This window comes from Pseudomonas sp. Hp2 (assembly GCF_006386585.1).
GTDB lineage: Bacteria > Pseudomonadota > Gammaproteobacteria > Xanthomonadales > Xanthomonadaceae > Pseudomonas_S > Pseudomonas_S boreopolis.
Genome location: NZ_VAHJ01000001.1, coordinates 969229 through 1084571, shown reverse-complemented (window position 1 = coordinate 1084571; position 115343 = coordinate 969229). Strand labels below are relative to the sequence as shown.

Annotated in this window: 94 protein-coding genes, 1 other RNA gene and 2 pseudogenes (2 of these 97 only partly in view); 46 read left to right on the top strand and 51 right to left on the bottom strand. The window is 68.7% G+C overall.

The features are described from left to right. A protein-coding gene (locus FD678_RS04490; protein ID WP_140719684.1) for an amidohydrolase crosses the window boundary here: on the bottom strand, positions 1–1385 show its 5' portion. It extends 13 nt beyond the left edge of the window; 1385 of the gene's 1398 nt are visible here — the first part of the coding sequence; it begins with the start codon at positions 1383–1385; its stop codon lies off the left edge, out of view. 172 nt (positions 1386–1557) lie between these two features. On the opposite strand from FD678_RS04490, the gene FD678_RS04485 reads away from it, so the two are divergent. Continuing rightward, positions 1558–2115, top strand: coding sequence for a DUF924 family protein (locus FD678_RS04485; protein WP_140719682.1), 558 nt, complete (start codon positions 1558–1560; stop codon positions 2113–2115). 148 nt (positions 2116–2263) lie between these two features. Here FD678_RS04485 and FD678_RS20945 read toward each other — a convergent pair whose 3' ends face one another. Together FD678_RS20945 and grxD are read right to left on the bottom strand one after the other, a co-directional pair. After that, positions 2264–2821, bottom strand: a complete 558-nt coding sequence (locus FD678_RS20945) for a rhodanese-like domain-containing protein (RefSeq protein ID WP_256661867.1) — start codon at positions 2819–2821, stop codon at positions 2264–2266. A gap of 60 nt (positions 2822–2881) precedes the next feature. Further along, positions 2882–3190, bottom strand: a pseudogene (grxD, locus tag FD678_RS20940) (Grx4 family monothiol glutaredoxin); the annotation flags it as partial. Positions 3191–3250: 60 nt separating this feature from the next. Here grxD and FD678_RS04475 point away from each other — a divergent pair. Beyond that, a complete protein-coding gene (locus tag FD678_RS04475) occupies positions 3251–4027 on the top strand; it encodes a polysaccharide deacetylase family protein (RefSeq protein WP_140719678.1) in 777 nt (258 codons plus the stop codon). 43 nt (positions 4028–4070) lie between these two features. Here FD678_RS04475 and FD678_RS04470 read toward each other — a convergent pair whose 3' ends face one another. Then, positions 4071–4763: a methyltransferase domain-containing protein gene (locus tag FD678_RS04470; RefSeq protein WP_218569488.1), complete on the bottom strand. Its 693-nt coding sequence runs from the start codon at positions 4761–4763 to the stop codon at positions 4071–4073. Between the two features lie 26 nt (positions 4764–4789). Next, the gene (locus FD678_RS04465; protein WP_140719676.1) at positions 4790–5398 is read right to left on the bottom strand and encodes an SGNH/GDSL hydrolase family protein; all 609 of its coding nucleotides are present in this window, start codon (positions 5396–5398) and stop codon (positions 4790–4792) included. Between the two features lie 99 nt (positions 5399–5497). Between FD678_RS04465 and FD678_RS04460 the strand changes: the two genes are divergently transcribed. After that, positions 5498–5830 carry a DMT family transporter gene (locus FD678_RS04460; RefSeq protein ID WP_140719674.1) on the top strand — a complete coding sequence of 111 codons (333 nt, stop codon included), beginning with the start codon at positions 5498–5500 and terminating at the stop codon, positions 5828–5830. A gap of 46 nt (positions 5831–5876) precedes the next feature. Here the strand turns inward: FD678_RS04460 and FD678_RS04455 are convergent, their stop codons facing one another. Further along, positions 5877–7148, bottom strand: a complete 1272-nt coding sequence (locus FD678_RS04455; RefSeq protein ID WP_140719672.1) for a pyridoxal phosphate-dependent aminotransferase — start codon at positions 7146–7148, stop codon at positions 5877–5879. Positions 7149–7303: 155 nt separating this feature from the next. Then, positions 7304–8182 carry a glycosyltransferase family 2 protein gene (locus FD678_RS04450; protein ID WP_140719669.1) on the bottom strand — a complete coding sequence of 293 codons (879 nt, stop codon included), beginning with the start codon at positions 8180–8182 and terminating at the stop codon, positions 7304–7306. A 165-nt stretch (positions 8183–8347) separates the two neighbouring features. Between FD678_RS04450 and FD678_RS04445 the strand changes: the two genes are divergently transcribed. The 3 genes from FD678_RS04445 (at position 8348) to FD678_RS04435 (ending at position 11705) form a co-directional block, all read left to right on the top strand. Next, positions 8348–9103 carry a glycosyltransferase family 2 protein gene (locus FD678_RS04445; RefSeq protein WP_218569487.1) on the top strand — a complete coding sequence of 252 codons (756 nt, stop codon included), beginning with the start codon at positions 8348–8350 and terminating at the stop codon, positions 9101–9103. 234 nt (positions 9104–9337) lie between these two features. Then, the gene (gene rsgA / locus FD678_RS04440) at positions 9338–10435 is read left to right on the top strand and encodes a ribosome small subunit-dependent GTPase A (protein WP_140719664.1); all 1098 of its coding nucleotides are present in this window, start codon (positions 9338–9340) and stop codon (positions 10433–10435) included. Between the two features lie 4 nt (positions 10436–10439). Beyond that, positions 10440–11705: a flavohemoglobin expression-modulating QEGLA motif protein gene (locus tag FD678_RS04435; RefSeq protein ID WP_140719662.1), complete on the top strand. Its 1266-nt coding sequence runs from the start codon at positions 10440–10442 to the stop codon at positions 11703–11705. A gap of 45 nt (positions 11706–11750) precedes the next feature. Here FD678_RS04435 and phbB read toward each other — a convergent pair whose 3' ends face one another. The 3 genes from phbB to FD678_RS04420 form a co-directional block, all read right to left on the bottom strand. Continuing rightward, a complete protein-coding gene (gene phbB / locus FD678_RS04430; protein ID WP_140719660.1) occupies positions 11751–12491 on the bottom strand; it encodes an acetoacetyl-CoA reductase in 741 nt (246 codons plus the stop codon). A 47-nt stretch (positions 12492–12538) separates the two neighbouring features. Then, a complete protein-coding gene (locus tag FD678_RS04425) occupies positions 12539–13864 on the bottom strand; it encodes a CitMHS family transporter (RefSeq protein ID WP_140719658.1) in 1326 nt (441 codons plus the stop codon). A 127-nt stretch (positions 13865–13991) separates the two neighbouring features. Further along, a complete protein-coding gene (locus FD678_RS04420; RefSeq protein ID WP_177497559.1) occupies positions 13992–15188 on the bottom strand; it encodes an OprO/OprP family phosphate-selective porin in 1197 nt (398 codons plus the stop codon). A 420-nt stretch (positions 15189–15608) separates the two neighbouring features. Between FD678_RS04420 and FD678_RS04415 the strand changes: the two genes are divergently transcribed. From FD678_RS04415 to FD678_RS04400, 4 genes are all read left to right on the top strand, one after another. Then, positions 15609–16304 carry a response regulator transcription factor gene (locus FD678_RS04415; RefSeq protein WP_140719656.1) on the top strand — a complete coding sequence of 232 codons (696 nt, stop codon included), beginning with the start codon at positions 15609–15611 and terminating at the stop codon, positions 16302–16304. Beyond that, positions 16288–17673, top strand: coding sequence for a sensor histidine kinase (locus FD678_RS04410; protein WP_140719654.1), 1386 nt, complete (start codon positions 16288–16290; stop codon positions 17671–17673). Before FD678_RS04415 ends, FD678_RS04410 begins: the two co-directional genes overlap by 17 nt. A gap of 98 nt (positions 17674–17771) precedes the next feature. Further along, complete coding sequence (locus FD678_RS04405) at positions 17772–18806, top strand: ABC transporter substrate-binding protein (RefSeq protein WP_218569486.1); 1035 nt, start codon at positions 17772–17774, stop codon at positions 18804–18806. Between the two features lie 166 nt (positions 18807–18972). Further along, positions 18973–19629 carry a LuxR C-terminal-related transcriptional regulator gene (locus tag FD678_RS04400; protein ID WP_140719652.1) on the top strand — a complete coding sequence of 219 codons (657 nt, stop codon included), beginning with the start codon at positions 18973–18975 and terminating at the stop codon, positions 19627–19629. Between the two features lie 105 nt (positions 19630–19734). Here the strand turns inward: FD678_RS04400 and FD678_RS04395 are convergent, their stop codons facing one another. Continuing rightward, positions 19735–22395: a hybrid sensor histidine kinase/response regulator gene (locus tag FD678_RS04395; protein WP_140719650.1), complete on the bottom strand. Its 2661-nt coding sequence runs from the start codon at positions 22393–22395 to the stop codon at positions 19735–19737. 390 nt (positions 22396–22785) lie between these two features. Continuing rightward, a complete protein-coding gene (locus FD678_RS04390) occupies positions 22786–23955 on the bottom strand; it encodes an OprO/OprP family phosphate-selective porin (protein ID WP_140719648.1) in 1170 nt (389 codons plus the stop codon). 248 nt (positions 23956–24203) lie between these two features. On the opposite strand from FD678_RS04390, the gene FD678_RS04385 reads away from it, so the two are divergent. Beyond that, on the top strand, positions 24204–25532 hold the full coding sequence (locus FD678_RS04385) for a dicarboxylate/amino acid:cation symporter (protein ID WP_140719646.1): 1329 nt from the start codon (positions 24204–24206) through the stop codon (positions 25530–25532). Between the two features lie 190 nt (positions 25533–25722). Then, positions 25723–28014, top strand: coding sequence for an NADP-dependent malic enzyme (locus FD678_RS04380; RefSeq protein ID WP_140719644.1), 2292 nt, complete (start codon positions 25723–25725; stop codon positions 28012–28014). A gap of 166 nt (positions 28015–28180) precedes the next feature. Here the strand turns inward: FD678_RS04380 and FD678_RS04375 are convergent, their stop codons facing one another. Continuing rightward, positions 28181–28546: a helix-turn-helix transcriptional regulator gene (locus tag FD678_RS04375; RefSeq protein ID WP_140719642.1), complete on the bottom strand. Its 366-nt coding sequence runs from the start codon at positions 28544–28546 to the stop codon at positions 28181–28183. Positions 28547–28791: 245 nt separating this feature from the next. On the opposite strand from FD678_RS04375, the gene FD678_RS04370 reads away from it, so the two are divergent. The 6 genes from FD678_RS04370 to FD678_RS04345 all read left to right on the top strand — a co-directional run bounded on the left by FD678_RS04370 (position 28792) and on the right by FD678_RS04345 (position 36213). Then, a complete protein-coding gene (locus FD678_RS04370) occupies positions 28792–30060 on the top strand; it encodes an HlyD family secretion protein (RefSeq protein WP_140719640.1) in 1269 nt (422 codons plus the stop codon). Positions 30061–30409: 349 nt separating this feature from the next. Next, positions 30410–31027: a CPBP family intramembrane glutamic endopeptidase gene (locus FD678_RS20810; protein WP_140719638.1), complete on the top strand. Its 618-nt coding sequence runs from the start codon at positions 30410–30412 to the stop codon at positions 31025–31027. A gap of 338 nt (positions 31028–31365) precedes the next feature. After that, positions 31366–33471: a peptidase domain-containing ABC transporter gene (locus FD678_RS04360; RefSeq protein ID WP_140719636.1), complete on the top strand. Its 2106-nt coding sequence runs from the start codon at positions 31366–31368 to the stop codon at positions 33469–33471. A gap of 121 nt (positions 33472–33592) precedes the next feature. After that, the gene (locus FD678_RS04355; protein ID WP_140719634.1) at positions 33593–33790 is read left to right on the top strand and encodes a zinc-finger domain-containing protein; all 198 of its coding nucleotides are present in this window, start codon (positions 33593–33595) and stop codon (positions 33788–33790) included. A gap of 10 nt (positions 33791–33800) precedes the next feature. Further along, entirely contained in the window at positions 33801–34913 is a 1113-nt protein-coding gene (locus FD678_RS04350) for a glycosyltransferase (protein ID WP_140719632.1), read from the top strand. Continuing rightward, on the top strand, positions 34894–36213 hold the full coding sequence (locus FD678_RS04345) for an O-antigen ligase family protein (protein WP_140719630.1): 1320 nt from the start codon (positions 34894–34896) through the stop codon (positions 36211–36213). The genes FD678_RS04350 and FD678_RS04345 overlap by 20 nt, the downstream gene beginning before the upstream one ends. A gap of 42 nt (positions 36214–36255) precedes the next feature. Here the strand turns inward: FD678_RS04345 and FD678_RS04340 are convergent, their stop codons facing one another. Continuing rightward, positions 36256–37176, bottom strand: coding sequence for an LpxL/LpxP family Kdo(2)-lipid IV(A) lauroyl/palmitoleoyl acyltransferase (locus FD678_RS04340; RefSeq protein ID WP_140719628.1), 921 nt, complete (start codon positions 37174–37176; stop codon positions 36256–36258). Positions 37177–37526: 350 nt separating this feature from the next. Here FD678_RS04340 and waaA point away from each other — a divergent pair, with 350 nt between their 5' ends. Then, the gene (waaA, locus tag FD678_RS04335; RefSeq protein ID WP_140719626.1) at positions 37527–38849 is read left to right on the top strand and encodes a lipid IV(A) 3-deoxy-D-manno-octulosonic acid transferase; all 1323 of its coding nucleotides are present in this window, start codon (positions 37527–37529) and stop codon (positions 38847–38849) included. Positions 38850–38901: 52 nt separating this feature from the next. Here the strand turns inward: waaA and FD678_RS04330 are convergent, their stop codons facing one another. From FD678_RS04330 to FD678_RS04310, 5 genes are all read right to left on the bottom strand, one after another. Further along, positions 38902–40284, bottom strand: coding sequence for a TolC family outer membrane protein (locus tag FD678_RS04330; protein ID WP_140719624.1), 1383 nt, complete (start codon positions 40282–40284; stop codon positions 38902–38904). A 17-nt stretch (positions 40285–40301) separates the two neighbouring features. Then, positions 40302–40958 (bottom strand): protein-L-isoaspartate O-methyltransferase family protein, encoded by a 657-nt coding sequence (locus FD678_RS04325; RefSeq protein WP_140719622.1) that lies wholly within the window; start codon positions 40956–40958, stop codon positions 40302–40304. Between the two features lie 151 nt (positions 40959–41109). Then, complete coding sequence (locus tag FD678_RS04320; RefSeq protein ID WP_140719620.1) at positions 41110–41763, bottom strand: TetR/AcrR family transcriptional regulator; 654 nt, start codon at positions 41761–41763, stop codon at positions 41110–41112. 116 nt (positions 41764–41879) lie between these two features. Continuing rightward, positions 41880–42071, bottom strand: a complete 192-nt coding sequence (locus FD678_RS04315) for a hypothetical protein (RefSeq protein WP_140719618.1) — start codon at positions 42069–42071, stop codon at positions 41880–41882. A 289-nt stretch (positions 42072–42360) separates the two neighbouring features. Further along, positions 42361–43239 (bottom strand): LysR family transcriptional regulator, encoded by an 879-nt coding sequence (locus tag FD678_RS04310; protein WP_140719616.1) that lies wholly within the window; start codon positions 43237–43239, stop codon positions 42361–42363. A 130-nt stretch (positions 43240–43369) separates the two neighbouring features. Here FD678_RS04310 and leuC point away from each other — a divergent pair, with 130 nt between their 5' ends. The 4 genes from leuC (at position 43370) to leuB (ending at position 47506) form a co-directional block, all read left to right on the top strand. Beyond that, positions 43370–44803: a 3-isopropylmalate dehydratase large subunit gene (gene leuC, locus FD678_RS04305; protein WP_140719614.1), complete on the top strand. Its 1434-nt coding sequence runs from the start codon at positions 43370–43372 to the stop codon at positions 44801–44803. Positions 44804–44883: 80 nt separating this feature from the next. After that, positions 44884–45537, top strand: a complete 654-nt coding sequence (leuD, locus tag FD678_RS04300) for a 3-isopropylmalate dehydratase small subunit (RefSeq protein WP_140719611.1) — start codon at positions 44884–44886, stop codon at positions 45535–45537. Then, a complete protein-coding gene (locus tag FD678_RS04295) occupies positions 45534–46304 on the top strand; it encodes a class I SAM-dependent methyltransferase (protein ID WP_140719609.1) in 771 nt (256 codons plus the stop codon). The genes leuD and FD678_RS04295 overlap by 4 nt, the downstream gene beginning before the upstream one ends. 128 nt (positions 46305–46432) lie before the next feature. Beyond that, on the top strand, positions 46433–47506 hold the full coding sequence (gene leuB, locus FD678_RS04290) for a 3-isopropylmalate dehydrogenase (protein WP_140719607.1): 1074 nt from the start codon (positions 46433–46435) through the stop codon (positions 47504–47506). Between the two features lie 157 nt (positions 47507–47663). Here leuB and FD678_RS04285 read toward each other — a convergent pair whose 3' ends face one another. The 6 genes from FD678_RS04285 to FD678_RS20540 form a co-directional block, all read right to left on the bottom strand. After that, the gene (locus FD678_RS04285) at positions 47664–49232 is read right to left on the bottom strand and encodes a 2-isopropylmalate synthase (RefSeq protein ID WP_140719605.1); all 1569 of its coding nucleotides are present in this window, start codon (positions 49230–49232) and stop codon (positions 47664–47666) included. Then, positions 49229–50350 carry a threonine dehydratase gene (locus tag FD678_RS04280; RefSeq protein ID WP_140719603.1) on the bottom strand — a complete coding sequence of 374 codons (1122 nt, stop codon included), beginning with the start codon at positions 50348–50350 and terminating at the stop codon, positions 49229–49231. The genes FD678_RS04285 and FD678_RS04280 overlap by 4 nt, the downstream gene beginning before the upstream one ends. A 210-nt stretch (positions 50351–50560) precedes the next feature. Beyond that, positions 50561–50812: an ACT domain-containing protein gene (locus FD678_RS04275; protein ID WP_140719601.1), complete on the bottom strand. Its 252-nt coding sequence runs from the start codon at positions 50810–50812 to the stop codon at positions 50561–50563. Beyond that, positions 50796–52520: an acetolactate synthase 2 catalytic subunit gene (gene ilvG, locus FD678_RS04270; RefSeq protein ID WP_140719598.1), complete on the bottom strand. Its 1725-nt coding sequence runs from the start codon at positions 52518–52520 to the stop codon at positions 50796–50798. Before ilvG ends, FD678_RS04275 begins: the two co-directional genes overlap by 17 nt. 40 nt (positions 52521–52560) lie before the next feature. After that, positions 52561–53568 (bottom strand): ketol-acid reductoisomerase, encoded by a 1008-nt coding sequence (ilvC, locus tag FD678_RS04265; RefSeq protein ID WP_140719596.1) that lies wholly within the window; start codon positions 53566–53568, stop codon positions 52561–52563. Positions 53569–53614: 46 nt separating this feature from the next. Then, entirely contained in the window at positions 53615–53743 is a 129-nt protein-coding gene (locus FD678_RS20540; protein ID WP_256661848.1) for a hypothetical protein, read from the bottom strand. 459 nt (positions 53744–54202) lie between these two features. Between FD678_RS20540 and ggt the strand changes: the two genes are divergently transcribed. The 4 genes from ggt (at position 54203) to FD678_RS04245 (ending at position 62654) form a co-directional block, all read left to right on the top strand. After that, entirely contained in the window at positions 54203–55918 is a 1716-nt protein-coding gene (gene ggt / locus FD678_RS04260) for a gamma-glutamyltransferase (RefSeq protein WP_140719594.1), read from the top strand. 432 nt (positions 55919–56350) lie between these two features. Beyond that, complete coding sequence (locus FD678_RS04255; protein ID WP_140719592.1) at positions 56351–58624, top strand: winged helix-turn-helix domain-containing protein; 2274 nt, start codon at positions 56351–56353, stop codon at positions 58622–58624. Between the two features lie 119 nt (positions 58625–58743). Next, positions 58744–59631 carry a helix-turn-helix transcriptional regulator gene (locus FD678_RS04250; RefSeq protein ID WP_140719590.1) on the top strand — a complete coding sequence of 296 codons (888 nt, stop codon included), beginning with the start codon at positions 58744–58746 and terminating at the stop codon, positions 59629–59631. A gap of 53 nt (positions 59632–59684) precedes the next feature. Next, the gene (locus FD678_RS04245) at positions 59685–62654 is read left to right on the top strand and encodes a TonB-dependent receptor plug domain-containing protein (protein ID WP_140719588.1); all 2970 of its coding nucleotides are present in this window, start codon (positions 59685–59687) and stop codon (positions 62652–62654) included. 78 nt (positions 62655–62732) lie between these two features. Here FD678_RS04245 and FD678_RS04240 read toward each other — a convergent pair whose 3' ends face one another. From FD678_RS04240 to ppa, 3 genes are all read right to left on the bottom strand, one after another. Beyond that, positions 62733–65705, bottom strand: coding sequence for a TonB-dependent receptor (locus FD678_RS04240; RefSeq protein WP_140719585.1), 2973 nt, complete (start codon positions 65703–65705; stop codon positions 62733–62735). Between the two features lie 243 nt (positions 65706–65948). Beyond that, positions 65949–67067: an HDOD domain-containing protein gene (locus FD678_RS04235; RefSeq protein ID WP_140719583.1), complete on the bottom strand. Its 1119-nt coding sequence runs from the start codon at positions 67065–67067 to the stop codon at positions 65949–65951. Between the two features lie 156 nt (positions 67068–67223). After that, positions 67224–67760 carry an inorganic diphosphatase gene (gene ppa, locus FD678_RS04230; RefSeq protein WP_140719581.1) on the bottom strand — a complete coding sequence of 179 codons (537 nt, stop codon included), beginning with the start codon at positions 67758–67760 and terminating at the stop codon, positions 67224–67226. Positions 67761–67958: 198 nt separating this feature from the next. Between ppa and FD678_RS04225 the strand changes: the two genes are divergently transcribed. Next, complete coding sequence (locus tag FD678_RS04225; RefSeq protein WP_177497555.1) at positions 67959–68441, top strand: hypothetical protein; 483 nt, start codon at positions 67959–67961, stop codon at positions 68439–68441. 340 nt (positions 68442–68781) lie between these two features. On the opposite strand, the gene FD678_RS04220 is transcribed toward FD678_RS04225, so the two are convergent. Continuing rightward, positions 68782–70812: a sodium-translocating pyrophosphatase gene (locus tag FD678_RS04220; protein WP_140719579.1), complete on the bottom strand. Its 2031-nt coding sequence runs from the start codon at positions 70810–70812 to the stop codon at positions 68782–68784. 249 nt (positions 70813–71061) lie between these two features. Here FD678_RS04220 and FD678_RS04215 point away from each other — a divergent pair, with 249 nt between their 5' ends. Further along, positions 71062–71571: a hypothetical protein gene (locus FD678_RS04215; protein ID WP_140719577.1), complete on the top strand. Its 510-nt coding sequence runs from the start codon at positions 71062–71064 to the stop codon at positions 71569–71571. 209 nt (positions 71572–71780) lie between these two features. On the opposite strand, the gene FD678_RS04210 is transcribed toward FD678_RS04215, so the two are convergent. Beyond that, entirely contained in the window at positions 71781–72395 is a 615-nt protein-coding gene (locus FD678_RS04210) for an HAD-IA family hydrolase (RefSeq protein WP_140719575.1), read from the bottom strand. A gap of 328 nt (positions 72396–72723) precedes the next feature. Here FD678_RS04210 and FD678_RS04205 point away from each other — a divergent pair, with 328 nt between their 5' ends. The 6 genes from FD678_RS04205 to azu all read left to right on the top strand — a co-directional run bounded on the left by FD678_RS04205 (position 72724) and on the right by azu (position 80097). After that, a complete protein-coding gene (locus FD678_RS04205) occupies positions 72724–75429 on the top strand; it encodes a TonB-dependent receptor plug domain-containing protein (protein ID WP_218569484.1) in 2706 nt (901 codons plus the stop codon). A 276-nt stretch (positions 75430–75705) separates the two neighbouring features. After that, positions 75706–77289, top strand: a complete 1584-nt coding sequence (locus FD678_RS04200; protein WP_140719573.1) for a flavin monoamine oxidase family protein — start codon at positions 75706–75708, stop codon at positions 77287–77289. Further along, positions 77286–77711 (top strand): c-type cytochrome, encoded by a 426-nt coding sequence (locus tag FD678_RS04195; protein WP_140719571.1) that lies wholly within the window; start codon positions 77286–77288, stop codon positions 77709–77711. The genes FD678_RS04200 and FD678_RS04195 overlap by 4 nt, the downstream gene beginning before the upstream one ends. 41 nt (positions 77712–77752) lie before the next feature. After that, positions 77753–78247: a RidA family protein gene (locus FD678_RS04190; RefSeq protein ID WP_140719569.1), complete on the top strand. Its 495-nt coding sequence runs from the start codon at positions 77753–77755 to the stop codon at positions 78245–78247. Between the two features lie 22 nt (positions 78248–78269). Next, a complete protein-coding gene (locus tag FD678_RS04185; RefSeq protein ID WP_140719567.1) occupies positions 78270–79460 on the top strand; it encodes a pyridoxal phosphate-dependent aminotransferase in 1191 nt (396 codons plus the stop codon). Positions 79461–79647: 187 nt separating this feature from the next. Beyond that, a complete protein-coding gene (azu, locus tag FD678_RS04180) occupies positions 79648–80097 on the top strand; it encodes an azurin (RefSeq protein ID WP_140719565.1) in 450 nt (149 codons plus the stop codon). Between the two features lie 299 nt (positions 80098–80396). On the opposite strand, the gene FD678_RS04175 is transcribed toward azu, so the two are convergent. Together FD678_RS04175 and hemL are read right to left on the bottom strand one after the other, a co-directional pair. Further along, complete coding sequence (locus FD678_RS04175; RefSeq protein ID WP_140719563.1) at positions 80397–83171, bottom strand: LuxR C-terminal-related transcriptional regulator; 2775 nt, start codon at positions 83169–83171, stop codon at positions 80397–80399. 288 nt (positions 83172–83459) lie between these two features. Beyond that, a complete protein-coding gene (gene hemL, locus FD678_RS04170; protein ID WP_140719561.1) occupies positions 83460–84749 on the bottom strand; it encodes a glutamate-1-semialdehyde 2,1-aminomutase in 1290 nt (429 codons plus the stop codon). A 547-nt stretch (positions 84750–85296) separates the two neighbouring features. Here hemL and FD678_RS04165 point away from each other — a divergent pair. Then, complete coding sequence (locus FD678_RS04165; RefSeq protein WP_140719559.1) at positions 85297–88485, top strand: TonB-dependent receptor domain-containing protein; 3189 nt, start codon at positions 85297–85299, stop codon at positions 88483–88485. A 142-nt stretch (positions 88486–88627) separates the two neighbouring features. Here FD678_RS04165 and thiE read toward each other — a convergent pair whose 3' ends face one another. Then, complete coding sequence (gene thiE, locus FD678_RS04160; protein ID WP_140719557.1) at positions 88628–89257, bottom strand: thiamine phosphate synthase; 630 nt, start codon at positions 89255–89257, stop codon at positions 88628–88630. 68 nt (positions 89258–89325) lie between these two features. Here thiE and FD678_RS04155 point away from each other — a divergent pair, with 68 nt between their 5' ends. After that, positions 89326–89514, top strand: a complete 189-nt coding sequence (locus FD678_RS04155) for a rubredoxin (RefSeq protein ID WP_140719554.1) — start codon at positions 89326–89328, stop codon at positions 89512–89514. 262 nt (positions 89515–89776) lie between these two features. Here FD678_RS04155 and FD678_RS04150 read toward each other — a convergent pair whose 3' ends face one another. The 3 genes from FD678_RS04150 to FD678_RS04140 form a co-directional block, all read right to left on the bottom strand. Beyond that, positions 89777–90619: a SirB1 family protein gene (locus tag FD678_RS04150; protein ID WP_140719552.1), complete on the bottom strand. Its 843-nt coding sequence runs from the start codon at positions 90617–90619 to the stop codon at positions 89777–89779. A gap of 106 nt (positions 90620–90725) precedes the next feature. Beyond that, complete coding sequence (locus FD678_RS04145; RefSeq protein WP_140719550.1) at positions 90726–91178, bottom strand: DUF192 domain-containing protein; 453 nt, start codon at positions 91176–91178, stop codon at positions 90726–90728. Between the two features lie 55 nt (positions 91179–91233). After that, positions 91234–91752, bottom strand: coding sequence for a hypothetical protein (locus FD678_RS04140; RefSeq protein WP_140719548.1), 519 nt, complete (start codon positions 91750–91752; stop codon positions 91234–91236). Between the two features lie 113 nt (positions 91753–91865). Between FD678_RS04140 and FD678_RS04135 the strand changes: the two genes are divergently transcribed. Then, complete coding sequence (locus FD678_RS04135; protein ID WP_140719546.1) at positions 91866–92252, top strand: helix-turn-helix domain-containing protein; 387 nt, start codon at positions 91866–91868, stop codon at positions 92250–92252. Between the two features lie 88 nt (positions 92253–92340). On the opposite strand, the gene rpiA is transcribed toward FD678_RS04135, so the two are convergent. From rpiA to FD678_RS04100, 7 genes are all read right to left on the bottom strand, one after another. Continuing rightward, positions 92341–92988: a ribose-5-phosphate isomerase RpiA gene (rpiA, locus tag FD678_RS04130; protein WP_140719544.1), complete on the bottom strand. Its 648-nt coding sequence runs from the start codon at positions 92986–92988 to the stop codon at positions 92341–92343. 103 nt (positions 92989–93091) lie between these two features. Beyond that, on the bottom strand, positions 93092–93562 hold the full coding sequence (locus FD678_RS04125) for an EVE domain-containing protein (RefSeq protein ID WP_140719541.1): 471 nt from the start codon (positions 93560–93562) through the stop codon (positions 93092–93094). Then, positions 93559–94152 (bottom strand): 5-formyltetrahydrofolate cyclo-ligase, encoded by a 594-nt coding sequence (locus tag FD678_RS04120; RefSeq protein WP_140719539.1) that lies wholly within the window; start codon positions 94150–94152, stop codon positions 93559–93561. Before FD678_RS04120 ends, FD678_RS04125 begins: the two co-directional genes overlap by 4 nt. 315 nt (positions 94153–94467) lie before the next feature. Then, positions 94468–94652, bottom strand: a non-coding RNA gene (gene ssrS, locus FD678_RS04115) — 6S RNA. Positions 94653–94750: 98 nt separating this feature from the next. Next, entirely contained in the window at positions 94751–95053 is a 303-nt protein-coding gene (locus FD678_RS04110) for a cell division protein ZapA (RefSeq protein WP_140719537.1), read from the bottom strand. Next, a complete protein-coding gene (locus FD678_RS04105; protein WP_256661845.1) occupies positions 95050–95307 on the bottom strand; it encodes a TIGR02449 family protein in 258 nt (85 codons plus the stop codon). Before FD678_RS04105 ends, FD678_RS04110 begins: the two co-directional genes overlap by 4 nt. After that, a complete protein-coding gene (locus FD678_RS04100; protein WP_218569483.1) occupies positions 95304–96779 on the bottom strand; it encodes a putative bifunctional diguanylate cyclase/phosphodiesterase in 1476 nt (491 codons plus the stop codon). The genes FD678_RS04105 and FD678_RS04100 overlap by 4 nt, the downstream gene beginning before the upstream one ends. 306 nt (positions 96780–97085) lie before the next feature. Here FD678_RS04100 and FD678_RS04095 point away from each other — a divergent pair, with 306 nt between their 5' ends. Together FD678_RS04095 and pepP are read left to right on the top strand one after the other, a co-directional pair. After that, positions 97086–97637 (top strand): YecA/YgfB family protein, encoded by a 552-nt coding sequence (locus tag FD678_RS04095; RefSeq protein WP_140719533.1) that lies wholly within the window; start codon positions 97086–97088, stop codon positions 97635–97637. A 27-nt stretch (positions 97638–97664) separates the two neighbouring features. Then, the gene (gene pepP / locus FD678_RS04090; RefSeq protein ID WP_140719531.1) at positions 97665–98999 is read left to right on the top strand and encodes a Xaa-Pro aminopeptidase; all 1335 of its coding nucleotides are present in this window, start codon (positions 97665–97667) and stop codon (positions 98997–98999) included. 113 nt (positions 99000–99112) lie between these two features. On the opposite strand, the gene pepQ is transcribed toward pepP, so the two are convergent. The 7 genes and pseudogenes from pepQ to rph form a co-directional block, all read right to left on the bottom strand. Next, a complete protein-coding gene (gene pepQ / locus FD678_RS04085; RefSeq protein WP_140719529.1) occupies positions 99113–100438 on the bottom strand; it encodes a Xaa-Pro dipeptidase in 1326 nt (441 codons plus the stop codon). Positions 100439–100528: 90 nt separating this feature from the next. Further along, positions 100529–100864: a PilZ domain-containing protein gene (locus tag FD678_RS04080; RefSeq protein ID WP_140719527.1), complete on the bottom strand. Its 336-nt coding sequence runs from the start codon at positions 100862–100864 to the stop codon at positions 100529–100531. Continuing rightward, positions 100861–103116 carry a DUF1631 domain-containing protein gene (locus FD678_RS04075; protein ID WP_218569482.1) on the bottom strand — a complete coding sequence of 752 codons (2256 nt, stop codon included), beginning with the start codon at positions 103114–103116 and terminating at the stop codon, positions 100861–100863. The genes FD678_RS04080 and FD678_RS04075 overlap by 4 nt, the downstream gene beginning before the upstream one ends. A 430-nt stretch (positions 103117–103546) precedes the next feature. Further along, entirely contained in the window at positions 103547–104713 is a 1167-nt protein-coding gene (gene hemW, locus FD678_RS04070) for a radical SAM family heme chaperone HemW (protein ID WP_140719523.1), read from the bottom strand. A gap of 113 nt (positions 104714–104826) precedes the next feature. Then, positions 104827–105426 carry an RdgB/HAM1 family non-canonical purine NTP pyrophosphatase gene (rdgB, locus tag FD678_RS04065; RefSeq protein ID WP_177497553.1) on the bottom strand — a complete coding sequence of 200 codons (600 nt, stop codon included), beginning with the start codon at positions 105424–105426 and terminating at the stop codon, positions 104827–104829. Beyond that, positions 105423–105812: a VOC family protein gene (locus FD678_RS04060; RefSeq protein WP_140719519.1), complete on the bottom strand. Its 390-nt coding sequence runs from the start codon at positions 105810–105812 to the stop codon at positions 105423–105425. Before FD678_RS04060 ends, rdgB begins: the two co-directional genes overlap by 4 nt. Before the next feature lie 151 nt (positions 105813–105963). Next, positions 105964–106701 (bottom strand): annotated as a pseudogene (rph, locus tag FD678_RS04055) (ribonuclease PH); the annotation flags it as partial. 116 nt (positions 106702–106817) lie between these two features. Here rph and FD678_RS04050 point away from each other — a divergent pair. The 4 genes from FD678_RS04050 to FD678_RS04035 all read left to right on the top strand — a co-directional run bounded on the left by FD678_RS04050 (position 106818) and on the right by FD678_RS04035 (position 111361). Beyond that, on the top strand, positions 106818–107666 hold the full coding sequence (locus FD678_RS04050; RefSeq protein WP_218569480.1) for a YicC/YloC family endoribonuclease: 849 nt from the start codon (positions 106818–106820) through the stop codon (positions 107664–107666). 92 nt (positions 107667–107758) lie between these two features. Further along, positions 107759–108373, top strand: a complete 615-nt coding sequence (gene gmk, locus FD678_RS04045; RefSeq protein WP_140719967.1) for a guanylate kinase — start codon at positions 107759–107761, stop codon at positions 108371–108373. A gap of 337 nt (positions 108374–108710) precedes the next feature. Next, positions 108711–109010: a DNA-directed RNA polymerase subunit omega gene (rpoZ, locus tag FD678_RS04040; protein WP_140719512.1), complete on the top strand. Its 300-nt coding sequence runs from the start codon at positions 108711–108713 to the stop codon at positions 109008–109010. Between the two features lie 179 nt (positions 109011–109189). Further along, positions 109190–111361, top strand: a complete 2172-nt coding sequence (locus tag FD678_RS04035) for a RelA/SpoT family protein (protein WP_140719510.1) — start codon at positions 109190–109192, stop codon at positions 111359–111361. A 370-nt stretch (positions 111362–111731) separates the two neighbouring features. Here FD678_RS04035 and FD678_RS04030 read toward each other — a convergent pair whose 3' ends face one another. After that, the gene (locus FD678_RS04030; protein ID WP_140719508.1) at positions 111732–112604 is read right to left on the bottom strand and encodes a LysR substrate-binding domain-containing protein; all 873 of its coding nucleotides are present in this window, start codon (positions 112602–112604) and stop codon (positions 111732–111734) included. Positions 112605–112876: 272 nt separating this feature from the next. Here FD678_RS04030 and kdgD point away from each other — a divergent pair, with 272 nt between their 5' ends. Further along, positions 112877–113791, top strand: a complete 915-nt coding sequence (gene kdgD / locus FD678_RS04025; protein WP_140719506.1) for a 5-dehydro-4-deoxyglucarate dehydratase — start codon at positions 112877–112879, stop codon at positions 113789–113791. Further along, positions 113791–115343, top strand: the 5' portion of a protein-coding gene (locus FD678_RS04020; protein WP_140719504.1) for an aldehyde dehydrogenase (NADP(+)). The gene runs 31 nt beyond the window's last position; 1553 of the gene's 1584 nt are visible here — the first part of the coding sequence; its start codon is at positions 113791–113793; its stop codon lies beyond the right edge, outside the window. Before kdgD ends, FD678_RS04020 begins: the two co-directional genes overlap by 1 nt.

Below are 115343 nucleotides of genomic sequence, written 5' to 3'. Positions count from 1 at the left end.
CCCTGGCCCAGCATGAAGTCCGAGACCGGCTGCAAGCTCCGGTCGTGGCGGTCGTAGACCTGCGCACCGTCGATGTAGACCTTCTCGGCCAGCGCATACGAGCTGAACGGGCTGCCGTTCCACACCACGACGTCGCCCATCTTGCCCGGCTCCAGCGAACCGGTCTGCTTCTCGACGCCCAGCGCCTTGGCCGCGTTGAGGGTGATCCAGGCGATGGCGTGCTCGGGCGCGACCTGGAGCCCGGCGCGGCGCGCGCTGGCCATCGCCTTGGCCGCTTCCTGGTTGAGCCGCTGGATGCCTTCCTCCGAATCGGAATGCACGATCGCGCAGCTGTCGGCGGGGCGGTCGACCAGCGCGATGTTCTCCTGGATGCCGTCGAAGGCCTCCATCTTGAAGCCCCACCAGTCGGCCCACATCGCGCCGCAGATGCGTTCCTGCGCGAGCCGGTCGGCGATCTTGTACGCCTCCACCGCATGGTGGAACGCGGCGATGTGGAAGCCGAATTCCTTGGACAGGTCGATCATCGTCGCCATCTCGTCGGCGCGATAGCAGTGGATGTGCACGCGGATGTCGCCGTTGATCGCGCCGGCCAGCGTGTCCAGCTTGAGGTCGCGCTTGCCGCCGGTGTCGCCGCTGCTGTCGTCGTCGCCGCCGCGGCTCCACCAGTGGCGCTTGGCGGGCTGCTTCTTCGGTGCGTTCTTGCGCAGGTACTCGGCCGCATCGATGAAGGCGGCGCGATAGCCGGCGACGTTGCCCATGCGCGTGGCCGGGCCGCCCTTCTGGCCGTAGACGCGCTTGGGATTCTCGCCGCAGGCCATCTTCAGGCCCCACGGCGCGCCGGGGAACTTCATCGCCTGGTAGGTCGTGGCGGGCACGTTCTTCAGGGTCACGCCGCGCCCGCCGATCAGGTTGGCCGAGCCCGGCAGCACCTGCAGCGAGGTGATGCCGCCGGCCAGCGCGGTCAGGAAGCCGGGATCCTGCGGCCAGACCGAGTGCTCGGCCCAGACGTTGGGAGTGACCGGCGCGGTCATCTCGTTGCCGTCGCTGTGCGCCTTCACGCCGGGGCTGGGATAGACGCCCAGGTGCGAGTGCACGTCGATGATGCCCGGCGTCACCCACTTGCCCCTGCCGTCGACGCGGGCGGCGCCGGCGGGGGGCGGCAGGCCGCGGCCGACGGCCTGGACCTTGCCGTCGGCCAGCAGCACGTCGGCATCGTCCAGGCGCTGGCCGGTCCCGGTCAGCACGGTGGCGTGTTCGATCAGCACCGGGCCGGAGGCGAGCGGCGCGTAGGTGCTGGGATAGGGATCGGCGACGAAGCGCGAGGCCGCGGCCGCGGGCCCGCACAGCAGGACGCCGGCCAGGCCGGCGAGCAGGAAGTGGCGCATCAGGTTTTTCCCCGGATGGATTGCGTGCAGCAGCCACGACGCTAGCCGGCGCGGGGCGGGCTTGCCAAGCCCCATAGGTCACGCCCCCGGCCCGCCGTGACGCGGCGCAGCGGGTGCCCTTGACCGGGAACGGGCATGCTGTGCGGCGGCCCGCACCTCCCGAGACCGCTCGATGAAACCCGCGGATACACGCAAGCACATCGCCTCCGTATGCGAGTTCTGGGAGCGCGCGGGGCCGGAGCGCTGGTTCTCGAAGAACGAGTCGTTCGACGCCAATTTCCGCCAGCATTTCCTCGAGCTGCATCACGCGGCCGCGCGCCGCGAATGCGAGCACTGGATGGACAGCGCCGACGGCGCGCTGGCGCTGATGATCCTGCTCGACCAGTTCCCGCGGAACTGCTTCCGCGGCGGCGCGCACGCCTATGCCACCGACGGCCTGGCGCGGCACTACGCGCGCCGCGCGATCGAGGCCGGCTACGACTACGAGGTCGCCCCTTCGCTGCGGATGTTCTTCTACCTGCCGTTCGAGCACAGCGAGGATCCGGCCGACCAGGCGCGTTCGGTCGAACTGCATCGCGCCCTGCCCGGCGAGGGCGCCGCCGAATGGGCGCTGCTGCACCGGGACATCATCGCGCGCTTCGGGCGCTTCCCGCACCGCAATGCGGCATTGGGGCGGGACACGACGCCGGAGGAGCAGCGCTTCCTCGACGAGGGCGGGTTCGCGGGTTGACCATCGTTGATGGCCGGCCTGGCGGGCTTTTGTGGGAGCGGCTGAAAAACCCCGCCGCTGCTGAAGCCGCTCCCACAAAAAGCAGGCGGCGGGCCCGAACGAAAAAACGCCGCTTTCGCGGCGTTTTTTCGCGGATCCAGCGCGTGGCTCAGTACTTCGGCACGCCGTTGTCCACCTCGTCGGACCAGGCGTCGATGCCGCCGGCGACGTTGTAGACGCGGGTGAAGCCCAGGCCGCGGAAGTGCTCGGCGGCCTGCAGGCTGCGGCCGCCGCGGTGGCACAGGAATGCCAGCGGGGTGTCCTTCGGCAGCCGTTCCAGCGCAGCGCGCTCCTCGCCGTCGAGCGTGCGGAACGGCGCGTTGACCGAGGCGATCGCGCGCTCGTCGGCCGGGCGCACGTCCACCAGCGTCAGCGTGCCGGCCTTGACCTGGTCGTCGGCGTCGCGCGGGGCCAGTTCCTGCACCGGCTTGGGCGCGTTCGGGTTGTCGATCGCCAGGCCGCGGCCGCGGATGTCGTCCACCCAGTCGATGGTGATGCCGTCGGCGCGCCGCGCGCTGGACGGGTCGAACTGCACGCGCAGGCCGTTGGACTCGGCGGCGATCGCCTTGGGATTTTCCGGCACCAGCTGGAAGTTGGGCTGGAAGCGCGCATCGATCGCCAGCTGCAGCGCCGCGCCCGGGGCGTCGGCGAGCGCGCCCTTGAGCATTTCCACCGCCGCCGGGGTGATGGTGATCGACGGCGGGGTCAGGTCCGGGGCGGCCACGCCCAGCAGCTGGCTCAGTTCGCCGCTCTCGTACATCTGCAGCATGATGTCGCTGCCGCCGACCAGCTCGCCGTCGATGTACAGCTGCGGGATCGTCGGCCAGTCGCCGTAGGCCTTGATGCCCTCGCGGATCTCCTGGTCGGCCAGCACGTTGACGTGGGCGTAGTCCACGCCCAGCTCGTTCAGCACGCCCACGGCCTTGGCCGAGAAGCCGCACTGCGGCATGTTCGGCTGGCCTTTCATGAACAGCACGACGCGGTTGGATTGCAGCAGCGATTCGATGCGCGAACGCAGGGCGGGGTCGAGGGACATCGTGGGGACCGTGGATCTTCTGGGAGACCGTCCATTCTACGCGCCATGCGAAGATGGGGCATGAGCTCTCCGGAAACACTGCATCGCGCCGCATTCCGCCCGCACTGGGGCTGGTGGCTGGCCGCCTCGCAGCTGGCGGTGGCGCTGCTGTGGTGGCGGTTCGGCTGGCCTGCGGGCGTGCCGGCCCTGCTGGGTTCGCACGTCTGCTTCGTCGCCGCGGTGTTCCTGCCCGGGGCCCGGCTGTACGCGCCGGTCGCGACCCGCCTGGCGGGGGCGGAGCCCCGGGTCTGGCTGACCATCGACGACGGGCCGTCCGACGACACGCTGGCGATGCTGGACCTGCTCGACCGGCATGGCGCCCGCGCCACTTTCTTCCTGGTCGGTGAGCGGGCCGCGCGGCGGCCGGAGCTGGTGCGCGAGATCGTCCGCCGCGGCCACGGCATCGGCAACCACAGCCATACCCATCCGCAGCGCTGGTTCTGGGCGCTGGGCCCGCGCCGGATGGCGGCCGAGATCGGCCAGGCCCAGCGCACGTTGCGCGACATCGCCGGGCAGGCCCCGCGCTGGTACCGCTCGGTGGTCGGCATGACCAATCCCTGGGTGGCGGCGCCGCTGCGCAGGCACGGACTGGTGCGGGTGGCCTGGAGCGCGCGCGGGTTCGACGGGGTGGCCTGCGACCCCCGGGCGGCCGTCGCGCGCATCGTGCGCGACCTGCGGCCCGGCGCGATCGTGCTGCTGCACGAGGGCATCGCCCGGGGCCACAACCTGGCGGTCCTGGAAGGCGTGCTGCGCGCACTGGACGAGCGCGGCCTGACGGCGGTGCTGCCGCGGGCGTGAGCCGGGCGCCAGGGCCGCCCGGCACGATGCCGGCGTTACGGCGTTACGCCGGTTCGGCGACGATCAGCCAGTTGTTGAACGGGGTATTGCCGTAGAGCGGGGTGAAGCGGGCGCGCAGCCCGGCGGCGTCGAGCTCGGCCTGCAGGCGCGCGCGCGTGGGAGGGCAGCGCGGGCGCTCCTGCATCCAGCCGGCCACGTGCGCCAGGACATCGCCGATGCGGCTGGTGCGGCCGCGCCGGCTGCCGTCGTCCAGCCCGCAGCGGATCACCAGGCGGGCGCCGGGCTCCAGCATCCGCGCGGTGTCGGCGATCAGCCCGGATTGCCCGGCCTCGGGCAGGTACTGCAGGACGTCGAGGATGGCCACGCTGCCGCGATGGCCGGGTGCGCCGTGCTTGAGGTCGAGCACCTCGAAACGGGCGCGCGGCAGGCCGCTCCGCTCGGCGATCCGGCGCGCGCGGCGGATCTTGGCGGCATCGATGTCCACGCCGCGATAGTCCAGCGCCTGCCCGTCGGCGCGCAGGGCGTGCGCGAGCAGGCCCAGGCCGCAGCCGAGATCGAGCAGCGGCGCGCGGGTGCCGCGCAGGGCCTCGAGCACGCCGGGATAGAGAGGATCGGTGCGCAGCTTGATGCGCGTGTAGTAGTAGTCGTAGCGGTTGCCCAGCGGATGCGCCGGCAGGAAGGCGCGGGCGATCGCCTGGGCTTGCGGCGGACTCAGCGGACGGACGGTGTCGCTCACGGTGCGTTTCGGGGCCGGCGGTGAGGTCAGCTTAGGGCACGCACGGCTTCAGGCAGCGTCAACGCGGTCCAGCCCGCGTACATCGCGGCGGACGGATGCAGCGCGTCGTCGACGAGCATGTCCGCTTCCTCGCCGTGCGCACGGCTGTAGGGCGTGATGTCGATGAAGGCGACGCCGCGCCCGGCGCAGGCCTGGCGCGCGACAGCGTTGAAGGCATCGATCTCGCGCCCGACCAGGGCCGCGTCGCGGCCTTGCGCGCGCGCGAACGGGGTGACGCCCCAGTCCGGGATCGACAGCACCAGCACGCGCTGCGGGCGTCCGGCCGCGAAGGCGATGGCGCGTTCGAGCAGCGCCGCGAACTGGACGCGGTACTCGTCGAGCGGGCGGCCGCGGTACTGGTTGTTGACGCCGACCAGCAGCGTCACCAATCCGAACGGCCCCTGCGGCGCGGCCGCATCGATGCCGGCTTCCAGCTCGTCCGTGGTCCAGCCGGTGGTCGCGACGATCTGCGGATCGTCCAGCGCGATGCCGCGGGCGCGTAGCGCCTGCGCCAACTGCACCGGCCAGCGGCCCGATTCCGGCACGCCTTCGCCGATGGTGTAGGAGTCGCCCAGGGCGAGGTAGCGATGGTTCATGTTCGGCGGGAACGGCGCGCAAGCGCGGCGCGGACAAGGCTGACGGGATGGAGGCCGAGCATACACAATCGCGGCATTCGTCCACCGAGGAGGCTTGCGATGAAACAGTGGCTGCTGCTGGGAGGCGCGATCCTGGCCGAAGTGGTGGCGACTAGTTCGCTCAAGGCCAGCGATGGCTTCCGCAATCCGCTGCCGTCGATCGTGGTGGTGGCCGGGTACGCGGCCGCCTTCTACCTGTTGTCGCTGACCCTGAAGACGATCCCGGTCGGCGTCGCCTACGCGATCTGGTCGGGGCTGGGCATCGTCCTGGTCGCGTTGATCGGCTGGCTGGCCTACGGGCAGAAGCTGGACCTGCCGGCGCTCGCCGGCATGGCGCTGATCGTCGCCGGCGTGCTGGTGATGAACCTGTTCTCCAAGGCCGGCGCGCATTGAGCCGCGGCCTGGCGGCTCCTTCCTGGGCCTGCGAACGGGACCGGGCTCAGGCCGCCGACTGCTTGCGCTTGAGCGGCACGACCTTGGTGTTGGCCTCGGCGCGGCGCGACAGGGCGCGGTCGATGCGCGCGAACACGTCGCGCATCACCGCCGGCTCCGGCAGCAGGGTCACCCGGAAATGGTTGCGGTAGGGCACGTTGAAGCTCGAGCCGGGCACCACCAGCACGCCTTCCTCGTTCATCAGCTCGAGTGCGAACTCGTGGTCGTCGAAGCCGCGCGCGGCATGGCCGACCACCGACGGGAACGCGTACAGCGCGCCGGCCGGGGCGACCAGCGACAGGTGCTCGCTGGCGGCGCAGGCCTCGATCACCGCGCGGCGGGTCTCGTACAGGCGCCCGCCCGGCGAGCACAGCGCGGTGATCGTGTCCGGTCCGTTGACCGCGGCCTCGATCGCGTACTGGCCCGGCACGTTGGCGCACAGGCGCAGCGCGCCGAGCAGGTCCATCGCGTTGCGCAGGTCGCCGATGCGGGCGATGTCGCCGGACAGCAGCGCCCAGCCCACGCGCCAGCCGCAGGCGCGGTGCACCTTGCTCAGGCCGCCGTAGGTGATGCACGGCACGTCGCCGGCCAGCGGCGCGACCGGCTGGAACCGCGCCCCGTCGTAGAGGATCTGGTCGTAGATCTCGTCGACCATCAGCAGCAGGTCGTGCTTGCGCGCGATGGCGACGATCTTCTCCAGCAGTTCGCGCGAGTAGCTGGCGCCGCTGGGGTTGTTCGGGTTGATCAGCACGATCGCGCGGGTGCGCTGCGAGACCAGGGTCTCGATCTGCACCGGGTCGGGCAGGAAGCCGTTCTCCGGCAGGCAGCTGTAGAACACCGGGCGGCCGTCGTTGAGGATGGTCGCGGCCGACCACAGCGGGTAGTCAGGCGAGGGCACCAGCACTTCGTCGCCCGGGTTGAGCAGGGCGCGCAGCGACAGGTCGATCAGCTCGGACACGCCGTTGCCGACGAAGATGCGGTCCGGATGGGCATCCGGGTGCTGGCGCTTGGCGTAGGCCGCGGCGATCGCCTCGCGCGCCACCGGCAGGCCCTGCTGGTGGGTGTACGGGTCGGTGCGGCCCATGTCGTCGGCGATCGCGCGCTGCAGGTGCTCGGGCGCGCGGAAACCGAAGTTGCCGGGATTGCCGATGTTGAGCTTGACCAGCTTGTGGCCCTGGGCCTCCAGCTCCCGGGCTCGCCGCGCCAGTTCGCCCCGGATCTCGTAGCGGACTTCGGACAGGCGTGCGCGGGTGGCGAGCGGCTTTTTCGGGGCGGACATGGAGGTGGGGGCCGTCTTGGCGTGGAACCGGCATGGTAGCGGAAATGCGCCGGGACTGAATGGCGGTTTTCCTTGCAGTTGCAACCACGTTCGGCCAATAGCCGGGGCCCCGGAGCCGGCCTGGGCGTGCGCGGCCCGGGGCCGTTCCCGGGCCGTCAGGACGCGCTGCTCGGGGAAAAAGCCAATTGGGGCGGCAGCGTCGCCGGTTCGAGCCGCTTCTCGATCCCGTGCTCGGTCCAGGTGCGGCGGCTGCGCCGGGTCTGCGCGCGCAGCTGGCGGTTGAAGGCGATGCTCTCCGCGGTGGCGTAGCCGCGCGGATGGTCCAGATGCAGGGCCACGGTGCGGTGGCGGATGCGCTTGCCGCGGACGCCGGCGTTGGCCAGGCGCTCGCCGAATTCGCGGTCCTGGCCGCCGTAGCGCATGCGTTCGTCGAAGCCGTTCACCGCCAGCAGGTCGTGCTTCCAGCCGGAGGCGCCGTGCCCGTTCCAGCTGGCGCGAGCCGGGCTCACCAGGTCGAGCAGCCAGCCCAGCCGCGGCCCGGCGGACAGCTTGAGATCGCGCCGCGAGGCCCGCATGCCGCGCTCCCGCAGCCAGCGCACGTCGAAGCAGCGGCCGCTGGCGATGTCCTGCGCGCCGATCGCGCGGCTCGTGTCCATCGGCAGCTTGTGGTAGCCGCCGGACAGGAAGCGCCCGGGTTCGCGCAGGCGCAGGTGGGTGGCGACGAAGTCGCGGCGCGGGATGCAGTCGCCATCGGTGAAGATCAGGTAATCGGCGTTGCTGGCGACGATCGCGCGGTTCAGCGCCTCGCACTTGCGGAAGCCGCGGTCCGGCTGCCACAGGTGCAGCACCGGGTACGGCAGGCCGGGCCGCAGTCGTTCGATCGTGGCCCGCGTTTCCTCGCCGCTGCCGTCGTCGGCCACGATCACCTCGAAGTCGAGCCGGCTCTGCGCGGCGAAGCCGAGCAGCACCTTCTCCAGCCACGCGGGCTGGTTGTAGGTGGTGAACACGATGGTGGCGGCGGGCACGTTCGGCATGGCGGAGGCTCGGCGGAAGGCGGTCGCGGCGGGTGGCCGCCACGAACGGAAACATGGCGGCGATACAGTGCGCGGGCATCCCCATGCCCGTGCCGCAGGGCACTCTGACGAGCCATCGCGACAATGCCGTTACGCGCACATGACCCCACGCCGATTTCCGCGACCGTGATCACCCGCGACGAGGCCGATCGCATCGCCGATTGCCTGGCTTCGCTGGCGTTCTGCGACGAGATCGTGGTGGTCGATTCCGGGTCGGGAGACGCCACGCGGGATATCGCCGAGCGCATGGGCGCGCGCGTGCTGGTGCGGCCGTTCGACGGATTCCGCAGCCAGAAACAGTTCGCGGTCGAGCAGGCCGCGCACGACTGGGTGCTGTGCGTGGACGCCGACGAGCGCATCGACGCGGTGCTGCGCGAGGCGATCCTGGCCGAGCGCGCGGCCGGCTTCGCACGCGCGGCCGGCTACCGTTTCGCGCGCAGGTCGTGGTACTTCGGCCGCTGGCTGCGCCACGGCAATGCCTATCCGGACCGCAAGTTGCGGCTGTTCGACCGCCGCCGCGGCGGTTGGCGGGGCGAACGCGAGGTGCACGAGAGCGCCAGCGTGGACGGGCCGGTGGCCACGTTGCCGGGCGACCTGCTGCACCTGCCGTTCCGTTCGTTCGAGCACCAGCTCGACAAGGGCCGGCGCTATGCGCAGATGATGGCCGAGCATGCGCATGCGCGCGGCAAGCGCGCGTCCTGGAGCAAGCTGGTGCTGGCGCCGGCATGGCGGTTCTGGCGGGGTTATCTGCTGCGCGGCGGCTTTCTGGATGGGCGAGCGGGATTGGTCTATGCGTACGTGACCGCGTTCACCGCGCGCCAGAAGGCGATCCGGTTGTGGGGATTGCAGGCGGGGGATGGGGGGAACGGTCCGGGTACATGATTCGCGCGTGGCGTGCGGCGCCTCCCGCCGAGGCGCGGCGCGTTCGCGCGGCCCTTTCGCCGCGGCGCCGTCTCCCTGCCGCCGTCCCGCGAAGCCGGGCCTGGCGACTTCCTCGCCCCATCCAGCCTGCGCCATCCCTCTATCGGTGCTCGCCTCGCTGGGCGTCGCGTCCAAGGGGCGGATTCCAGCCCAGGCTCGCTCGCCTCCGGGCGGCGGACCCGTAGAATCCCCGCCATGACCGATGCTTCTCCCGACTACCCCGAACTGCGCCGGATCGGCTGGCCCTGGATTGGCACGGCCGAGGACCCGGATTGGCAGGCGCTGTTCGAGGCGCATCCGCAGGCGTTGCCGGCACGGGTGGTCGAGCAGCATCGCTCCGGCTACGTGGTCGCCGATCGGGTCGATGCGGCGATCAAGGCCGAGTCGCTCCCGCAGTGGCAGTTGCCGCGCTTCCCTTCGCATGAGCGTGCCGCGGTCGGCGACTGGGTATTGATGGAGGGATCCCGGATCGTCGCGCTGCTGCCGCGGCGGAGCGCGATCAAGCGCGGCGCGGCCGGCGAGCATTACCACCAGCAGGTGATCGCGGCCAACATCGATACGGTGTTCATCGTCTGCGGGCTGGACGACGACTTCAATCCGCGCCGGATCGAGCGCTACCGCCTGCTGGTCGGCAGCGGCGGCGCCGAGCCGGTGGTGGTGCTGACCAAGGCCGACCGCAATGCCGATGTGCCCGGCGCGGTGGCGGCACTGATCGACCTGGCGGCGCAGGACGTGCCGGTGCGCGCCGTCAACGCCAAGGATCCGCACAGCGTGAGCGCGCTGCAGGCCTGGCTCGGGCCGGGCCGCACCGCGGTGCTGGTGGGATCGTCCGGCGCCGGCAAGTCGACCCTGACCAACACCTTGCTCGGCGTGGAGAAGATGCGCACCGGCGAGGTGCGCGAGAGCGATTCGCGCGGCCGCCACACCACCACGCACCGTGCGTTGATCGCGCTGCCGGACGGCGCCTGCCTGATCGACACGCCGGGCATGCGCGAGCTGAAGCCGACCGGCGAGGAAGACCTGGCCGAGGGCGGCTTCGCCGACATCGAGGCGCTGGCGGCGCAGTGCCGCTTCCGCGATTGCTCGCATCGCAGCGAGCCCGGCTGCGCGGTGCGCGCGGCGATCGAGGCGGGCCGGCTCGACCCGGCGCGGCTGGCGAACTACCTGAAGCTGCGCGACGAGGTCGCCGGAGCCGCCGGCAAGCTGGCGGTGCGGCTGGCGCAGAATGCGGCCGCGAAGGCGCCCGGCAAGCCCTCCGACAAGCGCTCCGGCGGACGGCGTGGACGGCGTTGAGATGATGACCGGGACCGACCGCGCCGTCGCGCATCACGCGGCGCTCGATGCGCGGTTGGTGCGCGCGGTGCGCGGGATCAAGCTGCTCAGCCTGACCAGCTGGCCGGCGTCGTTGCAGGCGCCGTTCCTGGAGAGCGTCGCGCGCGGTGCGCCCAGGCCACCGCAGGTGGCGTACCCGCGGCTGGATTTCGCCGATGCCCGCCGCGAGCTGGAGGCGATCGCCGCGGCGGCCGATCCGCAACACCCGCTCGGCCACTACCTGCGCGAGTCCGTGCGCAGCTGGGACCTGGCCGCGGCGTTGCTGGAGTCGCTCGGGACCGTGCAGGCGGCGCGCCATTCCGAACGGCTGTTCGGCGTGCCCGACGACCCGATGCCGGGCGAGGGCCCGACCACGCGCGAGGCGGCGCGGCATTTCATCCAGATCGCGCAGGAGCTGGATCGCGAGCTGCTGGCGCCTGAGGAGCAGGTGCCGGTATCGGCGACCGCGCTGGCCCTGCAACTGCAGAACGACCTGGACGATTTCTTCGAAGGGCGCGTGATCGCGGTCGAGCTGGACCCGGAGCTGATCGCCAAGGCCGCGGCCGGCCCGGAGCGCATCCGCTTGCGCAGCGGCGCCAGCTTCGGCGACTACGACCGTGCGCAGTTGTTCCACCACGAGGCGCTGGTGCACTCGCTGACCGGGCTCAACGGGCGCGAGCAGGCGAACCTGCCGAGCCTGGCGTTGTCGTCGCCGCGCGTGACCGCGACCCAGGAGGGGCTGGCGACCTTCGCCGAGCAGATCACCGGCAGCATCGATATCGAGCGGCTGAAGCGGATCAGCCTGCGCATCGAAGCGATCGCGCGGGCGCGCGAGGGTGCGGACTTCGTCGAGGTGTTCCGCTATTTCCTCGACGCGGGACAGAGCGAGGCCGAGAGTTTCGCGTCGGCGCAGCGGGTGTTCCGCGGCGTGCCGACCGGGGGCGGCGCGGCCTTCTGCAAGGACACGGTGTACCTGCGCGGGTTGGTGGCGGTGCACACGTTCTTCCGCCAGGCGCTGCAGCGCGACCGCTTGCCGCTGTGCCGTTGGCTGTTCGCCGGCAAGATGGCCCTGGAGGACGTTGAGCCGTTCGCGCCGTTGTTCGACGCGGGCGTATTGGCGCCGCCGCGGTGGCTGCCGCGCTGGGTGCTGCGCACCAGCGGATTGGCGGGGATGCTGGCGTTCTCGCTGTTCGCCAACCGGATCAGGATGGACCGGTTGGGACGCTTGCCCGGCGAGGACGAGGCCGGTTGAGCCCTCCGGCGCGTCCCCTTCGGGAGGCATCCCGGTCCCGGAGGCTCATCCCATGTACAGCCCGCCGTTGACCGCATAGTCGGCGCCGGTCACGTAGGCGGCCTCGTCGGACACCAGCCATGCGCACAGGCCGGCCACTTCCTCGGCCTTGCCGAGCCTGCGCACCGGCACCGAGCTGGCGAGCCGGTCGAGCACGTCCGGCGGGAAGCTGCTGATGGAAGCGCTGGCGATGTAGCCGGGCGAGATCGTGTTGACGGTCACCCCGCGCATCGCCACCTCCTGCGCCAGTGCGCGGGTGAAGCCGTGCATCGCCGCCTTGGCGGTGGCGTAGTTGACCTGGCCGATCTGCCCTTTGTGCGCGCTGACCGAGCCGATGTTGACGATGCGGCCCCAGCCGCGCGCGGCCATGCCGTCGATCACCTGCTTGGTGATGTTGAACAGCGAGTCGAGGTTGCTGGCGATCACCGCCCGCCAGTCCTCGCGGTTCATCTGCCGGAACAGCATGTCGCGACTGCCGCCGGCGTTGTTGACCAGCACGTCGATCTCGCCGACCTCCGCGCGCACCTTGTCGAAGGCGGCCACGGTGGACTCCCAGTCGGCGGCGTTGCCTTCGGAGGCGATGAAGTCGAAGCCGAGCTCGCGCTGCTCGCGCAGCCAGGCGGCCTTGCGCGGCGAGTTCGGGCCGCAGCCGGCGACCACGGTATGGCCGTTGCGGGCGAGCTTCTGGCAGATCGCGGTGCCGATGCTGCCCATGCCGCTGGTGACGTAGGCGATGCGGAGGGTCATGGTGTCGTTCCTCGGGAGTGGACGCGGGCGGACAGTGGGGGGAGGGCTCAGGCCGCGAGCGGGTACAGCGCGAACAACAGGCTGCCGGCCATCAGCAGCAGCGAGATCAGCACCGCCCATTTCAGGGTGAAGCGCTGGTGGTCGGCGAAATCGACCTTGGCCAGGCCGCACAGCAGGTAGGTGGACGGCACCAGCGGGCTGAGCAGGTGCACCGGCTGGCCGGCCAGCGAGGCGCGCGCCATCTCGACCGGGGTTATGCCGTAGTGGCCGGCGGCCTCGGACAGGATCGGCAGCACGCCGAAGTAGAACGCGTCGTTGGACATGAAGAAGGTGAACGGCATGCTGGCGATCGCGGTGATCACCGCGAGGTAAGGACCCCAGCTTTCCGGGATCACCGCCAGGAAGCTGCGCGACATCGCCTCGACCATGCCGGTGTTGGAGAGGATGCCGGTGAAGATGCCGGCGGCGAAGATCAGCGACACCACGGCCAGCACGTTGCCGGCATGGTTGACCAGGCGACGGCGCTGCTCGGCCAGGTTCGGGTAGTTGATCACCAGCGCCAGCGCGAAGCCGATCATGAACAGCACCGGCATCGGCAGCACGCCGATCACCAGCGCGGTCATCAGCGCCAGCGTCAGCGCGAAATTGACCCACAGCAGCTTCGGCCGCTTGGTGTCCTCGGCGTCCTCCACGCGCGGCAGCGCATCGCCATCGTCGGACACGCTGGCGTCGAGCCAGTTGTCGCCGGGCAACTGCACCACGCCCAGGCGCGCGCGTTCCTTCAGGCCCAGGTACCAGGCCAGCAGCAGGATGCCGGCGATCGACAGCGCCATCGCCGGGACCAGCGGGATGAACACGTCGGCGGGATCGACGTGCAGCGCGGTGGCGGCGCGCGCGGTGGGGCCGCCCCAGGGCGTCAGGTTCATCACGCCGCCGGCGAGGATGGTCACGCAGGTCATGTTGAGCGCGTTCATGCCCAGCCGGCGGTACAGCGGCAGCATCGCCGACACCGTGATCATGTAGGTGGTCGAGCCGTCGCCGTCGAGCGAGATCAGCAGGGCGAGGATCGCCGTGCCCATCACGATCTTCATCGGGTCGCCCTTGACGATGCGCAGGATGCGCCGCACCAGCGGGTCGAACAGGCCGGCATCGATCATCACGCCGAAGTAGAGGATGGCGAACATCAGCATCACGCCGGTCGGCGCGATCTTCTTGATGCCTTCCAGCATCATCTCGTTGATGCCGGAGCCGAAGCCGCCGGCCAGCGCGAACACGATCGGCACCACGATCAGCGCGACCAGCGGCGAGAGCCGCTTGCTCATGATCAGGTACATGAAGGTGATGACCATTCCGAAGCCGAGCACGGTCAGCATGGGAGTTCCTCGGTAATGCGGGGGAGGGAGGGCTTCTGTAGGGGGCGTCTTGCGGGAGGGACTTCAATCCCGGCGCTTCCCGGGAAGTCCCATCGGGAATGAAGTCATTCCCACAGGAGCGGGCCTGTCAGAAGTCGTAGTGGAAGCGCCCGGTCACCGCGCGGGTGTGGTCGAGCGTGGTGCCGGCCAGGTGGTCGCGGTTGCGGCTGTCGATCAGGTCCAGCATCAGCCGCAGGTTCGGCTTGAGGTACCAGTTCGCGCCGAGCGTCCACGAGGCGGTGGAGGCGTCGATCAGGTCGGCGCCGCCGATGCGGTGCTGCTCGCCCCACATGCGGTCGTAGCGCAGCGCCAGTTCGAACGCGCCGGCATCGTGGTTGAGCGCCTTGACCCGGCCGAAACGCCCGGTCTTGCGGTCGTAGGCGCGCGATTCGCCGGTGACGAACCAGCTGACGAAGCCGTAGGCCGCCTGCACGCGGGCGCGCTGCGCGCCGTCGTCGAACAGGCCGCCGCTGTACTCGCCCTGCCAGGACAGCGGGCCGCGCACCTGCGCGTACTCCAGCGACCACTTGTCCACGTCGGTGTCGCGGCCGTCGGCGAAGCGCGCCAGGGTCAGCCGGCTGTTGTCGGAAAGGTGCCCGGCCGGGCGCGGGCGGATGCTCAGCACCGCCGCGCCGTCGCTGCCGGGATGGTCGTAGCGCTCGTGCGCCAGCGACAGGCCCAGGTGCAGCACGTCGCCCTCGCGCGCGCCGGGTGCCCAGGTCGCGCGGCCGCCGAAGGCGCCGCCCTTGGTGTCGGAAACGTCGATGCTTTCCAGGCTGTAGACGCTGGCCGCCCAGGTGTAGTCCTTGCCTGCGGCCTGCCAGGACACGGCCTTGCGGTACAGCGGCGCCAGCGTGCTGGCCGCGCCGCCGCGTTCCAGGAACTGGCCATAGTTGGAGCCGGTGCGGTCGTCCAAGGTGAAGTACTGCTTGAACTGGCCGATGGTCAGCACGCCGCGATCGAAGCTGCGGGTGATGTAGACGTCCTTGGCCTCGATGCCCTTGCTGCCCGGCTCGTCCTGCAATCCGGCGAAGTCGCCTTCGAACTTGTAGCCGAAGCCGTAGAACTTGCCGGATACGTCCAGCCACACGCGCCGGAATTCGGTGTCGTTGCGGTTCGGCGCGCCGCGGTCGTCGTTGTCGAAGCGGGCGAAGTCCCAGTGGATGCGACCGCCGAGCTCGGCGGTGACGTTGCCGTCGGCCCATTCGGCGGCGGTGGCGGTGCCGGCGGCGAACGCCAGCGCGCAGGCCAGCGGACCGCGCAGGCGCAGTGTGTGGTGATGCACGTACCCTCCCAGGTGCGCGTGATGGCGCGTTGTTCCAGGGCCATCCCCGTGGCGGGGTGGCCGTACCGGGAGACTAGGCGGGCAAAGCTGTCATCCACCTGTCGAAGATGCCTCGGGACCGGGAGCCCGGGATCCGGCGAAGCGGCAAGCCCACTCCGGATTGGCGTTGTCGCGGGAGGGACTTCAGTCCCGACGGGCTTTGCCGGCCTGCTGTCGGGACTGGACGGCCTCGGCATGCCGAGGCCATTCCCACAAAGAAGCCCAAAAAACGGCAGGGAAAGCATCAAATCGCTTGACAGCCAAGGCCAGGCAAAGATGCTTTTCCCGAATCCCGAATCCCGAATCCCGAATCCCGAATCCCGAATCCCGAATCCCGAATCCCGAATCCCGAATCCCGAATCCCGCTTAAGATCCCTCCCGATGCGCATCCTGCTGGTAGAAGACAATCCCGACCTCGCCGACGCCATCGTGCGGCGCATGCGTCGCAGCGGGCATGCGGTGGACTGGCAGAACGACGGCATGGCCGCGGCCGGCGTGCTGCGCTACCAAAGTTTCGACCTGGTGGTGCTCGATATCGGGCTGCCGCGGATGGACGGGCTGCGGGTCCTGCAGGGCATGCGCGAACGCGGCGATACCACGCCGGTGCTGATGCTGACCGCGCGCGACGGCATCGAGGATCGCGTGCAGGCCCTGGACGTGGGCGCCGACGACTACCTCGGCAAGCCGTTCGATTTCCGCGAGTTCGAAGCCCGCTGCCGCGTGCTGCTGCGGCGCAACCGCGGCCAGGCCAGCGAAGTGGTGCAGATCGGCGGGTTCCAGTTCGACAACGCCGCGCACCGCGTGAGCCTCGATGGCGAGGTGCTGGACCTGCCCAACCGCGAGTACCGCCTGCTGGAGATCCTGATCGGCCGGCTCGGCCAGGTGGTCGGCAAGGACGAGATCGGCAACGGCCTGTTCGGTTTCGACGACGAGGCCGGGCCGAACGCGATCGAACTGTATGTCGCGCGGCTGCGCAAGAAGCTGGCCGGCGCGCCGCTGCGCATCGTCACCGTGCGCGGCACCGGCTATCTGCTGGAGGCCATCGAGGCCGGGACGGACGATGGAACGGCCGGCTGACGGCGGTTCGATCCGTCGCACCCTGTGGCTGTACCTCGGGCTGCTGTCCGCGCTCGGGGCGGTGGTGCTGTTCTTCGGCGCGCGCGCGTACGGCGAGCGCGCCGCCAACCGTTCCTACGACCACCTGCTGGTGTCCTCGGCGCTGTCGATCCTCGACAGCGTCGCGCTGGCCGGCGGGCACTGGCAGGTGGACCTGCCGTACGCCGCGCTGGACCTGCTGGCGATGGCGCCGGACGACCGCGTGTTCTATCGCGTCTACGACCTTCGCGGCGGCACGATCACCGGCTACGGCGACCTGCCGGCGCCTCCGCGCGCGCCGGTCGCCGGCGCCTCGCCGCAACTGTTCGACGCCGACTACAGCGGCGAGCGCGTGCGCTTCGTGGTGGTCGCGCGGCTGGTGTCCTCTGCGGCCGGGCAGGCGGAGGTGCGCGTGCAGGTCGGCCAGACCAGGCGCGCGCGCGACGCGCTGGCCCGCGCGGTGGTGGTCAACGCGCTGCTGGCGATCGCGGTGCTGACGGCGCTCTCGCTGGCCCTGGTCGGGCTCGGCGTGCATCGCGCGCTGCGGCCGCTGCGACGGATCGAGAGCGACCTGTCGCGCCGCGAACCATCCGATCTCAAGCCGCTCGTGGTGGCGCCGCCGCGCGAGATGGCGCACATGGTCGGCGCGCTGAACCGCTTCATGGAGCGCCTCGCCGGCAGCAACGAGACCCTGCGCGCGTTCATGGCCGAAGCCGCGCACCAGATGCGCACGCCGTTGGCGGCGTTGCGCGCGCAGGCGCAGCTGGCGCTGGACGAGGACGATCCGCGCGAACTGCGCCGCAGCCTGGAGGCGATCGAGCGCAACGCCAGCCACATGAGCCGCCTGCTCAACCAGCTGCTCAGCGACGCCAGCGCCATCCACCGCTCGCAACTGCAACGCTTCGAAACGGTGGACCTGGCCGAGCTCGTGCACCAGGCGCTGCACGAGGCGATCCCGCGCAGCGGCGGCGCGCCGCGGGTGCAATTGGCCATCGATCCGCAGCCGGCGCGCGTGCATGGCGATGCGCTGCTGTTGCGCGAGGCGTTGAAGAACCTGATCGACAACGCCTGCAAGTACGGTGGCGGCGCGCCCTTGCAGCTCGCGTTGACCAGCGACGAACGCGAGTGCGTGCTGGCCGTGGCCGACCATGGCCCCGGCATTCCCGCCGCGGAGGCCGAGCGCGTGTTCGAGCGCTTCGTGCGCGGCGAGCATGCCCCTTCCGGTGGTGCCGGCCTGGGCCTGGCGATCGTCAAGCGCATCGTCGAGAGCCATGGCGGCCGCATCGATCTTTCCAACCGCGTCGGCGGCGGCCTCGTCGCCACGCTGCGATTCCCGCGGGTGCACGCATGAGCCATACAACGAGTACGCGCGAAGGGCGCAGGGTTCCCGTACTGGCGGGGGCGATGGTCCGGCCATCTCCGGGAAAGCCAGGATGGTATCGGTGGCCCTTGCTGCTGTTGCTGGCCTGCTGCCTGCAAGCGTTCGCCAACCCGGGCGACGTGAAGCGCTTTCCGGCGCAGGGGCCGGCAACCGCGCAGCTGCGCATCCAGGGATCGACCGACATCGAGGTGTTCGCCGCGGTGATCGCCGACTACCAGCGCCTGCATCCGGGCACCGAGGTGGTCTACGAGGACGTGATCGCCTGGGACATGTACGACCGCTACCTGCATCCGCAGGCCGGCGCGGCCGGCGCGGACCTGCTGATCAGCGCGAGCATGGACCTGCAGACCAAGCTGGTGAACGATGGCCACGCGCTCGAGCATCGCTCGCCGCAGACCGAGGCGCTGCCGCAGTGGGCGCGCTGGCGCAACGAGATCTTCGCGATCAGCTACGAGCCGGTGGCGATCGTCTACAACACCCGGCGCTTGCCTGCGGCGAAGGTGCCGCATACGCGCCGCGAGCTGCTGGCGCTGCTGCGCGACCCGGCCATGCCGCTGCGCGGGAAGGTCGGCACGTACGATGTCGAGCGCAGCGGCGTGGGCTACCTGTTCGCGACCCAGGACGCGCAGCTCGGCAGCATCGCCGGCGCCTTGCTGGCCGCGCTCGGCGACAACCAGGTGCACCTGGAGGAACGGACCGGCGTGCTGCTGGACAAGGTCGCGCAGGGCGAGCTGGTGCTGGCCTACAACGTGCTCGGCTCCTATGCGCAGGCGCGCATCGATGCCGGCGCCCCCTTGGCGATCGTGCAGCCGGAGGATTACACGCTGGTCGCCCTGCGCACCGCCGTGATTCCGCGCCGCGCGCCGCACGTGGCCGAGGCCCGCCGTTTCCTGGACTACCTGCTGTCGCCGCGCGGCCAGCAAGTGCTGGCGCGCGAGGCCCGGCTGGCGCCGATCGTGTCGGCACCGGCGCGCACCGCGCCGCCGTTCCGGCCCATCGCGCTCGGCCCCGGCCTGCTGGTGTACCTGGACGCGCTCAAGCGCCAGCAATTCCTCGATGCCTGGCGCAGCAGCGTCAGGCAGTCGGCGACCGCCGGCCCTTAAGAAAGCCGCTCTCCCCTGGCGCGCCAGGCGTCCAGACGTGTGCGCACCGATGGTTCGCAGGCAACACGCCTTGCCCCAGGAGGGAGAAGGGAAAAGCTCCCCACCCCGCCCGAGGCACCAGGGCATAGGTTTTGCGCCCGGCCATGCGCGTGCCAGACTTGCGCGCATGTCCAGTCCCTGCCTCATCGTCGCCGACGACCACCCGCTGTTCCGCGCCGCGGTGATCCACGTGCTGCGCGGCAGCCTGCCGCAGGCCGCGGTGGTCGAGGCTTCCAGCGCCACCACGCTGGGCGCCGCGCTGCAGGCCCACCCCGAGGCCGAGCTGGTGCTGCTCGACCTGGCGATGCCGGGCGCGCGCGGCTTCTCGGCGCTGCTGCACGTGCGCGGTGAGCACCCGGACATCCCGGTGGTGGTGATTTCCTCGAACGACCACCCGCGGGTAATCCGGCGCGCGCAACAGTTCGGCGCGGCCGGTTTCATCCCCAAGTCGGCGCCGGCCGAGCAGATCGGCGAGGCGGTGGCGGCGGTACTGGACGGCGGCAACTGGTTCCCGCCGATGGCGGCGGAGCGTTCGGAGGCCGATGCGCAGCTGGCCGCGAAACTGGCGCAGCTGACGCCGCAGCAGTTCCGGGTGCTGTTGTGCCTGGCCGACGGCCTGCTCAACAAGCAAATCGCGCACGAACTGGGATTGGCGGAGAACACGGTGAAAGTGCACGTCACCGCGATCCTGAAGAAGCTGGACTGCTATAGCCGCACGCAGGCGGCGGTCCTGGTGAAGGGATTGGAGCCGGAAGGCGAGGGTGGCGATATTCGTGATTCGTGATTGGTGATTCGCAAAAGCGCAGGAGCGGCTTCAGCCGTGGTCAGGTTTTCCCTGGTAAGGCCCCGATCGCGGCTGAAGCCGCTCCTACGAATCACCAATCACGAATCACGAATCACGAATCACAGCCTTCAAAAGCACCTGGCTCATCAAGGCGCGCAGCGCGGCCGGGCGCACCGGTTTCGACAGGAATCCCCACCCGTTTCCGGCGGCCAGCGCGCGCAGGGCGTCGTCGCGCTCGGCGGTGACCAGGATCACCGGCGGCGTGCTGCCCCAGCGTTCGTGCAGGGCGCCGGCCACCTGCGGGCCCTCGAATGCGCCCATGCGCACGTCCAGCAGCAGCAATTGCGGCGCCTGGCCGGGGGAGGCAAGTTCCAGCGCTTCCTGCGGCCCGCCGGCGAAACCGACCCGGCAACCCCAGCGTTCCAGCAGGGCGCGGGTGGCTTCGCATACGCGCGGGTCGTCGTCCACGCACCAGACGCTGCAACCCTGCAGCGGCGAGTCGCCGTTGGCATCGACCAGCGCCGGCGCGGGCGCCTCGGCCCGCTGCACGGCGGCCGGGTCCCCCAGCGGCACGCTCACGGAGAACACGCTGCCGCGGCCCAGCCGCGAGCGCAGGCCGATGCGGTGGCCGAGCAGGCGGCCGATGCGTTCGACGATCGCCAGCCCGAGCCCGGCGCCGCGGTCGTCGGCGCGCGCATCGTCCAGGCGGCGGAACTCCTCGAAGATCTCGCGCTGCAGGCTGTCCGGGATGCCCGGGCCCTGGTCGTGCACCTCGATCCGCAGGTGGCCGGCCTCGCGGCGGCAGCCGAGCAGCAGGCGGCCGCGCGGGGTGTAGCGGATCGCGTTGGACAGGAAGTTCTGCAGGATGCGGCGCAGCAGGCCCTCGTCGCTGCGCACGACCGCGCGGGTCGGCACGCCTTCCAGCACCAGGCCATGGCTCTCGGCGATGATCCCGAACTCGCGCAGCAGGGCGTCCAGCAGCGGCTGCAGCGCGAAATCGCGCACCCGCGTCTGCAACTGGCCCGATTCCATCCGCGAGATGTCGAGCAGGCTGTTGAGGATCGCGTCCTGGGCGCTGAGCGCGTTCTCGATATGGTCGGCGACCTGGCGGCTGTCGTCGTCGCGCAGGCGCGCGCGCAGCGCGGAGACGAACATCCGCGCGGCGTTGAGCGGTTGCAGCAGGTCGTGCACGGCGGAGGCGACGAAGCGGGTCTTGTAGCGGTTCGCCGCCTCCGCCTCGCGCTTGGCCGCTTCCAGGTCGCGCGTGCGTTCCTCGATGCGGTGCTCGAGCGCATCGGCCAGCGAGCGCAGTTCGCGCGCGGCGTTCTTGTAGCTGGTGATGTCCGCGTAGCTGGTGACGAAGCCGCCGTCCGGCAACGGATTGCCGCGGATCTCCAGCACCGTGCCGTCGTCCTTCTCGCTCTCGCGCATGTGCGGCTTGCCGCTGCGCAGGTGGTTGAGGCGGCGCTGGATCGCCTCCTCGATCGGCCCCGGGCCGAGCAGGCCGCGGCGCGCGTTGTAGCGGAACAGGTCCTCGATCGGCCGGCCCACCTTCACCAGCTCCGGCGGGAAGCGGAACAGGTCGACGTAGCGCGAGTTCCATGCGACCAGGTTGAGGTCGGCGTCGATGATCACCACGCCCTGCGGCAGGTGTTCCAGGCTGCGGCTCAGCCCGGTGTCGGCCTGCTGCGCGGCCTGCACGATGCCGTCCTGCGCCGTGCGCAGCTCGCGCGCGTGCTGTTGCAGCACCACTTCCAGCTCCTGCCGGCTGCGCTGGCGCAGGGCGGCCAGCCGGCGCCGTTGCTGGACGTACAACACCAGCAGCGACAGCGCGAGCCACAGCCCGGCCGCGGTGAGCGCGGCGCCGCGGCCGGCCGCGCTGCTGGCGCGGGTGTCGTGCAGCAGGTGCAGGCGCCAATGGCTTTCCGGCAGCTCCAGGGTCTGCCAGAGGATGCGGCCGGGCAGCTCCGGCTGGTCCACGCGCGCGAGCACGCCGCCGTCGGCGGTCCGTTCCAGCCGCCGGTAGCGCAGCGGCAGCAGCAGCTGGTCCAGGTACTGGCGGGTCTGATCCAGCTCGCGGCGGTCCTGCTCGCTCAGCGGCGCCAGCACCCGGTAGCGCCATTCGTTGCGGCTGGCGAGGAACACCACGCCGTGCGCGTCCGAGGCCAGCACCACGTCCTGCGTCTGCAGCCACTCGCGTTCCAAGGCCGCGAGCGCGATCTTGATCGCCACGATGCCGCGCACCGTCCCGTGCTCGTCCACGATCGCCTGCGACAGGAAGTAGCCGGGCTCGTTGGTGGTCATGCCGATCCCGTAGAAGCTGCCGCTGCCTTGCGCCAGGGCCTGCTGCACGTACGGGCGGAAGCTGTAGTCCCAGCCGACGTTGCTGCGCGGCTCGCGCCAGTTGCTGGCCGCCAGGGCGATGCCGCGGCGGTCGATCAAGGTCAGCGTGGACGACTGGGTGACGGCGTTGGCGCGTTCCAGCTTGAGGTTGAGCCGCTCCACGTCGTCCGCTTCCAGCGGCCGCGATACCGCCTCGCGCAGCTCCGGGTCCATCGCCAGGATCTGCGGCAAGGTGCGGTAGCGATCGATGCGCTGCTGCAAGGCCTGCGCGTACAGGTCGAGCTGCCGGCGCACGGTGGCGCTTTCCTCCTGCAGCGCGCGCCGTTCCACCAGCACGTCGGCGCTGACCGCGGCCAGGACCATGCCGCCGACGACCACCAGCAGGGTCAGCAGCAGGCGTCGGCGTTGGTGGGGGGAGTACATGCGGGGATTATCGGCGACTTCCCTCCCGCGTTGGGGGAGAAGGCGTGCCGCTTGCGAGCTGTCGGCTCGCGTGCGCGTGGCCTGGCGCGAAGCACCGGGCGAGGGCACGGGCGAAGCCGCGCCTCAGGGAAGGAAGACGCGTCGCCACGCGCCAGCCAAGGCGAACCATCGCACAGCGCACCTTTGGATCATTTGCCATATCGGCGCGCGGCGACGCGTTCAGCGATTCGTCGCCGCGGGATCCGGAGGCACGGCTTCGCCCCGTACCCTCAGCCCAGCCCCCGCTTCGCGCCCCGCCCGGCACAGTGCGCCGGGCGCTCCAGGGCACGCGCGCCATGGCGCGCGTGCCGTGCCCTATCGTCCCATGGGGAGAGGGGCTTCAAGCCAGGATCAGAACATCACCTGCGCGCGCAGTTCGACGATGTCCGGCTTGGTCTCGACGCCGGCGCGCTTCACGTCGGCCTTGACGTAGTTGGCCTGGAACTTGAAATGGCTGGTCAGGTACCAGTTGGCGCCCAGCGTCCAGGCGTTCTGGCGGCCGCCCTGGATGCCGGCGTCGTTGAGGTCCAGCGTGCTGTAGCGGGCCAGCAGTTCGACCGCGCCGTAATCGTGCTCGGGCTTGACGTTGGCGACCGCGCCGCCGGCGTACGGCCGCGACTCGCCGGTCACGATCCAGCTGCCGTACACGTAGCCGCCGTTGGCGGTGTAGTCGGGCAGGCCGTTCTCGCGGGTGACCTTCATCTGCAGGGCTTCGCTCTGGACCGAGAACGGGCCGTGGATCCAGATCTGCTCCAGGCCCACGCGCTGGATCTGGTCGACGAAGCGCAGCGTGCCCGAGTCGACCAGGCGCACGTCGGTCAGGCCGGCTTCCGGGCGGGCGCGCACGCGCGCGCTGGGCGGGAAGCTGACGTCCAGGCCGTTGTGGTAGCCGCGCGGGTTCTCGACCGAGGCGGCAATGCCCAGGTGCAGCACGTCGCCCGGGGCCTTGAACGGGGTCCAGACCGCGCGCACCGCCTGGGTGGTGCCCGGGTTGTCGCCCTGCAGGTCCTTGCCGCCGTAGGCGCCGACCTGCAGCAGGTACTGCGGGCGCTCCAGCACCCATTCCACGCCGGTGCGGCGGCCCTCGTAGATCGCCTGCGTCGGCAGGCCCACCTCCATGAAGCTGGTCGCGCGCGAACTGGTCACCGCATCCAGGCCGACCGGGGTCTTCATGTAGCCCAGGCGGACGCGGCCGTAGTCCTTGCCCAGCAGCGCCTTGGTCTCGAAGCGGAAGAACACGTCGAGCCAGGTCTTGGCCTCGAAGTCGAAGTAGACCATCGCGTCGTAGACGCCCTTCTTCTTCAGGGTCGCGCCGAACTCGCGGCGGCGCATGCCGTCGTCGTCCTCCAGGCGGCTGTCCCCGGAGAAATCGTTGTAGTCGTAGGCGAAGTTCAGCGTGCCGGCCAGCTCCGTGCCATCGCTGAAGGTGTACTTGGTCGGCCAGTTCTCGAGGTCCGCGGCGCTGGCGGCGGCGGGGGCAACGGCCAGGCACAGGGCGGTGAAGAGCGTAGTCGGGCGCATGGAAATTCTCGGTATGGGCGGTCGGTTAGGGGCCGTGGGGGCCTGCCGTGGGCGGGCATCCGTCGCCGTCGTGCGGCGGAATGTCCGGGCCCGCCGCTCCGGCAAGGACTGGGAGCCTACGCGACCGCGGCGGGGGATGGCGGCCGGCTAGTACCAATAGGTTATCCGCACCGGCGCGAGGCTCGGATAAAAAGTGCCCCTCAGCCGTGTCCGCCGGACACGGCCGTGTCACAGCCGGAGCCCTCGCCATGCACGTCAGCACTCCCGTCCATACGCCCCCGGCCCACGTGCCCTTCTACCGCCAGCTGTACTTCCAGGTGATCGTCGCGATCGTGCTGGGCGCGGTGCTGGGCCACTTCGAGCCGGCCTTCGCCGAGAAGCTCAAGCCGCTGGGCGACGCGTTCATCAAGCTGGTCAAGATGATCATCGCCCCGGTGATCTTCCTCACCATCGTCACCGGCATCGCCGGCATGACTCACCTGCGGACGGTGGGGCGCGTGTTCGCCAAGGCGATGATCTACTTCCTGTTCTTCTCCACGCTGGCGCTGGTCGTGGGCATGATCGTGGCGCACGTGGTGCAGCCCGGCGCCGGCATGAACATCAATGCGGCCGACCTGGACCAGAGCGCCGTGCACAGCTACGTGGAGAAGTCGCACGAGCTGACCCTGGTCGGCTTCGTGATGGACATCATCCCGAAGACGCTGGTCAGCCCCTTCGTCGGTGACAACATCCTGCAGGTGCTGTTCGTGGCGGTGCTGTTCGGCGTGGCGCTGGCGCTGGTGGGCGAGCGCGGGCGACCGGTGCTGTCGTTCCTGGAGGCGCTGACCGCCCCGGTGTTCCGTTTGGTCCACATCCTGATGAAGGCCGCCCCGATCGGCGCGTTCGGCGCGATCGCCTTCACCATCGGCAAGTACGGCGTGGAGTCGCTGGTCAACCTGGCCTGGCTGGTGGGCTCGTTCTACGTGACCTCGCTGCTGTTCGTGCTGGTGATCCTGGGCGCGGTCTGCCGGATGAGCGGCTTCTCGGTGGTCAAGCTGATCCGCTACCTGAAGGCGGAACTGCTGCTGGTGCTGGGCACGTCCTCGTCCGAGTCGGCGCTGCCGTCGCTGATGGAGAAGATGGAGAAGGCCGGCTGCGGCAAGTCGGTGGTGGGCCTGGTGGTCCCGACCGGCTACTCGTTCAACCTGGACGGCACCAACATCTACATGACCCTGGCCGCGCTGTTCATCGCCCAGGCCACCAACACCGAACTGACCCTGGGGCACCAGATCGCGCTGCTGCTGGTGGCGATGCTCAGCTCCAAGGGCGCGGCCGGCGTGACCGGCGCCGGCTTCATCACCCTGGCCGCCACCCTGGCGGTGGTGCCGGAAGTGCCGGTGGCCGGCATGGCGCTGATCCTGGGCGTGGACCGCTTCATGAGCGAGTGCCGCTCGCTGACCAACTTCATCGGCAATGCCGTGGCCACCGTGGTGGTGTCGCGCTGGGAGGGCGCGCTGGACCGCGACCGCCTGCGCAGCGTGCTCGACGGCGAAGTGCCGCCGCCCGCGCTGGACGCCGAGCCCGTCGTCGCGCGCTGATCCCGTCCGTTCCCACCGAACCCGCGCCATTCCGATGGCGCGGGTTTTTTCTCTGGCGCGAGGCCGCGGGCGCTCGCACGCCGCCCGCAGGGGCCCGGCGGACGGGCACGCGACAGCCGAGCGACAGGTCCATCCGGCGGGGTGGGGGTAGAATCCCCGTTCCCGCGCCCATTCAGCGATCCATCTCCCGATGTCCAACGACGAATTCAAACAGGCCGCCCTCGACTACCACCGCCAGGCGCCCGCCGGCAAGATCAAGGTCACCGCGACCAAGCCGATGCTCACCCAGCGCGACCTGTCGCTGGCGTACTCGCCCGGCGTGGCGTTCGCCTGCCAGGCCATCGTCGAGGACCCGCAGCAGGCCAGCGAACTGACCGCGCGCGGCAACCTGGTGGCGGTGATCTCCAACGGCACCGCGGTGCTGGGCCTGGGCAACATCGGTCCGCTCGCCGGCAAGCCGGTGATGGAGGGCAAGGGCGTGCTGTTCCAGAAGTTCGCCGGCATCGACGTGTTCGACATCGAGATCGACGAGCAGGACCCGGACAAGCTGGTCGACATCATCGCCAGCCTGGAGCCGACCTTCGGCGGCATCAACCTGGAAGACATCAAGGCGCCGGAGTGCTTCATCGTCGAGCGCAAGCTGCGCGAGCGCATGAACATCCCGGTGTTCCACGACGACCAGCACGGCACCGCGATCATCGTCGGCGCGGCCGTGCTCAACGCGATGGAAGTGACAGGCAAGAAGATCGAGGAGGTCAAGCTGGCCACCACCGGCATGGGCGCGGCCGGCATCTCCTGCGTCAACATGCTGGTGGCGCTGGGCCTGAAGCCCGAGAACATCCTCGCCTACGACCGCGACGGCGTGATCCACACCGGCCGTACCGACCTGGACCCGGAAAAGGCCCGCTACGCGCGCGAGACCGACAAGCGCACGCTGGCCGAGATCGTCGAGGGCGCCGACATCTTCCTCGGCCTGTCCGCGGCCGGCATCCTGACGCCCGAGATGGTCGCCACGATGGCGCCCAACCCGGTGATCTTCGCGCTGGCCAATCCGACCCCGGAGATCATGCCGGAAGCGGCCAAGGCCGTGCGCCCGGACGCGATCATCGGCACCGGCCGTTCGGACTACCCGAACCAGGTCAACAACGTCCTGTGCTTCCCCTACCTGTTCCGCGGCGCGCTCGACGTGGGCGCGACCACGATCAACGAGGAGATGAAGATCGCCTGCGTGAAGGCGATCGCCGCGCTGGCCCGGCGCGAGGCCTCCGACCTGGGCACCGCCTACGGCGGCGAGACCCCGAGCTTCGGCCCGGACTATCTTATCCCGCGCCCGCTCGACCCGCGCCTGCTGGTCGAGCTGTCCTCGGCGGTGGCGCAGGCCGCCATGGACTCCGGCGTGGCCTCGCGCCCGATCGCCGACATGGCGGCCTATCGCGACCGCCTCAGCCAGTTCGTCTACCGCACCAGCCTGATGATGAAGCCGGTCTACGACCGCGCCCGCGCCGACAAGCAGCGCGTGGTCTACGCCGAGGGCGAGGAGGAGGTGATCCTGCGCGCGGTGCAGAACGTGCTGGACGAGGACCTGGCGTACCCGATCCTGATCGGCCGCCCCGACGTGATCGAGGCGCGCATCAAGCGCATGGGCCTGCGCATGAAGCCCGGCATCGATTTCGAGATCACCAACATCCACGACGACCCGCGCTTCAACGACTACTGGCAGTACTACCACGCGCTGACCGAGCGCCGCGGCGTCACCGTCAGCGCCGCCAAGGAACTGATGCGCTCGCGCCCGACCCTGATCGCCGCGGTGATGGTCGCGCGCGGCGAGGCCGACGCGATGCTGTCCGGCGTGGTCGGCCGCTTCCACAAGAAGCTCGGCTACGCGCGCAGCGTGATCCCGCTGGAACCGCGCGTCAGCTCGACCTCGGCGATGACCGGCGTGATCAACCAGCAGGGCGCGTTCTTCTTCGTCGACACCCACGTGCACGAGGACCCGAGCGCCGAGCAGATCGCCGAGGCCACGCTGCAGGCGGCCTACCGGCTCAAGCTGTTCGGCATCGAACCGGCGATCGCGCTGCTGTCGCACAGCAACTTCGGCAGCCACGACTCGCGCGACGCGCTGAAGATGCGCCAGGTGCGCGAACTGCTGCTCAAGCGCAACCCCAAGCTCAACATCGATGGCGAGATGCAGGGCGACACCGCCTGGGACGAGGCGCTGCGCAAGCAGATCATGCCCAACAGCACCCTCAAGGGCCGCGCCAACCTGTTCGTGCTGCCGAACCTCGAGGCGGCCAACATCGCCTACAACCTCGTGCGCGTGTTCACCGACGGCGTGGCGATCGGCCCGATCCTGATGGGCATCTCCAAGCCGGTGCACATCCTCACCACCAGCGCCACCTCGCGCCGCGTGATGAACATGACCGCCATCGCCGCGGTGGACGCGCAGATCCGCAAGCAGCTGGAAGGCGAGAAGGTCGGCTGATCCGGATCCCGGCCAGTCCCTTCTTTCCCACGAAGGAGGGGCTGGGTTGCTTGGCGCCTACGTCCTTGCGATTGGGATCGGACCTACCTGAGCCATGATGGCTCGGACAGGAGTGGGTGAAACGCCGAATCGGGCACCGCCGGCATCGAAATCAGGCCGAGCGTGGTCAGCGAGGTCGTTGAGCAGCCTGTACTTCCATCATGCTGAGCACCATCCGCTTGGTTGCGGCCTTGCATGCCCGGAATGCGCTCAACAGGCGGCGTTCGATCGGGTCGTCCACCAGCTCCGCATCCACCGCGAGGTGCTCGAGTTCATGGGCCGCGCTTCCCCGTCCCGTGGCCAGCCATTCGTAGGAAACGCCCGTAACCAACGCGATGTCCAGCAGTCTCGTGCTCGCGGGCGATATGCCGGTCGCGCTTTCCCAATTGGCTACCGCGCTGCGTCCGACCTTGATCTGCTCCGCCAATTGCCTTTGGGTCATGCCGGCCTTTTGCCTGGCGATGCGAATGCGTATGCCTAGATTCCTTGCCATTATCAATACTTCCCCCTGTGAGTCCGAGGATACTCATTCGGAAGCTTGATGCAATGCATCACATGGGAGTAAACGTCTGTTGATGCCATCGATATTGGCATATGTGGTCAGTATCGATGGCTCTCCTCCTTTCTAGCCGGACTATTGCTGCAGGCGGGAGGAAGGGCCAGCAAAGTTGACAGGATAGGAGGCTTGCGAAGACGTGGACATCTTTGTGAAATGACCGCACGACATCAGGGATCGAGATGAGCGTGTCACAAGGATTGTTTCGCAAGGAAGTACTTGGGTCTCGACGTACGAGTTGGCTGGGTGGCATCTCTCTGGCCCAGCCGTTGAAGGCATGGCTGCTGGCGGGAGCGGCGGGTATCGTCGCGACATCGGTTGTACTGTTCCTCTGTTTGGGTACTTATACGCGACGGTCCAGCGTGACCGGGCAACTGGTGCCGTCCAGGGGTTTGGCGACGGTGCTGGCGCCGGCCACCGGCGTGGTGAGCCGAGTGGAAGTACCCGAAGGCGGCAAGGTGAGGGCGGGGCAGGTGCTGGCGCTGGTGACAGTGCCGCGCGCGACGGCGAGCAGCGGCGACACCACGGAGGCGTTGCGCCAGCGTTTGCAGGAACGGCGTGAGGGGCTATCGGCAAACCAGGCAGCCCAGTTGCAGGTGCTTGCCGCGCAGACCTCCGGCTTGCAGGCGCAATTGGCCACGGCCCAGCGCGAGCTGGCGCAGATCGAGAACGAAATCGCCACCCGCCAGCAGCAGATACGCATCGCCAATGAAACCCTGGAACGCCTGCGCCAGCTCGAGGACGCGCGTTATGTCAGCGTCCTGCAGATCAAGCAGCAGGAATCCACGATGCTGGAATACACCACCCAGATGCAGGCCATGCAGAGGCAGGCTACGGCAACCCGGCGCACCATTGCCCAGTTGCAGCAGGCGCTGGGGGAATTGCCGGGGCAGCGCCGATCCTCAGAGGCGGGTTATCGGCGTGAACTGGCGCAGCTGGAACAGGAGCAGGTCGAAACCGAGGCGCGTGGCGCACTGATGGTGACCGCGCCGATCAACGGCATCGTCGCCACGCAGATCATAAAGTCGGGGCAGACGGTGCAAACGGGGCAGGCGCTATTGAGCCTGCTGCCAAGCGATAGCGAACTAGAAGCGGAATTGCTTGTTCCCAGCCGTGCCATTGGCTTTGTCGAACCCGGTGACAAGGTGCAGTTGCGCTATCAGGCTTATCCCTACCAGAAGTTCGGCCATCACGAAGGCCGGGTGACGAGGATCAGCCGCAGCGCCCTGAGTAGCGGCGAACTGGGCGCGCTGATTGGTGACGCGAGCCAAGGCGAGCCGTTCTATCGTGTCACTGTGGTGTTGGCCCGTCAGAACGTGATGGCCTATGGCAAGCCGGAGTTGTTGAAACCAGGAATGTTGCTGGATGCTGATATTTTTGGTGAGAAACGGCGGTTAATCGAATGGATATTGGAGCCTTTGTATTCTATTGGAAGAAAAGCTGGCGATTAATTTTGATGTTTTATGATCATCCGGTGCATTTCTAATCATTAGAAGATTTGGGGTTATCCCAAAGCCCAGACGCAGGGATTTGCGTCAAATTAAGAGGTAAATTTCTATGCGTGAGATTAATTTTGATGAGGGTTGTGCTGTGTCTGGTGGTGAGCTGACTGTCCATGTAGGTACCGACGGTATTTCGGCAGAGGGAACCTTGAGCGATTGGGGGAGTGCAATTAGTGGTGCCTGGAGATGGATGTCTTATAATGCACCCACTTCCGCTCCGTTCGTCATCAGGTTGATGATGCAATAATGGTATAAGGGGAAGGCTTGATGAGCCTTCCCTTTTTTATGAGGCGTAATAATGAGTCGGGGGCATAATGATTTTGAAAGGTTATTTATAGGGGTTTTATTTTCTATAATTTGCAGTGGATTAATAAGTTTGAGTCACAATATCGGAGTCGTGGGCGGGAAGGCGATTTCGGAATTCTCATTATATATTATGATGTTTTTGTTGTTTGGACGAGAGAATGTTGTTTTGCCATGGTCGGTAAGAAGTGTTGTTTTGATCTTTGCTTCTTCCATGGTCATCTTTTTAATATGGCTCATGATGAATTTTCCGTCATATTGTGGTGAGTCGGCGGTAGAATTTTCTCGATTTGAATTGGTATTGGGGCTAATTACTACTTGTTTGACGGCACCTCTTTTTGAGGAGAAAGTCGTCCGACACTTCATGTTGGATGGGCTTATTCCTAGGCTGGGGAATTGGGGTGGGACGCTTATTGTGTCAGTGATTTTTGCATCTGCCCATTGGAATAATTTTTTATGGGCATTTGCTGCTTCATTGGTTTTGTGTGTATTGAAAATTAAATTTTCTATGGATACGGAAAAAAGAGCTGTGGTGCATGGCTTGGTTAATTTTGGAATTGTTTTTTTATCAATAAGATGTTCTATGGGTGGGGGTAGGAGCGGATTCATGTAGCGCGGCAAACACTGGTGTAGATTGAAATTTATGAGAATAAATAATGGGGGATTGTCATATTGGGTGCTAGTGCCTGTTTACTATTGGCATCCAGCGGATCAATTATGGGGGCGCTGATTTTCATGTCTATTGCTGCGGTGACCGGTGTGATTATCGTCTTTAAGCAGCGCAGACTGCGGCATGAATCATGACCATAGATGCTGCGGTTCTGGTAGTGCCGGCTATCGTCAGTGTTACGCGGTAGTATTTTTGTCGTTTACAGTGTGACTTCAAGTGTTCTCGCTGCTGCTCTTGGGAGTGATGGTGCTTGCTAGTTACTTGGAATACTTGGTGAGAAAATGATTATTCAGTCGGAGGCTGCAGAATGTGGTCTTGCTAGTTTGGCGATGGTGGCTAAGTCGCACGGGATGTGTATTGGTCTACAGGAGATACGTCGCCGCTTCCCGCTTTCACTGAAGGGCGCCAAACTCAGCCACCTCATTCACATCGCCCAGCAACTCGGCTTCTCCACCCGCCCGCTGCGGCTGGACATGGAGCACCTGGGCCAGCTCAAACTGCCCTGCATCCTGCACTGGGACCTCAACCACTTCGTGGTGCTGGCCAAGGTCGGCAAATCGAAGGCCACGATCCTCGATCCGGCCATCGGCGAGCGGAAGCTTTCGCTGGACGAGGTATCCAAGCACTTCACCGGCGTGGCGCTGGAACTGACGCCCACTGCCGAGTTCAAGCCGCAGAAGACGGCCCCCTCGATTTCCGCACGCCAGCTCACCGGCCCGATCCGTGGCCTGTGGAGCGCGCTGGCGCAGATCCTGCTGCTGTCGTTTGCGCTGCAGGTCTTCGTCGTTCTCGCCCCGTTCTACATGCAGTGGGTGGTGGACCAGGTACTGGTCTCGGCCGACCGCGACCTGCTGGTCGTGCTCGGGCTGGGCTTCGGGTTGGCGCTGCTGCTGCAAGTGGGCATCGGCCTGTTGCGTGGTTGGTCGGTGGTCTACCTGTCCTCGAAGCTCGGGCTGCAGTGGATGGGCAACGTGTTCGCGCACCTGCTCAAGCTGCCACTGGATTTCTTCGAGAAGCGCCACCTCGGCGATGTGACCTCGCGCATGGCCTCGGTGCAGGCGATCCAGAAGACCCTGACCACCAGCTTCGTCGAGGCCATCATCGACGGCTTGATGGCGGTGGTCACGTTGGCGCTGATGCTGGTCTACAGTTGGAAGCTGGCTCTGGTGACGCTATTAGCGGTGGTGCTGTACCTGGGCATCCGCGCGATCGCCTATCGGCCAGTGCGCGATCGTACCGAGCAGCAGTTGGTGGCGGCGGCGAAGCAACAGACCCATCTGCTGGAATCGCTGCGTGGCATGCAGAGCCTGAAGGTGGCCGGCGAGGAGTCGCTGCGTCGCTCGACCTACGACAACCTGCTGAACGACACGGTCAACCAGGACGTGAAGCTGGCGCGGATGTCGCTGGGTTTCTCCAGCGCCAGCCAGCTGGTATTCGGCATCGAACGCATCGCAGTGATCTGGATCGGCGCGCGGCTGGCGTTGGACAACGTGTTCTCCGTCGGTATGCTGGTCGCCTACCTGGCATACAAGGACCAGTTCGCTACGCGCATCAGCGGGCTGATCGACAAGTGGATCGAGTTTCGCATGCTGCGCCTGCACGGAGAGCGGCTGGCCGATATCGTGCTGACCCCTCCGGAAGACGACCACGGGATGCCTGAAGCGCTGCCCCCCGCAGAACCGCGCATTGAGGTCGACGGACTGTCGTTCCGCTACGCGGAGGGCGAGCCATGGGTGCTGAAGGATTGCAGCTTCGCCATCACACCGGGCGAGTCGGTGGCGATCATCGGCGCATCCGGCTGCGGCAAGACGACGCTGGTCAAGTTGTTGCTGGGCCTGCTCAAGCCGACCGAGGGCACAATCCGCATCGGCGGACACGACCTCCACAAGCTCGGCCCCCGCAACGTGCGCGCGATCGTCGGGGCGGTGATGCAGGACGACCAGCTCTTCGCCGGCAGCATCGCTGACAACATCAGCTTCTTCGACCCTGACTTCGATCTGGAGCGGATCGAGGCGGCGGCGCGGCTGGCGGCGGTACACGAGGACATCGCCGCGATGCCGATGGGCTACCACGGGCTGATCGGCGACATGGGCAGTTCGTTGTCGGGAGGGCAGAAGCAGCGGGTGATCCTGGCGCGCGCACTGTACCGGCAGCCGAAACTGCTGTTCCTCGACGAAGCGACCAGCCATCTGGACGTGATGCGCGAGCGCCTGGTCAACGAGGCCGTGCGCCGGTTGCAGTTGACCAAGGTGATCGTGGCGCACCGTCCGGAGACCATTGCCAGCGCTGATCGGGTATTGGTGATGGAGCAGGGCCGGGTTGCCCAGGAATTTCGACCGCAACAGCCTAAGGAAGCGGCGCAGGAGCCGGAAGCGGCCACGGCCTAGCCCGGCTCCTGCATACGGCCATGGCAGCGATCGGGAGGAACGCTCCTGCTCCGGCACCTCATCCGGCAAGGCCCGGCACTGCTAGAATTACCCGACCCCGATCCCCGCAGTACATACCGCCATGAGCCAGACCGCCACCGCGCCCGCCAATGCCGAGAAGCGCTACACCGTGCATCGCAGCGACCTGCCGCTGAGCTGCCCGACCCCGGAAATGGCGCTGTGGAACTCGCATCCGCGCGTGTACCTGCCGATCGAGGACGAGCCGAACCGCGAGGCCAAGTGCCCGTATTGCGGCGCCGTGTTCACCCTCGCGGACTGAATCCCGCCCGATGCACCGCCTGACCGTGGTGCAGTTGCTGCCGGCCCTGCAGTCCGGCGGCGTCGAGCGTTCGACCCTGGAAATCGCCGCGGCGCTGGCCCGCGCCGGGCATCGCGCCGTGGTGGTCTCCGCCGGCGGCCGGCTGGTGCCGGCCTTGCTGGCGGCCGGCGCGGAGCACGTCGCCCTCGACATCGGCCGCAAGTCGCTGCTGACCTTGCGCCACGTCGCCACGCTGCGCCGGCTGTTCGCCGAGCTGGGGGCCGACATCGTGCACGCGCGCTCGCGCCTGCCGGCCTGGCTCGGCTGGCATGCGCTGCGGGGAATGCCGGCGGCGCGGCGGCCGCGCTTCGTCACCACCGTGCACGGGCTGAATTCGCCCGGCCGCTACAGTGCGGTGATGACCTACGGCGAGCGGGTGATCTGCGTATCGCAGACCGTGCACGACTATGTGCTGCGGCATTACCCGCGCACCGATCCCGGCACGTTGCGCACGATTCCGCGCGGCATCGACATCGCGCAGTTCCCGCGCCGGCCGCAGCCCGACCCGCGCGCCCGCGCCTGGGTGCGCGAGCAGGTGCCGGCGCTGGCGGCCGATGAGCGGCTGTTGCTGTTGCCCGGCCGCGGTACCCGGCTGAAGGGGCACGCCGATGGCCTGCGCCTGCTGGCGACGCTGCGGGCGCAAGGCATGCCGGTGCGCCTGTGGCTGCCGGGTGCGGTCGAACCGGGCCGGGAGGCCTATCTGCGCGAGCTGCAGGCCGAGGCCGGGCGGCTCGGGGTGGCTTCGGCGGCCACGTTCAGCGAGCCGACCGCCCGCATCGCCGAGGCCTACGCCGGCAGCGACCTGGTATTGCAGCTCTCGCGCAAGCCCGAGGCGTTCGGGCGAACCGTGCTCGAGGCGCTTGCGGTCGGACGCCCGGTGCTGGGATGGGCGCATGGCGGCGTCGGCGAGCTGCTGGAAGGGCTGCAGCCGGAGGGCGGCGTGGCGCCGTTCGACGAAGCGGCGCTGGCGGCGCGGGCGGCCGCGCTGTTGCGGCAGCCGCCGCGCCCGCCGCAGCATATCCCCTATACGCTGCAGGCCATGCAATCGGCCACCTTGAAGGTCTATGACGAACTCCGCCGTTGAACCCGGTGCCGTCGGCGCGCCGACGCGCGAGCCGGGGCACTGGACGCCGGCCTGGATCATCGCGTTCGTGGCCTTGTGGCCGCTGCCCGGCATCGCCGAATCGGTGCTGTCGCTGGGAGCGCTGTTCGCGGCGGTAAGGCTGTTGCAGACGCGCTTCCGGGGCGGTACCCGGTTGCTGAGCGGGGCGGCGTGGGCGCTGACCTCGGTGCTGTTCTTCGCCTACTGGCTGCCCGAGCTGCTGTCGGCGTTCGATGCGGTCGACGTCGGCCTGGCGCTGCGCAAGACCGCCACCGACCTGCGCTACCTGCCTTTCATGTGGTTGTGCGCCATCGCAGTGGCCACGTCGCGCCGCCGCCGGGTCACCTTCGGCGGACTGGCGGCGATCGGCATGGTCTGGACGATCGATGCCCTGGCCCAGGCCGCGCTCGGCAGCAGTCCGCTGTTCTGGTCGCTGGACCAACTGAAGCAGATGGTCAGTGGCCATGGTTTCTGCACGCCGGAGGAAATCGCCGTCGCCGACCGGCTCAGCGGCGTGCTCGGACCGTGCAACCTGAAGTTCGGGCAGACCCTCGCCAGCCTGTCGCCGTTCCTGCTGTTCGCGGCGGGCGGGCGTTCGCGCGCGGCGTGGCTGCTGGCCGCCGCCGCGGTGGCCGCGGTGCTGGTGCTGGCCGGTTCGCGCGCTTCGTGGATCACCTTCGCGGTGATCGGGGTGCTCTCGGGCTGGAAGCTGCTCGGGCCGCGCCGGTTGCTGGCGGTGGCGATGGCGGGCGTGGCGCTCGCGGCAGTGCTGGTCTACGTGTCGCCGCAGGCGCGCGAGCGCGTCCATCGCACCACGTTGGCTTTCACCGGCGAAGGGACGGGCGTGAACGAGGCGCTTTCCGGGCGCAGCGACATCTGGAGCGCGGCGTGGTGCATGGTGCGCGAGCACCCGCTCAACGGCATCGGCGCGCGCGGTTTCCGCGAGGCCTATCCGGCCTGCGATCCGCACCCCGGGCAGGCGCCGGCGTGGGGCGAAGGCCCGGCCTTCCATGCCCACCAGATCGTGCTGGAAATCCTCGCCGAAACCGGCGTGGTCGGCCTGCTGCTGTGGCTGGCCGGTGCGGCGCAGGCCTGGCGCGCATGGCGGTACTCGTCGCCGGAAGCGCGCGATGCGGCGCGTCCGGCGATGGTGGCGCTGGTCGCGACGGTGTTCCCGTTCAATACGCACCTGGCGTTCTATTCCAGCTTCTGGGGCGGACTCGCGCTGATGCTGGCCGGCCTGTATGCCGGTGCGCTGCTCAATGCCGGCGACGGGAAATAGATGGCGCTCGATGGATGGCGCTTCGCCGTCCCCCGTGCGGTCTCAATCGTAGAAGGAGCTGCGGCCGCCCGGTTGGCGCTTGAAGCGGCGATGGATCCACAGGTACTGGTCCGGCGCCTGCCGCACCATGTCCTCGATCACCTCGTTCACGCGCGCGGTGTCGGCGACCACGTCGTCGGTCGGGAAATCCTGCAGCGGCGCGCCGATCTTCAGCCGGTAGCCTCCGCCTTCGCGCCGGTGGTAGTACGGCACCACCGCGCATCCGGTAAGCCGTGCGAACTGGTGGGTCGCGGTGATCGTGGCCGCCGGATGGCCGAAGAACGGCACGAACACGGTGTCCTTGCCGCGCATGTCCTGGTCGGGCGCGTACCACAGGAATCCGCCGCGCTTGAGGTGGCGCACCGTCGCGCGGATGTCGCCGTTGCCGAACATGTGCGTGGCGTAGCGCAGGCGGCCGCGCTTGACCGCCCATTCGGTCACCGGGTTCTTGTACGGGCGGTACATGCCGGCCAGCGGGACGTAGTCGCACAGCAGCCGCCCGCACATCTCCAGCGTCATGAAGTGGCCGGACACCAGCAGCACGCCGCGGCCTTCCTCCTGCAACCTGCGCAGGTGTTCCAGCCCCTCGACCTGCACCTGCGGGCGGATCGCGTCGATGCTGCCCCACCAGGCGCGCGCGAACTCGAGGATGCCGACGCCGAACGCATCGAAGCTGTCGCGCAGCAGGCGCTGGCGCCAGGCCGGGTCCTGGTCGGGAAAGCACAACTCGAGGTTCGCCTGCGCTGCCCTGCGCCGGCTGCCCATCAAGCGATAGGCGATCCAGCCCACGCCGCGCCCGATCGCCCGCTGCAGCGTCCACGGCAGGCGGGCCGCGGCAGCGGCAAGGGCCAGCCCAAGGAACGTGGGCCAGTGGGCCGGCTTGAGCAGGGAGGGGCGGATGGCGACATCGGGCGCTTCGGACATGCGGGAATTCTACTGGACCCGGGGCTCGGGACCGGGACTAGGGCTAGGGCTAGGGGAAGCCTGCCCGGGATCGAGCGCCGTTGCAGCCGGGCTTCAGCCCCGACCCGGTCTTGCCGGGAGCCGGGGCTCGGATCTGAGGACTCGGGACTCGGAAGCACGACAAGCCAGCTTCGGGTCGGGTGTTGTTGTGGGAGGGACTTCAGTCCCGACAAGGGCTTTACCGGCCCTCCCTCGGGAAAGTCCCTCCTAACAAAAAAGCTGCAAGAAAGCACCGGATCGCCTGGCAGCCGAACCCAGGCAAAGATGCCCTGCCCCGAGTCCCGAGCCCCGCCATCCCGTATCCTTCGCGGATGCGGAAAGACCCCATCGAATGGCTGTTGCGCACGCTGTACTCGGCGCTGCTCTACCTGTTGCTGCCGATCACGGTGTACCACCTGGTGTGGCGCGGATTCCGGGTTCGCGAGTACTTCAACCGCTGGAACGAGCGCTATGCCTCGTATGCGCGCTCGTGCGGGCAACCGCGGGTATGGCTGCACGCGGTATCGGTGGGCGAGGTCAATGCCGCCGCGCCGCTGGTCAACGCGCTGCGTGCGCAGCGCCCGGACATCCGCTGGGTCATCACCACGATCACGCCGACCGGTTCGGAGCGCGTGCGCGCGCTGTGGGGCGAGGCGATCGACCACGTCTACCTGCCCTACGACGTGCCGGGCAGCGTCGGGCGATTCCTGGAGCACTTCCGGCCCAGCCTGGCGCTGATCCTCGAGACCGAGTTGTGGCCGAACATGCTGTTCGGCTGCCGCGACCGCGGCATCCCGGTCTACGTCCTCAACGCGCGCCTGTCGGCGCGCTCGCTGCGCGGCTACCGGCTGTTGGCGCCGTTGATCGCCCGCGCGCTGCGCACGGTGACCTGCGTGGCGGCGCAGTCCGCGGACGATGCGGCGCGCTTCGTCGCGCTCGGCGCGCGACCGGAACAGGTGGTCGCGCTCGGCAACCTCAAGTTCGACATCGGCGTGCCGGAGCATCTCGACGCGTTCGTCGCGCAGTTCCGGCAGCACGTGCCGGCGGCGCGCCCGGTCTGGATCGCCGCCAGCACCCACGATGGCGAAGAGGCGGCCACCCTCGATATCCATGCGAAGCTGCAACGGCGTTTCCCCGACCTGCTGCTGCTGTGGGCACCGCGCCATCCCGAGCGGTTCCCCAAGGTCGAGGCGCTGGCGCGGGAACGCGGCTGGCGCGTGGCCACCCGCAAGGCCCAGCAGTGGCCGGACGCGCAGAGCCAGGTGTTCGTGATCGACACGCTGGGCGAGTTGATGGCGTTCTATGCCTGCGCGCAGGCGGCCTTCGTCGGTGGCAGCCTGCAACCGATCGGCGGGCACAACCTGCTGGAGCCGGCCGCGGTCGGCACGCCCTCGGTGACCGGCCCGCACCTGCACAATTTCTCGGAGATCTCGCGCCGCATGCGCGAGGCGGGCGCGGTCGCGATCTGCAACGATGCCGAGGCCGTCGCCGACGCCTTGGAAACGCTGCTGGCCGACGCCGGGGCGCGCAAGGTGATGGCCGAGGCCGGGCTTGCGCTGGTGGCCAACGGCCGCGGCGCGGTGCAGCGGACGCTGGCGCAGATCGCACCGCACTTGCCGCCGGTCGCGACCCTGCCCGGCAAGACGGCCTGCTGAAAAAAAGAGCGGGCCGAAGCCCGCTCTTGTGTCGTTGGCAATCTGCCTTCGCTCAGCGCGAGGCTATCGGCGATTGCAGCCGCGCCTCGGCATCGGCGGTCAGCAGGCGGTTGATGTCCTGCAGGTCGGCGATGTCGAGCTTGCCGGTGGCCTGCGCCAGCAACAGGCGGTTCTGCAGGAAGTTGTACTTGGCCTGCGCGTAGTTGAGCTGGGCCGTGAACAGCGTCCTCTGGTTCTGCACCACGTCGAGCACGGTGCGAGTACCGACTTCCAGGCCGACTTGCGAGGCATCGTACGCTGCCTGCGCGGACACCACCGCGAGGCGGCGCGCCTCGATCTCGGAAATGCCCTGCACGACCGTCTGGTAGTAGTTGCGCACGTTGCGATCCAGCGCGCGCTTCTGCTGCTCGTAGGTATCCTGCTGGATGTCGCGCTGGGCGATCGCCTGGCGCACCGCCGACTGGGTGGCGCCGCCGGAGAAGATCGGCACGCTCAGGGTGACACCGATGGTGTTGGTGTCGTTGCGCGGACCGCCGATGCCGCCCGGGTCCTGGCTGGCGAGCTCGCCCGAAATGTCGCCCCAGGTGGTGCTGCGGCCCAGGCTGCCGGTCAGGTTCAAGGTCGGCAGGTGGCCAGCGCGCGCGGCGGACACGCTGGATTCGGCGGCGCTGACCTGCAATTGCTGGGCCTTGAGCGCCGGGTTCTCTTCGATCGCGCTGGCGACCAGGTTGTCGATGTTGCCGTAGTTGGCCGGCAGTTCGGGGCGGAAATCGTCCGGCAGGCCACGCAGGCCGCGGGCCGGCTGGCCGGTGATCTCGGTCAACGCCTGGTAGTAGTCGGCCAGGGTGTTGCGCGCGGTGATCACGTCGGCGCGTGCCTGGTCGTAGTCGGCGCGGGCCTCGTGCACGTCGGTGATCGGCGCCAGGCCGACCTGCAGGCGCTTGTCGGCGTAGTCGAACTGCTTCTTGGCGGCCGCTTCGTTGGACTCGGCCGCGGCCAGCGACTCGATCGCCACCAGCACGTTGAAGTAGGCGGCCGAGGTGCGCACGATCAGGTCGTCGTTGGCCGATTCCAGGGTGAAGTCGGCGGCCTTGCTGACGTCGCGCTGCGCGCGCAGGTTGGAGAACTGCGCCCAGTTGAACAGCGTCTGCGTGCCATCGACAGAGTAGCGGCGGGTCTTGGAGATGCTGCGGCCGGTCAGGCCTTCGGCTTCGGTGCGGGTGCGGCTCAGCGAAGCGGTACCGTCGAGCTGCGGCAGCAGTGCGGCGCGTGCCTGGACCTGGCCTTCCTTGTTGTACAGGCGGGTCGATTCGGCCGACGCCAGCGTCGGGTCGCCGTTGCGGGCCATTTCGTAAGCCTGCAGCAGATCGGTAGCCTGCGCGGCCATCGGTAACAGGGCGGCGGCCAGCGCCAGAACGAGGGATCGGCGAATCATCGGGGGCTTCCTTGGGATCAGAATTTGAACTGGGGCGCAGGTGCCGCGCCCTTCAGGTACGCGAGGTCGGTTTCGAACAACGATTCCACGCGCGGGGCGTTGACCTCGCCACGCACGAGCACCGCTTCCATCACCGGGTCACGGCCGCGCACCACGAACAGGCGGCCGTTCGGGCGCAGCCAGGAAAGCAACTGCAGCGGCAGCGCATCGACCGCGCCGGTCAGGCAGATCGCGTCGAACTTGCGCTCGGTCTGCCAGGCGAACACGTCGGCGGCCTCGATGCGGACATTGCTGCCCAATCCGGTGGCATCCAGGCGGGCACGGGCACCGGCGGCCAGCGCGGGATCGATCTCGAGGCTGACCACCTCGCGCGCCAGCGCGGCCAGGCAGGCCGTGGCGAAACCGCTGCCGGTGCCGACTTCCAATACGTCCTCGCCCGGCTGCAGGTCGAGGGCCTGCAGCATGCGCCCCTCGACCACCGGCTTCATCATCTTCTGGCCGCCCGGCAGCGGGATCTCCAGGTCGGCATAGGCCAGCGCCTTGTAGGCGTCCGGCACGAAGGCCTCGCGCGGCAACCGCGCCAGCACGTCCAGCACGCGCAGGTCCAGCACGTCCCAGGGACGGATCTGCTGTTCGACCATCTTTTCGCGGGCCTGGGTGTAATCGATCGTCATGGTGCGGTCATCCAAACGCAGTGGGGCGGGCATTTTACCGGGTGCCGCGAGCCGTTGGCGTGGCTAGCATCGCCGTGGGCGGCACCCCGGCGCAGTGCCGGAAGTCATCGCGACCACCGGCGCCATCGGGGGAGGAGCGGGAAGGCACACCCTAGCGCGGAGCATAGGCGCGCAGGAAGAAGTCGACGCTGGCGGCGAGGTGGTGTTGCACCTCCTCGGGGCTCGGCGGCGGCCGCACCCCGCACATCATGGTGATGTGAAGGTCGCCCTTGAGCAATTGGAAGAACTGGGAGGCGGCCAAATTCAGGTCGTCGATCGCCAGTTCGCCCGCGCGCACCCGGGCGGCGAGGAAATCGGCCATCGCCTGCTGGGTGCGGTGCGGGCCGGCTTCCCAGAACATGCGGCGGATATGGTCGTCGCCGGTGCCGGGGCTGAGCATCATGCGGTGGGTGGCGATCGCCGCATCGGTGCTGATCATCGCGAAGAACGCCGAACCGATCTCCAGCAGTTGCTCGCGCAGGGAACCCTGCAGTTCGTGCTGGAACAGGTCGTCCGGCATCATCTGCTGGCATTGCGCGCGGATCGCTTCGCCGAACAAGGTGTCCTTGTCGCCGAAATGGCTGTAGACGGTGAGCTTGGACACGCCGGCCAGCGCGGCGATGCCATCCATGCTGACGCCGGCATAGCCCTGTTCGAAGAACAGCGTGCGCGCGGCGTTCAAGATCGCGGCGCGTTTGCCGAGGTCCTTGGGCCGGCCGGGGCCGGTGCTGCGGATGCGTGCCTTCGAGGGAGTCGTGGTCGCCATGGCGCCAATACTAGACCATGCGGTTCTATATTTATACTGAACCGATTGGTTCATTATTTAGACGTGCAGCGGGGCGGCACGGCTCGATGATGGGACGCCGCCGATCGAAGGGGGCTTCAGGCCGCCTTGCCGCCGATGCCGGGCGCTTGGCCGGCCGGTGCGTCGGTTGCCGGTTCCGGCGCGGTCGGCGCCGGCCGCGGCGGGGTGGCCGAGTGCCGCGGCTGGTCGCGGTCGCGGCGGGCCTTGGCGCTGGCGATCTCGGCCTGGAAGGCCAGGTTGGCGGCCGTGTTGCTGTCGCGCGTGGTCATGCCGTCGGTACCGGTGAGGCGGGCAGGAACGGCGCCGATGCGCCGGAAAGGACGGACCGCAGTCCGCCGCAGGGCAGAAGGATGACGGGAGGCATGACGAGGGGTCTTGGGATGGCGATCGAGCTGAGGCAATTCCCGTGCCGTCTTCGAGGCTGGTGGAAGGCGGAGGTCGCGAGGGAGACCGCGGCGGCAGGGAGGGCTGGCTGTGGTGGGGCGGAATCCTTGCAGAGAACAGGCGGGCGGCCCGGGGCCGGCGGAGCGCGCAATGTAGGTCAAGCCGGAGTGGTTGTCACCAGCGGTCGGCGTGTTCCTCCAGCAGGGCGATGAACGCCCGCGCGGCGCGCGAACGGGTGCGCCCGCCATGGGTGACGTGGCCGAGCCGGCGTCGCAGGTCCACGCCGGACAGCGGCAGCGCGACCACCTGGGCGTCGACCAGGCTCTGCGGCAGCACGCTCCAGGCCAGCCCCACCGACGCGAGCATCTTGATCGTCTCCAGGTGGTTGGTGGTCATGCGCAGGCGCAACGACAGCCCGTGCGCGGCGAACAGCTCGGCGACGATGCGGTGGGTGAAGGTGTGCCGCTCCGGCAACACCGCGGGGTGGCCGGCGATGTCCTGCAGCGTGAGCGCCGCGCGCGTGGCGAGGGAATGATCGGGGGCGACCACGAACTGCAGCGGGTCGTCCCAGACCGGGACCGCCCGCAGGGGAGGATGGGTCTCCGGCCCGAGCGTGGTCACCGCCAGTTCCACTTCGCCCTGCAGCACCTGGGCATAGGCCTGTTCCGAATCGAGGAAGCGGATGTCGAGCGCGGCCTCGGGATGGCGCGTGGCGAACTGGCGCAGCAGGGGCGGCAGCCGGTGCAGGCCGACGTGGTGGCTGGTGGCCAGGCTCAGGGTGCCGCCGACCTCGCCGCCCAGGGTGTCCAGCAGCCGGCGCGCGTCCTGCACTTCGTCGAGGATGCGCTGCGCGCGCGGGCGCAGCGCCTGCCCGGCCTCGGTCAGCACCACCTGTCGGCCGAGCCGGTCGAACAGCCGGACCCGCAATTCGGCTTCCAGCAGGCCGATGCGCTTGCTCACCGCAGGCTGGGTCAGGTGCAGCCGTTCGGCGGCGCCGGAAAAGCTCCCGCTGTCGGCAATGGCCAGGAACGCGGCCAGGTTGGCGATGTCCATCTCAGTCGCATTGGTTATGGATTCGAATTAAAAATATGAATTTGTTTTATGGAGTGCAACGGCCTAGCATCGTTTCTCCAGCCCGGCGGCCCGCTCCGCCGATCGCCAGAACCGTTTTGGAAGCACTGCAATGGCCGGCAAGACCCTCTACGACAAGCTGTGGGAGATGCACGAAGTGGCCCGTCGCGACGACGGCTCCTCGTTGATCTACATCGACCGCCACATCCTCCATGAAGTGACCTCGCCGCAGGCGTTCGAGGGCCTGCGCCTGGCCGGCCGCAAGCCGTGGCGCATCGATGCCAACATCGCCACGCCCGACCACAACGTGCCGACCACGCGCACCGAACGCCTGGGCGGGCTGACCGCCATCGCCGACCCGGTCTCGCGCCTGCAGGTGCAGACGCTGGACGAGAACTGCGACGACTTCGGCATCCTGGAGTTCAAGATGAACGATGTCCGCCAGGGCATCGTGCACGTGGTCGGCCCGGAGCAGGGCGCCACGCTGCCGGGCATGACCGTGGTCTGCGGCGATTCGCACACCTCCACGCACGGCGCGTTCGGCGCGCTGGCGCACGGCATCGGCACCTCCGAGGTCGAGCACGTGCTGGCCACCCAGTGCCTGGTCGCCAAGAAGATGAAGAACATGCAGGTGCGGGTGGAAGGCACGCTGCCGTTCGGCGTCACCGCCAAGGACATCGTGCTGGCGGTGATCGGCAGGATCGGCACCGCCGGCGGCAACGGCCATGCGCTGGAATTTTCCGGCAGCGCGATCCGCGCGCTGTCGATGGAAGGGCGCATGACGATCTGCAACATGGCGATCGAGGCCGGCGCGCGGGTCGGCATGGTCGCGGTGGACGAGAAGACGATCGAGTACGTGCGCGGCCGCCCGTTCGCCCCCAGGGGCGCCGACTGGGACGCGGCGGTGTCGGCATGGAAGGAACTGGTGTCCGACCCTGACGCGCATTTCGACGCGGTGGTCGAGCTGCGCGCGGAGGACATCAAGCCGCAGGTCAGCTGGGGCACCTCGCCGGAGATGGTGCTGGCGGTCGACCAGAACGTGCCGGACCCGGAGCGCGAGGCCGATCCGGTCAAGAAGGATTCGATCGTGCGCGCGCTGAAGTACATGGGCCTGCAGCCCAACCAGCCGATCACCGCGATCAAGCTCGACCGCGTGTTCATCGGCTCGTGCACCAACTCGCGCATCGAGGACCTGCGCGCGGCGGCGCAGGTCGCCAAGGGCCGCAAGGTCGCCGCGAACGTGAAGCAGGCGCTGGTGGTGCCGGGCTCGGGCCTGGTCAAGGCGCAGGCCGAGGCCGAGGGCCTGGACAAGGTGTTCGTCGAGGCCGGCTTCGAATGGCGCGAACCGGGCTGCTCGATGTGCCTGGCGATGAACCCGGACAAGCTGGGCAGCGGCGAGCATTGCGCCTCCACTTCCAACCGCAACTTCGAAGGGCGCCAGGGCGCCGGCGGGCGCACTCACCTGGTCAGCCCGGCGATGGCCGCCGCCGCCGCGGTGGCCGGCCACTTCGTCGACGTGCGGGAGATGGTGATCCGTGATTCGTGATTGTGATTCGTAAAAGCGGATCCTCCGAACCCGTCTCCAGCCTTTCCCAATCACGAATCACCAATCACGAATCACGTCCAATGAAAGCCTTCACGACCCACACCGGCCTGGTCTGCCCGCTGGACCGCGCCAACGTCGATACCGACCAGATCATCCCCAAGCAGTTCCTGAAATCGATCAAGCGCACCGGCTTCGGCCCTAACCTGTTCGACGAATGGCGCTACCTGGACGTCGGCGAACCCGGCCAGGACAACAGCGCGCGCCCGATCAACCCCGAATTCGTGCTGAACTTCCCGCGCTATGCCGGCGCCAGCGTGCTGCTGGCGCGCGAGAACTTCGGCTGCGGCTCCTCGCGCGAGCATGCGCCGTGGGCGCTGGACGAGTACGGCTTCCGCGCGGTGATCGCACCGAGTTTCGCCGACATCTTCTTCAACAACAGCTTCAAGAACGGTCTGCTGCCGATCGTGCTGAAGGACGCGGAGGTCGATGCGCTGTTCGCGCAGTGCGAGGCCATCGAGGGCTACACGCTGATCGTGGACCTGGCCGCGCAGACCGTGACGCGGCCGGACGGCGTGCAGTACCGCTTCGAGGTCGAGGCGTTCCGCAAGCATTGCCTGCTCCACGGGCTGGACGACATCGGCCTGACCCTGCAGGACGCCGACGCGATCCGCGCCTTCGAGGCGCGCCATCGGGCGGCGCAGCCGTGGCTGTTCGGCCTGGGCGAACGCGCGTGAGCGCGTCCGCTTCCCACGCGCAGGTGGTGCAGGCGCAGTTCGGCGAGCAGGCCGAGGCCTATCTCCGGAGCGCGGTGCACGCGCAGGGGAGCGAGTTCGCCGAGTTGCAGGCCGCGCTCGCGGCACGGCCCCGGGCGCGCGTGCTCGACCTGGGATGCGGCGCGGGACATGTCGCGTTCCATCTGGCTCCCCTGGCCGACGAGGTGGTGGCCTACGACCTGTCGGCGCAAATGCTCGACGTGGTCGCCTCGGCGGCGGCCGAGCGCGGGCTGGACAACATCCGCACGGTGCGAGGCGCGGCCGAGCGGTTGCCGTTCGCCGACGCGGAATTCGATGTCGTGGCCAGCCGCTATTCGGCGCATCACTGGAGCGACGTCGGTCAGGCGTTGCGCGAAGCGCGCCGGGTGCTGAAGCCGGGCGGCACGGCCGCCTTCATCGACGTGATGGCGCCCGGCGCGCCGCTGCTGGATACGCACCTGCAGGCGATCGAGCTGCTGCGCGACACCAGCCATGTGCGCGACTACTCGGCCGCCGAGTGGCTGCGCCTGGCCGGCGAGGCGGGATTGCAGGTGCAAAAGCTGCATCGCCAGCGCCTGCGGTTGGAGTTCGCCCCGTGGGTGGAGCGCATGCGCACGCCGGAGCTGTTCCGCCAGGCGATCCGCTCGCTGCAGCAGGGCGTGGGCGCGGAAGTGCGCGAGTACTTCGAGATCGCCGGGGACGGCTCCTTCAGCACCGACGTACTGGTGCTGTGGGCCGGACGCGGGTAGACGCGGGTACATGCCATCCATCCTGTGGGAGCGACTTCAGTCGCGACGGGCTTTGGCGGTAAAGCCCCATCGCGACTGAAGTCGCTCTCACAAAAAGTAAAAGCAGCAAAAACAACAAGGAAATATAGATGAGCAAGCAGATTCTGGTCCTTCCTGGCGATGGCATCGGCCCGGAGATCGTGGCCGAGGCGGTCAAGGTGATCGAGCGCGTGGACGCGCGCTTCGGGCTGGGCATCACGCTCGCCTTCGACGAGCTGGGAGGCGCCGCTTACGACAAGTACGGCACGCCCCTGGCCGACGAGACCCTGGCGCGCGCGCGCGCCGCCGACGCGGTGCTGCTCGGGGCGGTCGGCGGGCCGAAGTGGGACACGATCGATCCGGCGCTGCGCCCGGAGCGCGGCCTGCTCAAGATCCGCTCGCAGCTGGGCCTGTTCGCCAACCTGCGCCCGGCGCTGCTGTACCCGCAGCTGGCCGAGGCCTCGACGCTCAAGCCCGAGGTCGTCGCCGGCCTGGACATCCTGATCCTGCGCGAGCTGACCGGCGGCATCTACTTCGGCCAGCCGCGCGGCAACCGCACGCTGGAGAGCGGCGAGCGCCAGGCCTACGACACGCTGCCCTACAGCGAAAGCGAGATCCGCCGCATCGCCAGGGTCGGCTTCGAGATGGCGCGGCTGCGCGGCAAGAAGCTGTGCTCGGTGGATAAGGCCAATGTGCTGGCGTCGAGCCAGTTGTGGCGCGCGGTGGTCGAGGAAGTCGCCAGGGACTACCCGGACGTGGCGCTGTCGCACATGTACGTGGACAACGCGGCGATGCAGCTGGTGCGCGCGCCCAAGCAGTTCGACGTGATCGTCACCGACAACATGTTCGGCGACATCCTGTCCGACCAGGCCTCGATGCTGACCGGCTCGATCGGCATGCTGCCGTCGGCCTCGCTGGATGCCGACAACAAGGGCATGTTCGAGCCTTGCCACGGCTCGGCGCCGGACATCGCCGGCCAGGGCATCGCCAACCCGCTGGCGACGATCCTGTCGGTGGCGATGTTGCTGCGCTACAGCTTCGGCCATGCCGAATCGGCCGAGGCGATCGAGCGCGCGGTGGGCGCGGTGCTCGACCAGGGCCTGCGCACCGCCGACATCTGGTCGGAAGGCACGACCAAGGTCGGCACCGCGGCGATGGGCGATGCGGTGGTGGCGGCGCTGTAAGGCCGGGAATGATCTGAAGCGCAAAGCCCCTCTCCCATCGGGAGAGGGGAGAGGGCGTGCGGGCGAAGCCCTCTCGTGACGTTCAACTGCACGAAGCTTCGCCCGAACCCTCATCCGCCCCTTGCGGGCACCTTCTCCCGAGGGAGAAGGGATTTGCCTACGCCGCTACCACGTCCTGGCGGTTCTGCTCCGCATTGCGCTGCCGCAGCAACCGGTTGGCCACGTCCAGCCAGGCCAGTGCGCTGGCTTCGATGATGTCCTTGCTGGTGCCGGTGCCTTCGTACTCCACGCCGTCGTGGCGCACGCTCAGGCTGGCCTCGCCACGCGCATCGGCGCCGATGCCGACGCTGTGCACCTGGTAGCTGTCCAGCTCCAGGCGTACGCCGGTGGCGGCCGACAGCGCGCCGAACAGCGCGTCGACCGGGCCGTTGCCCTGCGCGGTCTCGGCGACGCGGTTGCCGTCCGGATCGGACAGTTCGACCAGCGCGTTGGCGCGGCTGCCGACGTCGCTGATGGTCATCGAGGCCAGGCGATAGCCGTCCTGGGTGGTGGCGCCCTGCATCAGCGACTGCAGGTCGGCGTCGGTAACCACGCGCTGCTTCTCGCACAGCGCCTTGAACTGCTCGAACACCAGCTTCAGCTCTTCCTCCTCCAGCCAGAAGCCGAGCGCGCGCAGGCGCGCCTCGACCGCGGCGCGGCCGCTGTGGCGGCCCAGCACCATCTGGGTGTCCGGCCAGCCCACGTCCTGCGGGCGCATGATCTCGTAGGTGCCGCGATGGCGCAGCATGCCGTGCTGGTGGATGCCCGACTCGTGCGCGAACGCATTGGTGCCCACCACCGCCTTGTTGCGCTGGACCGGCATGCCGATCAGGCGCTGCAGCAACTGCGAGGTCGGCACGATGCGCGGCGTGTTGATGCCGGTCTCGAACCCGTAGAACGCGTTGCGCACCTTCAGCGCCATCGCGATCTCCTCCAGCGCGCAGTTGCCGGCGCGCTCGCCGATGCCGTTGATGGTGCACTCGATCTGGCGCACGCCGGCCTCGGCGGCGGCCAGCGAGTTGGCCACCGCCAGTCCCAGGTCGTTGTGGCAGTGCGCGCTGAACACCACCTTGTCCGCGCCCGGCAGGTCGGCCACGCCGGCGATCACGCGCCGGAACATGTCGCCGATCTCCTCCGGCGTGGTGAAGCCGACGGTGTCGGGCAGGTTGATGGTGGTGGCGCCCGCGGCGATCGCCACGCGCGCGACCTCGATCAGGTACTCGACCTCGGTGCGGGTCGCGTCCTCGGCCGAGAACTCGATGTCGTCGATGTAGCCGCGCGCCAGCGTCACGTGCTTGTGCACCGATTCCAGCACCTGCTCCTGGGTCATGCGCAGCTTGTGCTCGCGGTGCAGCGGGCTGGTGGACAGGAACACGTGCAGGCGCGGGTTGGCCGCCGCCTCCAGCGCCCGCGCGGAGGTCTCGATGTCGGCCTGCAGGCAGCGCGAGAGCACCGCCAGGGTCGGGCGGCGCAGCTCGCGGCCGATCAGCGCCATCGCCTCGCGATCGGATTGCGAGCTGGCCGGGAAGCCGGTCTCGATGATGTCCACGCCCAGCTCGTCCAGGGCCCGGGCCATCACGACCTTCTGCTGCGGGGTCATGCTGCAGCCGGGGGATTGCTCGCCGTCGCGCAGGGTGGTGTCGAAAATTCGGATACGCGGGGTCTGGTTGGATACGGTCGTGTTCACCAGGATGACTCCTCTACTGCGATGGCTATTGCGGGCGTGGTGGCGGGGGCGGTGGGGCGGGGTGGAGCGGTCGGGGGCGAAGCGTCGGGTGGCCGGCCGCGTTGGCCCTTGAGCCGCTCGCTGCTGCGCCGGCGCGGTTTCCGGGGCGGCCGCGGCCGCACTTCGGAGAGCAGGTTGGCCAGCACGGTGGCGTCGATATTACCGCCTGAGACGACGGCGCACTTGCGTTTGCCGGCCACGCGTTTACCCGCCGCCAGCGCCAGCGCGCCGGCGCCCTCGGCGATCACGTGTTCTTCCAGCGCCAGCCGGACCAGGGTTTCGCGCAGTTCGGCCTCGCGCACGATCACGATGTCGTCTAGCAGGCTGGTGCACAGCCTGCGCGTGATGAAGCCGGGGACCTTGACCTTGACGCCGTCGGCGAGGGTGGCGACCGGCTCGATGGCGCGCACGTCGCCCTTCACCGCGCGGGCCATCGAATCGACCCCCTCGACCTGCGCGCCGATCACCCGCACGCCCTGCGATTTCAGCGCCAGTGCGACGCCGGAGGCCAGGCCGCCGCCGCCGATCGGCACGATCACCACGTCCGGCATGTGCGGGGCGATCTCGATCCCGAGCGTGCCCTGGCCGGCGATCACGTCCGGGTCGTCGAACGCGGGCAGGAAGCGGTAGCCGTTCTGCTGGGCCAGCTCGCGTGCGAACGCGTAGGCCTCGTCGTAGCTGTGGCCGTGCTGGCGCACGGTGGCGCCCCAGTGCTGGACGCCGGCGATCTTGGTGGCCGGGGCGGCCAACGGCATCACGGTGATCGCCTGCAGGCCCAGCCGGTAGGCCGACCAGGCCACGCCCTGGGCATGGTTGCCGGCCGAGGCGCAGATCACCGGGCGGTCGTCGCCGCGCTCCAGCCCGGCCAGCATCGCGTTCAGCGCGCCGCGTACCTTGTAGGAGCCGGTGCGTTGCAGGTTTTCCAGCTTGAGCCAGGTGCCGAAGCGTTCGGCGTAGTGCAACGGCGTGGGCGTGAGATAGCGGCGCAGGCGCGCCTGCGCGGCCAGCACGTCGGCCACGCTGACGGCTACGTCGCCTACGTCCGGTTCCTGGGCAGGGGCACGGCCGGCGTCAGGCATGGTGGTGGAGCCGGTGCTGGGGACCCGGGGGCCGGGTCCCGGGAGAGCGACAGGGGCGAAGAAGATCCCTCCGCGGTCCAGGTGACGGGCACCGGTGGCAGGACGCCGGGAGGCGTCGAAGAAGACGCCTCCTGCCGGGCGCGCGAACCAGGCGGCGAGGGCTTGCCCCGAGTTCCCGGTCCCGGGTCCCCGGTCCCGGCCTCACCGCGTTCATGCCGCTTCCTCCAGCGCGGTGATCCGCACCGATTCGCAGTCGTAGACCTTTTCCAACTGGCGCTGCAGGGTCTCGGCCGGGCGTGCGCCGCCATCGACCACCAACTGCAGGTGCCAGCGGCCGGCATCGGCCGCGTTCGGGCTGCCGCTGATCGCGCACGGGCTGAAGCCGCGGCGCTCGGCCATGCCGATCACGCGCAACAGGGCGCCATCGACGGGCTTGATGACCAGGTCAAGCCGGTAACGCATGGCTGGCCTCCTTCGGGGCATGGGCGGGGTTGCTCTCCAGCATGGTGCTGTTGGCGTTGTTGGGGGGGACCAGCGGCCAGACGTTGGCGCGCGCGTCGATGGTCACGTGCAGCAGCGCCGGGCCGGGCTGCGCCAGCAGTTCGGCCAGGCCGTCCTCGACTTCGCCGCGCAGGGCGATATGGCGGGCCGGGATGCCGAACACCTGCGCCAGCGCGGCGAAGTCCGGGTTGTCGGACAGGTCGATCTCGCTGTAGCGCTCGGCGAAGAACAGCTCCTGCCACTGCCGCACCATGCCCAGCGAGGCGTTGTCGATCAGCACGATCTTCACCGGCAGCCGGCAGCGGGCGATGGTCGCCAGCTCCTGCACGTTCATCATGAAGCCGCCGTCGCCGTTGACCAGGATCACGGTGCGGTCCGGGCAGGCGAACTGCGCGCCCATCGCCGCCGGCAGGCCGAAGCCCATCGTGCCGAGCGCGCCGCTGGTCAGATGATGGCGCGGATGGTTGAAACGGTAGTGCTGGGCCACCCACATCTGGTGCTGGCCGACGTCGCAGGCGACGATCGCGTCGGCGGGGGCGACCTCGCTCAGGCGCTTGAGCAGCGCCGGGGCATAGATGTCGGTGCCGGGCGCGTCGTAGCGCGCGCCGAAGCGCTCGCGGTTGGCGATGCAGCGCTTGCGCCATTCCTCGCAGGTGCTGCGCGCGGCCGCGAGCGCCTTCAGGCCGGTGGCGACATTGCCGGGAATGGCGATGTCGGCGCTGCGCAGCTTGGAGATCTCGTAGGCGTCGGCGTCCAGGTGGATCACCCGCGCGAACGGGGCGAACTCGCTCAGCTTGCCGGTGGCGCGGTCGTCGAAACGGGCGCCGACCACGATCAGCAGGTCGCATTCCTGCACCGCCATGTTGGCGGCGCGGGTGCCGTGCATGCCGAGCATGCCAAGGTACTCGGGATGGTTCGCCGGCAACGCGCCCAGGCCGCGCAGGGTCAGCACGGTCGGGATGCGGGTGGCGTCGACGAACTGGCGGAACGCCTCCACCGCATCGGCCAGGCCGATGCCGCCGCCGCCGTAGATCACCGGCTTCTCGGCGCCGGCGATGGCCGCCAGCGCCTCGTCCAGGCGCGCCGCCTCCGGCGGCGGCGGCGGCTCGATCGCCGCCGGCACGTGGTCGGGCAGGTGCGAGGCGTCGGCCAGCTGCACGTCCTTGGGCAGGTCGATCAGCACGGGCCCGGGACGGCCCTCGCGCGCGATCCGGAACGCCTCGCGCACCATGTCCGGCAGGTCGTCCACGCGCTTGGCCAGGAAGCTGTGCTTGACGATCGGCATGGTCAGGCCGAACACGTCCAGTTCCTGGAAGGCATCCGTGCCCAGCAGGCTGGTGGCCACCTGGCCGGTCAGGCACACCATCGGCACCGAGTCCAGCATGGCGTCGGCGATGCCGGTCACCAGGTTGGACGCGCCCGGGCCGGACGTGGCCACGCATACGCCGACCTTGCCGGAGGCGCGCGCGTAGCCGTTGGCGGCCAGGGCGGCGCCCTGCTCGTGGCGTACCAGGATGTGCTTGAGCCCGGAGTCCACCAGGGCGTCGTAGAACGGCATGATGGTGCCGCCCGGATAGCCGAACAGCGTGTCCACGCCTTCGGCTTCCAGGGCCTGCGTCAACCAGCGCGCGCCATTGCGGGGCGCGCCGGGTTGTGCGGAGGTGTTCATGCGGTGGCGACCTTTGCGTTGCGGTGGGGGGAGGCCGCGGTTACGCGGCCTGTTGCTGCTTGGCGGATGCGGGCGCGGTCTCGGTCTGGCCGCTGAGCCATACCATCTTGGCGCGCAGTTCCTTGCCCACCTTCTCGATCGGGTGCTCCAGGTCGGCCTGCTTGAACTTCTTGTAGTTCGGCAGGCCCGCTTCGTACTCGGCCACCCAGTTCTTGGTGAAGGTGCCGTTCTGGATGTCGGTCAGCACGTCCTTCATGCGCGCCTTGACGCCGGCGTCGATCACGCGCGGGCCGCTGACGTAGTCGCCGTACTGGGCGGTCTCGGACACGAACTCCAGCATGCGGGTGATGCCGCCTTCGTAGAACAGGTCGACGATCAGCTTCAGTTCGTGCAGCACTTCGTAGTAGGCGATCTCCGGCTGGTAGCCGGCTTCCACCAGGGTCTCGAAACCGGCCTGCACCAGCGACGAGGCGCCGCCGCACAGCACGGCCTGCTCGCCGAACAGGTCGGTCTCGGTCTCTTCCTTGAAGGTGGTCTCGATCAGGTTGGCGCGCGCGCCGCCCAGGCCGGCGGCGTAGGCCAGGGCGTAGTCCTTGGCCTTGCCGCTCTTGTCCTGGTAGATGGCGTAGATGCACGGCACGCCGCGGCCGATCTCGTACTCACGGCGCACCAGCGCGCCCGGGCCCTTCGGCGCGACCAGCACCACGTCCAGGTCCTCGCGCGGGGCGATCATGCCGAAGTGCACGTTCAGGCCATGCGCGAACAGCAGCACCGCGCCCTGCTTCAGGTTCGAGGCCAGCACCTCGTCGTAGAGCTTCTTCTGGACCATGTCCGGGGTCAGCACGGCGACCAGGTCGGCGTCCTTGACCGCCTCGGCGGGCGCCTTGACCACGAAGCCGTCGGCCTGGGCCTTGGCCTCGGTCGGGCCGCCCGGGCGCAGGCCGATGGTGACGTCGAAGCCGGAATCGCGCAGGTTCAGCGCATGCGCGCGGCCCTGGCTGCCGTAGCCGATGATCGCGATTTTGGGGTTGGACTGCTCGTTGCTCATGGTGGATTCCTCGGGGAAGAGTGGGACGGGGAGGGCGGAAAGAAAATCAGCCGGCCGCGGAGGCGCTGGCCGGCTGACGATGAGGGGTTTCCAGGGCTGCGGCGCGGGCGCATGCCATCGCCGCGCGCGGGGCGGTGGCTTTGCCGTTGGCCTGTTTGCGGGTTGCCGTGTTCATGTCATTCGAAACTTTTCTGGATCCCTGAAACGCGAAACCCCGCGCCGTTGCCGGTGCGGGGTCTTGTCGAAACCTGTGTGCTTCTGCTGCTTACACGTAGGCTCGTCCCGCACCTGTCGGCGAGGTAATGAGTACGAGCACGAGAAGCGAAGCGGCCACGCCACTGCCTGCCGGCAAGGGCAGCGAAGCGTCGAAGGCGGCGGTGCGTGGCGTCATGCCGTTGAGATAAACACGCCGTTTTCGCCGCTGTCAACCCTCGCGTGCGGAATTACGTGACCTGCGTTGCCGGGGGCTCCCGGAAGCCCTGTCGCGAAAGGATCGTTACCGTCGAAACCGACCCGCCTCGCGGCCCCGTTCCGGCCCGGCCCGGCCACATTTGCGCAGATTCGCGGGGAGGAAGGCCTGAACGAAGGCGGCGATGGCGTTATCGTGCGGGGCTGTTCTTCCGGGGAGTCCTGCATGCACCACCGTCTTCGCCTTCTGCCGCTGGCCGCGATCCTGCTGGCCGCCCTGCCGTCCGCCCATGCCGCCGACCGCATCACCGGACCGTCCTTCGCCACGCGCTCGGAGGTGATCGCGCCCCACGCCATGGCCGCGACCTCGCAGCCCCTGGCCACCCAGGTGGCGCTGGACGTGATGAAGCGGGGCGGTTCGGCCGTGGACGCGGCGATCGCCGCCAACGCGGCGCTCGGATTGATGGAGCCGACCGGCAACGGCATCGGCGGCGACCTGTTCGCGATCGTCTGGGATCCCGGGACGAAGAAGCTGTACGGCTACAACGGATCCGGCCGCTCGCCGAAGTCGCTGACCCTGGCCGAGTTCCAGCGCCGCGGCTTGAAGGAGATCCCGCCGATAGGGCCCTTGCCGGTGTCGGTGCCGGGGGCGGTGGACGGCTGGTTCGCCTTGCACGAACGTTTCGGGCGCAGGCCCATGGCGGAGAACCTGGCGCCGGCGATCCGCTATGCGCGCGAAGGCCACCCGGTCGCCGAGACCATCGCGTATTACTGGGACCGCTCGGTGCCGCGGCTGTCGCAGTACCCCGGCTTCAAGGAGCAGTTCACCATCGACGGCCGCGCGCCGCGCAAGGGCGAGTTGTGGAAGAACCCCAACCTCGCCAATACCCTGCAGAAGATCGCCGAGGGCGGCCGCGACGCGTTCTACAAGGGCGACATCGCCCGCACCATCGATGCGTACTTCAAGGCCAACGGCGGTTTCCTGAGTTACGAGGACATGGCCAGCCACCACGGCGAATGGGTCGAGCCGGTGTCCACCAACTACCGCGGCTACGACGTCTGGGAACTGCCGCCCAACAGCCAGGGCATCGCCGCGCTGCAGATGCTCAATGTGCTGGAAGGCTACGATTTCTCGAAGATCGCCTTCGGTTCGCCCGAGCACGTGCACCTGTTCGTGGAAGCGAAGAAGCTGGCGTTCGCCGACCGTGCGCGCTTCTACGCCGATCCGTCATTCCAGCCGGCACCGGTGAAGAAGCTCGTCTCCAAGGAATACGCCGCGCAGCGCCGGCAGCTGATCTCGATGGACAAGGCGCTGAAGGAGGTGCAGCCCGGCACGCCGAAGCAACTGGAGGAAGGCGACACGATCTACATGACCGTGGCCGACGCCGACGGCATGATGGTGTCGCTGATCCAGTCGAACTACCGCGGCATGGGCAGCGGCATGGCGCCGCCGGGACTGGGTTTCATCCTGCAGGACCGTGGCGAGATGTTCGTGCTGCAGGACGGGCACCCGAACGGCTATGCGCCGGGCAAGCGCCCGTTCCAGACCATCATCCCGGCGTTCGTCACCAAGGACGGCAAGCCGTGGCTGAGCTTCGGCGTGATGGGCGGGGCGATGCAGCCGCAGGGGCACGTGCAGATCGTGATGAACCTCGTCGACTTCCGCATGAACCTGCAGGAGGCGGGCGACGCGCCGCGCATCCAGCACGACGGTTCCACCGAACCGACCGGGCAGAACGCGGCGATGAGCGATGGCGGCGAGGTGAACCTGGAAACGGGCTTCCCCTACGAGACGATCCGCGCGCTGATGCGCAAGGGGCATCGCGTGGTGTTCGCCGACGGACCCTATGGCGGTTACCAGGCGATCCTGCGCGATCCGGATACCGGCGTGTATTACGGCGCTTCGGAGAGCCGCAAGGACGGGCAGGCCGCGGGCTACTGATCTCCACAAAAAAATTGCCGCCGAGTCTGGTCGGCGGCAGGGGAGAGAGAGCTTTTGTAGGAGTAGTGGAGCCAGCCTAGGCCGCTCCGGTGCCTGGCGTTTGCCGGCGGTTGCTAGGTTGGGCAGCGGCGTGTGTCGCGATTGGCAAAATCGCGGCGATTCGCCATCATTTCGCTGAACGGGGGCGAAATGGTGCGCCTTCGCTTGCGTCCAAAAAAAAACGCGCCAGAAGGCGCGAATTCTGAAGCGAGTTGTATGAATGCGTCGGCGAGAGAGAGAGCCTGATGCGGTTCCCCTGGTAGGGGGAACTACACCGCATAGGCTAAGATTTGCCGGTGCCGCCACGCCTGATCGAATCTGTTGCAACGCTTTGCAGGATTTGGCGATTGGCGGGCCCGCAGAACGAGCAACGAAGATCGCTGTCCTCCGTCCATGAACTCCGCCCCACACGAGTCCACGTCGCCTTCACGGCTGCGCATAGGCGATTGCGTGGTGCATCTGGCGTCGCGCGAGGTGCATTCGCCGGCGGCCAGGCGGGCGGCCAGGCTCACGCCGAAAGCGCTGGCCGTGCTGCAGGTGCTGGCCGGCCATGCCGGCCAGGTCGTCTCCCGCGAGCAGTTGCTCGCCGAGGTCTGGCCCGACACCTTGCCGACCAACGACGTGGTCACCCAGGCGGTGACCCAGTTGCGCAAGGCCCTGGTGCAGGGCGAAGGACGCGAAGGGGGAATCGAGACGATCGCCAAGACCGGTTACCGGCTGCTCGGGTCCGTCGAGTGGCTGGATGAGCCCGTGGCGCCCGCATCTCCGGCGTCTGGGCCCGTGCCGGAGGCGTCCGAGCTGCAGGAGGAGCAGGCGCATGCCGTGCCGGTGGCCAATGCACGCCCGCCGATCTCCCGGCGCTGGTTGGCCACGGCGGGCTTGTTGCTGCTGGCCTTCGCCGGTGGTTTGTCGCTCTCCTTCTGGCTGCGCCCAGAAGCAGAGAAGAGCGTCGCGGTGAGCGTCCCCAAGCCGCCCTATCGCCTGATCACGTCCAGCGGCAATTTCGACATCACCCCGACGCTCTCGCCGGACGGGTCGATGGTGGCCTATACCTCGGTGGTGCCGGAGCAGCCCGGGACGTCCATCCTGGTCAAGACCACCGACAATGCGCCGCCGCGCGTACTCAGCCGCCCGCCCGCGCAGGGGAGCGACAATCTGCCGGCCTGGTCGCCGGACGGACGCGAAATCGCCTTCGCTCGGCATTCGGCCGATGGGCAATGCCGGGTGATGATCGCCTCGGCCAATAGCGCGGCCGACGAGCGCGAGGTCACGCGCTGCGATGGAGCCGAGATGCTCAGCTTCAGCTGGTCACCGGACGGGCGTGCGCTGCTGTTCGGGAGCATGCCCGGGGGCGATGCCGGCCACGGCATCCGCCGCTTCGACCTCGCGAGCGGACGATGGACGAACCTGTCGTACCGGGCCGGCCCGCAGGATTTCGATTACGCCCCCCGGTATTCGCCGAACGGCAAATGGATCGCCTTCATCCGCAATCCGCAAATGGGCGACATCTGGCTGATGCCGGCCGACGGTGGCCGGCCCGAGCCATTGACGCGCGACAATGCCGAATTCCGCGGCCTGACATGGTTGCCGGACAGCAGTGGACTGGTGTTCGGGCGGCGGATCGAGAGCCAGTCGCGCCTGTACCGGATCGACCTGGCGACCCGACGCGTCCGCGACATGGGCGTGGACGATGCCCAGGCGCCGGTGGTTTCCGCCAGCAAGGGAAAGCTGGCGTTCGTGCAGCGCAAGCCGAAGTTCGGCATCTACCGAGTCGAGCGCGACGGGCAGGGCGGTTACAGGCGCGAACACCTGTTCGCCTCCAATGGCCGCGACGCGCAACCGATGGTGGCGCCGAATGGCCGCCAGATCGTGTTCACTTCGGACCGTTCGGGTGAGTTCGCGTTGTGGTGGGCGGATCTGGCCGCCCCTGGTTCGCTGCGCCCGGTCGAAGGACTGGTGCCGGAAACGCGGCAGCCACCGGACTGGTCCCCGGACTCGCTGAGCGTGTTGGTGGTGGCACGCGACGACGAGGGGCGCTTGGCCTTGTACGAGGTAATGCCCGCGCTGAACAGGATCGCGCGCCTGACGGTGCCTGAACGGCAGCCGTTGCAGGCGGTGTACCTGTCCGATCCCAGCAAGATCCTGGTGCTCGGTGCGTCCGAGGACGGAGCCGCGACCCTGAGCCTGTACGACCGTTCCAGCAGCCCATGGAAACGGGTCGCCTCGCTCGACGATGTCTCGCAGGTGCGCGTCGATCGGGCCGGCGATCGCATCCTGTTCACCCGGTTCTCGTCCGAAGGACTTTGGGCGGCCGATGCTGCCCTCGATCCCGCCAGTGTCAGTCGCGTGGACGCCGATGGTCCTTCCCGATGGCGCTATCGCAGCTGGGCCGTGGGAGCCGGGGGGCAGATCCACTATCTGTCCCCTGCCCATGCCTGTTCGACCTTCGAGAGCGTGCTGGGAGATGGCCAAGCGCCTTCGGGAGGATGCCTGGATGCCAGCAGTTTCAGTGCGACGAACGGGTTCAGCATCGATGCCGCCTCGTCGGCGCTGTATGTCTCACTGGCCAGCGAGGAGGGCAGCGGGATAGGCTTCATGGACCTGCCGCATGAGCGGACCGGGTTCGTCGGCTCTGTTCCTAAGCTGCTGAATTTATTTAGAAAGTAGCTTTCGTAACTTTTTCGGAAGCCGTTCGTGGCGAATTCGCCACGAATTCGGCAAAACCTCCTGATTGGCGCCAGATCCGGCAAAACAATCCTGCCCTTCGTGCACATTCGGAGGGGCGGATGAATCAGGTAATGGTGGCCGACCGGGGCGTCCCGGTATTTCTGGACCATGAAGCGGACCTGCCGGCCACGGCCTGCATGGCGGCGGCGCGGTTGGGCAGCGTGCGTGCCGCACCGAGCATGTTCACCATCTGGGTGCAGTTGCGCGGCCGCTCCTGGATCGAGGCGAAGGAGGGCAAGTTCCGGTTGCGGGCCGGCGACTGGATCGCCTTCGACAAGGAATCCCGCCCGACCCTGCAGGCTGATCGCAATGGCCTGTGCATCGGCGTAGGGCTGGACGGCTCCAGCCTGCAGTCGTTGGCCGAGCTGACCGATACCACCTTGTATCCGGGGCGCAGTCGCCTGGCTACGGGAGACCTGCGCGCGGCCCTGCGGCTGTGGCGCACGGCCGCCCAGGGCGAGGGGGCGCACACCGCCAGGCCGCTGTTGCTGCATCTGGCGCAGATGCAGCTCGGATTGGCCGAGCAGGAACAACGTTGCCCCGGCCGGTCGCGCAGCCGGCGCCGCCAGGTGCTGCACCGCATGCAGCGTGCCCGCCTGTACCTGGAGGGCAACAGCGACCGGGTGGTGCGCGTGGCCGAGCTGGCCCAGCTCACCAACTTCTCCAGCTGGTACGTCTCCAAGACGTTCCAGAGCCTGTACGACGAGAGCCCCCAGGCGCTGTCGGCCCGGCTCCGGCTGGAACGGGCGGCCGACCTGCTGCGCGACACGTCGATGATGATCGGCGAGGTAGCGGCCGCCAGCGGGTTCGACAATTGCTGCAGCTTCGCGCGTGCCTTCCGCGCGCGCTTCGGTGTCTCCGCATCGCGCTATCGCGAGCAGACGGCACTGTCGCCAGATTCGGCAAAGTCACGTGACGGTCGCCGCAAAGCGATGCCCTTTATGTGAACGTAACTTCTCCAAGGTGTTTTAACGCACACCTAACGACCTTGGAGAGATTGATGAAGCTTCGCACTCCTGCGATGCGGATGGGCCTTTTGCCCGCCGGCATTGCAATCGCGTTGACGCCGGCCTTCGCCGGCGCACAAGAGCAGCCCGCCAACCAGACCACCACCACGCTCGATCGCATCGAGATCACCGGTTCGCGCATCCGCTCGGTGGATGTGGAAACGGCCCAGCCGGTGTTCACCGTTTCCAGCGAGGACATCAAGAAGTCCGGTCTGGTGAGCGTGGGCGACATCCTGCAGAACATGTCGATCTCCGGCACGCAGACCTTCAGCAAGGCCGCGGTGCTGACCTCGAACCCGGAGCAGGGCGGCCAGTACGTCAACCTGTACAACCTCGGTGAGAACCGCACCCTGGTGCTGGTCAACGGCAAGCGCTGGACCTCCAGCCTGGCCGGCTATACCGACCTGTCGACCATCCCCAGCGCCCTGATCGAGCGCATCGAAGTCCTGAAGGACGGCGCTTCGGCGATCTACGGCTCCGACGCCGTCGCGGGCGTGGTCAACATCATCCTGAAGAAGAACTTCGACGGCGCCGAAGCCTCGGTGCTGTATGGCCAGAACGGCCGCGGCGACGGCAGCAAGACCCAGTACTCGCTGACCTTGGGTACCGTTGGCGACCGCTCGTCGCTGATGTTCGGTGCCAGCTACACCAAGGAAGATCCGGTGTGGGCCAAGGATCGCGAACTGACTCGTTATACCTATGGAACCCGGCATATCTCCAGTGGCCTGAGCGCCACCGGTCCGTGGGGCCGTTTCGTCGATCCGCGTGCTCCCGGTACCGCGGGCGCAGGCAACTATCTGAACGACGACGGCGAAATCACCGATGCCGCCAACGGCAAGTGGACGCCCAATCAGTGGGTGCTGAACCATACCGGCAGCTGGGATGGCGTGGGCGTTGGCGCTGACAGCCGCAACTTCGCCAACTACCACAACGGCGTGACGACGAACGATCGCTACAACTCGATCGATCAGATGATGTGGAACCAGGGCAGCACCAACAAGTCGGTGTTCGCCTCGGGCAGCTACAACATCACCGACAACATCACGCTGAACTCGACGGCGATGTACTCCGAGCGCGAGTCCAAGCGCCAGATCGCCGGTTATCCGCTCAGCACCGATTCGCAGCCGAATTTCCCGGTCTACGTCGACGCGGACAGCTACTACAACCCGATGCCGGGCAACGACCTGACGTTCTACCGCCGCATCACCGAGATCCCGCGCGTCACCGACAACAACGTCAAGAACACCCACTTCGACGTGTCGCTGGAAGGTGCGTTCGACGTGGGCACCCATGGCTGGAACTGGGACGTCGGCTTCAACTACAACAAGTACGACGTCACTCAGGTCAGCACCGGCAACATCAACCTGCTGGCCCTGCAGAAGGCCCTGGGCCCGTCGTTCATGAACAGCCAGGGCGTCGTGCAGTGCGGCACGCCGGATAACCCGATCACCTATGGCACCAACATCGGCCTGGGCCAGTGCGTGCCGTTCAACATCCTGGGCGGTCCGAGCGCTTCGACTGCCGACGTGATGAAGTACATCGGCACGTTGGGCCAGGCGACCCAGCGTAGCGAAAGCAAGATCTGGACCGCCAACATCACCGGTGGCCTGTTCGACATGCCGTGGGAAGCGGGCGAGCTTTCCTTCGCTGCCGGCGTCGAGCACCGCTCGGTCGAAGGCTATGACTATCCGGACCAGGCTTCGAGCAATGGCTTCACCACCGATCTGGCCGCGCAGCCGACCACCGGCCGCTACCAGACCAACGAGGCCTACCTCGAGTTCATGATCCCGGTGCTGAAGGACGTGCCGTTCGCGAAGGAACTGTCGTTCGACGTGGCGGGCCGTTACTCCAACTACGACCGCTTCGGCAACACCACCAACACCAAGTACAGCTTCACCTGGAAGCCGATCGAGGACCTGCTGGTCCGCGGTACCTACGGCAAGGGTTTCCGTGCGCCGACGCTGGATGACACCTTCGGCGGTGGTTCGCAGTCCTTTGACACCTACCTCGACCCGTGCGATGCCGTCTACGGCTCGCGCAACAACCCGGTCGTGGCGGCGCGCTGCGCGGCGGATGGCCTGGCCGGCAACTTCCGCCAGACCGACAACGCAGGCGTTCCGGTCGACGGCCCCAGCGGTACGCAGGGCATCGCGCCGTTCCAGGCAGGCGTTGGCAACAGCGAGCTGGAGCCGGAGTACAGCCGTACCCGTACCCTCGGCTTCGTGTACAGCCCGAGCTACGTGCAGGGTCTGGACGTCTCGTTGGATTGGTACCGCATCTCGATCTCCAACGTGATCACCCCGATCTCGGCGGACTACGTGCTGGATCAGTGCTACACCGGTGCCAACACCGACTACTGCAACCAGTTCACCCGCAACGAGAACGGGCAGGTCATCACGCTGCAGCGTGGCAACGTCAACCTGGGCAAGCGCGAGACCGAGGGCTACAACTTCGGCGTGAACTACCGCCTGCCGGAGCTGGGCATCGGCCAGTTCGTCGTCAACCTCGACGCCAACTACCTGGTCAACTACCGTATCCAGAGCGATGCGGGCGCTGCATGGGAAGATTACGCCGGTTACTGGAACTTCCCGCGCGTGCGCGGCACCCTGGGCGTGAACTGGTCCAAGGGCGATCTGTCGGCGAGCTGGGACCTGCGTTACTACGGCGGTTTCCGCGACTACTGCTGGGATACCGACGTGGAGTGCAACGAGCCGGGCTACATGACCTCCAACCCCGGTTGGGGTGGCGGCCAGGGTGCCAACAAGAAGGGGTCGATCAACTTCCAGGATGTGTCCGTCAGCTGGAATGCCCCGTGGAACGGCAGCGTGACCGTGGGCGTCCGCAACATCTGGGACAAGGAGCCGCCGATCACCTATTCGGTGACCAACGCCAGCACCGCGTTGCTCGATCCGATGCTGGACTACGATCGCTACTTCTTCATGCAGTACACCCAGCGCTTCTGATCCACCGAAGCCTGGCGCAACAAGGGAGGGCGGGCCGCAAGGCCCGCCCTCTTCCTTTGTCGGGACCGGCGCCGTGGCTCACCAGTCGTACTGCACCTGGAACCGCACGTAGCGCGGGGTGGTGTAGTACTTGCCCACCAGGTAGTTGTTGTAGACGTAGCCGTAGGTGGTGTTGTCGGTCTGTTCGTAGACCTGCAGCGGCTCGACGTTGTTGAACAGGTTGAGCACGGAAAGCTGCATGCTCAACCCGTCCAGCCAGGACGGGCGATAGACGGCGTTGGCGCCGAGCGAATACGTCCAGGGCGTGCGGCCGGCGGTGCCGAGCTTGGCGATCTCGCCGTTGCAGTAGTGGAAGACGCCGCCGTAGCCGTACTGGGTATCGAACGTGCCGGTGCCGCCGCCATAGCAGCTGATCGGGGAACCCGATTGGACCTGGAGATCCAGGCCCACCTGCCATTCCGGCGTGAAGTTGTAGGCGCCGTAGGCCTTCAGCGTGTGGCGGTGGTCGTTGAACAGGTAACCGTCTGCACCGTACATGATCTCCGGGAAGTCGAAGTCGGAAGTGGTGCCGGTGTCGTCCTGGCCGTTGGTGCTCTTGACCAGGCCTTCGTAGTTGCCGCTCAGCTTGGCCCAGGTGTAGTTGAGGCTGGCGTACCACTTGTCGGTCTTCTTGTCGGCGCTGAGGGTGACCGCCTTGTAGTAGCGCTTGGCCTTGGGGCCGAGCTCGCTGCCGGGCACGGTGATGGTCTCGGTCGTGCCGTTGCCGTCCACGTCGAGCGTGACGGTCAGGTCCTCGCCTGGGTTGTACAGCCAGCAGCCGGGCAGGTTGCCGGGCACCGTCCATTCGTCGTCCCAATTGGACAGGTCGTAGCCGGCGGCCGTGGCCGCGTTGTAGAGCGCGCGCGCGTCGCAGGTGTCGTCGATGACATTGTTGATGCGACGGTAGGTGCCCTTGATGCCCAGCGTCCAGGCGTCGAGGAAGCCGACGTCCGAATGCAGGTCGAACTGGTAGCCGAGGATCGCCTCGTCCTGCGTGTACGGCTTCAGGTTCTTGCTGGCCACGGCTTTCGCGTCCGGCACCGTGCCGTTCTCGCCGTTGTAGACCGCGTCGTAGGCTCCGTTGGCGTATGAGCCGGTGACATTCGGCACGCCGCTGACCGCGTCCACGCCGCTGTAGGTGTAGTAGTTGACGGTGTAGTACGAGGCGCTCGCCGCGCGCAGCGCGACGTTGGCCGCGATCGGAAGCGAGTAGCGCCCCAGCGAGGCGAACAGCTTGCTGCTGCCGTCGCCTGCCAGGTCCCATGAGAAGCCCAGGCGCGGCTGCCAGATGTTGTCCTGCTCGACGAAGCTGGTGCCGGCCGAGTTCTTGTTGTCGAACCCGTCGTTGCGGATGCCGTAGTACAGCATGAAGTTGTCGGTGATCTGCCAGTTGTCCTGGACGTACCACGACTTCTGGTCGATCTCCACGCTGCCGCCGGTACGGTAATTGATGCGGTAGGCATAGCTGCTGCGGATGACCCAGTAGGCGCCGGCCGAGTACGACTCGCCTTGCTTGGACTTCCAGTCCTCGTCGCTGTAGCCGAACGACAGTTTGTGGTCGCCCAGTTGCCATTCGAAGTCCAGCTTGCCGCCGTCGCGTTCGTTGCGGCCGCCGTAGATGCCCACGCTGCTGGTCACCGCACAACCGATCTGCTTGCCCGCCACGTACGAGTATACGTACGGGCACGCGCCGTCGGCGGCATTGATGTCGCCGGTGTAATAGCTACGGACCCCATCCGGGCTGATGGTGAACTGCGAGCTGCGGTTGTGCATCTGGCCGTACTGCAGCGAGGCTGTCAGGTTGTCGGTCAGGTAGCTGGTCCACTTGAAGATATCGGTCTGGCCGCCGCTCTTGCCTACCAATTGGCCCTTGTAGGAGGTCTTGCCGACGTCTCCGGTGTCGGTGTCGTAGGTCGCGTTGTAGTAGTCGTAGGTATAGCGGCCGCGATTGCGGAAACCGGTGTATTCAAGGTGGTTCCAATCGTTGGGATACCAGTCCAGCTTGACCAGTTCGTACGGCGTCTTGTTGGCGTAATCATAGGCCGTTGCGGAGACCGAGGCGTCGTTGGTGGACGAACGTTCGCCATAGCTGGTGGTATGGCTGTCGTTGAACTGGCCCAGCGCGTAGACGAACAGCTTGTCCTCGATCAACGGACCGCCGACCCAGGCGGTGTAGACGTTGGACGCGTTGTAGTTATTGTCGTAGTTCCGGAAGATTTCACCGTCATTGCGGTGGACCTTGCCCACCGACTCGCGCAGCGAATCGGGGGCACCGGTCCAGCTGAAGCCGCCCTTCCATTCGTTGGTGCCGTGCTTGACGTTGACGCTGGTCACGCCGCCGGTGGAGAAACCGTACTTGGCGCCATAGCCGCCGGTCTGGACGTCGAGCTGGTCGATCGCCTGGAATGGAACCTCGGTGAACGACAGGCTGTCGTAGAGGTTGGTGACGTTGAAGCCGTCGACGTAATAGCTGTTCTCGGCCGCCGAGGCGCCGCCGAACGAGGCATTGTTGAAGTAGCCGCTGCTGCTCACCGTGCCGGGCGTTAACAGCGAGACCGAGGTGATGTCGCGCGGCACCGGCAGCTCGTTGAGTTGCTTGGCGGTGAACGTGGTGCGCGACTCGACGCTCGACAGGTCGATGGCATTGGGCCCGGTGCCGCGGACCACGATGGTGTCGAGACTGGTGGCCTCGCTGAAATTGGCGGTGGCCGCTTGGCCCGCCACCACGGTGACCACGCGCGTGCCGGTGGCCTGGCCATCGCGGATGAGCGTGACTTCGTACTGGCCGGTGGGCAGGGCCGGGAAGCGGAAGCGGCCGTCGGCGACCGGGACTTCGCGCGTGACGCCGGAATTCAGGCTCTTGACCTGGACTTTCTCGCCCAGCGAAGCCGGGACCGTGCCGATGATGTCGCCGGACGTGCTCTGGGCCCAGGCCGTGCCCTGGCCGAGCGTGGCGGCCAGGACCATGGCCAGGGCGGTGCGCTTCAGCGCCGTTCTGTTTGCTCGATTCATGTCATCCCCTAGGTTGTAGGCGCGCCGGCGAGAAGCCGGCGGCGTGCGGCGTCATCCGGCGGCGAGGCCGCGGCGAATGACGACTAACGGGACCCTAACAACCGGGATGCGCGCTCCAATGTTGGCCAAGGCCTACGAGTGGCTGGCGGGGACACGATGTTGCGGCGGTGTGACAAAAAGAACGCCCGGCTGCACAACCGGGCGTTGCTGTGTCGATGCGATGGGAAATATGACGCCAGGAGATCAGCCGTCCCCAGCGGCCTGCCCCGAGAACGTCTCGGCCTGCTCTTCCCATGCCGGCAGGCGCGCGATCATCCCGACCTTGGCCAGGTAGTCCCTGTTCACCGGCTCGCCGCTGGCCAGGGCCGTGGCGACGTGCACCGCGCCGGTGACCCAGAAGCTGCGCAGGCTGGAGCGTTGCGGGTCGCGATGCAGGGCGACCGCTTCGATGATCGGCATCGGCAGGCCCCACAGGCCGAGCAGATAGGCGCCGGCCTCGGTGTGGCCGGGGCGCTCGTCGTCTTCGCTGGCCGGTTCCTGGCGCTCGTCGCGCACGCCCGGCAGCAGCAGGCCGATATCGGCCAGCAAGGCCGCGGTGGCGCCGAGTTCGGAGCTCGAGGATGGCAGCAGCTTGGCGGCGATGCGCGAGGCGAGCAGGGCGCGGCGCTGCATCGCCGCGCGCTCGGCCGGTGCCAGGGTCGGGGCCGAGAACACTTCGCTGGCCAGGACCAGGTCGCGCAGCGTGGACACTCCCAGCCGGGTGACGGCGGTGCGCAGGTCGGTGATGGGGCGGCCGTTGGAGAAGAAGGCCGAGTTGCACAGCTGCAGCACCTTGGCGGCGATCGCCGGATCGGCCGCGACCAGCTTGGCGATGTCGCCGGCGTCGCTGTCGTCGTTCTCCTCCAGCGCGTGCATCAACCGCGTGTACAGGTGCGGCGGCGAAGGCAGCTTTTCGATGCGGCCGATGGCGCTGCGCAGGCGCGGGTTGTCCAGCAGCTCGCGCAGTTCTTCCAGGCTGGTGATCGCTTCCAGCAGGAATTCAGGTGGCAGCGGCAACGGCAGGAAACGATGGGCCACCCCGATGATGCGGGTGGGTGCGCGGCCGCCCTCGTTGGCGTCGAGCAGGGCGATCCGGATCGTTTCCGGGCGCAGGGTCCGGATCTGGCCGAGCAGGGTCGCCGGCGTCAGGTCGGGCAGCGCGGGAGCGACGATGACCGCATCGAACGGCGAGTGCGCCGCGGCCGCGATCGCGGTGTTGCCGTCCGGCACCTGCTGGGCGTGCCAGTCGTCGCCGAGGTCACGGATATAGCCCACCAGCTCCGGCGGCAGGCTGGCTTCGTCGCCTACAAACAGAATACGCAAGACACTTCCCCAAGATCGGGCCGGCCATGCTGGCGGCCTGGACTGCGCTGGAAATGTACCCAATCCCTTGGGGTGAGGTCACCGGGATCACGCGCGAAACGTGATCCCGATTCAGGGAGCGGCCGGTCCGGCGGGAGCGGACCGGCCCGCTTCGGGTCAGGCCGCGTCGGCCTTGTAGCGTTCCACGGCCTCTACCAGGATGCGCTTGGCTTCCGTGGCGCCGCCCCAGCCGTCGAGCTTGACCCACTTGCCCTTCTCCAGGTCCTTGTAGTGCTCGAAGAAGTGGCCGATGCGCTCCAGCCAGTGGCTGGACACCTGCTCGATGTCCTCGATGTGGGCGTAGCCGGAGAAGATCTTGGCGACCGGCACGGCCAGGATCTTCTCGTCGCTGCCGGCCTCGTCGCTCATCTTCAGCACGCCGACCGGGCGGCAGCGCACCACCGAGCCCGGCACCAGCGGCAACGGCAGCACCACCAGCACGTCGGCCGGGTCGCCGTCGCCGCACAGGGTGTTGGGCACGTAGCCGTAGTTGCAGGGGTAGCGCATCGGGGTGGACAGGATGCGATCGACGAAGATCGCGCCGCTGGCCTTGTCCACTTCGTACTTGACCGGCTCGGAATCCTTGGGGATTTCGATGATGACGTTGATTTCTTCCGGCACGTTCTTGCCGGAGTTGACCAGTTCCAGGCCCATGCGCTAGCTCCGAAGCTTGCAGTGATTGTTATGAGGCGGCCAATTCTACGCGTTCGGCTGCTGCGCTGCAGCGAGGCCGGTTCGGGTTTTCCCGACGGTAGCCGACTGGCGTTTCCGGCCCATGGCAGGGAAAAAGGCCGATCCCGCAGGCCCGCGACCGGCGCGATGCTGGCCCTTCCATCAACGAAGGAGCCGTGCATGCGCAAGGGAATGGGGATGGCCGGGGTATTGGCGGCGGGATTGGCGATGGCGCTGGCCGGGACGGCCGGCGCGGCGGAGCCGGTCTACGTCGATGCGGTGGACTATCCCGGCAACGGCGAGGGCTGGGAGGCGTTCGGCGACCTGCGCCGCAAGCTGGAGAAGGATTTCGACATGATCTGCGGCGATACCTTCTGCGAGGGCGACTTCAGCGACTACCGGCCGCTGCGCCTGCGCTGCTCGGTCCACCGCGCCAGCGGTGCGATGCGGCAGTGCACCTGGACCTTCGGGGCCAGCGAGATCGACGTGGAGCCGCGTACCGGCCGCCTGTTGGTGACTACCCGGACCTGGCGCTGCCCGATCGCGCTGCCGCCGGGGCTGACCCTGCCGGAGTTCCATCGCGCGCTGGCGGTGCCGAATCCGCTGTTCCGGCCGTTGCCCGGTGGGCAGCCCATCTACGAGAACCTGATCGGTTGCCTGTGACGGCGACCCCGGCCAGCCCGGCCCGCCGGGGCGAGGGGCTGTGCCACGTTCGCGATCCCCGGCGGCTGCGGAAAGCCCGCCATCCTCGCTTCCGCGGGATGGCGGGCAGGGAACAGGGCGGCCCGGCGCCCGGGGGAAGGTTGCGAGCGCCCTCCCTCGAGCGCCATGCCGCGGGCGGAATGCGGAAGCGCCGCGCGCCGCCGGTTGGCTCGCAGCGACGGTACCAGCAGCGGCGCCACGATGTTGACGATCTTGATGACGCCTTCGGCGCGCCCTCGCCCCGTTCCCCTCTCCCGTGGGGCGGGAGAGGGGCGAAGGCGTCGAACGCGGCCGGCTCCGGTCAGAGCAGCGGCACCATCAACAACGCGACGATATTGATGATCTTGATAAGGGGATTGATCGCCGGCCCGGCGGTGTCCTTGTAGGGGTCGCCCACGGTATCGCCGGTGACCGCCGCCTTGTGCGCCTCGCTGCCCTTGCCGCCGAAATGGCCGTCCTCGATGTACTTCTTGGCGTTGTCCCAGGCGCCGCCGCCGGTGGTCATCGAGATCGCCACGAACAGGCCCGTCACGATCGTGCCGATCAGCAGGCCGCCGAGCGCGCGCGGCCCGAGCAGCAGCCCCACGACGATCGGCACCACCACCGGCAGCAGCGAGGGCAGGATCATTTCCCGGATCGCCGAGCGGGTCAGCATGTCCACCGCGCGGTCGTACTGCGGCTTGCCGGTGCCCTGCATGATCCCGGCGATCTCGCGGAACTGCCGGCGGACTTCCTCGACCACCGCGCCGGCGGAGCGGCCCACCGCTTCCATCGCCATCGCGCCGAACAGGTAAGGGATCAGGCCGCCGATCAGCAGGCCGATGATCACCGTATGGTCGGACAGGTCGAAGGCGAACGTCTCGCCCGGGTGCGCGGCCTGCAGGTTGTGGGTGTAGTCGGCGAACAGCACCAGCGCCGCCAGGGCGGCCGAGCCGATCGCATAGCCCTTGGTCACGGCCTTGGTGGTATTGCCCACCGCATCGAGCGGATCGGTGACGGCGCGCACCTCCGGCGGCAGTTCGGCCATCTCGGCGATGCCGCCGGCGTTGTCGGTGATCGGGCCATAGGCATCGAGCGCCACCACCATGCCGGCCATCGACAGCATCGCGGTCGCGGCGATGGCGATGCCGTACAGGCCGCCGAAGTGGAACGCCCCCCAGATCGCCGCGCACACCGCGATCACCGGCAGCGCGGTCGATTTCATCGATACGCCGAGCCCCGCGATGATGTTGGTGCCGTGGCCGGTGGTGCTGGCCGAGGCGACGTGCTGCACCGGCTTGTAGTTGGTGCCGGTGTAGTACTCGGTGATCCACACGATCAGCCCGGTCAGGACCAGGCCTATCAATGCGCATGCGTAGATCGCGTTCGCCCCGTGCTCGTTGCCGGCCATCAGTGCGCGGGTGATGGGCCAGTAGGCGATCGCCGCCAGCACGCCCGAGACGATCACGCCCTTGTACAGCGCGCCCATGATCGAGCCGCCGGCCTTGGCCTTCACGAAGGCCGCGCCGATGATCGATGCGACGATCGACACGCCGCCCAGCACCAGCGGATAGAGCACCGCATGGGGGCCGGTTTCGCCGGCCATCAGCCCGCCCAGCAGCATGGTGGCGATCACGGTGACCGCGTAGGTCTCGAACAGGTCCGCCGCCATGCCGGCGCAGTCGCCGACGTTGTCGCCGACGTTGTCGGCGATCACCGCCGGGTTGCGCGGGTCGTCCTCGGGGATGCCGGCCTCGACCTTGCCCACCAGGTCCGCGCCGACGTCGGCGCCCTTGGTGAAGATGCCGCCGCCCAGGCGCGCGAAGATCGAGATCAGCGAGCTGCCGAACGCCAGGCCCACCAGCGCATGCAGCGCCTGCTCGCCGCTGGCGCCGAGATGGCGGGTCAGCACGGCGTAGTAGCCGGCCACGCCCAGCAGTCCCAGCCCGACCACCAGCATGCCGGTGATCGCGCCGCCGCGGAAGGCCACGTCCATGGCCGGGCCGAGCCCGTGCCGCGCCGCTTCGGCGGTGCGCACGTTCGCGCGGACCGAGACGTTCATGCCGATGTAGCCGGCCAGTCCGGAGAGCACCGCGCCGATCGCGAAGCCGACCGCGGTGTACCAGCTCAGGAACAGGCCGACGAGGACGAACAGTACGATGCCGGCGACGGCGATGGTGAGGTATTGCCGGTTGAGGTAGGCACGCGCGCCTTCCTGGATGGCGCCGGCGATCTGCTGCATTCGTTCGTTGCCGGCCGGTTGTTTCAGGATCCAGCGCGCTGACACCACGCCGTAGAGAATCGCAAGCAGTGCGCAGCCCAGTGACAGCGCCAACCCGTACTGTTCCAGCATGACCCCTCCCAAGGATGATGGATGTCGCCCAGCCGGGGACGAACAAGGGGAGCGGTGCGCGGCGAGTGGAACGGCGAAAACGGACTCGTCGGCCCGGGAGGGCCAGAAGCGCACGTCGCGATGTTCATGCCTGCCTGGGTCTGGGCCGAGTATGCGCGCGGGGTGGCGCGATCGCCACTGTGCCGTTTTGTCGCGACGTTCAGTCGGGTCGTGCCAGCCTGCCGGTCCCGACCTTCCAGGAGCCATGCGATGGATCTTCGTCAGTTCGCCTTGGTGGGCTTGCTGCCCGTGGCCGGCCTGGCCATGGCCGCCGATCCCGTGCCGGAGCTGCAGCGCCCGGTAGGAGCGCCGCAGGCGGTGGGCGCCGCGCATACGCTGCGGCAGATCCCGGAGGCTTGCGCGCGGCTGGAGGGCATGTTCACCGGCGATGCCGCCCAGCCGTACAGCTTCGCGACGGTACGCACCAGCCCGACCTGCCAGCCGCGCGCGCGTTTCGTCGATTTCGACAAGGCCCAGCCGAGCGAGGCGGGAGGCTGGAGGCTCAACGACGTCATCCGCGTGCCGAGCGCGGAGTGCCCCTCGCAGCAGGCGGTGGTGCGGGTATGGCACAAGCGGGTGGACGGCAAGCCGCAGCTGGATGGGCAGGGCCAATCGCGGATCTATCTCGAGGAGGCCCGGCAGCAGGCGGCGGCGGGCAAGATCGCGCAGATTCCCATGTACGCGGCGCAGATGAAGGTGGAAGGGAAGGCGTGCCGATAGGCGCGGAAGCTTTCCTGGGGGCTTCCCGATGCTGTCTTCCATGGGAGGGATTCCGGCCCCGGCGGGCTTTGCGGGTGTCGCCTGGTCTGCCGTCATCCCCGCGCAAGCGGGGATGCAGGCCCTCTGCTATCGCCGGACGAACGTCGCTGGGTTCGCGCCTGCGCGGGGACGACGGACTCCCGTCTTGCCGTTGCTAGTCGAAGCGCCCTTCAAACCAGTCCGAAGCGCCGCAGGACCCGCCGCATCGAAGCCGCATGGGTCACGGTGTCCGCATGCAGGCCGGCCGCGCGGGCGCCGCGGACGTTGACGAACAGGTCGTCGACGAACAGCGTGGTCGCGGCGCGCGCATCCAGTCGCGCCAGGGCCCGCGCATAGACCTGCGGTTGCGGCTTGCGCCCGCCCAGCGCGCCGCTGCACAACACGCGCCCCTGCAACGCGCCCGCCAATGCCGGGACGATGCGCGGCACCGCCGTGGCCATGAGCGGGCCGTTGTTGGTCAGCACGGCGATCGGCATGCGGGCGGCGACGTCCGCCACCAGTGCCTGCGTCCGCGGGTCGGCGCTGCATGCGGCGATGCGCGCGGCGATCCAGGCGGCTTCGTCGATCTCGGCACCCAGGCCTTCGCCCAGCCGGCGCAGGTAGTCGGCCGTCGTCAGCTCGCCGCTGTCGTAGGCGGTTTCCAGGCCCGAGGCGAACAGCACTTCGTCCACCCGGGCGGCCGTGGTACCGGCGCTCCGGGCGAGGCGGGCGCAACGCAGCGGGCGGGCATAGCGCGCCAGCACGCCGTCGAAGTCGAGCAGCAGCAGCTCGAGCGAAGGCCTCATCGGCGCCGGCCCATGACGGATGCGCGCGCGATGCCGTGGATGTCGTGGGCAGGCAAGGGTGGCGAGGGGGTGGCGAGGAGACGGACAGGATAGTCGCGGGCCGGCCGCCGGGTAGGCGGCGAGCGATGCGGCAACGAGTCGCGCGAGCCGTGGATACCCGGCCGGGATGGTGGCACCCACCCATCCGTGGCGGACCTACCCGCCGGATGTGATCGATTCGTTAATCGCCGTGGCTATGGTCGATCCATGCCCGACGTGGCTACTGGCCGGCCAGGGGAACCGGCGCGACGCAATCCATCACCACCACTTCTTCCGGGGGTTCCGAGTAATGGGCAAGCGCATCAATTCCGATCGTTTGGCGTATTCGATTTCCAGGGCGCTCGGCGCCAGGCCGCAGGCCGGCCGGCTCGCCGCGGCCGTGCTGCTGATGGGGCAGGTGGCGCCCGTGCTGGCCGCGGACGCGCCGGCCGACGACGCCAAGACGCTGGATGCGATCACGGTGATCTCCACCGGCACGCGCAAGAGCAACATGGCGGTCACCGACAGCCCGGCGCCGATCCAACTGGTCAGCCTCGAGAAACTAGCCTCCACCGCCGCGCCGGACCTGCAGAACGCCATCGCCAACCAGGTCCCGTCGTACAACGCCAACCAGGTCGGCAGCGACATGGCCAGCCAGACGCTGACCGCCGCATTGCGCGGCCTGTCGCCCAACCACACCCTGATCCTGATCAACGGCAAGCGCCTGCACAACACGGCCAACGTCAGCGCCGGCACCGGCGCGGCCGCGCCGGACCTGTCGTTCATCCCGGAGGCGGCGGTCGACCACGTGGAAGTGCTGACCGACGGCGCCGCTGCGCTGTACGGCTCGGACGCCATCGCCGGCGTGATCAACATCATCCTGAAGAAGAACCCCGATGGGGGCGAGGTCACGGCCGGCTACTCGGGGTACCAGGACGGCGGCGGCCGCGACTTCAAGTGGGGCGCCAACCTCGGCTTCGGCGACACCCAGAACTTCTTCAACCTGAGCGTCGAGGCCGAGAACCGGCAGTCGGTGTACCGGTTCGTGCCGTCGGCGATGGGCGCGTGCATCCAGAACCCGGCCGACTGCCGCGCCAATGGCCTGGGCATGCAGGATTTCGCGCTGAGCGCCGCCAACCTGCAAGCGGTGTTCAATCCCAAGTTCCCCTACCTCAACAACTGGCTCAATCCGCCGGAGGTGCATCGCAAGGCGCTGTACTTCAACTCCGGGGCGGTGCTCAGCGACAGCGTGTCGTTCTACGCCTTCGGCGGCTACGGCAAGAAGACCGCCTCGTCCGAGGAGAACTACCGCGCGCCCGACCAGTTGATGGGCTACACCGATGCCTCGGGCACGGAGCAGTACAGGTACCCCTACGGCTTCAACCCATCGGAATACGCCGACGAGGACGACTACACCTTGACCGCCGGCCTGACCGGTTTCGTCGCCGATTGGACGTGGGACGCCTCCACGACCTACGGCAAGGACAAGATGGACGTCTACACGATCAACTCGATGAACCAGAACCTGTGGAACGAGTTCGGCTATACGCCCACCGACTTCTACGACGGCACGTTCACCGCCAGCCAGTGGACCAGCGACCTCAACGCCACCCGCGATTTCGACGTGGGCCTGTCCTCGCCGCTGACCTTCAACGCCGGCGTGGAGTACCGCCAGGACAAGTACGCGATCTCGCCGGGCGACGCCGCCTCCTACTACAAGACCGGCGCCTCGTCCTTCCCCGGCTACAACCCGGCCACCAATACCGGCAGCTACAGCCGCAACAGCTATTCGGTGTTCGCCGACGCGATCTTCTATCCGCTGGAGAAGTGGCTGGTCGACACCGCGGTGCGCTACGAGCACTACAGCGACTTCGGCAGCAAGACCATCGGCAAGCTGACCACCCGCTACGACTTCAGCGACGGCTTCGCGGTGCGCGCCACCGCCAGCACCGGCTTCCGCGCCCCGACCCTGGGCGAGGAGTACTACTCGGCGGTCAACGTCAGCCCGTCGGGCGCCTACCCGCAACTGCAGCCCAACGGCAGCGCCGCCGCTTCGCTCGGCTTCGGTGCGCTCAAGCCGGAGACCAGCACCAACTTCTCGCTCGGCTTCGTGTTCAATCCGCTGACCCATCTCACCAGCACGCTGGACTTCTACCGCATCACCATCAAGGACCGCATCGACCGTGGCAGCTTCTGCTACGTCAGCGGCAGCGCCCCGTGCGACCCGGTCAGCGGCGCGGAAACGGACAGCTACAACACCGCGCTCGGCCAGGCGCTGGTGGACGGCGGCTACCTGGGCAGCATCGATCCGACCGCGAGCGACGAGGGCTCGTTGGACACCAGTGCGCGCCAGAACATCAGCGTGTACCTGTTCAACAACGCCCTGGATACCCGCGCGACCGGCGTGGACTGGGTGACCAACTACCTGACCCCGTTCGACTGGGGCTCGGTGGACTGGATCCTGGCGGCCAACTACAACAAGCTCGACGTCATCAAGGTCAAGGAAGCGCCAGCGAGCCTCGGCGGCGGTTCGATGTACAGCACCGCCACGCTCATCAACATGGAAAACGCCTCGCCGAAGTTCCGCGTCAACCTCGGCGCCACCATCAACGTCGGCAAGTTCAGCATCAACGTCACCGAGGCGATCTACGGCCCGCAGTACCAGTGGGCCGACACCAACACCAACGACGAGGGCATGGGCAACGAGTTCCCCGACGAGGTGCTGGCGCAGCTGGATACCAGGGTCATGGACGGCCGCACCTACTACAAGGAGAAGATCGGCGTGCTGGCCACGACCAACCTCAGCATCTCCTTCAAGCCGAACGACAAGTGGACCCTGACCGTCGGCGGCGACAACATCTTCAACAAGTACCCGGACAAGTATCCGGCGGCGGTCTGGGACTGGGTGACCTCGCACTACGAGAACCAGTGGGGCTACCTGACCAAGTACCAGACCGGCAGCCCGATCGGCTACTTCGGCGGGCGTTGGTACGCCAAGTTGGCGTACCGGTTCTGAGCGGCCGGCGGCGGGTTCCCGGCGCGACTCCCGTGCGGCCGTCCGCCCTGGCGGGCGGCAGCGCGACGGGAAACGCGCCGGTCCGCTAGCCGCGGCATCGGAGCGCACGCTCCGGCCTACCCGCTCCATCCCGACCTACCCGCGGCGGGTGGCTTCCGCCGCCACGCCTGCGGCTATGGTCATCGTGCAGTCCGCCTGGCGCCGTGACGAGGGCCAGCGCCGACATGCGGTCCCTATGAGGCTTCGTTGAAGATGCAGGCAAGATCCCGTGGAGCGATGACGCGCCGCCAGCTGCTGGCCAGGATCGGCATGGCGGCCGGTGGCGCGATGATGTACCAGGCGATGAGCAGCCTGGGGATGGCGGCGGAATCGGATTTCCGCGAAGGCTTCAGGCTCGAGGGCGATGCGCGCGGCGCCTCGGTGCTGATCCTCGGTGCGGGCCTGGCCGGCATGACCGCGGCATACGAGTTGCGCAAGGCCGGCTACAGCGTGCAGGTCCTGGAATTCAACGATCGCCCCGGCGGGCGCAACTGGACGCTGCGCGGCGGCGACCGCTATACCGAACTGGGCGGGGCCAGTCAGGAGTGCCGGTTCGACGAGGGCCACTATCTCAACCCGGGGCCGTGGCGGATCCCGCACCACCATCGCGCGGTGCTGGGGTATTGCCGGCAGTTCGGCGTCGCGCTGGAAGCGTTCAACCAGGTCAACCACAACGCACTGCTGCACAGCCAGCAGGGCTTCGGGGGCGTGCCGAAGCGCTTCCGCGAGATCGACGCCGACTACAAGGGGCACGTTTCCGAACTGCTCGCCAAGTGCACGCGGCAGCATGCCCTGGACCAGGCGGTGAGCAAGGAGGACCAGGAGCTGTTGCTGGAATCGTTGCGCGCCTGGGGCGCGCTCGACGGCAAGTTCGGCTACGTGAAGGGACGCGAGAGCAGCGAACGCCGCGGCTTCGCCAAGTATCCCGGCGGCGGGCTCTCCGGCATGCCCGAGTTCTCCGAGCCGTTCTCGGCGCAGGACGTGCTGCGCTCGCGGTTGTGGGCCACGCTGGCGGCCGGCAGCAACTACGAGATGCAGACCACGATGTTCCAGCCGGTGGGCGGCATGGACCAGATCGGCAAGGCGTTCGCGCGCCAGCTGCCGGGCCTGATCCGCTACAACGCCAAGGTCACCGGCATCGACCAGGATGCGCACGGCGTCACCGTCACGTGGCAGGACACCGCCAACGGCCACGCCGAGCAGGTCGCCAAGGCCGATTGGTGCATCTGCACGATCCCGCTGTCGGTCCTCAGCCGCATCCCGGTCACCGCCAGCGAGGCGATGACCAGCGCGATCGCGGCGGTGCCCTATGCCGCCTCGGTCAAGGTGGGCCTGCAGTTCAAGCGCCGCTTCTGGGAAGAGGACGAGGCGATCTACGGCGGCATCAGCTATACCGACCTGCCGATCACCCTGATCAGCTACCCGAGCACCGGCTACCACGGCGCCGGCAAGGGCGTGCTGCTGGGCGCCTACGTGTGGGGGCTGGAAGCCTACGAGTTCACCTCCATGGCGCCGGCCGAACGCGTGCGCAAGGCGGTGGAATACGGGACGCAACTGCATCCGCAGTACCCGCGCGAATTCGACAACGGCATCGCGGTCGGCTGGCACCGGGTGCCGTTCACGCACGGCTGCTTCGGCATGTGGAGCGAGCAGGCGCGCGCCGACCACTACCGCAACCTGTGCCAGATCGATGGCCGGCTGGCGCTCGCGGGCGAGCACGCGTCCTACATCCCGGCCTGGCAGGAGGGGGCGATCCTGTCCGCCCACGACGTGATCCGGCGCCTGCATGGGCGCGTACTGTCCGAAGGAGGCCGCGCATGAAACCGCTGCAGGTATCGACGATCGCCGTGGTACTCGCCGCGATCGCCTGGCTGATGGCGCCGCCGCTCGGGCCGCAGGCGCGCGCGCAGAGTTCCGATGCCACGCCGCTGTATCCGCAGGCCGGTTTCGGCGCCGTCGACGGGCGCACCGTCTACCAGGCGATCTGCCAGGGCTGCCACATGCCGGAGGGCCAGGGCGCGCGCGGTGCCGGCGAGTATCCTGCCCTGGCCGGCAATCCCAAGCTCGCCGCCGCGCCTTACGTGGCGATGATGGTGATCGACGGCCATGCCGGCATGCCGGGCTTCGGCGAGATCCTCAACGACCGGCAGGTGGCCGAGGTGGTCGGCTACGTGCGCAGCCAGTTCGGCAACCAGTATGCCGACACGCTCAGCATCGAGGACGTGCGCAGCCTGCGCCACTGAACCGGACCTCCCTTTTCGTTTCCACGCCACAAGGAGCCAGCATGTTCCCGTCCAAGTCCTCCATCGCCGGCCTGTTGCTGCTGTTGCCGCTGGCCGCCAGCGCCGCCGACGTGGTGCGCCACAAGATCCCCGGCAGCGATTTCCCGATCGCGGCGGCGGTCGAGATACCGGCCGGCAAGACCACGGTCTACGTCAGCGGCAAGGTGCCGGCGGCGATCGACCCGAGCGCGCCCAAGGACTCGCAGGCGGCCTGGGGCGATACCAAAGCGCAGACCATCAGCGTGCTGGCCCAGATCAAGCAGCAGCTCGAGTCGATGGGGCTGGGCATGGGCGACGTGGTGAAGATGCAGGCGTTCCTGGTCGGCGATCCCGCGCTCGGCGGCAAGATGGATTTCGCCGGGTTCATGGCCGGTTATACCCAGTTCTTCGGCACCAAGGAGCAGCCCAACCTGCCGGCGCGCTCGGCGTTCCAGATCGCCGCGCTGGGCAATCCGCTGTGGCGCGTCGAGATCGAAGTCGTCGCGGTGCGTCCCTGACGCCCTTTTCGAGGAGGATCGCATGAAGCCTTCGCTCTCCCGCCGCGCGTTCCTGCGCGATTCGGCCCTGTTCGCCGGCAGCGCCGGCACGCTCGCCGGCGCGCCCTGGCTGGCCCAGGCCGCGCCGCTGGCCGGCCGGGCCACCGCCGATGCGCCGGTGATGATCAACGCCAACGAATATCCGGACGGTCCCTCCGCCGCCGCGCTGAAGGCGATCGCCGAGATCGCGCCGCAGGGCGGGCGCTACCAGTGGGCACTGCAGATGGAGTTCCTGCAGACGATCGCGCAGCAGCTCGGTGTCGGGATGGATCACCTGATGGCCTATGCCGGCTCCACCGAACCGCTCGATTACACGATCCTGGCGTTCACCTCGCCGCAGGCCGCGCTGGTCACGGCCGATCCCACCTACGAAGCCGGCTGGCGCGCCGCCGCGCGCAACGGCGCACAGGTGATCAAGCTGCCGTTGCGGCAGGACGATTCGCACGACGTGCAGGCGATGTGCGCGGCCGATCCGAAGGCAGGCGTGATCTATATCTGCAACCCGAACAACCCCACCGGTTCGGTCACCGCGCGCGCCGACCTGGAATACGCGCTGGCGCACAAGCCCAAGGGCAGCGTGCTGGTGGTCGACGAGGCCTACATCCATTTCTACGACGGCGCGGCCAGCGCGGTGGACATGGTCGCTGCGGGCGAGGACGTAGTCGTGCTGCGCACCTTCTCCAAGCTGTACGGCATGGCCGGCATCCGCCTGGGTTATGCGGTGGCGCGCCCGGACCTGTTGCAGAAGCTGAAGTTCTATTCGGTCAACAGCCTGCCGGTAACCGCCGTGGCGGCGGGCCTGGCCAGCCTGCGCGACCCGCAGCTGGTGCCGCGGCGCCGCGCGGCCACCGCCGCGATCCGTACCGACACGATCGCCTTCCTCGAAGGCCAGGGTTATCGCTGCACGCGCGCGCAGAGCAACTGCTTCATGGTCGACGTCAAGCGGCCGGCCAAGGGCTTCATGGACGACATGGCCACCCATGGCGTGTTCGTCGGGCGCAGTTGGGAGGTATGGCCGAACGCGTCGCGGATCACCGTCGGCACCGCCGCGGAAATGGCGCGCTTCAAGCAGGCCTTTGTCGAAGTGGCGGCGGGCAGGCGCGGGCCGTTGCCGGTGCCCTCGCCGGGCATGGCGTTGTACGATCCGATGAACAGATTCTTCCGCTGCGCATGAGCCGCGACCGGTCGTCGCAGGCATGCCTATCGATCGTTTTCCCAGGGCGTGTCGTGGGCTTGGAACGAGGGTGAAGCGGCTGGCGCGCGTCGAGGCAAGGCGCGCGCTGCGCCCCAGGCATCCCATTCCAAAGTCGATAACACGCTCTAAAATCGCATTCCAAACCGCCGCCCCGAAGGAGCGTCTCTTGAAGCTGTTGCAGAAATTCGCGTTGCTGTCGCTGTGTTTGGTCGCACCCGCTGCCTGGGCCAAGACCTGCGCGGTCACCATCGTCGGCAACGACCAGATGAAGTTCGACCAGAGCGCCATCAAGCTCGCGCCGGACTGCACTGAGGTCAGCCTGACCCTCAAGCACAGCGGCAAGATGGCCGCCACGGTGATGGGCCACAACTGGGTGCTGACCCGTACCGCGGATTTCCAGGCGGTCGCCAATGCCGGGCTGCGCGCCAAGATCGAGGACAGCTACCTGCCCAAGGACGACAAGCGCGTGATCGCCCACACCAAGGTGATCGGCGGCGGCGAGAGCACCACGATCAAGTTCCCGACCAGCAAGCTGGAAAAGGGCGGTGCCTACACCTTCTTCTGCTCGTTCCCGGGACACTGGGCGATGATGAAGGGTACGCTGAGTTTCGGTTGATGCGGTGAGTTCGACTCGAGAGCCCCTCTCCCTGCGGGAGAGGGGTTGGGGTGAGGGTACGGGGTGAAGCCGCGCCGCACGAAATCCATGGTGGCAGCCACGATGAACGCGTCGCCACGCGCCCGGACGGCAAACGATGCGAGCATGCGCTCTGCGATGGTTTGCCTTTACCGACGCGTGGCGACGCGTTTTTCGATACGACGACAGTGGGTTCCCTGCGGCGCGGCTCCGCCCGTACCCTCATCCGCCCTTCGGGGCACCTTCTCCCGAGAGGGAGAAGGGGGCGGGGCTGGTGACCGTTAGGCGTCCGACAACGGCAAAGGTCCGTTGTCCTGACCTCTCAAAACCCCCCGCTGCAGGGCATTCGCCAGCGCCGCCTCGCGGGTGCGCGCATCCAGCTTCCGGTAGAGGTTCTTCAGGTGGAACTTCACCGTGTTCTCGGACAGGTGCAGGTTCCGCCCGATCTGCTTGTTGGAATGGCCGCCGGCCAGTTGCGTCAGCACTTCCAGCTCGCGTTCGCTGAAATCCTCGCTGAGGGCGTCCTCCTCGCCGCTGAGCCGGTCCAGCAGCGCCTGGATGGTGAGCGCGCGCGTGGTGCCGGCGACGATCTCCGGATCGTGCTGGCGCAGCGAACGCAGCATCGCCTTGGCCGGCAGGCCCAGCTCGGCCACCACCTGCCAGCTGTGGGTCAGCGCGACGTGGTCCAGCACGCTGTGCAGGTGGGGCAGGGCGTCGTCCAGCTCGCCGCGCTGCTGCAGGACCAGCGCCATGCGGATGTGGGCGCGCATGCGGTGGTGCTGGTTGCCCTCGGCGGTGCAGGCCTCTTCCAGTTGGCGCAGGATCGCCAGCGCCGCGCTGGTGCGCCCGGCCAGGCCGTGCCAGCGCGCCAGCGCGAAGCCCAGCGCCGCGCGCTGGCGCCAGTGGTGCGCGTGCCGCAGCGCGTGGGCCAGGCCGGCCTCGCCGCCGGCGCGTGCGATCAGCAGGTCGGCGCCCGCGTGCGCGGGCAGGTCCAGCACCACCTGCAGGCGCCAGGCCACCGCCAGTTCCGAGAGCCGGGCCAGGTGGCGCGCCTGCGCGATCGCGTCGATGTGGTCCAGCAGCGCCAGCGCGCCGCGACCGCTGCGGTCGCGTGCCTTCGCCAGGCCCAGCGCGGTTTCGTAGCCGCTGGCGAACAGGTCCAGCCATCCGTCGTGCTGCTCCAGGAACGACAGCGAGGATTCCAGCAGGTCGGCCGCCTGGTCGTGGCGCCCGCGCTCGTACTGCAGTTGCGCCAGCAGGCAACTGGCGGCGGCCTGCAAGGTGCGGTCGGTGTGCTCGTGGCGCTGCGCCAGCTGCATCGCCTGCTGGTAGGCGGCTTCGGCCTCGTCCAGCGCGCCGCGGTAGTAGCGGCTCTGGCCGAGGTGCAGCAGCGCGTAGTTGACGCCGATCTCGCTGCCGCAGCGCCGCATGTCCTCGCACGCCGCCAGCGCGTGGCGCTCGGCCGCCGCGAAGTCGGCCTGGCCCAGCGCGGTGGTGGCGCAGATGCAGGCCAGCGTGCCGCGGCCGAGGTGGTCGTCCTCGTCGAGCGCGGCGGCCTGCGCGGCGATCTGCACGCGCCCGTGCGGGTTGCCGCAGATCTCGTCGAACAGGTCGCGCAGCAAGGCCACCACCACGGTGTAGTCGCGCTGGAACGGTTCGCGCATCGCCGCCGGGAAATCGCGGAAGCGCTCCAGCAGCAGGCGCGCGTGCGCGAACTCGCCCAGCTTCATGTGCAGGTAGGCCTGGGTGAGGTTGAGCGCGGGCGTGTCGCGGATCGTGCGGTGGTCGAAGTGCCGCAGCAGCGTGCGCACCTGCGCCGGGCCGTGCCGCAGCAGCAATTGCCAGGTGCCGGCGCGCGCGATGTAGCCGGCGGCCAGGTCGCCGGCGCCGCCGCGCGCGGCATGCCGCACGGCCTCGGCCAGGTGGCCGTGCTCGCCGAGCCAGCGCGCCGCGCGCTGGTGCACCTGTTGCAGCTCGCCGGGGCGCTCGCGTTCGAGCTGCTGCTGGAGATAGTCGGCGAACAGCGGGTGATAGCGGAACCAGGCGTGCTCGTCGTCGAGCGGCACCAGCAGGCCGTGGAAGCGTTCCAGCCGGGTCAGCAGCAGGCCGCTGTCGGTGCTGCCGCGCACGTGGTCGGCGAGCGCGCCGTCGAAGCGTTCCAGGGGCGCGGTACGCAGCAGGAAGTCGCGCGTGGCGGCGTCCAGGTCGTTGACCACCTGCTCGGCCAGGTAGGCGGCGATTTCCGCCGAGCGCCCGCTGAAGCGCGCCATCTGCGCCGGGCGCTGGGCGGCATCGCGCGCCAGCCACAACCGCGCCAGGTGCAGCGCCACCGGCCAGCCCTCGGTGCTGCGGCGCAGTTCCAGCGCGACATCCTCCGGAACCTCCGCACCGAGCAGGGCGAGCGTCTCGGCGGCGTCCAGCGCCAACTGGCCGCTGCCCAGCCGCGCCAAGCGCCCTTGCGATCCCAGCCGCGCCAGCGGCAGCGCCGGCGCGCGCCGCGTCGCGACCACCAGGTGCAGGCGCGGGCCGGCGTGTTCCACCAGCCGCAGCACCACGTCGTCGACCAGGGCGCAGCTGGCGCGTTCGTAGTCGTCGAGCAAGACGGTAAGTTCGTGCGGCGCGCCGTGGATGGCACGGATCAGCAGGTTGACCGCCGCGCCGCAGGTCTGCGCATCGCAGGGCTGCTGCAGCAACTGCGCGCATGCCGACGGCTCCGCGCCCGCGCTCTGCAGCGCCAGCGCCAGATGGCCCAGGAAGCGCTCCACCTCGGTGTCGTCGTCGTCCAGCGACAGCCAGGCCACCCCGGCGCCCCGTTCCTGCAAATGGCGGTGCCATTGCGCCAACAGCGTGGTCTTGCCGAAGCCGGGCGGCGCCAACAACAGCGTCAGCGGCAGCGCTTGCGCCTGCTCGAGCTCGCGCAGCAGCGCATGGCGGGCGATCGCGCTGGCCTGGACCTGCGGCGGATCGAGCTTGTAAGGAAGGACCCAGTCGGGCAGCCCGGGCTGGTCGCGCGCGGGCTGTGGACGCGGATTGAGCAACGCAACGGGCTTGAGCATGGGGCGAGGGGCATGCCAGGCGGTCGACCCACTGCGCACCGGCCAGCACGCTCGGGGACGGGAATGACCAAGCGCGGAACGCGCGTGCCGCCCGGGGCGGCATCGGTTCGTGCGCATTGTGTCGAGGGTCCCCACCCATGCCCTTCCATGGACACCGGGCGTCAACTTATGACAGCGAAAAGACAAAAGCAAAGGCCGCCTGCGATCACGCCGCGTCGCCGGCGCTCCAGCGACACCGGCTCGATAGCTGCCATCAATCAGGGAGCGGCTTTGCGGAAGCGGCTTCCGTCAGCCGGCGCTGGCGCGGAACGCCTCGCGCGCCGCGGCCACGGTCGCCTCGATCGTCGCCGCGTCGTGCGCGCTCGACACGAAGCCCGCCTCGTACGCCGAGGGCGCCAGGAACACGCCGCGCTCCAGCATCGCGTGGAAGAAGCGGTTGAAGGCCGGGATGTCGCACGCGGTGGCCTGGGCATAGGTCTCCACCTTCTGGTCGGTGAAGAACACACCGAACATCGCCCCCACGCGGTTGGTGGTGACGGCGACCCCGGCCTCGCGCGCGGCGGCCTCCAGCCCGTCGCACAGGGTGGCCGTGGCCGCGGCGAGCCGGTCGTGGAAACCCGGCGCCTGGATCAGTTCCAGCATCGCCAGGCCCGCTGCCATCGCCACCGGGTTGCCGCTGAGCGTGCCGGCCTGGTAGATCGGCCCGCTCGGCGCGATCTGCGCCATCAGCTCGCGCCGGCCGCCATAGGCGCCGACCGGCATGCCGCCGCCGATGATCTTGCCGAAGGTGGTCAGGTCCGGCGCGATCCCGTAAAGCGCCTGCGCGCCGCCCAGGGCGACCCGGAAGCCGGTCATCACCTCGTCGAAGATCAGCAGCGCGCCGTGCTGCGTGCACAGCTCGCGCAGGTGCTGCAGGTAGCCGGGCCGCGGCGGGATGCAGTTGGCGTTGCCGACCACCGGTTCGATGATCACCGCGGCGATCTCGCCGCCGATCTCGTCGAACAGCCGCGTCGCCCCTTCGAAGTCGTTGTAGCTGAGCGTGGCGGTCAGCTCGCTCAGCCCGGCCGGCACGCCCGGCGAGGTCGGCACGCCGAGCGTGAGCATGCCGCTGCCGGCCTTGACCAGGAACGAGTCGCCGTGGCCGTGGTAGCAGCCCTCGAACTTGACGATGCGCTGGCGCCCGGTGGCGCCGCGCGCCAGGCGGATGGCCGACAGCGTCGCCTCGGTGCCGGAATTCACCATCCGCACCATCTCGCATGACGGCACCAGCCGGGTGATGGCCTGCGCCATCGCCACCTCGGCCGGGCACGGCGCGCCGAACGACAGTCCGTCGCGCACCGCCTTCTCGACGGCCTCGCGTACCGCCGGATGGTTGTGCCCGACGATCATCGGGCCCCACGAGCCCACGTAGTCGATGTAGCGGTTGCCGTCCACGTCGAACAGGTAGGCGCCATCCGCGCGCTGCACGAAGAACGGCTCGCCGCCGACCGACTTGAACGCGCGCACCGGCGAGTTCACGCCGCCGGGAATCAGCGCCTGCGCCTGGGCGAAGAGATCGTGGGAACGGGCGTTGTGCATCGGCGGATCCTCGGAGGCTGCGGGGAAGACGGGCGCCTATTGTCGCGGCTTCCTCCGGTCCGCGCCTAGGGCGTGTCATCCAATCCCGAACAGGTCGCGTTGGCTCTGGAAAGCCGTCAGTTGGTGTTGCGTGGCGCAGCGCCTGACTGGCAGTCAGGTCAAGCCGCGCGGCGCCGACTGGCGGCTTTCCAGAGCCAACCCGGAGGGCCGCCGCTGCGCGCGCCCGGAGCCGCGTCATCACTCGGGCGTGGACGGACGTCCACTTCCTCGCTCTTCCTTGCTCCGAGCACGCGTAGCGACGGCGCGACCTGCTCGGGATTGGATGACACGCCCTACCCGGCCGGTGCGGACCTACCCGCCGTGGCGATTCCGGAGCCGCGACCTGCTCGGCCACTCTCGGCGGAGCGGGGACATGAAGTCATGGCCGATGGTTATTGGGCAGATGCCATCCCCCCTGAACAAAGTGTTCCGGTGGTCCCGCGCTGGCAGGCCACCTCTGCCGTTCGTTTCGTCATCGACGATTTTCATTCCGGGGAATAGAGAAAGCATGAACAAAGTCATCCAGAGGCGCGCCCTGGCCTTGGCCTTGGCGGTCGCCATCGGCGGCGCGCACGCGCAATCCACCACCGGCAGCATCGTCGGCAGCGTGGCCGACGGCGCCGGCAAGACGGTATTGGTGGAGAACAACAGCGGCTTCAGCCGCGAAGTGCCGGTGGACGAGCGCGGCCGCTACAGCGTCGGCAACCTGCCGCTGGGCACCTACAAGGTCACCGTGAAGCGGGACGGGGCGGTGCTCGACAGCCGCGAGAACATCAGTCTCACCGTCGGCGCGAACACGGACGTGTCCTTCGCCGCGGGCGCGATGCAGACGCTGGACAGCATCAGCGTGGTCGGCTCGCGCCTGCAGGCGATCGACGTTTCCAGTGTTGATACCCGCACCGTCATCTCCGCCGAACAGCTGCAACAGCTGCCGCTCGGGCGCAGCGCCGAAGCGATCGCGCTGCTCGCGCCGGGCGTGGTCGTCAACAGCGGCGGCTTCGACAACGGCCCACTGGGCGGGTCGCTGCCCAGTTTCGGCGGCTCGGCGGCGTCGGAGAACGCGTACTACCTCAACGGCTTCAATACCACCGACCCGGCCCGCGGCCTGGGCGGCCTGACCTTGCCCTACGGCGCCATCGACCAGCAGGAAATCTTCACCGGCGGCTACGGCGCGCAGTACGGCCGCAGCAACGGCGGCGTGATCAACCAGATCGGCAAACGCGGCACCAACGAATGGAAGTTCGGCGCGGCAGTGGTCTGGGAGCCGGACGGCCTGAAGGCCAAGCAGCGCGACCTGTACTGGCGGCCGGACAGCCAGGCCTCCACGGTCAACAACACCGCCTACAACTACGCGCGCGCGGCCAACGGCTTGTACCAGCCGCAGAGCGAGGCCGAAGCCAGTTCGACCACCTATAGCGCTTATGTCGGCGGCCCGATCGTGAAGGACAGGCTGTTCTTCTTCCTGGCCGCCGAGGAGGTCAAGTCCGACGGCATCCGCGTGGCGAGCAATCGCGACGTGGGCGCCGGCATCAGCAGTTCCGGCGTAGGCACCAGCGGTGGCCTGACCGACTACGACTACACGCAGAAGCGCTGGTACGCCAAGCTGGATTGGTACATCACCGATAACCACCTGCTGGAATTCACCAGCGCCGGCGACAAGTCCGAGACGGGCGGGAAGATCTACAACTACGACTACGCGAACCGCGAGCGCACCACCTATTACGCCGACGACCAGAAGCAGGAGACCGGCCCGACGCTCAACACGGCCAAGTACACCGGCTATTTCGGCGACAACGTCACCCTGACGGCGCTGTACGGCAAGATGCGCACGCCCGACCGGGTCACGCCCTACCAGTACGATCCGGCCAACGGTGCGCGCATCATCGATGCGCCCCTGCAGAACCCCGCCTACAACGGCGGCAACGAGATCGAGGGGGCGCAGAAGGTGGTGTCGGTCAGCGCTTCCGACCGCGCGTATGAGAAGGACAACCTGCGCCTGAACCTGGAATGGCGCCTGGGCGACCATGCCGTCAGCGTCGGCATCGACAACCAGAAATCGGAAGGCATCGACATCGGCTCGATCCTGTCGGGGCCCGGCTACTCGTGGACCTATGGGCGGACCAACGACCCGTACGGCCTGCAGACGGGCGGCCTGGTCAGCCAATCGGCGAACGAGGCCGGCGGCGTAGGCGCACCGAGCCCGGGCCTGGTCGATCCCACCTACGGCTCGCAGGGCTACTACGTGGTCCGCAACGTCAACACCAGCCTGTATTCCTATGAAGCCAAGCAGAAGGCGTACTACATCGAGGATAAATGGCAGGTCACCGACAACCTGCTGCTCAGCCTGGGCCTGCGCAAGGACGAGTTCACCAACTACACGCCCTTCGGCCAGGCTTACATCAACGTCGACGACGCATGGGCGCCGCGCCTGGGCTTCAGCTGGGACGTCAACGGCGATTCCAGCCTGAAGGTCTACGGCAACATCGGCCGCTACTACCTGGGCCTGCCGTTGTCGCCGGTGGGGTTGTTCACGCCCGCCATCAACACCGACACCTATTTCACCTACAGCGGCATCAATGCCGACGGATCGCCGATCATCTCCCAGCAGTTGGGCTCGGCGGTTTCGGCCAACTCGCGCTTCGGCCGCATCGCGGACATACGCACGGCCGTGGCCAAGGACATCGAGGGCGAGAACCAGGACGAGATCATCCTCGGCTTCGCCAAGCAGTTCGAAAGCGGCTGGGTATTCGGCGTCCGCGGCACGCACCGGCGCCTGAACGCCGGCATCGACGACCAGAACTACGACGTGTCCAATACCGCGCTGATCGACGCGGCGGCGGCGCAAGGCGTGACGATCGACTGGTCCAAGGTGTCCGGCGCGGCCCTGATCAATCCCGGGCAGACCAACACCTGGGGCGTGATCGGCACCGACGGCCAGTTCCATGAAATCAAGGTGAGCCGCGAAGCATCCGGCTTCCCGAAGTTCAAGCGCAACTACTCCGCGCTCGAGTTCAACCTGGAGCGCCCGTTCGACGGCAAGTGGTACGCCAAGCTGAACTACGTGTGGTCGCACAGCTACGGCACCACCGAGGGCCAGCTGCGTTCGGACCTGTGGCGCACCGGCGGCACGCTGGGCAGCTACCAGGGGCAGGCCTCCGTCTCCACCACCCAGAGCTGGGACCACCCGGCGCTGATGGAGCATTTCAATGGCGACCAGTCCAACGACCATCGCCACCAGATCAAGTTGTACGGCTACTACCAGCTGACCCGCGAGTGGGGCGTCTCCGGCAACCTCAGCCTGATCTCGGGCGCGCCGCGCAGCTGCCTGGGCAATTACTACGGCGACGACTACAGCGGCAGGGATCCGGCCGGCTACGGCGGCAGCGCGATCACCGGCGGTCCCTACCACTATTGCTACAACCCGCAGACCGGCGTCGGCGAGCCGTCGCCTCCCGGCTCGCACGGCAGGCTCGGCTGGATCAACCAGTTGGACGTGGGCGTGACCTACAAGCCCGGCTTCGCCGACGGCAAACTGGCGTTCAACCTCAATGTGTTCAACATCACCAACGAGCAGACCGCGACCAACATCTATCCGTTCTCGCAGCTGCCGGACGGCTCGGTGAACCCACTGTGGAACCAGCCGGTCGCCTACCAGGCGCCGCGCTACGCAAGGCTGACGGTGAGCTACGACTACTGACCGGGTCTCCGGCCCGCCGTCCGGCGGGCCGGAGCGCAGCTTTCTGTGGGAGGGGCTTCAGTCCCGAGGCTTTGCCAGGATCGGTAAAGCGTCGGGACCAAAGTCCCTCCCACTTCATTCCAGGCGTAACGCGCGTTCTTGCCTATCCGACCAAGCCGAAGCGGGCGCGATAGGCCCGCAACACCGCCAGCGGATCGTCCGCCGAGTACACGCTGCTGATCGTCGCGACCAGCTCGGCCCCCGCATCGATGGCCGGGCCGCAGTTGTCCGGCGTCAAGCCGCCGATCGCCACGCGCGGCACGCCCAGGGGCGCGGCATCGCGCAGCAACTGCGGCGTGGCCCGGCAGGTCGTCCGCTTGCTCGGGCTGGGGAAGAACGCGCCGAAGCCCACGTAGCTGGCGCCGGCCGCGACCGCGCGCTCGGCACGCTCGAGCTGGTCGTAGCAGCCGGCGCCGACGATCGCCTCCGGACCGAGCAGCGCGCGGACCTCGGCGATGTCGCCATCGTTGGCGCCCAGGTGCACCCCGGCGGCGCCGACCGCCTGCGCCAGCTTCGCGTCGTCGTTGACGATCAGCGGCACGCCGGCCGCGGCGCACAGCGCCTGCAGGGCCGAAGCCTGTTCGCGGCGCAGCGCCGCGTCGGCCTGCTTGTTGCGGTACTGCAGCCAGGCGATTCCGCCGAGCAGCGGCCGCGTGCGCGCCAGCAGGCGCTCGGTATCGGGCTCGTCGGGAGTGACGAGGTAGACGCCACGGACGGCAGGGGGGACGGTCATCGGCAAAGCTTCCTGAACGGAGGGCGGGATGGGACAATGCGAAGTCCCATCCGCACCGCGATTATCCGATGAGCAACACGCCCGAGACCACCTATCGCAGCTGGATGTGCGTCGTCTGCGGCTTCATCTACCACGAGGCCGACGGCCTGCCGGAGGAGGGCATCGCGCCAGGCACGCGCTGGGAGGACATCCCGGACACCTGGACCTGCCCGGACTGCGGCGTGACCAAGGACGATTTCGAGATGGTGGAGCTGTAGTTCCTTCTCGCTCCGGGTGGCTTGCGAGCCGTTGGCTCGCCACACGCCTGAACGCGCGGTGCGCTGCACCGGGCCGGACGCGGAGCGGAGTGCCCGCTTTTCCCTTCCCCTCCGGAGAAGGTGGCGCGAAGCGCCGGATGAGAGTACGGGCGAAGCCTCGTGCATGCTCAACCTACATGAGGTTTCGCCCGTTCTCGCCCCAACGCCCGCGCCCCGGCCCGCGCCAGCGGCGTGGGCGTTCCAAGGCGCTGCTCGCGCTGCGCTAATGCGCGTAAACCGGCTGGCTGCCCAGGTCGATCAGGTGCTCGCGCATGCCGGCCGCATCCTGTGCCTGGGGATTCAGCTGCAGGTAGCGCGAGAGGTCCTCGCGGGCACCGCTGGCATGGCCGAGCTGCAGGTAGGCCAGGCCGCGGTCGCGCAACGCTTCGGCCTGGTCGGGCATCAGCTTGAGGATGCGGTCGGCACTGCGCGCGGCCCGGTCCCATTGCGCCTCGTCGGCGTACACGCCGTGCAGGTTGCGCAGCACGCGGACCAGGATGGCGCGGTGCGGGGCCGGGTCGAGGATGCGCGCCAGGGCGCCGTCGTCGGGGATCTCGCCCAGGTGCGGGCGGGCGCGTTCGCGCAGCTCGTCCACGCCGAGCGGGCGGCCGCCGTTGAACGGATCCATCACCAGCAATCCGTCGTCCACCGGCAGGCGCACCAGGAAGTGGCCCGGGAACGACACGCCGTCGAGCGGGATGCCGAGCCGGCGCGCCACCTCCATCTGCACCATCGCCAGCGAGATCGGGTTGCCGAGGCGGCGCTCGAAGACCTGGTTGAGGTAGCTGTTGCGCGGGTCGTAGTACTCGTCGTGGTTGCCCGAGTAGCCGAGCTCGTCGAACAGGTGGCGGTTGACCGCGGCCATCTTCAGCGGCCACGGGTCGATCGACTCGACCTCGTGGCGCAGGTGGTCGACGTGGTTCTGCACCAGCGCGTCGTAGCGGTCGGCGTCGAGCTCGGGATATTCGTCGCGCGCGATCAGCAGCGCGGTCGCCAGCAGCGGCAGTGAGTCGTCGTCCTGCTTCGCCAGCGTGTTCCAGACGGGCAATGTGAGTCGTTCCCCCATGCCGCAAAGACTGGAGGCAAAACGTGGCATCTTCAAGTCCGGCGGGCGCGGACGACGACGGGGCGAGCCCCGCGCGGGGGCGTGCGGGCTCGCGCGGATCGGCAGGTCAGTGCAGCGTGGGGATGCCGGGGCCGAAGACCAGCTCCGCGCCGTCCTGCAGGTCCAGCCGCCGGGCCTGCCCGGCATTGAGTTCCAGCACGTAGCGCGCCGGCCGGTTGCTGGGATAGGCCGGGCAGGCGTTGCCGGCCGAGCACGGCGGTACGTCGCGCTGTTGCGACACCAGCCGGCGCTGCTCGTCGAAATACAGGATGTCCAGCGGGATCTTGGTGTTCTTCATCCAGTACGCCTGCGGTTCGGTGGCGTCGTGGATGAACAGCATGCCGTGGTCGGCCGCCATCTCGTCGCGGAACATCAGCCCGCGCGCGCGCGAGGCATCGTCCTGCGCCAGCTCGACCTGATAGCGCTGGCCGGACAGTTCCACCCATTTGCCGCCGGCACTGGCGCAACCGCTGGCCAGCATCATCAGGGACAGCACGCAGGCGCGAAGCAGGGCATTCATGGCGGGGTTCCGGCAGTGGGGCGCTGCGCACCTTCGGGGAAGGGGGCCGGGTTCGTCAAGCGGTTCCGGCCGGGATCCGGGTCAGCTGGTCGAACAGTTGCCGGCTTTCGCGCCGCAGCCGCTCCAGTATCGCGGGCGGCGGCTGAGTGAACAGCTGGCAGGCCAGGGCGAGGGACACGGCGTCCAGGCCCAGCGGATCCTCGGCGTGGCGGCCGAGGCTGAAGAAGCGGTCGTAGAGATCGAAGCGGCTCTCGACCAGGTGCACGATGCCGGCGCCGAGTTCGTCCTGCACGTCGCAGTCCTGCAGGTGCAGCGGCAGTGGCCATCCGCGCGGCGGACGGGCCGGATCGAACAGGACGTCGCCCGCCGGTGTCGCCCCCGGCAGGCCCGGCTGGCGCGCACGGCAGGCCAGCCAGAACCGGAACAGGCCGAGCTCGGCCATGGCCTGGCGCGGCTGCGGGTGGCGCGACAGCAGGTCGGCGTAATGCCGGCGATAGTCGAGCGAAGCGTAGACGGCGATCGACAGCGCCGGGCCGGACAGGGCCGGCGACGGGCCACGCAGGTGCTGGTGCATGGGTGTCTCCTTTCGGTGGGCGGAACGTCCTTGCGGCTATGAAACCAATAAGTTCACTATAATGGAAGTGATAGGTGAGTTCACGCTGAGCGTGCTACGTAACGTTGCGCGCCATGAGCGACGAACATCATCAGTTCTCCCGCCGCCTGGCCGAGGCGATGCGCGCCAATGGCTACGAGCCGCGCCCGGCGGTGCTGTTCCGTCTGTTCAACGCGCGCTATGCGGGGCGTTCGGTGACGTTCCAGAGCGTGTCGCGCTGGTTGCGCGGGCGCTCGATCCCCGAGCAGGACAAGCTGCAGGTGCTGGCCGACCTGTTCGGCGTGGCGCCGCACCTGTTGCGCTATGGCGGCGGGCACCGGGTGAGCGAGCCGCAGGCGCCCTGGCCGCCCCAGGCCGGGACGCGCGAGCGCGAGGTGATCGAGGCCTATCTCGCGTTGCCGTTGCGGCAGCGCGAACTGGTGGGGGAACTGGTACAGGCGCTGGCGGGCAAGAAGTCCTGAGCCTGGACGCCGCGCGGCGCGACGGGGGCCGCCATCGGTGGACTCGCACGGGGAGCGGCCCGTGCCGCCCCCGCGGAAGGCTGGCCGCTCAGAACACCTGCGGCGGTTCGCCGCCGACGATCACCACGTCGGCACGACGGCGCGCGAACAGGCCCACGCAGACCACGCCCGGGATCTGGTTGAGCTGGGCCTCGAGCTTCACCGGGTCGGCGATGTGCAGGTTGTGCACGTCCAGCACCACGTTGCCGTTGTCGGTGACCACGCCCTGGCGCCAGACCGGCTGTCCGCCGGTGAGCGCCAGGATCTCGCGCGCGACCAGGCTGCGCGCCATCGGGATCACCTCGACCGGCAGCGGGAACGCGCCCAGCACCGGCACGCGCTTGCTCGGATCGACGATGCACACGAATTGCTTGCTGGCCTCGGCGATGATCTTCTCGCGGGTCAGCGCCGCGCCGCCGCCCTTGATCAGGCACTTGTGGGGATCGCATTCGTCGGCGCCGTCCACGTACAGCGACAGCGTGCCGGTGTGGTTGAGGTCCAGCACCTCGATGCCGTGCTGGAGCAGGCGCGCGGTGCTCTGCTCGGAACTGGAGACGGCGCCCTTGATGCGGTGCTTGATCCGGCCCAGCGCGTCGATGAAGTAGGCCACGGTCGAACCGGTGCCGACGCCGACGATCATGCCGTCCTCGATGTAGTCGATGGCCTTTTCGGCGGCCAGCCGTTTCGCTTCGCTCATGGGGACGTGATTCGTGATTGGTGATTCGTGATTGGTGAAAAGCGATGCGTGAGCCGTGGGCTGGTGCTTTTGCGAATCACCAATCACGAATCACGAATCCCGGCTACTCCAGCGACAGCAGCAGCTTCCACTGCGCGGCGGTGACCGGGAACACCGACAGCCGGTTGCCGCGCGCGGTCAACGGGAAGCCTTCGCCCAGCGCCTCGGCATGCCGCTTGATCTCGTCCAGCGGGATGGTCCGCGCGAGCTTGCGCTCGAACGCCACGTCCACCAGGAACCAGCGCGGCTGTTCGCGGCTGGCCTTGGGATCGTAGTAGTCCGACTTCGGGTCGAACTGGGTCTCGTCCGGGTAGGCTTCGCTGGCGACCGTGGCCAGCCCGACGATGCCCGGCACCTTGGCATTGGAGTGGTAGAACAGCACGCCGTCGCCGACCTTCATGCCGTCGCGCATGAAGTTGCGCGCCTGGTAGTTGCGCACCCCGTTCCAGGGCTCGGTGCCGACCCGTTCCAGGTCGTCGATCGAGAAGGCGTCCGGTTCGGACTTCATCAGCCAGTAGCGCTTGCGGGCGGTCATGCGGGAAGGGTGTCGCGGGAAGGGAAGGTGGCCAGTTCGGTGCAGACCGCATCGACCGGGACATCCCAGTCCTCGACCGCGAGCGCGGGGGTCTGCTGTGCGGCGAAGCCGACGCCGACCAGCCAGGGCGGCGGCGCCTGGCGATGCCGGAACGCGAAGCTGCGATCATACCAGCCGCCTCCCATGCCCAGCCGGTGGCCGGCCGCATCGAAGCCCACCAGCGGCGCGACCACCAGGGCCATCGCCTCGGCGGGCAAGGCGGTGGTGGGATCCACGTCGGGCTCGGGAATGCCGTAGCGATTGGGCTTGAGCGGTTCGCCCGGGCGCCACGGCGCGAACCGCAGGTGCTTGCCGTGCAGCACCGGCAGGCAGTAGCGCACGCCGGACGGCAGGGAAAGCTGCCAGCGATGCAGGCCGATCTCGCCGTCCATCGCCCAGTAGCCGGCGACATGGCCTTCGCGCGGCGCGAACGGCAGCGCGAGCAGGCGCTCGGCCAGGGCATCGGCGGCGGCGATGCGCTCGGCGGCGGGGATCGCGCGGCGGCGTTCGCGCAGGTGCCGGCGCAAGGCGTCGCGGTCTGGAGTGGTCATTGGCGGAAGGAGCGCAGCGAAGAAGGGCCCCTCTTCGCTTCGGACGAGAGGGTGGGGGCAGGGTAGGGGCGAGGCCGCGTGCAGCTCAATACCCCGGGGCGTCGCCCACGCCTCATTCGCCGCTTTGGGCAACCGCACCTGAAGGGAAAAGGATCGCGTGGACCGCCGCGAGGGCCCCACCCTCGGGATCCACGCACGTGATCTGCGGGCGCTTGCGGGGACTCGCCCTTTGGATCCCCGCACACGGATGTGCGAGCCCCTGCGAAGGACTCGCAAAAAAGAAACGGCGCCTTGCGGCGCCGTTCCTGGAATATTGCATTCTCCGCGGTGACGATGCGTGCGAAACGACCTTGAACCCGGGGTTCAAGTGGGAACGCTGGGAGGCCATCGGGCTTTCCGCTGCAAGGCGGACTTGCACACCCGGCGTCGTCGCGCCCCCGTGGTCGTCATTAAGGGACAAGGCGAATGTTTGCACACGCCGTCGTTCACAGCAGAGAACGCGTGGCCATTATAGCCGCCACGCCCCGGCTGGGAAGGCCGTTCGTCGGTTGCCGGTTCCCGGGGAATTCATTTTTTCCATCGGGAGCCGCATTGGGTTTCAACGCAGTGTATCGGGCAGGTTGTCCATGCGCCGGTTCAGTTCGTCCAGCGTGCGCGCCAGTTCGCGGTTGTACTGCGCCTGCTCGTCGCGCAGTTGCTGCAGCTCGTGGGCCAGGTTGAGCGCGGCCAGCACCGCGACCCGGTCCAGCGCAGCCATCCGGTTGCTGCCGCGGATCTCGCGCATGCGCGCGTCGAGCAGGCGCGCGGCGGCGGCCAGGCTGTCGCGCTCCTCGGCAGTGACGCCGACGGTGTATTCGCGGTCGAGGATGCGGACGCTGACCGGTTCGCTGGCGTGGCTCACGTGTGCTGCTCCAGCGACTTGAGGCGGGCGATCATTCCCTCCACCCGCGAGCGCGCCTGTTCATTCTTGGCCAGCAGTTGCGAACGTTCGCCGATCAGCTGCTCCTGCTGGTGGCGCAGGCTGCGGTTCTCGTCGGCCAGGCGCTGGCTGCGTTCGACCAACGCCTCCACGCGCGCGGCCAGTGCGCGGAGCTGGGCGAGGGCGTCGGCGTTGTCCATGCGCGGAAGATAGGCGTCGGCCGGAGCGACGGTCAAGATGGCAGCGGCTCGACTTGCCCGACCAGCGGCTTGCGCCGCAGCAGGATCTCGCAGGCCTCCGGCTCGAGCGCCGGCGAGACCAGGTAGCCCTGGATCTCGTCGCAGCCGTGGCGGCGCAGGAAGTCGAGCTGGGCCGAGTCCTCCACGCCTTCGGCGACCACCTTCAGCGACAGCGCCCGCGCCATGGCGATGATGGTGCTGGTGATCGCCCGGTCGTCGGGGTCGCGGTTGAGGTCGACGATGAATTCCTGGTCGATCTTGAGCGTGTCCACCGGCAGGCGCTTGAGGTAGGCGAGCGAGGAATAGCCGGTGCCGAAGTCGTCGATCGCCAGGCCCACGCCGAGTTCGCGCAGCGCGCGCAGCGCGCCGGCATTGCCGGGCGCGTCGTCCAGGGCGGCGCTCTCGGTCAGTTCGAGTTCGAGCCGGCCGGGGGCCACGCCGGTCTCGTGCAGGATGCGCTCCAGCGTGGCGGGCAGGTGGCCATGGTCGAGCTGGACCGCCGAGATGTTGACCGACATGGCGATGTTGTCGATGCCGCGCTGAGCCCACTGCTGCAGCCGCAGGCACGCCTGGCGCAGCGCCCATTCGCCGAAGGCCACGATCAGGCCGGTCTGCTCGGCGAGCGGGATGAAGCGGTCCGGCGAGACCGAGCCGAACTCCGGGCTGTCCCAGCGCATCAAGGCCTCGAAGCCGACGATGCGGTCCTCGCGCAACGAATAGCGCGGCTGGTAGACCAGGCGCAGCTCGTCCTCGATGCGCAGGCGCCGCAGCGCATTGGTCAACAGCGCGCGCTGGCGCGCGCCTTCGTCCATGGGCGGCGAGTGGAGCCGGTAGGTGCGCCGCCCGGCGGCCTTGGCGCGGTACATCGCCGCCTCGGCGGACTCGACCAGCGGATCCGGCCGGCGGGCATGGTCGGGGAACAGGCTGATGCCGATCGAGGGGGAGATCGCCACCGCGCGCGCCTCGTCCAGCACGAACGGCCCCTCGAAACCGGCCAGCAGCCGGCGCGCGGCCTGTTCGGCTTCCTCGGCGTGGGCGAGGTCCTCGAGCACGATGGCGAACTCGTCGCCGCCGAAACGGGCGATGGTGGCCTCCCGCGGCATGGCCTGGCGCAGGCGTTCGGCCACCAGCCGCAGCACGCGGTCGCCCGCGCCATGGCCCATCGAATCGTTGATGTCCTTGAAACGGTCCAGGTCGAGGAACAGCACCGCGAGCCGCGCGCCGCGCCCGAGCGCCTGTTCCAGGCGTTCGGACAGCACGGCCCGGTTGGGCAGGCCGGTCAGCGCATCGTGCCGGGCCAGGTGCTGCATCGCCCGTTCGGTGGCCCGGTGGGCGCGGCGGTGCCCGCGCCGGGAGAGCCACAGCCAGCCCCCGACGAGGCCGGCGCAGGCCACGGCCAGCGCCGCGGTCCAGGCCGGTAGCGCCGGCATCGGCGCGGCGGACCCCACGACGACGCAGGCGGGCAACATGGGACGGGGGTCACTCTTTTGGATGGAGGCGGCAGAGTGTAGGCGCCGACGTGGAAGCCGCACAAGGCGATGGCCGGGCATGCGCAGTCCGGTCCCGGAACGGACCGCGCCGGGCCGCGGAGGACCGGCCGGGACGGCTCCTCGCGCAGTGGCGGGAGGGGGCCCGTTTCCTCCTCGTGCTCGACCCGGGGCACGCAGCGGGGCGAAGCAACGGGCCGGGCCGGTGGGTGCCGGTTGCTACACTGCGCGATCTGGGTGGAAGGACCGTCGTCCGTCCGCCATCGTCCACCGGATCGAGATTGCGGAATGACCACGAATCACCTGCCCGACGTGCTGGCCGTGCAACGCGAGAGCCAACAGTTGGGACTGGCCGCCAGCGCGGCGGAATTGCACGGCGGATTGAGCGGCTGGCTGGCCGCCGGCGGCGAGGACAGCGAGCGCTGGCCGGCGCGCATCTTCGCCGACGACAGCCTGCCCGCGCCGGCGCCGGCCGGGGCGCTCGACCAGCTGCGGCAGGCCACGTCCACCCAGTTGGAGGACCGCGACTTCGCCTTCGAGCTGTTGCTGGCGGAAGACAGCGCACCGCTGGCGGCCCGCGCCGATGCGCTGTTCGAGTGGTGCCGGGCCTTCCTGGGAAGCTTCGGCCTGGTCTCGGGCAAGCGGCCGGCGCTGTCGGAGGACGGCGAGGAGGCGCTGCGCGACCTCGCCAAGCTGGCGCAGGCGTCCAGCGCCGATTTCGACAGCACCGAGGAAGACGAGGACGCGCTGGCCGAGATCGAGGAGTTCGTGCGCGTGGCGGTGCTGTTGCTGCACAGCGATTGCGTGCTCGGCCCGCGCTACCGGCAACGCTTGAACTAAGGCCTGCCGGGAGCGGGACGGGTGCTGATGAAGAAGCTCACCGGCATCGGCGCGGCCGAGTACGCGCGCCGCCGCAGGCAGCTGATGGAGATGGCGGGCGAGCACGCGATCCTGGTGCTGCCTGCGGCTCCCGAGCGCGTGCGCAGCCACGACACGCATTATCCCTATCGCCAGGATTCCGATTTCTGGTACCTGAGCGGGTTTCCGGAGCCGGACGCGGTGCTGGTGCTGGTGCCGGGCCGCAGGCACGGCGAGGTCATCCTGTTCTGCCGCGAGCGCGACCCCGAGCGCGAGGCCTGGGATGGGCCGCGCATCGGGCAGGAGGGCGCGGTCGAGCAGTACGGCATGGACGACGCGTACCCGATCGAGGACCTGGACGACATCCTGCCGGGGCTGCTGGAAGGACGCTCGCGGGTCTACTACCACTTCGGCCGCGACGCCGACTTCGATCTCAAGCTGATCGGCTGGGTCAACCGGGTGCGTGCGCAGGTACGCCACGGCGCGCAGCCGCCGCACGAGTTCCTGGAGCTCGGGCACCTGCTGCACGAGCAGCGCCTGTTCAAGTCGCGCGACGAGATCGCCCTGATGCAGCGCGCCGCCGACATCAGCGTGCGGGCCCATCGCGTGGCGATGCGCTCGGCGCGCCCGGGCATCCATGAGTACGAACTGCAGGCGGACATCGAGCGCGAGTTCCGCGCCGCCGATGCCTGGCCGGCCTACGGCAGCATCGTCGGGGCCGGGGCCAACGCCTGCGTGCTGCACTATCGCGCCAACAACGCCCGCGTGCGCGAGGGCGAACTGGTGTTGATCGACGCCGGTGCCGAGTACCGCGGCTACGCCTCGGACATCACCCGCACGTTCCCGGTCGACGGGCGCTTCAGCAAGGAACAGCGCGCGCTGCACGACCTGGTGGTCGCGGCGCAGGCGGCGGCGCTGGAGCAGGCCCGGCCGGGCGTTCCCTACGAGGAAGGCCACCTGGCCGCGGTCGAGGTGCTGACCGAGGGGCTGCTGCGGCTGGGCCTGCTGAAGGGCGACCTGGAGGAGAACATCGTCGACGGCAGCTACAAGCGCTTCTACCGCCACAAGACCGGCCATTGGCTCGGGCTGGACGTGCACGACGTGGGCGACTACAAGCTCGCCGGCGAGTCGCGCCTGCTCGAGCCGGGCATGGCGTTCACGATCGAGCCCGGCCTGTACATCGCGCCGGACGACGCCAGCGTCGAGCCGAAGTGGCGCGGCATCGGCATCCGCATCGAGGACAACGTGGTGATCACCGAGGACGGGCACCACGTGCTGACGGCGGCGCTGGCGCGCACGGCGGAGGAGATCGAGGCGGAGATGGGGAAGGGGCGTGATTCGTGATTGGTGATTCGTGATTCGTTAAAACAACTGCCTGCAGCTGAACCGTGAAAGAGGGCCGCCCAATGCGCGGCCCTCCGCTTTTACCAATCACGAATCACGAATCACGGCCACCCTCAGGTGGCCAAGAACGCCGGCCGGGTCAGGTTCTCCGGCTCGCCGTCGGTGCACGCGACCTCGTCCTCGATGCGGATGCCGCCGTAGGGCTTGAACTGGTCCACGCGCTTCCAGTCCACGCTGGCGGCGTGGCCGGCCTTCTTCACCTCGTCGAGCAGCATGTCGATGAAGTAGAGGCCGGGCTCGATGGTCACCACCATGCCCGGCTCCAGCACGCGGGTCAGGCGCAGGTAGGGGTGGCCGGCCGGCCGCTCGATGCGGCCGCCGCGGTCGCTGGCGGCGAAGCCGGCCACGTCGTGCACCTGCAGGCCGATGCCGTGGCCGATGCCGTGCGGGAAGAACGCCGCGCTGACGCCGGTGGCCAGCGCCGCCTCGGGCGAGACGGTGATGACGCCGAACTCCTTGAGCACGCCCATCAGCGCCAGGTGCGCGTCGATGTGCAGTTGCTTGTAGTCGAAGCCGGCGCGCACCGCCCGGCCCATGGCCAGCTGCGCCTTGTCGACCGCATAGATCAGGGCCTGGAACTCGCTGCCGGTATCGGCCGCGTAGGTGCGGGTGATGTCGCTGGCGTAGCCGTGGGCGGACGCGCCCGCGTCGATCAGGAAACTGCGCAGCGACGGCGGCGCGGTGCGGTCCAGCTCGGTGTAGTGCAGCACGGCGCCATGCTCGTTGAGCGCGACGATGTTGCCGTAGGGCAGGTCGTTGGCGTCCTGGCCCACGGCGCTGCAGTACGCCATGTGGATCGCGAACTCGCTGTGGCCGGCGCGGAAGGCGGCCTCGGCGGCGCGATGGCCGCGCACCGCCAGCGCCTGCGCCTGGCGCATCAGCGCCAGCTCGTACGGCGTCTTGAAGGCGCGGTGGTACTCCAGGTAGTTCACCACGGCGTCCGGGTTGTTGGGCGCGTAGTCGCCGAGCGCGCTCTGCGGCTCGCCCAGGATCGCGCAGCGCGCGGCGTCCTTCGGCAGCAGCGCCAGCGCTTCCCGCGGCGTGCGGATGATGTGCACGTCGCAATGCTCGACCCACCAGCCGCTCGGCGCATCCGGCACCACGTGCCAGTAGTCGAAGGGCTGGTGGAAGATCACCTTCGGCCGTTCGCCCGGCGTATGCACCAGCCAGCTGTTCGGCACCCGGGTCAGCGGCACCCAGGCCTTGAACTGCGGGTTGACCGCGTACGGGTAGTCGCGATCGTCGAAGGCCTGGTAGTGCAGCGTGCCGCTGGGAACCACGAGGTGGTCGAAGCCGCCGCGCGCCAGCGCCTCGTCTGCGCGCTGCCTGAGGACGGTGAGGTGCGCCGGATACAGCGCGGCAGGGTCTTGCACGGTCATGGCGATGGCTCGTCCGGTGTTGCGGAAAGACATCGATTTTGCCGCAAGATCGCGCGAGGCGCCGCTTCGGGGCCCGTCAACGCCGTAGGGCTAGGCCCCGCCGACCCATTCGCGCAGGCGCTCGCGATGCGCATCGGAAAGCGCGACGAAGCGGAAGCCGGCCCAGGCCTGGCCGGGCGCATGCGCCGGCTCGGACCACAGCAGGTGCACGCCCGCGTCGATCTCGACCTGGCGGCCGTCGCGGTCCGGCAGGGCAAAGCGGAGCTGGTAGAGCGCATCCTCCACCAGCGGCACGGAGGCGAGCAGCAGCATGCCGCCTTCGGACAGGTTGCCGAGCCGGCCGATCGGCGCATCGGCGATGAAGTCGTGCACCGGGATCGTGCCGGTGGGCTGGCGGCGCGGCGAGCGGCGCGTGTCGTGGCTCATGCGGAGGGCTCCTGCGGCGGCGCCGGATGCGAGGGAGCGGCCAGGGACCGCAGCATGCGCACCGCGGCTTGCCAAGCGCGGTCGATGCTGCGGCTGCGCTCCTCGGTGACGATGCGCAGCCGGCCGTCCGCCATCATCCGGGCCAGGGCATCCAGCGAGTACTCGCCGGCCTTCTGCCCGCGCTGGTTGACGAACAGGGCATGGTCGGTGACCGGGCTGTACCAGGACAGGCGGCGCCGCTGCGCGGTGCCCTGCGCCGGCGCGAGGAATTCGAACCAGGTGCCGAACGGCAACGTGCGCAGCTGGTCATGGCAGGCCTGTTCGGCAGGCGTGCGCGGCGCGGCGGGCGTGGACGGGGTTCCGTCCATGCCGCCCAGGCGCGGGCGTGCCTTGAGCCGGGCGGCCAGTTCGGTGCGCGAGGTGGCGTCGTCCTGGCCTCCGGGCGTGGACAGCCGACGGGCGATCGCGGCGGCTTCGTCGGCGGGGTAGCCGACCTGCACCAGGGCCTGCTCGATCTCGCCGCCGAGCGCGGTGTCCGGCGTTCCGCCGGCGGGCCGGCACGTCGCTTCGGCAATGCGGGCGGTGAGTTTCCGCCGCTCTTCCCATTCCCCGGACGACTCGCCCTGCCGCAGCAGGGTCAGCGTCAGCACGTCCGACCAGGCCTGCCTGAGCAGGGTCTGCACGAACCGGGGCGGGCCGGCCTGCTCGCACAGGCGATCGATGCTGTCACCGGCCAGCCGCTTGGCCAGCTCCAGCCGTTCCTTGCCGCGCGCGGCCTCGACGTGGCGGCGTTCAGCCATCTCCGCCTTGCGCGCCTGCGCCTCGCGGTGCGCGTGGACTTGCCGATGGGCCTGTTCGAACACGGCGTCGTCGCCCTGGTAGCGATCGACGACCTGGTCCACGGCGCGGGCCAGTTCCTGCAGCAGTTGCGGATCGGTGTCGTCCTCGGCCAGCCAGGTCGCGCCGGATTCGGCTACGGCGTTGAGCAGCTCGCGCGCGGGATGCCGGTCGCGCACGAAGAAGGTGGGGTCGGCGAGCGCGGCGCGCGCGACCGGCACCTGCAACCGTTCCAGCAGCCCCGCCGCCGGCGAGCCGGGCTTCACTTCGCGCGCGACTTCGCCGTAGAGCAGGCCGAGCAGGTCGAAGGTGTCGTGGTCCTGCGCGGAGAGGTCCGCCTGCGGTCCGTGCGCCTCGCGCAGCATCGCGAGCAACTGCTGGCGCACGTCGCGGATGCTGCGCCCGGCTGCCGGAGGCATGGGGTGCCCGGCTTGCGAGCGTGCCTGCAGCAGGCCGAGCGCCTGGGACAGCGTGGCGGGCCGGGGCGGCGCGGGCGACGTGCCGGCGGGGGCGCTGCGGGCGACGTCGAGCCACTGTCGCAGGCGCGCGAGGTCCTGCGCATGGCGTTCGTCGCCGGTGGATGCGGGGGCCGTGGCTGGACCGCCAGGAACGGGAAGTGGCGTCCCCGCGCCCGGATGCCCGCCCAGTATCGCGCCGTGCCAGGACGCGGCCGGGCCCTGGCCGGCCCAACTGGTCGAAGGGCGCATGCCGGCGGGGGTGGATGGCGCGCCCGGCGATGCGGCATCCGGCGGACCGGCCGGGCGCCGCCGCGGCGAGCGGCGGCCCAGGTAGGGCAGGTAGACCAATCCGGGCAGCACGCCCTCGTGGGCGAGCAGCGCGTTGGCGCGTTCGAGCAGTTCGACGAGGCGGTCGCGCATCTGCGCTTCGAACGCGCGGTAGAGCAGCAGTTGGGTGCCCAGGCGCAGCCCGAGCGTTTCGCCGGCGTCGCGCAATATCCGGCACAGCGCGTGCGGGCCGATCGGTATCTGCTCGATCTCGAAGGCCGGCCGCGCGGCGAGCACGCCGAAGCGCTGCGCCAGCAACTGCAGCGAGGTGCCGCAGCGCAGCGACTCGCGCCGCGCGATGTCGTGGAGGGCGATGTCGCGGTCGATGTCGATGTGCTCGACCAGGGCCAGCGACAGTTCCGCCGGTTCGCCGGGGTCTTGCTTGCGCTCGGGGGCGGGCCGCAGCGCCAGCGCGTCGGCCAGGCCGGAGATCATCGATGTTTCGAAGCGTTCGCCCTGGCTGCGCACGCGCTGCATCTCCGCGTGGAGGTCCGCCTGCATGTGGCTGGCGGTGCGCTCGGCTTGCCGGAACAGTTCGCGCTCGAGCTCGACCATGGTCAGCTTGAGCGGGTTGGCCAGGGACTGCGCGAACCGGGCATGCAGCGCTTGCAGGATCCCGCGTGCGCGCACGGAAACCGGCGATGCAGTCCATGGATCTGCCGGGCCGATGGGCGGAGGGGATGCGGACGCTGACATCGCGGGTGACGCCGGATTTCCCTGGGAGGGGCGTTATGTAACCACGTTGCCGGGGGAGCGGCCAGCAGGCGTTTTTTCTTCGGGGAAGGGCTTAAGTTCCGGCGTTTCTTGCCGATATCGTTCGACCGGGTGAGGGAACCTCGCGGGAGGGGCTTCAGTCCTGGCGGGCCTTGCCGGCGTGGTTCGGCCTTTGCTTTTGTTCTGGAAGCAGAAGCTTTCGCCTTTTCGGGTGTGCCCATGCATGTCGCCCTTCGGGTTTCTTCCGCTGGCCCCGCCGCTGCGAATGGGCCCGGCGAGTCAAAGGCGGAGCAACGACAACGGCAAGGTCGCGAGCAACGGCAACCGCCGTTGTCTTGCTCTCCCGTCAGTCCAAGAACAGCTCGATCACGTCGTTGGTGAAGCGACGGCCCAGTTCGGTGGGCGTCCAGCGTTCGCCGGTCCCGTCCGGTTCGAGCCAGCCGCGTTCGCGGGCCTGCGCCAGCGGCGTGGCGATGGTGCTGCGGGGTAGTCCGGTGCGGGCCTCGAAGTCGGCCAGGCGGAAGCCTTCGTGCAGGCGCAGCAGGTTGAGCATGTACTCGAACGGCAGTCGCCCGGGCGGGACGATGTCGTCGCCGCCGATCGCCTGCGCGCTGCCGGCGCTGTCCAGGAACGCCTGCGGGTGTTTGTGCTTCCAGCGCCGCACTACGTGCTGCTCCGCGCCGGAGCTGATCTTGCCGTGCGCGCCGGCGCCGATGCCCAGGTAGTCGCCGAAGCGCCAGTAGTTGAGGTTGTGCGCGCACTGCCGGCCGGGACGGGCGTAGGCGCTGACTTCGTACTGGACGTAGCCGGCCTCGGCCAGCAGGCGCTGGCAGTGCTCCTGCATGTCCCAGGCCGCGTCGTCGTCGGGAATGCCTTGTGGCGGTCTGGCGTAGAAGACCGTGTTCGGCTCCAGCGTCAGCTGGTAGTGCGAGATGTGCGCCGGCGCCAGCGCGAAGGCGCGTTCGAGGTCGGCTTCGGCCTGCGCCAGGGTCTGTTCGGGCAGGGCGTACATCAGGTCGAGGTTGAGGTTGTCGTAGCCGGCGTCCTGCGCCAGCTTGACCGCGCGCTCGGCTTCGCCGCTGTCGTGGATGCGGCCCAGGCGCTTCAGCGCGCCGTCGTCGAAGCTCTGGATGCCGAAGCTGATCCGGTTCACCCCGGCGGCGAGATAGCGGTCGAAGCGGCCGTGCTCGGCGGTGCCGGGGTTGGTCTCCAGGGTGATTTCCAGGTTCGGCGCGAAACGCAGCCGCGCGCTGGCGGCCTGCAGGAAGCGGTCGATCGCCTCGGGCGGGAACAGGCTGGGCGTGCCGCCGCCGAAGAACACGCTGTTGACCACCCGGCCCCAGACCAGCGGCAGGTCGAAATCGAGGTCGCGCACCAGCGCGTCGACATAGGCGTCGAACGACAGCGCCCCCTTGGCCGCGTGCGAGTTGAAATCGCAATACGGGCACTTGCGCACGCACCAGGGCAGGTGCACGTAGAGCGAAAGCGGTGGAGGAATGAGCATGGAGGCCATGGCGGGCTGTGCGTTGCGCAGGAGCGGCTCCAGCCGCGGTGAGGTTCGCCGGGAGGGGGGCATCGCGGCTGGGGCCGCTCCTCTGCATGAGAAGGGCGGCGACGCGCGGCGGTTCAGCCCTGGAAGCGCGCCAGTTGCTCGCGCAGCTGCTCCAGCGCGCGGGCGCGGTGGCTGAGCCGGTTCTTGGTGGCGGCATCCATCTCCGCGGCGGTCATGCCGTGCTCGCGGTCGAAGAACACCGGGTTGTAGCCGAAGCCGCCGCTGCCGCGCGGTTCGAAGGTGATCTCGCCTTCCCAGCTGCCCTCGGCGATCAACGGCTGCGGGTCCTCGGGGTGGCGCAGCAGCACGATCACCGCGTAGAAGCGCGCGCCGCGCTGGCCGGCGGGCACCTCGCGCATCGCCTCCAGCAGCTTGGCGTTGTTGGCCGCGGCATCGGTCGGGGTGCCTGCATAGCGCGCGCTGTACAGCCCGGGCGCGCCGCCGAGCGCGTCGACGATCAGGCCCGAGTCGTCGGCCAGCGCCGGCAGGCCGGTGACCGCGCTGGCGTGGCGGGCCTTGATCAGCGCGTTCTCGACGAAGGTCAGGCCGGTTTCCGGCACGTCCTCCACGCCGAGTTCGCCCTGCGCGACGATCCGCAATGGCAGGTGCGCGAGCATTGCGCGCAGTTCTTCGAGCTTGCCGGCGTTGCCGCTGGCCAGTACCAGTGTCTTCATGATTTCGGTTCCAGCAGGTCCCAGGTATTGCCGTAGAGGTCGCGGAACACCGCGACCGTCGCATAGGGTTCCTCGCGCGGTTCCTCGAGGAACTCGACGCCGTGGCCGCGCATCGCCCGGTAGTCGCGCCAGAAGTCGTCGGTGTGCAGGAAGAAGCCGACCCGGCCGCCGGTCTGGTCGCCGATGCGGGCGCGCTGCGCCTCGTCGCTGGCGCGCGCGAGCAGGAGGCCGGCGCCGCGGCCGCCGGGCGGGGCGACGACGACCCAGCGCTTGCGGCCCTGGTCGAGGTCCTGCACCAGCTCGAACCCGAGCTTGCCGGTGAACCAGGCGATCGCTTCGTCGTAGTCGGCCACCACTAGGGTGACCAGGGCCAGCCGGCGGTTCATCGTGCAGAGCCCGTCATCGGGTGGGGGCGGGAAGGCCGCCAGCCGGCGTCGCGCGAATCGACCCGACGGCCCCTCAACGCCAGGGGGCGCGTCACGCAACACCCCCGGACGGCCTTCCGGATCCGATGCGATCCGCTGGAGAGCCGATGGCGGACTCTAGCGCCTGGCGCTGCAGGGCGAACAGTTCGGCGGTGCCCTTTTCGGCCAGCGCCAGCAGCGCGTCCAGTTCCTCGCGGCGGAACGCATGGCCCTCGGCGGTGCCCTGCAGTTCGATGAAGCCGCCGCCGTCGTTCATCACCACGTTCATGTCGGTGTCGCAGTCGCTGTCCTCGGCGTAGTCGAGGTCGAGCACCGGCACGCCCTTGTAGATGCCCACGGAAACCGCCGCCACCGCGCCGACGATCGGCGAGCGGTTGCCGGAGGGCGGTTTGATGTCGCGCTTGTCGATCAGCCCCTGCACGGCATCCACCAGCGCCACGTAGGCGCCGGTGATCGCCGCGGTGCGGGTGCCGCCGTCGGCCTGCAGCACGTCGCAGTCCAGGGTGATGGTGCGCTCGCCGAGCAGGCCGCGGTCCACGCACGCGCGCAGGCTGCGGCCGATCAGGCGCTGGATTTCCAGGGTGCGGCCGCCCTGCTTGCCGCGCGCGGCCTCGCGGTCGGAGCGGGTATGGGTAGCGCGCGGCAGCATGCCGTACTCGGCGGTCACCCAGCCTTCGCCCTTGCCGCGCAGGAACGCCGGCACCTTGTTCTCGACGCTGGCGGTGCACAGCACGTGGGTGTCGCCGAAGCTGACCAGCACCGAACCTTCGGCATGGCGGGTGAAGGCGCGTTCGATGCGTACGGGACGCAACTGGTCGGCCTGGCGGCCGCTGGGTCGGGAGAAGCTCATGCGAAGGTCCGGGAGTCGGGATGGAGAGTCGCCGCCGGCGCTGTTTGACCGGGCTGTCGAGCGCGCTAGGTTACCATTTGAGCTTTTCCGCCAAGGGACTGAGCATGATCCGAAGCATGACCGCCTTCGCCGGCAGCGAACGCACCACGCCCTGGGGGACCCTGGGCTGCGAGCTGCGCTCGGTGAACCATCGCTTCCTCGAGCTGGGCGTGCGCCTGCCCGAGGAACTGCGCGCGCTCGAGCCGCAGCTGCGCGAGCGCGTGGCGACACGCATCAGCCGCGGCAAGCTCGACCTGGTGGTGCGCCTGCGCGCGCCGGAAGACGGTGCCGCGCTGGCGGTCAACGAACCGATGCTGGAGCGCCTGGCCGAACTGGCGCGCCGGCTGGACGCGAAGTTCCCCGACCTGCGCGTGGAGTTCACCGAGCTGCTGCAGCTGCCCGGCGTGCTGCAGGCGCCGGCGGCCGACCCGGCCGCGCTGCAGGCGCAGGCGCTGGACGTGCTCGACGAGGTGGTCGACGGCTTCGTCGCCGCGCGCGAGCGCGAGGGCGCCAAGCTGGCGGTGGCGATCTCCGAGCGCGTGGACGCGATCGAGCGGATCGCCGGCGAGGTGCGGGCGCTGATCCCGGCCATCCGCGAGGGCCAGCGCGCCAAGCTCGCCGCGCGCCTGGCCGACCTGCCGCACCCGGTCGATGCCGGGCGCGCCGAGCAGGAGCTGGTGCTGTGGCTGCAGAAACTGGACGTGGACGAGGAGCTGGACCGCCTCGGCAGCCACATCGCCGAGATCCGCCGCGTGCTGCGCCAGGCCGAGCCGGTGGGGCGCCGGCTGGACTTCCTGCTGCAGGAGTTCAACCGCGAGGCCAACACGCTCGGCTCCAAGTCCGTGGACAGCCGCACGTCCAACGCGGCGGTCGAGCTGAAGGTGCTGATCGACCAGATCCGCGAGCAGGTGCAGAACATCGAGTAGCCGGCCCCGGCCGCCGCCGCATTTGCTCCGGCGGCCCAGGCTGGTTATCGTGCGCCGCCCCGAACCCCATCGACCCAGGGACCTGAGCGATGATGCGTGGCACCCTCTACATCGTCGCGGCGCCCTCCGGCGCCGGCAAGAGCAGCATCGTCAACGCCACGCTGGCGCGCGACCCGCAGATCGCCCTGTCGATCTCCTTCACCTCGCGCGCACCGCGCCCGGGCGAGCGCCACGCCGAGCACTACCACTTCGTCTCGGCCGCGGAGTTCGAGCGGATGATCGCCGCCGGCGACTTCTTCGAGCATGCGCTGGTGCACGGCGACTGGAAGGGCACGGCCCGCCAGTCGGTGGAGCCGCAGCTGTCGGCCGGCCGCGACGTGCTGCTGGAGATCGACTGGCAGGGCGCCCGCCAGGTGCGCGCCCAGGTGCCCGATGCGGTCAGCGTGTTCATCCTGCCGCCCTCGCGCCAGGCGCTGGAGGAGCGCATGCGCAAGCGCGGCCAGGACAGCGAGGAGGTGATCGCCCGGCGGCTGGCCGCCGCGCGCGAGGAGATGTCGCACTACGGCGAGTTCGACTACGTGATCATCAACGAGGACTTCGAGACGGCGGTGTCCGAGATGTGCTCGATCTTCGTCGCCAGCCGCCTGCGCCGGCAGGCCCAGGCCGAGCGCCACGCCGGGCTGATCCGGACGCTGCTGGCCGAATGAGAGGCTCGCCCTCATCCGCCCCTTCGGGGCACCTTCTCCCGCAAGCGGGAGAAGGGATGGGGTGCCGGAGACGGCGAGGTGCGCGCTTGCTTCGCCTTCCCTTCTCCCGCGCCCGCGGGAGAAGGGCACACCATCGGACGCGCCGGGCCGCATACTGTCCTTCCCTTCTCCCGCTTGCGGGAGAAGGTGCCCCGAAAGGGGCGGATGAGGGAACGCAACTGCCTGATCGGAAAGGAAACTGAACCGTCGCAACTTGCGATCCGGGACCGGCCGGCCGTACAATCCCCGCCCTTTCCCCATTCAGATGGCGCGACCCTGACGGTCGCCGGGAGCCCGCATGGCCCGCATTACCGTAGAAGATTGCCTGGAAGTCGTTAACAACCGTTTCGAGCTGGTCGTGATGGCGTCCAAGCGCGCCCGCCAGCTGGCCAACGGCGTGCAGCCCCTGATCGACAACAGCGAGAGCGCGGACAAGCCGACCGTGCTGGCCCTGCGCGAGATCGCCGCGCGCAAGATCGACAACGCGCTGATCGACCAGGTCGAGAAGGCCGAGCGCGAGCGCGCCGAACGCGAGGCGCTGGAGTGGGCCGCGGCCGAGGTGGTGGCCGACGAGGACATGTCCAAGAACGACGATTGACCGCGTCCCCCGGGACGATGGATCGCGTCACCCGCAGCCCGCGACCTCGCGGGCTGTTTGTTTTGCGCGGAGCCTTCCGCGAGCGCCGGCCATCCATCGCCGGAAGGCCGGATGAAGCTGCCCGCGACGGTTTTCCCGCGCTAATTGCCGTCTTCTTTCCGCTGGCATAGTCTTCCGGCATGAACCCAGGCCCTACCGCCCAGGCAGCCGTCGCCGCGCCTGCGCCCTCCGGCGCGGAGACGCCGGACTACGTCCTTCGCCTCGAGCACGCCGCCAGCTACCTGCCGAAGGAACAACTGCCGTTGCTGCACCGCGCCTGGGAAGTGGGCGCGGCCGCGCATGCCGGGCAGACCCGCAAGTCCGGCGAGCCCTACATCACCCATCCGGTCGCGGTGGCCTGCATCCTCGCCGAGCTCGGCCTGGACGTGGAGGCGCTGATCGCCGCGATCCTGCACGACACGATCGAGGACACGCCGCTGACCCGCGACGAGCTGTCGGGGGAATTCGGCGAGACCGTCGCAGAGCTGGTCGACGGCGTCACCAAGCTGGACAAGCTCAAGTTCCGCGATCGCCAGGAGGCGGCCGCCGAGAGCTTCCGCAAGATGCTGCTGGCGATGTCGCGCGACCTGCGCGTGATCATGATCAAGCTGGCCGACCGCCTGCACAACATGCGCACGCTCGGCGCGCAGAGCAACGAGGCGCGCGGCCGCATCGCGCGCGAGACGCTGGAGATCTACGCGCCGATCGCGCAGCGCCTGGGCATGAGCCTGGTCAAGTCGGAGCTGCAGAACCTCGGCTTCAAGGCGCTGTACCCGTGGCGCCACGCGATCCTGGAGAAGCACATCCGCAGCCAGCCGGTGGTGCGCCGCGAGGCGATGGCGCAGGTGGAGGTGCAACTGTCGCAACGCCTGGCCAAGGAAGGGCTCGAGCACCGCCTGGTCAGCCGGATCAAGACGCCCTGGAGCATCTACAACAAGATGCGCGAGGAGAACAAATCCTTCGACCAGGTGATGGACGTGTTCGGCTTCCGGCTGGTGGTGCGCTCGGTGGCCGACTGCTACCACGCGCTCGGCGCGGTGCACGCCACCTTCAAGCCGCTGGACGGGCGCTTCCGCGACTTCATCGCGATCCCCAAGGCCAACGGCTACCAGTCGCTGCACACGGTGCTGTTCGGGCCGTACGGCTCGCCGATCGAGGTGCAGATCCGCACCGAGGAGATGGACCTGATCGCCGAGCGGGGCGTGGCCGCGCACTGGACCTACAAGCTCGGCGCGGATTCGCCCAACAGCGCGCAGAGCCGCGCGCACGCCTGGATCGTGGAGCTGATCGAGAGCCAGCGCGCGGCGGGCTCGTCGCTGGAGTTCCTGGACAACGTCAAGGTCGACCTGTTCCCGGACGAGGTCTACCTGTTCACGCCCAAGGGCAAGATCCTGGCGCTGCCGCGCAACTCCACCGCGCTCGACTTCGCCTACGCGGTGCATACCGACGTCGGCAACAAGGCGGTGGCCTCGCGCGTGGACAAGAAGCTGATGCCGCTGCGCACCAAGCTGGCCAGCGGCCAGACCGTGGAGATCATCACCGCGCGCTCGGCCACGCCCAAGCCGCAATGGCTAGAGTTCGTGGTCAGCTCCAAGGCGCGCACCGCGATCCGCCACCAGCTCAAGCAGCTCGAGCACGAGGACGCGGTGCAGCTCGGCCACCGCATGCTCGACCGCGCGCTGGAAGCGATGGATTCCTCGCTGGAGCGGCTGCCGAAGGGGCGGCTCGACGCGTTCCTGGCCGAGCACCGCTATCCGCGCCTGGAGGCGCTGCTGGCGGACATCGCGCTCGGCAACTGGATGCCGACCCAGGCGGCACAGGCGCTGATGGCGTATGCCGAGCTGCGCGGCGGCGCGCATTCCAAGCATTCGCAGGAGAAGATCCTGATCGACGGCAGCGAGCGCGGCGTGATCAGCTTCGCCAACTGCTGCCAGCCGATCCCGGGCGACGAGATCATGGGCTACCACACCGCCGGCAAGGGCATCGTGGTGCACCGGCTGGACTGTCCGAACCTGGCCGAGCTGCGCAAGTCGCCGGAGCGCTGGGTGCCGATCGACTGGGATTCCAACGTCGGCGGCGACTACGACACCGCGCTGATCGTGGAAGTGGAGAACCGCACCGGCGTGCTGGCGCAGCTGGCCGCGGCGATCGCGCAGAGCGAGTCCAACATCGAGCGGGTGGACTACCTGGACCGCGATTTCAACGCGGCGGTGCTGCGCTTCAACATCCAGGTGCGCGACCGCCGCCACCTGGCCGAGATCATGCGCCGGCTGCGGCGGTTGCACGTGGTGCAGAGCGTGCGGCGGCAATAGGAGAAGCCGGGACTCGGGACCGGGGACCCGGGACTCGGAAAAGCGACAAGCCCGCTTCGGATCGAGTGCTGTTACGGGAGGGACTTCAGTCCCGAAGGGCTTTACCGGGAGAAGCCGGGACCCGGGACCCGGCAGAGCAACAAGCCTGCTTCGGATCGATTGCTGTTGTGGGAGGGACTTCAGTCCCGACGGGCTTTGCCGGCCCTCTGTCGGGACTGAAGTCCCTCCTACAGAAAGCAAAAAAGCAAAAAAGCTGCAAAGAAGCATCAGATCGCTTGACGGCGAAAGTCAGGCAAAGAGGCTTTTCCCGAATCCCGAATCCCGAATCCCGAATCCCGAATCCCGAATCCCGAATCCCGAATCCCGGCTTCTAGCCCTGCACGATCTTGGGCAAGGCCGGATTGTCGTTGCCCTGTTTCCAGACCATGTGCAGTTCGGCCGGTTCGGCCGGCACCAGCGGGTGTACCGGGCGGTAGACGATGCCCTCGTAGCGCAGGCCGCTGGCGGCTTCCGGCACCAGGGCCACGCCCAGGCCGCCGCGCACCAGGGCCAGCACCGAATGGATCTGGCTGACGTATTGCACGTAGTGCGGGCGGATGCCGCGCGCGCCGAACAATTGCGCGACCAGGTCGTGGAAGTAGCGCGCCTCGTCCGGGGAATACATCACGAACGGCCGAAGGTTGAAATGCTCCAGCGCCAGCTGCGGGCGCTGGGCGAGCGGGTCGCGTTCGGGCAGGGCGGCGATCAATGGTTCGCGTGCCACGCAGCGGCTGTTGAAGCCTTCGCGATGGATCGGCGGGCGCAACAGCGCCACGTCCAGGCGGCCGGCTTCGAGCGCTTCCAGTTGCGCCATGCTGACCATCTCCTTCAGTTGCAGATCGACGTCCGGCAGTTGCGCGCGCCAGCGCGCGATCGCCTCGGGCAGAAAGCGGTAGCCGGCGCCGGCGGTGAAGCCGATCGAGACCGTGCCGGCTTCGCCCAGGCCGACCCGGCGCGCGCGCAGGCTGGCGTTCTCGGCCAGGCGCAGGATCGTGCGCGCCTCGGCGAGCAGGCTGCGCCCGGCCGGGGTGAGCCGCACCGAGCGGTTGTTGCGTTCCAGCAACGCGGCACCGACGTGATGTTCGAGCATCTGGATCTGCCGGCTCAGCGGCGGCTGGGTCATGTGCAAGCGTTCGGCGGCGCGGCGGAAGTGCAGTTCTTCGGCGACGGCGACGAAGCAGCGCAACTGGTTGAGGTCGAACATCCGGGGCTCCTGCCGGCGTAGGCCAGCGGTTTCATGTTGCAGTCCAGCAAAAGCGCCTGGTTCCCGGGGCATGGGTTGCATCCGGCTGGCGTCCGCCGATGCCCGTTGCCGGGACGTGGCGAGCCGGAATGCCTGCAATGGCGCGGTTTTCGGGCAAATCCCTGGGCTTTGATACCGATAGGGTATCAGTCGATTCGATATTTGGCTTGGACGCGCATGAAAAGCGGTTCCTAGCATCGCTCCCGACTTCACACCGACGGCCCTGTACCCCCATGAGCAAGTACACCCCCACGGAAGTGGCCAAGGCGCTCGGCGCCGGATTGCTTTCCTTCCCGGTCACCCATTTCGACGCGCAGTTCGCCTTCGACGAGCCGGCCTACCGCGCCAACCTGGGGTGGCTGGCCTCGCACCCGGCCTCCGGCCTGTTCGCCGCCGGCGGCACCGGCGAGCTGTTCTCGCTGTCGCTGTCGGAGGTCGACCGGGTGGTGCGCGCCGCGGTTGCCGAGACCGCCGGGCGCATGCCGGTGATCGCCCCGGCCGGCTACGGCACCGCCATCGCGGTGGAGATGGCGCAGGCGGCCGAGCGCAACGGCGCCGACGGCATCCTGCTGTTCCCGCCGTATCTGACCGAGTGCGATGCCGCTGGCGTGGCCGACCACGTCGAGCGCGTCTGCAAGGCGACCTCGCTGGGTGTGATCGTGTACGGCCGCGCTAACGCCAGGCTCGACGACGTGGCCCTGGCGCGGGTGGCCGAGCGCTGCCCGAACCTGATCGGCTACAAGGACGGCATCGGCGACGTGGACCGCATGACCCGCATCTATGCGCGGCTGGGCGACCGCCTGCTGTACGTGGGCGGCCTGCCCACCGCCGAGACCTTCGCGCTGCCGTACCTGGAAATGGGCGTCACCACCTATTCCTCGGCGATCTTCAACTTCCTGCCGGAATGGGCGCTGCGCTTCTACGCCGCGGTGCGCGCGCGCGACCACGCGCACATCTACCGCGAACTCAATGATTTCGTGCTGCCGTACACGCTGATCCGCAACCGCCGCGCTGGCTATGCGGTGTCGATCGTCAAGGCCGGCATGCGCGCGGTCGGCCGCCCGGCCGGGCCGGTGCGCTCGCCGCTGAGCGATCTCAACGACGACGAATTCGCGCAGCTCGAGCAACTGATCGGGGACCGCCGCTGATGTCCGCGCTCACCGGCAGCCAGTGGATCGGCGGCGAGGCCGTGCGCGGCGGCAACGGCGCCTTCAAGGCGGTCGACCCGGCCACCGGCGCCGAGCTGGAGCCGGCCTTCGGCCTGGCCACGCGCGCGGACCTGGAGCGTGCCTGCGCGCTGGCCGAGGCGGCGTTCGATGGCTATCGCGAAACCTCGTTGCAGGCGCGCGCGACGTTCCTGGAAACGATCGCCGAGCGGATCGTGGCGCTGGGCGATGAACTGATCGAGCGCGCGATGGCCGAGACCGGCCTGCCGCGCGCACGCCTGGAGGGCGAGCGTGGCCGCACCGTCGGCCAGCTGCGCCTGTTCGCCGGGGTGGTGCGTGAAGGCAGCTGGCTGGAGGCGCGCATCGATCCGGCGGTCCCGGAGCGCACGCCGCTGCCGCGCAGCGATCTGCGCCAGCGCCATGTCGCGCTCGGGCCGGTGGCGGTGTTCGGCGCCAGCAATTTCCCGCTGGCATTCTCGGTGGCGGGCGGCGATACCGCTTCGGCACTGGCCGCCGGCTGTCCGGTCGTGGTCAAGGCACACAACGCGCATCCGGGCACCTCCGAACTGGTCGCGCGCGCGATCGGCGAGGCGGTACAGGTTTGCGGCTTGCCGGCGGGCGTGTTCTCGCTGCTGTTCGGCGCGGGCAACGAGATCGGCAGCGCGCTGGTGGCCGATCCGCGCATCAAGGCGGTGGGCTTCACCGGTTCGCGCAACGGCGGCACCGCGCTGATGAAGATCGCCGCGGCGCGCCGCGAGCCGATCCCGGTGTATGCCGAGATGAGCGCGATCAATCCGGTCTATCTGCTGCCGCAGGCATTGCAGGCGCGCGCCGAGGCGCTGGGCAAGGCGTTCGTCGGTTCGCTGACCCTGGGTTCGGGACAGTTCTGCACCAATCCCGGCCTGTTGCTGGCGATCGATTCGCCGGCGCTGGATGCGTTCGTCGCGGCGGCCGTGGACGCGGTCGAGGCGGCGGCGGCCGGGGTGATGCTGACGCCGGGCATCGCCGATGCCTATGCGCGCGGCGTCTCGACGCTGGCCGGGCACGCTCAGGTGCGGACATTGGCGCGCGGCCTGCAGGCCGAGGGTCCGAACCGCTGCGAGGCGGCGTGGTTCTCGACCAGCGCCGAGGCCTTCCTGGCCGACGAAGCGCTGCAGGCCGAGGTATTCGGCGCGTCGTCGCTGCTGATCCGCTGCAAGGATCAGGCGCAGTTGCTGGCGCTGAGCGAACACCTGGAAGGCCAGCTGACCGCAACCCTGCAGATGGAGTCCGGCGACGCGGCCCTGGCGCGCGCGTTGCTGCCGGTCCTGGAACGCAAGGCCGGGCGCATCCTCGCCAACGGTTGGCCGACCGGCGTGGAGGTGTGCCATGCGATGGTGCACGGTGGCCCGTATCCGGCCACGTCCGACGGCCGCACCACTTCGGTGGGCACGCTGGCGATCCGGCGCTTCCTGCGCCCGGTCTGCTACCAGGACCTGCCGCCGGACCTGCTGCCCGAGGCGCTCGCCCCCGGCAATCCGCTGGGCATCTGGCG

Excerpts from the sequence above, each read along its gene's own strand:
- FD678_RS04485 (WP_140719682.1), top strand. The coding sequence starts at position 1,558 with ATGAAACCCGCGGATACACGCAAGCACATCGCCTCCGTATGCGAGTTC.
- FD678_RS20945 (WP_256661867.1), bottom strand. The coding sequence starts at position 2,821 with ATGCTCAAGGGCGCGCTCGCCGACGCCCCGGGCGCGGCGCTGCAGCTG.
- FD678_RS04475 (WP_140719678.1), top strand. The coding sequence starts at position 3,251 with ATGAGCTCTCCGGAAACACTGCATCGCGCCGCATTCCGCCCGCACTGG.
- FD678_RS04465 (WP_140719676.1), bottom strand. The coding sequence starts at position 5,398 with ATGAACCATCGCTACCTCGCCCTGGGCGACTCCTACACCATCGGCGAA.
- FD678_RS04460 (WP_140719674.1), top strand. The coding sequence starts at position 5,498 with ATGAAACAGTGGCTGCTGCTGGGAGGCGCGATCCTGGCCGAAGTGGTG.
- FD678_RS04455 (WP_140719672.1), bottom strand. The coding sequence starts at position 7,148 with ATGTCCGCCCCGAAAAAGCCGCTCGCCACCCGCGCACGCCTGTCCGAA.
- FD678_RS04450 (WP_140719669.1), bottom strand. The coding sequence starts at position 8,182 with ATGCCGAACGTGCCCGCCGCCACCATCGTGTTCACCACCTACAACCAG.
- rsgA (WP_140719664.1), top strand. The coding sequence starts at position 9,338 with ATGACCGATGCTTCTCCCGACTACCCCGAACTGCGCCGGATCGGCTGG.
- FD678_RS04435 (WP_140719662.1), top strand. The coding sequence starts at position 10,440 with ATGACCGGGACCGACCGCGCCGTCGCGCATCACGCGGCGCTCGATGCG.
- phbB (WP_140719660.1), bottom strand. The coding sequence starts at position 12,491 with ATGACCCTCCGCATCGCCTACGTCACCAGCGGCATGGGCAGCATCGGC.
- FD678_RS04425 (WP_140719658.1), bottom strand. The coding sequence starts at position 13,864 with ATGCTGACCGTGCTCGGCTTCGGAATGGTCATCACCTTCATGTACCTG.
- FD678_RS04415 (WP_140719656.1), top strand. The coding sequence starts at position 15,609 with ATGCGCATCCTGCTGGTAGAAGACAATCCCGACCTCGCCGACGCCATC.
- FD678_RS04410 (WP_140719654.1), top strand. The coding sequence starts at position 16,288 with ATGGAACGGCCGGCTGACGGCGGTTCGATCCGTCGCACCCTGTGGCTG.
- FD678_RS04400 (WP_140719652.1), top strand. The coding sequence starts at position 18,973 with ATGTCCAGTCCCTGCCTCATCGTCGCCGACGACCACCCGCTGTTCCGC.
- FD678_RS04395 (WP_140719650.1), bottom strand. The coding sequence starts at position 22,395 with ATGTACTCCCCCCACCAACGCCGACGCCTGCTGCTGACCCTGCTGGTG.
- FD678_RS04390 (WP_140719648.1), bottom strand. The coding sequence starts at position 23,955 with ATGCGCCCGACTACGCTCTTCACCGCCCTGTGCCTGGCCGTTGCCCCC.
- FD678_RS04385 (WP_140719646.1), top strand. The coding sequence starts at position 24,204 with ATGCACGTCAGCACTCCCGTCCATACGCCCCCGGCCCACGTGCCCTTC.
- FD678_RS04380 (WP_140719644.1), top strand. The coding sequence starts at position 25,723 with ATGTCCAACGACGAATTCAAACAGGCCGCCCTCGACTACCACCGCCAG.
- FD678_RS04375 (WP_140719642.1), bottom strand. The coding sequence starts at position 28,546 with ATGGCAAGGAATCTAGGCATACGCATTCGCATCGCCAGGCAAAAGGCC.
- FD678_RS04370 (WP_140719640.1), top strand. The coding sequence starts at position 28,792 with ATGAGCGTGTCACAAGGATTGTTTCGCAAGGAAGTACTTGGGTCTCGA.
- FD678_RS20810 (WP_140719638.1), top strand. The coding sequence starts at position 30,410 with ATGAGTCGGGGGCATAATGATTTTGAAAGGTTATTTATAGGGGTTTTA.
- FD678_RS04360 (WP_140719636.1), top strand. The coding sequence starts at position 31,366 with ATGATTATTCAGTCGGAGGCTGCAGAATGTGGTCTTGCTAGTTTGGCG.
- FD678_RS04355 (WP_140719634.1), top strand. The coding sequence starts at position 33,593 with ATGAGCCAGACCGCCACCGCGCCCGCCAATGCCGAGAAGCGCTACACC.
- FD678_RS04350 (WP_140719632.1), top strand. The coding sequence starts at position 33,801 with ATGCACCGCCTGACCGTGGTGCAGTTGCTGCCGGCCCTGCAGTCCGGC.
- FD678_RS04345 (WP_140719630.1), top strand. The coding sequence starts at position 34,894 with ATGACGAACTCCGCCGTTGAACCCGGTGCCGTCGGCGCGCCGACGCGC.
- FD678_RS04340 (WP_140719628.1), bottom strand. The coding sequence starts at position 37,176 with ATGTCCGAAGCGCCCGATGTCGCCATCCGCCCCTCCCTGCTCAAGCCG.
- waaA (WP_140719626.1), top strand. The coding sequence starts at position 37,527 with ATGCGGAAAGACCCCATCGAATGGCTGTTGCGCACGCTGTACTCGGCG.
- FD678_RS04330 (WP_140719624.1), bottom strand. The coding sequence starts at position 40,284 with ATGATTCGCCGATCCCTCGTTCTGGCGCTGGCCGCCGCCCTGTTACCG.
- FD678_RS04325 (WP_140719622.1), bottom strand. The coding sequence starts at position 40,958 with ATGACGATCGATTACACCCAGGCCCGCGAAAAGATGGTCGAACAGCAG.
- FD678_RS04320 (WP_140719620.1), bottom strand. The coding sequence starts at position 41,763 with ATGGCGACCACGACTCCCTCGAAGGCACGCATCCGCAGCACCGGCCCC.
- FD678_RS04315 (WP_140719618.1), bottom strand. The coding sequence starts at position 42,071 with ATGACCACGCGCGACAGCAACACGGCCGCCAACCTGGCCTTCCAGGCC.
- FD678_RS04310 (WP_140719616.1), bottom strand. The coding sequence starts at position 43,239 with ATGGACATCGCCAACCTGGCCGCGTTCCTGGCCATTGCCGACAGCGGG.
- leuC (WP_140719614.1), top strand. The coding sequence starts at position 43,370 with ATGGCCGGCAAGACCCTCTACGACAAGCTGTGGGAGATGCACGAAGTG.
- leuD (WP_140719611.1), top strand. The coding sequence starts at position 44,884 with ATGAAAGCCTTCACGACCCACACCGGCCTGGTCTGCCCGCTGGACCGC.
- leuB (WP_140719607.1), top strand. The coding sequence starts at position 46,433 with ATGAGCAAGCAGATTCTGGTCCTTCCTGGCGATGGCATCGGCCCGGAG.
- FD678_RS04280 (WP_140719603.1), bottom strand. The coding sequence starts at position 50,350 with ATGCCTGACGCCGGCCGTGCCCCTGCCCAGGAACCGGACGTAGGCGAC.
- FD678_RS04275 (WP_140719601.1), bottom strand. The coding sequence starts at position 50,812 with ATGCGTTACCGGCTTGACCTGGTCATCAAGCCCGTCGATGGCGCCCTG.
- ilvG (WP_140719598.1), bottom strand. The coding sequence starts at position 52,520 with ATGAACACCTCCGCACAACCCGGCGCGCCCCGCAATGGCGCGCGCTGG.
- ilvC (WP_140719596.1), bottom strand. The coding sequence starts at position 53,568 with ATGAGCAACGAGCAGTCCAACCCCAAAATCGCGATCATCGGCTACGGC.
- FD678_RS20540 (WP_256661848.1), bottom strand. The coding sequence starts at position 53,743 with ATGAACACGGCAACCCGCAAACAGGCCAACGGCAAAGCCACCGCCCCG.
- ggt (WP_140719594.1), top strand. The coding sequence starts at position 54,203 with ATGCACCACCGTCTTCGCCTTCTGCCGCTGGCCGCGATCCTGCTGGCC.
- FD678_RS04255 (WP_140719592.1), top strand. The coding sequence starts at position 56,351 with ATGAACTCCGCCCCACACGAGTCCACGTCGCCTTCACGGCTGCGCATA.
- FD678_RS04250 (WP_140719590.1), top strand. The coding sequence starts at position 58,744 with ATGAATCAGGTAATGGTGGCCGACCGGGGCGTCCCGGTATTTCTGGAC.
- FD678_RS04245 (WP_140719588.1), top strand. The coding sequence starts at position 59,685 with ATGAAGCTTCGCACTCCTGCGATGCGGATGGGCCTTTTGCCCGCCGGC.
- FD678_RS04240 (WP_140719585.1), bottom strand. The coding sequence starts at position 65,705 with ATGAATCGAGCAAACAGAACGGCGCTGAAGCGCACCGCCCTGGCCATG.
- ppa (WP_140719581.1), bottom strand. The coding sequence starts at position 67,760 with ATGGGCCTGGAACTGGTCAACTCCGGCAAGAACGTGCCGGAAGAAATC.
- FD678_RS04225 (WP_177497555.1), top strand. The coding sequence starts at position 67,959 with ATGCGCAAGGGAATGGGGATGGCCGGGGTATTGGCGGCGGGATTGGCG.
- FD678_RS04220 (WP_140719579.1), bottom strand. The coding sequence starts at position 70,812 with ATGCTGGAACAGTACGGGTTGGCGCTGTCACTGGGCTGCGCACTGCTT.
- FD678_RS04215 (WP_140719577.1), top strand. The coding sequence starts at position 71,062 with ATGGATCTTCGTCAGTTCGCCTTGGTGGGCTTGCTGCCCGTGGCCGGC.
- FD678_RS04210 (WP_140719575.1), bottom strand. The coding sequence starts at position 72,395 with ATGAGGCCTTCGCTCGAGCTGCTGCTGCTCGACTTCGACGGCGTGCTG.
- FD678_RS04205 (WP_218569484.1), top strand. The coding sequence starts at position 72,724 with ATGGGCAAGCGCATCAATTCCGATCGTTTGGCGTATTCGATTTCCAGG.
- FD678_RS04200 (WP_140719573.1), top strand. The coding sequence starts at position 75,706 with ATGACGCGCCGCCAGCTGCTGGCCAGGATCGGCATGGCGGCCGGTGGC.
- FD678_RS04195 (WP_140719571.1), top strand. The coding sequence starts at position 77,286 with ATGAAACCGCTGCAGGTATCGACGATCGCCGTGGTACTCGCCGCGATC.
- FD678_RS04190 (WP_140719569.1), top strand. The coding sequence starts at position 77,753 with ATGTTCCCGTCCAAGTCCTCCATCGCCGGCCTGTTGCTGCTGTTGCCG.
- FD678_RS04185 (WP_140719567.1), top strand. The coding sequence starts at position 78,270 with ATGAAGCCTTCGCTCTCCCGCCGCGCGTTCCTGCGCGATTCGGCCCTG.
- FD678_RS04175 (WP_140719563.1), bottom strand. The coding sequence starts at position 83,171 with ATGCTCAAGCCCGTTGCGTTGCTCAATCCGCGTCCACAGCCCGCGCGC.
- hemL (WP_140719561.1), bottom strand. The coding sequence starts at position 84,749 with ATGCACAACGCCCGTTCCCACGATCTCTTCGCCCAGGCGCAGGCGCTG.
- FD678_RS04165 (WP_140719559.1), top strand. The coding sequence starts at position 85,297 with ATGAACAAAGTCATCCAGAGGCGCGCCCTGGCCTTGGCCTTGGCGGTC.
- thiE (WP_140719557.1), bottom strand. The coding sequence starts at position 89,257 with ATGACCGTCCCCCCTGCCGTCCGTGGCGTCTACCTCGTCACTCCCGAC.
- FD678_RS04155 (WP_140719554.1), top strand. The coding sequence starts at position 89,326 with ATGAGCAACACGCCCGAGACCACCTATCGCAGCTGGATGTGCGTCGTC.
- FD678_RS04150 (WP_140719552.1), bottom strand. The coding sequence starts at position 90,619 with ATGGGGGAACGACTCACATTGCCCGTCTGGAACACGCTGGCGAAGCAG.
- FD678_RS04145 (WP_140719550.1), bottom strand. The coding sequence starts at position 91,178 with ATGAATGCCCTGCTTCGCGCCTGCGTGCTGTCCCTGATGATGCTGGCC.
- FD678_RS04140 (WP_140719548.1), bottom strand. The coding sequence starts at position 91,752 with ATGCACCAGCACCTGCGTGGCCCGTCGCCGGCCCTGTCCGGCCCGGCG.
- FD678_RS04135 (WP_140719546.1), top strand. The coding sequence starts at position 91,866 with ATGAGCGACGAACATCATCAGTTCTCCCGCCGCCTGGCCGAGGCGATG.
- rpiA (WP_140719544.1), bottom strand. The coding sequence starts at position 92,988 with ATGAGCGAAGCGAAACGGCTGGCCGCCGAAAAGGCCATCGACTACATC.
- FD678_RS04125 (WP_140719541.1), bottom strand. The coding sequence starts at position 93,562 with ATGACCGCCCGCAAGCGCTACTGGCTGATGAAGTCCGAACCGGACGCC.
- FD678_RS04120 (WP_140719539.1), bottom strand. The coding sequence starts at position 94,152 with ATGACCACTCCAGACCGCGACGCCTTGCGCCGGCACCTGCGCGAACGC.
- FD678_RS04100 (WP_218569483.1), bottom strand. The coding sequence starts at position 96,779 with ATGTTGCCCGCCTGCGTCGTCGTGGGGTCCGCCGCGCCGATGCCGGCG.
- FD678_RS04095 (WP_140719533.1), top strand. The coding sequence starts at position 97,086 with ATGACCACGAATCACCTGCCCGACGTGCTGGCCGTGCAACGCGAGAGC.
- pepP (WP_140719531.1), top strand. The coding sequence starts at position 97,665 with ATGAAGAAGCTCACCGGCATCGGCGCGGCCGAGTACGCGCGCCGCCGC.
- pepQ (WP_140719529.1), bottom strand. The coding sequence starts at position 100,438 with ATGACCGTGCAAGACCCTGCCGCGCTGTATCCGGCGCACCTCACCGTC.
- FD678_RS04080 (WP_140719527.1), bottom strand. The coding sequence starts at position 100,864 with ATGAGCCACGACACGCGCCGCTCGCCGCGCCGCCAGCCCACCGGCACG.
- hemW (WP_140719523.1), bottom strand. The coding sequence starts at position 104,713 with ATGGCCTCCATGCTCATTCCTCCACCGCTTTCGCTCTACGTGCACCTG.
- rdgB (WP_177497553.1), bottom strand. The coding sequence starts at position 105,426 with ATGAAGACACTGGTACTGGCCAGCGGCAACGCCGGCAAGCTCGAAGAA.
- FD678_RS04060 (WP_140719519.1), bottom strand. The coding sequence starts at position 105,812 with ATGAACCGCCGGCTGGCCCTGGTCACCCTAGTGGTGGCCGACTACGAC.
- FD678_RS04050 (WP_218569480.1), top strand. The coding sequence starts at position 106,818 with ATGACCGCCTTCGCCGGCAGCGAACGCACCACGCCCTGGGGGACCCTG.
- gmk (WP_140719967.1), top strand. The coding sequence starts at position 107,759 with ATGCGTGGCACCCTCTACATCGTCGCGGCGCCCTCCGGCGCCGGCAAG.
- rpoZ (WP_140719512.1), top strand. The coding sequence starts at position 108,711 with ATGGCCCGCATTACCGTAGAAGATTGCCTGGAAGTCGTTAACAACCGT.
- FD678_RS04035 (WP_140719510.1), top strand. The coding sequence starts at position 109,190 with ATGAACCCAGGCCCTACCGCCCAGGCAGCCGTCGCCGCGCCTGCGCCC.
- FD678_RS04030 (WP_140719508.1), bottom strand. The coding sequence starts at position 112,604 with ATGTTCGACCTCAACCAGTTGCGCTGCTTCGTCGCCGTCGCCGAAGAA.
- kdgD (WP_140719506.1), top strand. The coding sequence starts at position 112,877 with ATGAGCAAGTACACCCCCACGGAAGTGGCCAAGGCGCTCGGCGCCGGA.